102 protein-coding genes, 3 tRNA genes and 1 pseudogene (1 of these 106 only partly in view) are annotated in these 113,361 nt (G+C 71.5%); 45 read left to right on the top strand and 61 right to left on the bottom strand.

Annotation, left to right across the window (positions count from 1 at the left end; translation table 11 throughout):
* Positions 1-102, bottom strand: the 5' portion of a protein-coding gene (locus ACZ434_RS24700; protein WP_468459361.1) for an HNH endonuclease family protein. Its footprint begins 678 nt before the window's first position; 102 of the gene's 780 nt are visible here — the first part of the coding sequence; the start codon lies at positions 100-102; its stop codon lies off the left edge, out of view.
* 162 nt (positions 103-264) lie between these two features.
* Here ACZ434_RS24700 and ACZ434_RS24695 point away from each other — a divergent pair, with 162 nt between their 5' ends.
* Positions 265-450, top strand: coding sequence for an antitoxin (locus ACZ434_RS24695; RefSeq protein WP_468459359.1), 186 nt, complete (start codon positions 265-267; stop codon positions 448-450).
* Between the two features lie 87 nt (positions 451-537).
* Here the strand turns inward: ACZ434_RS24695 and mfd are convergent, their stop codons facing one another.
* The 3 genes from mfd to ACZ434_RS24680 all read right to left on the bottom strand — a co-directional run bounded on the left by mfd (position 538) and on the right by ACZ434_RS24680 (position 7,769).
* Complete coding sequence (gene mfd / locus ACZ434_RS24690; RefSeq protein ID WP_468459357.1) at positions 538-4,071, bottom strand: transcription-repair coupling factor; 3,534 nt, start codon at positions 4,069-4,071, stop codon at positions 538-540.
* A 303-nt stretch (positions 4,072-4,374) separates the two neighbouring features.
* Entirely contained in the window at positions 4,375-6,954 is a 2,580-nt protein-coding gene (locus ACZ434_RS24685) for an ABC transporter permease (protein ID WP_468459354.1), read from the bottom strand.
* Positions 6,951-7,769 (bottom strand): ABC transporter ATP-binding protein, encoded by an 819-nt coding sequence (locus ACZ434_RS24680; RefSeq protein WP_468459352.1) that lies wholly within the window; start codon positions 7,767-7,769, stop codon positions 6,951-6,953. The genes ACZ434_RS24685 and ACZ434_RS24680 overlap by 4 nt, the downstream gene beginning before the upstream one ends.
* A 593-nt stretch (positions 7,770-8,362) precedes the next feature.
* Between ACZ434_RS24680 and ACZ434_RS24675 the strand changes: the two genes are divergently transcribed.
* Positions 8,363-8,782, top strand: coding sequence for a DUF485 domain-containing protein (locus tag ACZ434_RS24675; RefSeq protein ID WP_468459350.1), 420 nt, complete (start codon positions 8,363-8,365; stop codon positions 8,780-8,782).
* Complete coding sequence (locus tag ACZ434_RS24670; protein WP_468459348.1) at positions 8,779-10,395, top strand: sodium/solute symporter; 1,617 nt, start codon at positions 8,779-8,781, stop codon at positions 10,393-10,395. The genes ACZ434_RS24675 and ACZ434_RS24670 overlap by 4 nt, the downstream gene beginning before the upstream one ends.
* Positions 10,396-10,405: 10 nt before the next feature.
* Here ACZ434_RS24670 and ACZ434_RS24665 read toward each other — a convergent pair whose 3' ends face one another.
* The 3 genes from ACZ434_RS24665 to ACZ434_RS24655 form a co-directional block, all read right to left on the bottom strand.
* The gene (locus ACZ434_RS24665) at positions 10,406-11,290 is read right to left on the bottom strand and encodes a cellulose-binding protein (protein ID WP_468459346.1); all 885 of its coding nucleotides are present in this window, start codon (positions 11,288-11,290) and stop codon (positions 10,406-10,408) included.
* A gap of 206 nt (positions 11,291-11,496) precedes the next feature.
* Positions 11,497-13,983 (bottom strand): SUKH-4 family immunity protein, encoded by a 2,487-nt coding sequence (locus ACZ434_RS24660; protein ID WP_468459344.1) that lies wholly within the window; start codon positions 13,981-13,983, stop codon positions 11,497-11,499.
* A 9-nt stretch (positions 13,984-13,992) separates the two neighbouring features.
* Positions 13,993-15,009, bottom strand: a complete 1,017-nt coding sequence (locus ACZ434_RS24655) for an SMI1/KNR4 family protein (protein WP_468459342.1) — start codon at positions 15,007-15,009, stop codon at positions 13,993-13,995.
* Between the two features lie 352 nt (positions 15,010-15,361).
* Between ACZ434_RS24655 and ACZ434_RS24650 the strand changes: the two genes are divergently transcribed.
* Complete coding sequence (locus tag ACZ434_RS24650; RefSeq protein WP_468459340.1) at positions 15,362-15,898, top strand: YwqJ-related putative deaminase; 537 nt, start codon at positions 15,362-15,364, stop codon at positions 15,896-15,898.
* A 35-nt stretch (positions 15,899-15,933) separates the two neighbouring features.
* Positions 15,934-16,428 (top strand): SUKH-3 domain-containing protein, encoded by a 495-nt coding sequence (locus ACZ434_RS24645; RefSeq protein WP_468459338.1) that lies wholly within the window; start codon positions 15,934-15,936, stop codon positions 16,426-16,428.
* 13 nt (positions 16,429-16,441) lie between these two features.
* On the opposite strand, the gene ACZ434_RS24640 is transcribed toward ACZ434_RS24645, so the two are convergent.
* On the bottom strand, positions 16,442-17,767 hold the full coding sequence (locus ACZ434_RS24640) for a sensor histidine kinase (protein ID WP_468459336.1): 1,326 nt from the start codon (positions 17,765-17,767) through the stop codon (positions 16,442-16,444).
* Positions 17,768-17,934: 167 nt separating this feature from the next.
* Here ACZ434_RS24640 and ACZ434_RS24635 point away from each other — a divergent pair, with 167 nt between their 5' ends.
* From ACZ434_RS24635 to ACZ434_RS24605, 7 genes are all read left to right on the top strand, one after another.
* The gene (locus ACZ434_RS24635) at positions 17,935-18,795 is read left to right on the top strand and encodes a hypothetical protein (protein ID WP_468459334.1); all 861 of its coding nucleotides are present in this window, start codon (positions 17,935-17,937) and stop codon (positions 18,793-18,795) included.
* 15 nt (positions 18,796-18,810) lie between these two features.
* Positions 18,811-18,887 (top strand) — tRNA-Gln (locus ACZ434_RS24630).
* A gap of 111 nt (positions 18,888-18,998) precedes the next feature.
* Positions 18,999-20,444, top strand: coding sequence for a bifunctional UDP-N-acetylglucosamine diphosphorylase/glucosamine-1-phosphate N-acetyltransferase GlmU (glmU, locus tag ACZ434_RS24625; protein WP_468459332.1), 1,446 nt, complete (start codon positions 18,999-19,001; stop codon positions 20,442-20,444).
* An 88-nt stretch (positions 20,445-20,532) separates the two neighbouring features.
* Positions 20,533-21,513, top strand: coding sequence for a ribose-phosphate diphosphokinase (locus ACZ434_RS24620; protein WP_468459330.1), 981 nt, complete (start codon positions 20,533-20,535; stop codon positions 21,511-21,513).
* A 207-nt stretch (positions 21,514-21,720) separates the two neighbouring features.
* Entirely contained in the window at positions 21,721-22,305 is a 585-nt protein-coding gene (locus ACZ434_RS24615) for a 50S ribosomal protein L25/general stress protein Ctc (protein ID WP_468459328.1), read from the top strand.
* Between the two features lie 108 nt (positions 22,306-22,413).
* Positions 22,414-23,025: an aminoacyl-tRNA hydrolase gene (gene pth / locus ACZ434_RS24610; RefSeq protein WP_468459326.1), complete on the top strand. Its 612-nt coding sequence runs from the start codon at positions 22,414-22,416 to the stop codon at positions 23,023-23,025.
* Between the two features lie 89 nt (positions 23,026-23,114).
* Positions 23,115-23,633, top strand: a complete 519-nt coding sequence (locus tag ACZ434_RS24605) for a hypothetical protein (RefSeq protein WP_468459324.1) — start codon at positions 23,115-23,117, stop codon at positions 23,631-23,633.
* A 57-nt stretch (positions 23,634-23,690) separates the two neighbouring features.
* Here ACZ434_RS24605 and ppc read toward each other — a convergent pair whose 3' ends face one another.
* Positions 23,691-26,432: a phosphoenolpyruvate carboxylase gene (ppc, locus tag ACZ434_RS24600; RefSeq protein ID WP_468459322.1), complete on the bottom strand. Its 2,742-nt coding sequence runs from the start codon at positions 26,430-26,432 to the stop codon at positions 23,691-23,693.
* Between the two features lie 290 nt (positions 26,433-26,722).
* Here ppc and ACZ434_RS24595 point away from each other — a divergent pair, with 290 nt between their 5' ends.
* From ACZ434_RS24595 to ACZ434_RS24580, 4 genes are read left to right on the top strand one after another with little or no spacing between them, the layout of a single operon-like run.
* Positions 26,723-27,736: an acyl-CoA desaturase gene (locus ACZ434_RS24595; RefSeq protein ID WP_468459321.1), complete on the top strand. Its 1,014-nt coding sequence runs from the start codon at positions 26,723-26,725 to the stop codon at positions 27,734-27,736.
* A complete protein-coding gene (locus tag ACZ434_RS24590; protein ID WP_385046569.1) occupies positions 27,733-28,410 on the top strand; it encodes a TetR family transcriptional regulator in 678 nt (225 codons plus the stop codon). Before ACZ434_RS24595 ends, ACZ434_RS24590 begins: the two co-directional genes overlap by 4 nt.
* 40 nt (positions 28,411-28,450) lie before the next feature.
* Positions 28,451-28,702 carry a type II toxin-antitoxin system Phd/YefM family antitoxin gene (locus ACZ434_RS24585; protein WP_468459318.1) on the top strand — a complete coding sequence of 84 codons (252 nt, stop codon included), beginning with the start codon at positions 28,451-28,453 and terminating at the stop codon, positions 28,700-28,702.
* On the top strand, positions 28,699-28,947 hold the full coding sequence (locus tag ACZ434_RS24580; protein WP_468459316.1) for a type II toxin-antitoxin system RelE family toxin: 249 nt from the start codon (positions 28,699-28,701) through the stop codon (positions 28,945-28,947). The genes ACZ434_RS24585 and ACZ434_RS24580 overlap by 4 nt, the downstream gene beginning before the upstream one ends.
* Position 28,948: 1 nt before the next feature.
* Here ACZ434_RS24580 and ACZ434_RS24575 read toward each other — a convergent pair whose 3' ends face one another.
* Complete coding sequence (locus ACZ434_RS24575) at positions 28,949-29,752, bottom strand: trans-aconitate 2-methyltransferase (protein ID WP_468459314.1); 804 nt, start codon at positions 29,750-29,752, stop codon at positions 28,949-28,951.
* Positions 29,753-29,867: 115 nt separating this feature from the next.
* On the opposite strand from ACZ434_RS24575, the gene tamR reads away from it, so the two are divergent.
* A complete protein-coding gene (gene tamR, locus ACZ434_RS24570) occupies positions 29,868-30,365 on the top strand; it encodes a MarR family transcriptional regulator TamR (RefSeq protein ID WP_468459312.1) in 498 nt (165 codons plus the stop codon).
* Here tamR and ACZ434_RS24565 read toward each other — a convergent pair.
* A complete protein-coding gene (locus ACZ434_RS24565; protein WP_468459310.1) occupies positions 30,324-31,091 on the bottom strand; it encodes a LuxR C-terminal-related transcriptional regulator in 768 nt (255 codons plus the stop codon). The genes tamR and ACZ434_RS24565 overlap by 42 nt on opposite strands.
* Positions 31,092-31,318: 227 nt before the next feature.
* Between ACZ434_RS24565 and ACZ434_RS24560 the strand changes: the two genes are divergently transcribed.
* Positions 31,319-31,771 carry a GNAT family N-acetyltransferase gene (locus ACZ434_RS24560; protein ID WP_468459308.1) on the top strand — a complete coding sequence of 151 codons (453 nt, stop codon included), beginning with the start codon at positions 31,319-31,321 and terminating at the stop codon, positions 31,769-31,771.
* Between the two features lie 3 nt (positions 31,772-31,774).
* Here ACZ434_RS24560 and galK read toward each other — a convergent pair whose 3' ends face one another.
* From galK to galT, 3 genes are read right to left on the bottom strand one after another with little or no spacing between them, the layout of a single operon-like run.
* Positions 31,775-32,935, bottom strand: a complete 1,161-nt coding sequence (galK, locus tag ACZ434_RS24555) for a galactokinase (protein ID WP_468459306.1) — start codon at positions 32,933-32,935, stop codon at positions 31,775-31,777.
* 28 nt (positions 32,936-32,963) lie between these two features.
* On the bottom strand, positions 32,964-33,926 hold the full coding sequence (gene galE, locus ACZ434_RS24550) for a UDP-glucose 4-epimerase GalE (protein ID WP_468459304.1): 963 nt from the start codon (positions 33,924-33,926) through the stop codon (positions 32,964-32,966).
* Positions 33,923-34,984 (bottom strand): galactose-1-phosphate uridylyltransferase, encoded by a 1,062-nt coding sequence (galT, locus tag ACZ434_RS24545; protein WP_468459302.1) that lies wholly within the window; start codon positions 34,982-34,984, stop codon positions 33,923-33,925. The genes galE and galT overlap by 4 nt, the downstream gene beginning before the upstream one ends.
* A gap of 176 nt (positions 34,985-35,160) precedes the next feature.
* Between galT and ACZ434_RS24540 the strand changes: the two genes are divergently transcribed.
* Positions 35,161-36,840, top strand: coding sequence for a sodium:solute symporter family protein (locus ACZ434_RS24540; RefSeq protein ID WP_468459300.1), 1,680 nt, complete (start codon positions 35,161-35,163; stop codon positions 36,838-36,840).
* A gap of 21 nt (positions 36,841-36,861) precedes the next feature.
* On the top strand, positions 36,862-37,176 hold the full coding sequence (locus ACZ434_RS24535; protein ID WP_468459298.1) for a hypothetical protein: 315 nt from the start codon (positions 36,862-36,864) through the stop codon (positions 37,174-37,176).
* Between the two features lie 590 nt (positions 37,177-37,766).
* Here the strand turns inward: ACZ434_RS24535 and ACZ434_RS24530 are convergent.
* From ACZ434_RS24530 to rsmI, 10 genes are all read right to left on the bottom strand, one after another.
* Positions 37,767-38,441 (bottom strand): helix-turn-helix transcriptional regulator, encoded by a 675-nt coding sequence (locus ACZ434_RS24530; RefSeq protein ID WP_468459296.1) that lies wholly within the window; start codon positions 38,439-38,441, stop codon positions 37,767-37,769.
* 222 nt (positions 38,442-38,663) lie between these two features.
* Entirely contained in the window at positions 38,664-40,565 is a 1,902-nt protein-coding gene (locus ACZ434_RS24525) for an outer membrane protein assembly factor BamB family protein (protein ID WP_468459294.1), read from the bottom strand.
* Between the two features lie 58 nt (positions 40,566-40,623).
* Entirely contained in the window at positions 40,624-42,444 is a 1,821-nt protein-coding gene (locus tag ACZ434_RS24520; protein ID WP_468459292.1) for an outer membrane protein assembly factor BamB family protein, read from the bottom strand.
* Positions 42,445-42,672: 228 nt separating this feature from the next.
* On the bottom strand, positions 42,673-44,490 hold the full coding sequence (locus ACZ434_RS24515; protein WP_468459290.1) for an ABC-F family ATP-binding cassette domain-containing protein: 1,818 nt from the start codon (positions 44,488-44,490) through the stop codon (positions 42,673-42,675).
* Between the two features lie 289 nt (positions 44,491-44,779).
* Complete coding sequence (locus tag ACZ434_RS24510; RefSeq protein ID WP_468459288.1) at positions 44,780-45,679, bottom strand: 4-(cytidine 5'-diphospho)-2-C-methyl-D-erythritol kinase; 900 nt, start codon at positions 45,677-45,679, stop codon at positions 44,780-44,782.
* Entirely contained in the window at positions 45,676-46,557 is an 882-nt protein-coding gene (rsmA, locus tag ACZ434_RS24505; protein WP_468459286.1) for a 16S rRNA (adenine(1518)-N(6)/adenine(1519)-N(6))-dimethyltransferase RsmA, read from the bottom strand. Before rsmA ends, ACZ434_RS24510 begins: the two co-directional genes overlap by 4 nt.
* Before the next feature lie 35 nt (positions 46,558-46,592).
* On the bottom strand, positions 46,593-47,852 hold the full coding sequence (locus tag ACZ434_RS24500) for a ubiquitin-like domain-containing protein (RefSeq protein ID WP_468459284.1): 1,260 nt from the start codon (positions 47,850-47,852) through the stop codon (positions 46,593-46,595).
* A 121-nt stretch (positions 47,853-47,973) separates the two neighbouring features.
* Entirely contained in the window at positions 47,974-48,855 is an 882-nt protein-coding gene (locus ACZ434_RS24495) for a TatD family hydrolase (RefSeq protein WP_468459282.1), read from the bottom strand.
* 10 nt (positions 48,856-48,865) lie between these two features.
* Positions 48,866-49,222 carry a hypothetical protein gene (locus ACZ434_RS24490; protein ID WP_468459280.1) on the bottom strand — a complete coding sequence of 119 codons (357 nt, stop codon included), beginning with the start codon at positions 49,220-49,222 and terminating at the stop codon, positions 48,866-48,868.
* A gap of 148 nt (positions 49,223-49,370) precedes the next feature.
* The gene (gene rsmI / locus ACZ434_RS24485) at positions 49,371-50,234 is read right to left on the bottom strand and encodes a 16S rRNA (cytidine(1402)-2'-O)-methyltransferase (protein ID WP_468459278.1); all 864 of its coding nucleotides are present in this window, start codon (positions 50,232-50,234) and stop codon (positions 49,371-49,373) included.
* A gap of 85 nt (positions 50,235-50,319) precedes the next feature.
* Here rsmI and ACZ434_RS24480 point away from each other — a divergent pair, with 85 nt between their 5' ends.
* The 3 genes from ACZ434_RS24480 (at position 50,320) to ACZ434_RS24470 (ending at position 55,829) form a co-directional block, all read left to right on the top strand.
* Complete coding sequence (locus ACZ434_RS24480; RefSeq protein WP_468459276.1) at positions 50,320-52,065, top strand: dolichyl-phosphate-mannose--protein mannosyltransferase; 1,746 nt, start codon at positions 50,320-50,322, stop codon at positions 52,063-52,065.
* 326 nt (positions 52,066-52,391) lie between these two features.
* Positions 52,392-54,032 carry a penicillin-binding transpeptidase domain-containing protein gene (locus ACZ434_RS24475; RefSeq protein ID WP_468459274.1) on the top strand — a complete coding sequence of 547 codons (1,641 nt, stop codon included), beginning with the start codon at positions 52,392-52,394 and terminating at the stop codon, positions 54,030-54,032.
* Between the two features lie 129 nt (positions 54,033-54,161).
* A complete protein-coding gene (locus tag ACZ434_RS24470) occupies positions 54,162-55,829 on the top strand; it encodes a penicillin-binding transpeptidase domain-containing protein (protein ID WP_468459272.1) in 1,668 nt (555 codons plus the stop codon).
* 25 nt (positions 55,830-55,854) lie between these two features.
* On the opposite strand, the gene ACZ434_RS24465 is transcribed toward ACZ434_RS24470, so the two are convergent.
* Positions 55,855-56,217: an SsgA family sporulation/cell division regulator gene (locus ACZ434_RS24465; RefSeq protein ID WP_468459270.1), complete on the bottom strand. Its 363-nt coding sequence runs from the start codon at positions 56,215-56,217 to the stop codon at positions 55,855-55,857.
* Between the two features lie 203 nt (positions 56,218-56,420).
* Between ACZ434_RS24465 and ACZ434_RS24460 the strand changes: the two genes are divergently transcribed.
* Complete coding sequence (locus tag ACZ434_RS24460) at positions 56,421-57,587, top strand: serine hydrolase domain-containing protein (protein WP_468459268.1); 1,167 nt, start codon at positions 56,421-56,423, stop codon at positions 57,585-57,587.
* A gap of 7 nt (positions 57,588-57,594) precedes the next feature.
* On the opposite strand, the gene ACZ434_RS24455 is transcribed toward ACZ434_RS24460, so the two are convergent.
* The gene (locus tag ACZ434_RS24455; protein ID WP_468459266.1) at positions 57,595-57,870 is read right to left on the bottom strand and encodes a DUF1876 domain-containing protein; all 276 of its coding nucleotides are present in this window, start codon (positions 57,868-57,870) and stop codon (positions 57,595-57,597) included.
* A 263-nt stretch (positions 57,871-58,133) separates the two neighbouring features.
* Between ACZ434_RS24455 and ACZ434_RS24450 the strand changes: the two genes are divergently transcribed.
* Positions 58,134-58,580 carry a hypothetical protein gene (locus ACZ434_RS24450; RefSeq protein WP_468459264.1) on the top strand — a complete coding sequence of 149 codons (447 nt, stop codon included), beginning with the start codon at positions 58,134-58,136 and terminating at the stop codon, positions 58,578-58,580.
* Between the two features lie 117 nt (positions 58,581-58,697).
* Here ACZ434_RS24450 and ACZ434_RS24445 read toward each other — a convergent pair whose 3' ends face one another.
* Both ACZ434_RS24445 and ACZ434_RS24440 read right to left on the bottom strand, forming a co-directional pair.
* The gene (locus tag ACZ434_RS24445) at positions 58,698-60,914 is read right to left on the bottom strand and encodes an MMPL family transporter (RefSeq protein WP_468459261.1); all 2,217 of its coding nucleotides are present in this window, start codon (positions 60,912-60,914) and stop codon (positions 58,698-58,700) included.
* 133 nt (positions 60,915-61,047) lie between these two features.
* Positions 61,048-61,647, bottom strand: coding sequence for a TetR/AcrR family transcriptional regulator (locus ACZ434_RS24440; RefSeq protein ID WP_468459259.1), 600 nt, complete (start codon positions 61,645-61,647; stop codon positions 61,048-61,050).
* A gap of 175 nt (positions 61,648-61,822) precedes the next feature.
* On the opposite strand from ACZ434_RS24440, the gene ACZ434_RS24435 reads away from it, so the two are divergent.
* Entirely contained in the window at positions 61,823-65,221 is a 3,399-nt protein-coding gene (locus ACZ434_RS24435) for a S41 family peptidase (protein WP_468459257.1), read from the top strand.
* Positions 65,222-65,345: 124 nt separating this feature from the next.
* Here ACZ434_RS24435 and ACZ434_RS24430 read toward each other — a convergent pair whose 3' ends face one another.
* From ACZ434_RS24430 to ACZ434_RS24415, 4 genes are all read right to left on the bottom strand, one after another.
* Positions 65,346-65,525: a hypothetical protein gene (locus tag ACZ434_RS24430; protein WP_468459255.1), complete on the bottom strand. Its 180-nt coding sequence runs from the start codon at positions 65,523-65,525 to the stop codon at positions 65,346-65,348.
* A 75-nt stretch (positions 65,526-65,600) separates the two neighbouring features.
* Positions 65,601-66,485 carry an SDR family oxidoreductase gene (locus tag ACZ434_RS24425; RefSeq protein WP_468459253.1) on the bottom strand — a complete coding sequence of 295 codons (885 nt, stop codon included), beginning with the start codon at positions 66,483-66,485 and terminating at the stop codon, positions 65,601-65,603.
* Positions 66,482-67,414 (bottom strand): alpha/beta fold hydrolase, encoded by a 933-nt coding sequence (locus ACZ434_RS24420; RefSeq protein ID WP_468459251.1) that lies wholly within the window; start codon positions 67,412-67,414, stop codon positions 66,482-66,484. Before ACZ434_RS24420 ends, ACZ434_RS24425 begins: the two co-directional genes overlap by 4 nt.
* The gene (locus tag ACZ434_RS24415; protein ID WP_468459249.1) at positions 67,411-68,961 is read right to left on the bottom strand and encodes a flavin-containing monooxygenase; all 1,551 of its coding nucleotides are present in this window, start codon (positions 68,959-68,961) and stop codon (positions 67,411-67,413) included. Before ACZ434_RS24415 ends, ACZ434_RS24420 begins: the two co-directional genes overlap by 4 nt.
* Before the next feature lie 177 nt (positions 68,962-69,138).
* Here ACZ434_RS24415 and ACZ434_RS24410 point away from each other — a divergent pair, with 177 nt between their 5' ends.
* Positions 69,139-69,759, top strand: a complete 621-nt coding sequence (locus ACZ434_RS24410) for a MerR family transcriptional regulator (protein ID WP_468459541.1) — start codon at positions 69,139-69,141, stop codon at positions 69,757-69,759.
* A 52-nt stretch (positions 69,760-69,811) separates the two neighbouring features.
* Here ACZ434_RS24410 and ACZ434_RS24405 read toward each other — a convergent pair whose 3' ends face one another.
* Complete coding sequence (locus ACZ434_RS24405; protein WP_468459247.1) at positions 69,812-70,294, bottom strand: GNAT family N-acetyltransferase; 483 nt, start codon at positions 70,292-70,294, stop codon at positions 69,812-69,814.
* Between the two features lie 168 nt (positions 70,295-70,462).
* Complete coding sequence (locus ACZ434_RS24400; RefSeq protein ID WP_468459245.1) at positions 70,463-71,275, bottom strand: exodeoxyribonuclease III; 813 nt, start codon at positions 71,273-71,275, stop codon at positions 70,463-70,465.
* A 50-nt stretch (positions 71,276-71,325) separates the two neighbouring features.
* Between ACZ434_RS24400 and ACZ434_RS24395 the strand changes: the two genes are divergently transcribed.
* Positions 71,326-71,802 (top strand): GNAT family N-acetyltransferase, encoded by a 477-nt coding sequence (locus tag ACZ434_RS24395; RefSeq protein ID WP_468459243.1) that lies wholly within the window; start codon positions 71,326-71,328, stop codon positions 71,800-71,802.
* Between the two features lie 359 nt (positions 71,803-72,161).
* Here the strand turns inward: ACZ434_RS24395 and ACZ434_RS24390 are convergent.
* The 7 genes from ACZ434_RS24390 to galU all read right to left on the bottom strand — a co-directional run bounded on the left by ACZ434_RS24390 (position 72,162) and on the right by galU (position 77,702).
* A tRNA-Ala gene (locus ACZ434_RS24390) sits at positions 72,162-72,235 on the bottom strand.
* 60 nt (positions 72,236-72,295) lie between these two features.
* Positions 72,296-73,486, bottom strand: a complete 1,191-nt coding sequence (sepX, locus tag ACZ434_RS24385; protein WP_468459241.1) for a divisome protein SepX/GlpR — start codon at positions 73,484-73,486, stop codon at positions 72,296-72,298.
* Between the two features lie 182 nt (positions 73,487-73,668).
* A complete protein-coding gene (locus tag ACZ434_RS24380) occupies positions 73,669-74,352 on the bottom strand; it encodes a GNAT family N-acetyltransferase (protein ID WP_468459539.1) in 684 nt (227 codons plus the stop codon).
* The gene (locus ACZ434_RS24375; protein ID WP_468459239.1) at positions 74,349-74,867 is read right to left on the bottom strand and encodes a MogA/MoaB family molybdenum cofactor biosynthesis protein; all 519 of its coding nucleotides are present in this window, start codon (positions 74,865-74,867) and stop codon (positions 74,349-74,351) included. Before ACZ434_RS24375 ends, ACZ434_RS24380 begins: the two co-directional genes overlap by 4 nt.
* Positions 74,864-75,385, bottom strand: a complete 522-nt coding sequence (moaC, locus tag ACZ434_RS24370) for a cyclic pyranopterin monophosphate synthase MoaC (RefSeq protein WP_468459237.1) — start codon at positions 75,383-75,385, stop codon at positions 74,864-74,866. Before moaC ends, ACZ434_RS24375 begins: the two co-directional genes overlap by 4 nt.
* An 86-nt stretch (positions 75,386-75,471) precedes the next feature.
* Positions 75,472-76,794, bottom strand: coding sequence for a molybdotransferase-like divisome protein Glp (gene glp / locus ACZ434_RS24365; protein ID WP_468459235.1), 1,323 nt, complete (start codon positions 76,792-76,794; stop codon positions 75,472-75,474).
* A complete protein-coding gene (gene galU / locus ACZ434_RS24360) occupies positions 76,791-77,702 on the bottom strand; it encodes a UTP--glucose-1-phosphate uridylyltransferase GalU (RefSeq protein WP_468459233.1) in 912 nt (303 codons plus the stop codon). The genes glp and galU overlap by 4 nt, the downstream gene beginning before the upstream one ends.
* A gap of 92 nt (positions 77,703-77,794) precedes the next feature.
* Here galU and ACZ434_RS24355 point away from each other — a divergent pair, with 92 nt between their 5' ends.
* Positions 77,795-78,445 carry a 5-formyltetrahydrofolate cyclo-ligase gene (locus ACZ434_RS24355; RefSeq protein WP_468459231.1) on the top strand — a complete coding sequence of 217 codons (651 nt, stop codon included), beginning with the start codon at positions 77,795-77,797 and terminating at the stop codon, positions 78,443-78,445.
* 57 nt (positions 78,446-78,502) lie between these two features.
* On the opposite strand, the gene ACZ434_RS24350 is transcribed toward ACZ434_RS24355, so the two are convergent.
* Positions 78,503-81,310, bottom strand: coding sequence for a penicillin acylase family protein (locus ACZ434_RS24350; RefSeq protein ID WP_468459229.1), 2,808 nt, complete (start codon positions 81,308-81,310; stop codon positions 78,503-78,505).
* A 244-nt stretch (positions 81,311-81,554) separates the two neighbouring features.
* Between ACZ434_RS24350 and ACZ434_RS24345 the strand changes: the two genes are divergently transcribed.
* From ACZ434_RS24345 to mscL, 6 genes are all read left to right on the top strand, one after another.
* Positions 81,555-83,084 (top strand): potassium/proton antiporter, encoded by a 1,530-nt coding sequence (locus ACZ434_RS24345; protein ID WP_468459227.1) that lies wholly within the window; start codon positions 81,555-81,557, stop codon positions 83,082-83,084.
* Positions 83,085-83,340: 256 nt separating this feature from the next.
* A complete protein-coding gene (locus ACZ434_RS24340) occupies positions 83,341-84,627 on the top strand; it encodes an MFS transporter (RefSeq protein ID WP_468459225.1) in 1,287 nt (428 codons plus the stop codon).
* A 67-nt stretch (positions 84,628-84,694) separates the two neighbouring features.
* A complete protein-coding gene (locus ACZ434_RS24335) occupies positions 84,695-85,030 on the top strand; it encodes an FmdB family zinc ribbon protein (protein WP_468459223.1) in 336 nt (111 codons plus the stop codon).
* A 116-nt stretch (positions 85,031-85,146) separates the two neighbouring features.
* Positions 85,147-85,989, top strand: a complete 843-nt coding sequence (locus ACZ434_RS24330) for an S-methyl-5'-thioadenosine phosphorylase (RefSeq protein WP_468459221.1) — start codon at positions 85,147-85,149, stop codon at positions 85,987-85,989.
* 263 nt (positions 85,990-86,252) lie between these two features.
* Positions 86,253-86,756 carry a hypothetical protein gene (locus ACZ434_RS24325; RefSeq protein WP_468459219.1) on the top strand — a complete coding sequence of 168 codons (504 nt, stop codon included), beginning with the start codon at positions 86,253-86,255 and terminating at the stop codon, positions 86,754-86,756.
* A 135-nt stretch (positions 86,757-86,891) separates the two neighbouring features.
* Positions 86,892-87,392, top strand: coding sequence for a large conductance mechanosensitive channel protein MscL (gene mscL / locus ACZ434_RS24320; RefSeq protein ID WP_468459217.1), 501 nt, complete (start codon positions 86,892-86,894; stop codon positions 87,390-87,392).
* A gap of 79 nt (positions 87,393-87,471) precedes the next feature.
* Here the strand turns inward: mscL and ACZ434_RS24315 are convergent, their stop codons facing one another.
* Positions 87,472-87,648 (bottom strand): hypothetical protein, encoded by a 177-nt coding sequence (locus tag ACZ434_RS24315; RefSeq protein ID WP_468459215.1) that lies wholly within the window; start codon positions 87,646-87,648, stop codon positions 87,472-87,474.
* Between the two features lie 44 nt (positions 87,649-87,692).
* On the opposite strand from ACZ434_RS24315, the gene ACZ434_RS24310 reads away from it, so the two are divergent.
* Complete coding sequence (locus ACZ434_RS24310) at positions 87,693-88,721, top strand: P1 family peptidase (RefSeq protein WP_468459213.1); 1,029 nt, start codon at positions 87,693-87,695, stop codon at positions 88,719-88,721.
* Positions 88,722-89,018: 297 nt separating this feature from the next.
* Positions 89,019-89,765, top strand: a complete 747-nt coding sequence (locus ACZ434_RS24305) for a DUF6227 family protein (protein ID WP_468459211.1) — start codon at positions 89,019-89,021, stop codon at positions 89,763-89,765.
* A gap of 59 nt (positions 89,766-89,824) precedes the next feature.
* Here the strand turns inward: ACZ434_RS24305 and ACZ434_RS24300 are convergent, their stop codons facing one another.
* The 5 genes from ACZ434_RS24300 to ACZ434_RS24280 all read right to left on the bottom strand — a co-directional run bounded on the left by ACZ434_RS24300 (position 89,825) and on the right by ACZ434_RS24280 (position 95,863).
* Positions 89,825-90,112, bottom strand: coding sequence for a hypothetical protein (locus ACZ434_RS24300; RefSeq protein ID WP_468459209.1), 288 nt, complete (start codon positions 90,110-90,112; stop codon positions 89,825-89,827).
* A gap of 116 nt (positions 90,113-90,228) precedes the next feature.
* The gene (locus ACZ434_RS24295; RefSeq protein ID WP_468459207.1) at positions 90,229-92,253 is read right to left on the bottom strand and encodes a PTS fructose transporter subunit IIABC; all 2,025 of its coding nucleotides are present in this window, start codon (positions 92,251-92,253) and stop codon (positions 90,229-90,231) included.
* Positions 92,254-92,353: 100 nt separating this feature from the next.
* The gene (gene pfkB / locus ACZ434_RS24290) at positions 92,354-93,301 is read right to left on the bottom strand and encodes a 1-phosphofructokinase (protein ID WP_468459206.1); all 948 of its coding nucleotides are present in this window, start codon (positions 93,299-93,301) and stop codon (positions 92,354-92,356) included.
* Positions 93,298-94,059: a DeoR/GlpR family DNA-binding transcription regulator gene (locus ACZ434_RS24285; RefSeq protein ID WP_468459204.1), complete on the bottom strand. Its 762-nt coding sequence runs from the start codon at positions 94,057-94,059 to the stop codon at positions 93,298-93,300. Before ACZ434_RS24285 ends, pfkB begins: the two co-directional genes overlap by 4 nt.
* 286 nt (positions 94,060-94,345) lie before the next feature.
* The gene (locus tag ACZ434_RS24280; protein WP_468459202.1) at positions 94,346-95,863 is read right to left on the bottom strand and encodes an MFS transporter; all 1,518 of its coding nucleotides are present in this window, start codon (positions 95,861-95,863) and stop codon (positions 94,346-94,348) included.
* 63 nt (positions 95,864-95,926) lie between these two features.
* On the opposite strand from ACZ434_RS24280, the gene ACZ434_RS24275 reads away from it, so the two are divergent.
* Positions 95,927-96,904 (top strand): helix-turn-helix transcriptional regulator, encoded by a 978-nt coding sequence (locus tag ACZ434_RS24275; protein ID WP_468459200.1) that lies wholly within the window; start codon positions 95,927-95,929, stop codon positions 96,902-96,904.
* A 115-nt stretch (positions 96,905-97,019) separates the two neighbouring features.
* Here ACZ434_RS24275 and ACZ434_RS24270 read toward each other — a convergent pair whose 3' ends face one another.
* From ACZ434_RS24270 to ACZ434_RS24260, 3 genes are all read right to left on the bottom strand, one after another.
* Positions 97,020-97,769 carry a TetR/AcrR family transcriptional regulator gene (locus ACZ434_RS24270; RefSeq protein WP_468459198.1) on the bottom strand — a complete coding sequence of 250 codons (750 nt, stop codon included), beginning with the start codon at positions 97,767-97,769 and terminating at the stop codon, positions 97,020-97,022.
* A gap of 369 nt (positions 97,770-98,138) precedes the next feature.
* Entirely contained in the window at positions 98,139-99,137 is a 999-nt protein-coding gene (locus tag ACZ434_RS24265) for a sigma-70 family RNA polymerase sigma factor (RefSeq protein ID WP_468459196.1), read from the bottom strand.
* A gap of 413 nt (positions 99,138-99,550) precedes the next feature.
* A complete protein-coding gene (locus tag ACZ434_RS24260; protein WP_468459537.1) occupies positions 99,551-100,312 on the bottom strand; it encodes a dioxygenase family protein in 762 nt (253 codons plus the stop codon).
* 172 nt (positions 100,313-100,484) lie between these two features.
* On the opposite strand from ACZ434_RS24260, the gene ACZ434_RS24255 reads away from it, so the two are divergent.
* Positions 100,485-101,000 (top strand): MarR family winged helix-turn-helix transcriptional regulator, encoded by a 516-nt coding sequence (locus ACZ434_RS24255; protein ID WP_468459194.1) that lies wholly within the window; start codon positions 100,485-100,487, stop codon positions 100,998-101,000.
* Positions 101,001-101,139: 139 nt separating this feature from the next.
* Here the strand turns inward: ACZ434_RS24255 and ACZ434_RS24250 are convergent, their stop codons facing one another.
* Together ACZ434_RS24250 and ACZ434_RS24245 are read right to left on the bottom strand one after the other, a co-directional pair.
* Positions 101,140-102,711: an MFS transporter gene (locus tag ACZ434_RS24250; protein WP_468459192.1), complete on the bottom strand. Its 1,572-nt coding sequence runs from the start codon at positions 102,709-102,711 to the stop codon at positions 101,140-101,142.
* 164 nt (positions 102,712-102,875) lie between these two features.
* Positions 102,876-103,517, bottom strand: coding sequence for a TetR/AcrR family transcriptional regulator (locus ACZ434_RS24245; protein ID WP_468459190.1), 642 nt, complete (start codon positions 103,515-103,517; stop codon positions 102,876-102,878).
* Positions 103,518-103,876: 359 nt separating this feature from the next.
* Here ACZ434_RS24245 and ACZ434_RS24240 point away from each other — a divergent pair, with 359 nt between their 5' ends.
* The 3 genes from ACZ434_RS24240 to ACZ434_RS24230 all read left to right on the top strand — a co-directional run bounded on the left by ACZ434_RS24240 (position 103,877) and on the right by ACZ434_RS24230 (position 106,301).
* Positions 103,877-105,178 (top strand): M6 family metalloprotease domain-containing protein, encoded by a 1,302-nt coding sequence (locus ACZ434_RS24240; protein WP_468459188.1) that lies wholly within the window; start codon positions 103,877-103,879, stop codon positions 105,176-105,178.
* Positions 105,179-105,266: 88 nt separating this feature from the next.
* Positions 105,267-106,085 (top strand): SAM-dependent methyltransferase, encoded by an 819-nt coding sequence (locus ACZ434_RS24235; protein WP_468459186.1) that lies wholly within the window; start codon positions 105,267-105,269, stop codon positions 106,083-106,085.
* Positions 106,086-106,228: 143 nt separating this feature from the next.
* Positions 106,229-106,301: transfer RNA gene (locus ACZ434_RS24230), tRNA-Arg, on the top strand.
* A 125-nt stretch (positions 106,302-106,426) separates the two neighbouring features.
* On the opposite strand, the gene ACZ434_RS24225 is transcribed toward ACZ434_RS24230, so the two are convergent.
* The 4 genes and pseudogenes from ACZ434_RS24225 to ACZ434_RS24210 all read right to left on the bottom strand — a co-directional run.
* Positions 106,427-106,900, bottom strand: a complete 474-nt coding sequence (locus ACZ434_RS24225; RefSeq protein ID WP_468459184.1) for a YxiG-like protein — start codon at positions 106,898-106,900, stop codon at positions 106,427-106,429.
* Positions 106,901-106,994: 94 nt separating this feature from the next.
* Positions 106,995-108,128 (bottom strand): tyrosine-type recombinase/integrase, encoded by a 1,134-nt coding sequence (locus tag ACZ434_RS24220; RefSeq protein WP_468459182.1) that lies wholly within the window; start codon positions 108,126-108,128, stop codon positions 106,995-106,997.
* On the bottom strand, positions 108,128-108,340 hold the full coding sequence (locus tag ACZ434_RS24215) for a helix-turn-helix domain-containing protein (protein ID WP_037640101.1): 213 nt from the start codon (positions 108,338-108,340) through the stop codon (positions 108,128-108,130). Before ACZ434_RS24215 ends, ACZ434_RS24220 begins: the two co-directional genes overlap by 1 nt.
* Positions 108,333-109,196, bottom strand: a pseudogene (locus ACZ434_RS24210) (replication initiator); the annotation flags it as partial. The pseudogene ACZ434_RS24210 and the gene ACZ434_RS24215, both read right to left, overlap by 8 nt.
* On the opposite strand from ACZ434_RS24210, the gene ACZ434_RS24205 reads away from it, so the two are divergent.
* Entirely contained in the window at positions 109,172-109,486 is a 315-nt protein-coding gene (locus ACZ434_RS24205; protein WP_468459180.1) for a TIGR02391 family protein, read from the top strand. The pseudogene ACZ434_RS24210 and the gene ACZ434_RS24205 sit on opposite strands and share 25 nt — an antisense overlap.
* Positions 109,487-109,700: 214 nt before the next feature.
* Here ACZ434_RS24205 and ACZ434_RS24200 read toward each other — a convergent pair whose 3' ends face one another.
* Positions 109,701-110,048 (bottom strand): hypothetical protein, encoded by a 348-nt coding sequence (locus tag ACZ434_RS24200; protein ID WP_468459178.1) that lies wholly within the window; start codon positions 110,046-110,048, stop codon positions 109,701-109,703.
* Between the two features lie 264 nt (positions 110,049-110,312).
* On the opposite strand from ACZ434_RS24200, the gene ACZ434_RS24195 reads away from it, so the two are divergent.
* Entirely contained in the window at positions 110,313-110,654 is a 342-nt protein-coding gene (locus ACZ434_RS24195; protein WP_359344929.1) for a hypothetical protein, read from the top strand.
* A gap of 248 nt (positions 110,655-110,902) precedes the next feature.
* Here the strand turns inward: ACZ434_RS24195 and ACZ434_RS24190 are convergent, their stop codons facing one another.
* Positions 110,903-111,352, bottom strand: coding sequence for an ATP-binding protein (locus ACZ434_RS24190; RefSeq protein WP_468459175.1), 450 nt, complete (start codon positions 111,350-111,352; stop codon positions 110,903-110,905).
* 239 nt (positions 111,353-111,591) lie between these two features.
* Between ACZ434_RS24190 and ACZ434_RS24185 the strand changes: the two genes are divergently transcribed.
* The gene (locus ACZ434_RS24185) at positions 111,592-112,374 is read left to right on the top strand and encodes a GntR family transcriptional regulator (RefSeq protein WP_468459173.1); all 783 of its coding nucleotides are present in this window, start codon (positions 111,592-111,594) and stop codon (positions 112,372-112,374) included.
* 102 nt (positions 112,375-112,476) lie between these two features.
* Here the strand turns inward: ACZ434_RS24185 and ACZ434_RS24180 are convergent, their stop codons facing one another.
* Both ACZ434_RS24180 and ACZ434_RS24175 read right to left on the bottom strand, forming a co-directional pair.
* On the bottom strand, positions 112,477-112,944 hold the full coding sequence (locus ACZ434_RS24180) for a PIN domain-containing protein (protein ID WP_468459171.1): 468 nt from the start codon (positions 112,942-112,944) through the stop codon (positions 112,477-112,479).
* Positions 112,934-113,203, bottom strand: a complete 270-nt coding sequence (locus tag ACZ434_RS24175; RefSeq protein ID WP_468459169.1) for a type II toxin-antitoxin system Phd/YefM family antitoxin — start codon at positions 113,201-113,203, stop codon at positions 112,934-112,936. The genes ACZ434_RS24180 and ACZ434_RS24175 overlap by 11 nt, the downstream gene beginning before the upstream one ends.
* Between the last annotated feature and the right edge of the window lie 158 nt (positions 113,204-113,361).

Genomic DNA, 113,361 nt, shown 5'->3' with positions numbered 1-113,361 from the left:
CTCGCCCCCCGGTCCGCCGCAGCCGGCCAGGAGCGCCACCGAGGCGATCACCGCCGGTCCCGCGTGCCGGATTCTCCTGCCCCACCCCTTGTGTTGCGTCACCGCGGCCCTCCCTCGCTCTCCTGATCCCTGCCCCGGCACGGGCGACCGACGCCGGATGTCACCGTAACGAGCGAGAGGTCCAGACCAAACCCGGCTCTTCGGGCATTCCTCGCACGGCGCGCGTATCGTCGGTACGGAGTCACTCTCCGGAAGGAGCCTCGCATGGGCATCCTCGACAAGTTCAAGAGCAACAAGGCCGCGCGCGAGAAGGCCCACAAGGCCTCGGACGCCGCGGAGAAGAAGCTGAACGAGAGGACCGGCGGCAAGTACGAACAGCAGATCGACACCGGACAGCAGCAGGCCGAACGCCGGTTCGGCATGGACCGCGACCGTCCCGACCGGCCGTAGGGCCTCGCGCACCCGTCAGGGCCGTCCACGGCGATCCGCGCCGTGGACGGCCGGCTGCCGTGCCCGCCGTCCCTCGGGGCCCGGAGGTCAGGAGCCCAGCACCGACGTCAGGAACTCCCCGACCCAGCCCAGCAGCTCCCGCCCGACCAGCGGCTTCCCACCCACCTTCGCGGTCTTCGGGCGGGGCACCAGGACCTGGTGGGCCGCCGCCTTGATGACCGTGCCCGGGTACAGCCGCTTCAGCCGCAGCTCCTGCGACTCGCGCAACTCCACCGGCGCGAAGCGGACGTTGTTGCCCTGGAGCACGACCTCGCCGACTCCGCAGGCGCGCGCGAGCATCCGCAGGCCCGCCACCAGCAGCAGGTTCTCCACCGGCTCCGGCAGCTTGCCGTAGCGGTCGACGAGTTCCTCGCGTACGGCCTTGACGTCCTCCTCGCTGTTGGCGGAGGCGATCGCCCGGTACGCCTGGAGGCGCAGCCGCTCACCCGGCGCGTAGTCGTGCGGGACGTGCGCGTCGACGGGCAGCTCGATCTTCACCTCGAGCGGCGGCTCCTCCTCGATCTCACCGGTCTCCAGCTGACGCCGGTAGTCCGCGACCGCCTCGCCGACCATCCGCACGTACAGGTCGAAGCCGACGCCCGCGATGTGCCCGGACTGCTCACCGCCGAGGAGGTTTCCGGCGCCGCGGATCTCCAGGTCCTTCATCGCCACGTACATGCCCGCGCCCATCTCCGTGTGCTGGGCGATGGTGGCGAGGCGCTCGTGCGCGGTCTCGGTCAGGGGCTTCTCCGGCGGGTACAGGAAGTAGGCGTACCCGCGCTCCCGTCCTCGTCCCACCCGGCCGCGCAGCTGGTGCAGCTGGCTGAGGCCGAAGTTGTCGCCGCGCTCCACGATCAGGGTGTTGGCGTTGGAGATGTCGATACCGGACTCGACGATCGTCGTCGACACCAGCACGTCGAACTTCTTCTCCCAGAAGTCGACCACGACCTGCTCCAGCGCCGACTCCGACATCTGGCCGTGCGCGGTGGCGATCCGCGCCTCGGGCACGATCTCGCGCAGCCGGGCCGCCGCGCGGTCGATGGACTCGACCCGGTTGTGGATGTAGAAGACCTGGCCCTCGCGCAGCAGTTCACGGCGGATGGCGGCGCCGATCTGCTTCTGCTCGTACGGGCCGACGAAGGTGAGCACCGGGTGGCGCTCCTCCGGCGGGGTGGTGATCGTCGACATCTCGCGGATGCCGGTGACCGCCATCTCCAGGGTGCGCGGGATCGGCGTGGCGGACATGGTCAGCACGTCGACGTTGGCGCGCAGCTTCTTCAGCTGCTCCTTGTGCTCGACGCCGAAGCGCTGCTCCTCGTCGACGATGACCAGGCCCAGGTCCTTGAACTTCGTCTCCGAGGAGAACAGGCGGTGGGTGCCGATGACGACGTCCACCGAGCCCTCGCGCAGGCCCTCCAGGACCGCCTTGGCCTCGGTGTCGGTCTGGAAGCGGGACAGCGCCTTCACCACGACCGGGAACTGCGCGTACCGCTCGCTGAACGTCCCGAAGTGCTGCTGCACCAGCAGCGTGGTGGGGACCAGGACGGCGACCTGCTTGCCGTCCTGTACGGCCTTGAACGCGGCGCGCACCGCGATCTCGGTCTTGCCGTAGCCGACGTCGCCGCAGATCAGGCGGTCCATGGGGACCGTCTTCTCCATGTCCTCCTTCACCTCGGCGATGGTGGTGAGCTGGTCGGGCGTCTCCGCGTACGGGAACGCGTCCTCCAGCTCGCGCTGCCAGGGCGTGTCGGCGCCGAAGGGGTGCCCGGGGGCGGCCATCCGGGCGCTGTACAGCTTGATCAGGTCGGCGGCGATCTCCTTGACGGCCTTCTTGGCGCGCGCCTTGGTCTTGGTCCAGTCGGCGCCGCCGAGCCGGTGCAGGGTGGGGGCCTCCCCGCCGACGTACTTGGTGATCTGCTCCAGCTGGTCGGTGGGGATGTAGAGCCGGTCGCCGGGCTGGCCGCGCTTGGCGGGGGCGTACTCCACGACCAGGTACTCGCGGGTGGCGCCCTGGACGGTGCGCTGGACCATCTCGATGTAGCGGCCGACGCCGTGCTGCTCGTGGACGATGTAGTCGTCCGCCTCCAGGGTGAGCGGGTCGATGGTCTTGCGGCGCCGGGCCGGCATCCGCGCGCCCTCGCGGCCGGAGGCCTTCTGGCCGGTCAGGTCGGTCTCGGTGAGGACGGCGAGCCGGAGGGCGGGGTCGACGAAGCCGTGGTCGATGCAGCCGCAGGAGACGTGCACCACGGACGGGGCGATCTCGCCGAGGTCGGCCTCGAGGCGGGCCGCGATGCCCTCGCCGCCGAGCACCTCGACCGTGCGGGCGGCCGGGCCGTGGCCCTCGGTGACGAACACCGTGCGCCAGCCGTCGGCGAGCCAGCCCTTGGTGTCGGCGAGCGCCCGCGCGGTGTCGCCGCGGTAGGTCTCGGGGGCGTGCATGCCGAGCTTGAGGGTGTCCCCGTCGAGCTCCTCGTCCGCCGCGAACGGCGAGACGGACCACCACATCATGTCCAGCTCACGCGCCCGCTCGCGGACGTCCGCGATGGACCACAGGGAGGCCGCGCCGACGTCGATGGGCGCCTCGCCCCCGCCGGCGGTCGCCGCCCACGAGGCCTGCAGGAACTCCTGCGAGGTGGCCACCAGGTCCGAGGCGCGCGTGCGCACCCGCTCCGGGTCGCACACAAGGGCCATGGCGCCCTTGGGCAGCACGTCCAGCAGCAGCTCCATGTCGTCGACGAGGACGGGCGCCAGGGACTCCATGCCCTCCACGGCGATGCCCTCGGCGATCTTGCCGAGCAGCTCGCCCAGCTCCGGGTGCGCTTCGGCGAGGACCCGCGCGCGTTCCCGTACGTCGTCCGTGAGCAGCAGTTCGCGGCAGGGCGGGGCCCACAGGCCGTGCTCGGCGACCTCAAGGGAGCGCTGGTCGGCGACCTTGAAGTAGCGGATCTCCTCGACGTCGTCGCCCCAGAACTCCACCCGGAGGGGGTGTTCCTCGGTGGGCGGGAACACGTCGAGGATGCCGCCCCGTACGGCGAACTCGCCGCGCTTCTCCACGAGCTCCACGCGTGCGTACGCGGCGGCGGCGAGGGCCTCGACGATCTCGTTCAGGTCGGCGCTCTGCCCGGTGCGCAGCGCGACCGGCTCCAGGTCACCCAGGCCCTTGACCTGCGGCTGGAGCACGGACCGTACGGGCGCGACGACGACGGAGACCGGGCCGGTCTCCGGGTCGTCGGGGCGGGGGTGGGCGAGGCGGCGCAGGACGGCGAGGCGGCGGCCGACGGTGTCGCTGCGGGGGCTGAGGCGCTCGTGCGGGAGGGTCTCCCAGGACGGGTACTCCACGACGCCCTCGGGCGGGAGCAGGGAGCGCAGGGCCGCGGCCAGGTCCTCGGCCTCGCGGCCGGTCGCCGTCACCGCGAGTACGGGGCGGCCGGTGTCGCGGGCGAGGGCGGCGACGGTGAAGGGGCGGGCCGCGGGCGGGCCGACGAGGTCGACGTGCATGCGGTTGCCGTCCGCGGCGGCCGCGATCGCTTCCGCGAGGGCGGGGTCCTTGACTACGGCGTCGAGCAGACCGTGCAGGCTCATGCGGGGCGGATTCCCTCCGGGGGTGTGCAACACGACGGGCCCGACGCGCGCTGCGGGCCGGGGGTGTCAAGGGTACGTCGCCGCGTCCGCGGGTGCGGGGGCTGTGGACGACGTCCGGCCGGCCGGTGAGCGGACTCGCGGCCCGACCACCAGGGGGCTCCGCCCCCCTGGACCCCCGTTCGGCCCTGGACGGGCCTCGTCCTGGATCGCCGGACGGACCGACCGACGGAACGAACCGGCGCCGGACAGTCCCCCAAGGACTCCCCGGCGCCGGTCTCCCCCCGCAACCCCCGTGTGCGGTGGTCAGTCGGTGGCGATGGCGTTCAGGACGTTCATGCGGCCGGCGCGGAAAGCCGGGACCAAGGCCGCGAAGAGGCCCACGAAGGCCGAGCCGATGAAGACGCCGATGATCGTCGGCCACGGGATGTCGAGGACCTTCAGGCCCTCCAGGGCGAGGAGCTGCTGGGCGGTGGCGCCCCAGCCCATGCCCAGGCCGAGGCCCAGCAGGGCACCGAAGAGGGCGATCACGACCGACTCCATGCGGATCATGCGGCGCAGCTGCCGGCGCGAGAGGCCGATGGCCCGCATCAGGCCGATCTCCCGCGTGCGCTCCACCACCGACAGGGCCAGCGTGTTCACCACACCGAGGATCGCGACGACGATCGCCAGGGCCAGCAGACCGTAGATCATGTTCAGCAGCTGGCCGATCTGGTCCTGCAGCGCCTCCTTGTAGTCGGTCTGGTCGCGGACCTCGTACTGCGGGAAGCCGTGCAGCGCGTCCTTGAGCGCCGTGTACGCGGCGTCCTTCTGCCCGTCCTCGGCCGAGGCGAAGAGCAGCTGGTCCAGCGGCATCTTCTCGGCCGGGACGTACCGGGCGAGGGTGTCGATGGACGTGTACATCGCGCCCGCGTCGACCACGCCGTCGCTGCTGGTGATGGCGCGGACCGTGAGGGAGCCGGTGCTGCCGTCCTTGAAGGCGACCTCGATCTTCGACCCGATGCGGACGTCGTGGTCCTCGGCGAAGTCCTGGTGCACGGACATCGAGTCCGGCCGGTAGGCGTCGGCGAGCTTGCCGGCGACGGTCTCGACCCGCAGGTCGGTCGCGTACGTCGGGTCGGCGGCGGTGATCGCGGTGTCGTCGGTGGTCTTCCCGTCGGGCGTGGTGAAGTCCGCCTCGGTCCACTTGTACTCGGTGATCCGGTCCAGGCCGGGGGTCGACTTGACGGCCTCGACGGCCTCGGGGACCAGCGGCTGGCCCATGTCGTTCTGGATGATGAAGTCCGTACCGACGGTCTTGTCGAGTTCCTCGCCGGCCGAGGCGACCATGGAGGACCCGACCACCGACAGGCACGCCACCAGCGCCAGGCCGATCATCAGCGCGGCGCCGGTCGCGCCGGTGCGGCGCGGGTTGCGCAGCGCGTTGCGCTCGGCCATGCGGCCCACGGGGCCGAAGGCGCGCAGCAGGACCGCGCCGAGGACCCGGACCACGCCGCTCGCCAGCACGGGCCCGACGACGACGAAGCCGATCAGGGACAGCACCACGCCCAGGCCCAGCCACAGGGAGCCCTCGGTGGCCTTGTCGGCGGTTCCGGCCAGGTAGAGGAAGGCTGCGCCGGCGCCGGTGAGGGCCAGGCCGATCCCGCCGCGTATCCAGCCGGCCTTGGCGTCCGCCGGGGTGCCGGCGTCGCGCAGGGCGGCCATCGGGGAGATCTTCCCGGCGCGCCGCGCGGGCAGGTAGGCGGCCAGGACGGTGACGACGACGCCCAGGACCAGGCCGGCCACCGGGGTCGTCCAGGCGATCGTGAGGTCGTTCGTGGACAGCTCCATGCCCATCATGCCCATGAGCTTCATCAGGCCGACGGCGAGGCCGATGCCCGCGCCGACGCCGAGGACCGAGCCGATCACGCCGAGCAGCAGCGCCTCGACCAGCACCGAGCGGTTGACCTGCGTGCGGGAGGAGCCGATCGCCCGCATCAGGCCGATCTCGCGGGTGCGCTGGGCGACCAGCATGGAGAAGGTGTTGATGATGAGGAAGATGCCGACGAGGAAGGCGATCCCGGCGAAGCCGAGCATGGCGTACTTCATGACGTTCATGAACTCGCCGACGCTCTCCTTGTTGGCGTCCGCGGTCTCCTTGGCGGTCTGCACCTTGTAGTCGGCGCCGAGCGCCGCCACGACGTTCTGCTTCAGCTGCGTGTCGCTGACGCCGGCCGCGGCGGTGACGTTGACGTTGGTGTAGACGCCGCTCTCGCCGACCAGGGTCCGCTGGGCGGTGTCCGCGTCCATGAAGAACATCGCGGCGCCGGGGTTGGTGACGGTGAAGTCGGCGATGCCGGAGATCTTCGCGGTGTGCGTGCCGACGGCGCTGATGACGCCGATCTCGTCACCGAGGGTCAGGCCGTGCTTGTCGGCGGTGTCGGCGTCGACCATGATCTGGCCGGCGTTCCCGGGTGCCGCGCCGGAGGTGATCTCCATGGTGCGGGCGTCGTTGTCGTTCCAGCTGCCGACGATGGTCGGGCCGCCGCTGGTGGGCGAGAGGTTGTCCTTGTCGCCGTCGACGACGGTCACGGAGGTGGAGAACACCGTGCCCTCGGCCGACTTCACGCCGTCCGCGCCGCGCACCTCGTCGAGCACGGAGGCCGGTATGACGGGCGGCTTGCCGTTGCCGGAGGTCGTCTCACCGCCGTCGGAGGCGTCCTTGGAGCTGACGGTGACGTCCGCGGAGGTCGCCGCGAACAGCTTGTCGAACGTGGTGTTCATGGTGTCCGTGAACACCAGGGTTCCGCAGACGAACGCCACCGACAGCAGCACCGCCACCGCGGAGAGCGCCATGCGTCCCTTGTGCGCGAAGAAGTTGCGCATCGAGGTCTTGAGCACGGTCATGACGTGCGCCCCCGGGCGTCGAAGTCGGGGGTCTGGGGGTCTCCCCCAGAAAAGCACAGCATGCGGTCGAGAACCTGCTCGGCGGTGGGCTGGTGCATCTCGTCGACGATGCGGCCGTCGGCGAGGTACAGCACCCGGTCCGCGTAGGAGGCGGCGACGGGGTCGTGGGTGACCATCACGATGGTCTGGCCCAGCTCGTCGACCGAGCGGCGCAGGAAGCCGAGCACCTCGGCGCCGGCGCGCGAGTCGAGGTTCCCGGTCGGCTCGTCACCGAAGATGATCTCCGGCCGGGCGGCCAGCGCCCGCGCCACGGCGACCCGCTGCTGCTGACCGCCGGAGAGCTGCGTCGGCCGGTGCTTGAGGCGCTCCGCGAGCCCGACGGTCTCCACGACCCGGTCCAGCCACGCCTTGTCGGGCTTGCGGCCGGCGATGTCCATGGGCAGCGTGATGTTCTCGATGGCGTTGAGCGTCGGCAGCAGGTTGAACGCCTGGAAGATGAACCCGATCCGGTCCCGGCGCAGCCGCGTGAGCTTCTTGTCCTTCAGGCCGGTGATCTCGGTCTCGTCCAGGAAGATCTGGCCGGAGGTCACGGTGTCGAGGCCGGCGAGGCAGTGCATCAGGGTGGACTTGCCGGACCCCGAGGGGCCCATGATCGCGGTGAACCGTCCGCGGGCGATGTCCACGTCGACGTGGTCGAGGGCGACGACCCGGGTCTCGCCGGACCCGTACGCCTTGACGACCTGCCGCGCCCGCGCGGCGACGGCCGTGGTCCCTCCGGTGCCCCCGTGCCTGGGAATGGTCACAGCCGATGTCACGGTATGTCTCCTATGTCGGTCAGCAAGTGCGTACGGTGCCCCTGCGGCCGCCCGCCTGCCCGGCGGCCGTTCGGCGCGTGTTCGTGCGATGTGCTTCAGTCTCGCGGCGGGAGGGGGTCGGGCGCCCTGGTGTTCAGCGCAGTCTTTTCCTGAGGAAAACCCCACCCCTGTTGCTGTGCTCCGCCACCCCCCGGCGGCGTAAAGCCAGACTAAGGACGGCCCCCGCCGCCTCTCGTCCTCCGCCGGTACGAACCCTCCCCGAGCCGTAGTACGGAGATACCCCTAGGGGCTCTCCGCCGACGGGGGGAGTCCGTCTCGGGGTCGGCTCCTCCTGTCGGCCCCCCGAGACTCCTCCCTCCCCCCACGTCAGGGTCAAGTCGCCGCCCCACGAGGGGACTTCAGGGCTCAAAAGTCTGAGTTAATCCGGGTAACACCCCAGGTCAGCCCCCGGAAGGTGGCGATCGGCCCATACCGACCGCTCAGTTCGGCCAAAACGCAGCGCACCCCGGAGCGCGCGAGTAGCGTGCGGTCTCCGCTCCCCACCCCCCTCCCTGCCGTCCCCGCACGGACCCGAGCCACGCAAGGAGCACGGGATGTCCACCGACCCGTACCCACACCCCCACCACCCCCGCCCCCACCGGGCCCCCCACCCGCAGCCCCCGGCCCCGCCCGCCCACCAGCCGCGGCGGGCCCCCCAGCAGGCCCCGCTCGGGCACCACTCCGACCTGCGCCGGCTGCGCAGCGCCTACCGCTGGCAGCGCCGCACCGCCACCCTCACCGCGCTCGGCTACTTCGTCCTCTTCCTCGTCCTGTCGGCGTTCGCCCCGTCCTTCATGACCGGCACCGTCACCGACGGCATCCCCACCGGACTGCTCCTCGCCGTCCTCCAGGTCCCCGTGACCTGGCTCGCCATCGCCCTGTACGAGCACACCGCCCGCCGCCACGTCGACCCCCTCGCGGACCTGATCCGCCGCCAGTCCGCGCTGGACGCCAAGCGGGAGGCGGCACGATGAACCCCGAATTCGGCGGCGACACCCAGGCCATGGCCCTCGTCGGCTTCTCCGCCGTCGCCACGGTCACCCTGCTGCTGTGCGTGATGACCGGCCCCGACCGCGACGACCTCGACGAGTTCTACACCGGCTACGGCTCCCTCTCCCCCCTGCGCAACGGCCTCGCCATCGCCGGCGACTACATCTCCGCCGCGACCGTCCTCGGCACCGGCGGCGTCATCGCCCTGTTCGGGTACGACGGGATCGTGCTCGCCCTGAGCACCGCCCTGTCCCTGATGCTGCTGATGTTCCTGCTGGCCGAACCCCTGCGCAACGCGGGCCGGTTCACCATGGGCGACTCGCTGACCCGCCGCATGCCGGGCGGACGCGGCACACGGATCGCCGCCAGCGCCGTCACCCTCGCCGCGCTGCTGCCCATGATGCTCGTACAACTCGCCGGCACCGGACAGCTCATGGGGTTCGTCCTCGGCTTCTCCGGCGAGTCGATGCAGACCGGCTGCATCATCGGCGTCGGCGCCCTGATGATCAGCTACGCGGCGATCGGCGGCATGAAGGGCACCGCCCTCATCCAGATCCTCAAGATGGTGCTGCTGCTCGGCTCCGGCCTCGTCGTCGCCGCCCTCGTCCTGAACCGCTTCGACTGGAACCCGGGCACCCTCTTCGACGCGGCCGCCGAGGGCAGCGGCGTCGGCGACGCCTTCCTCGCCTCCGGCCTGCAGTTCGCCGGCGGCTCCCACCCCGGCCTGGACATGATCAGCTCGCAGCTCACCGTCGTCCTCGGCGGCGCCTGCCTCCCCCACGTCACCATGCGCATGTACACCGCCTCCAGCGCCCGCGAGATCCGCCGCTCGATGTCCTGGGCGGTCTCCGGCGTCGCCCTGTTCGTCCTCGTCATCACCGTCATCGGCTTCGGCGCGACCGCGCTCGCCGGACGGGCCGCCGTCGCCCAGGCCGACCCGCGCGGCAACACCGCCTACCTGCTCGGCACACAGGCCGCCTTCGGCCCCGAGGTGTCCACGGCGGAGACCCTCCTCTTCACCACCGTCACCACCGCGATCTTCCTCACCGTCCTCGCCTCCGTCGCCGGCATGATCCTCGCCTGCGCCAACTCCCTCGCCCACGACGTCTTCGCCGCCCGCGTCCAGGAGATGTCACCGCGCCGCGAGATGTTCCTCGCCCGCCTCTCCGCCCTCGCGGTGGGCGTCCCCGCGATCCTGCTCGCCACCCTGGTCCAGCACCACAGCCTCCAGCCCCTGGTCACCCTGTCCTTCTGCCTCGGCGCCTCCGCCATCGCACCGGCCCTCGTCTACAGCCTCTTCTGGCGCCGCTACACCCGCACCGGCCTGCTCGCCACCCTCATCGGCGGCTCCCTGTCCGTGCTCCTGCTCATGCCGGGCACCAACCTCGTCTCCGGCTCCCCGGTCGCCGCCTTCCCCGACGCCGACTTCAACTGGTTCCCCTTCACCACCACCGGACTGCTCTCCATCCCCCTCGGCTTCCTCTGCGGCTGGCTCGGCACGGTGGCCTCCGGCCGGGGCCGGGCGGAGGAACAGCGGCGCCAGTACGAGGCCGTCGAGGGCTGGATCCTCGCCGGCGCGGCGCGCAGGAGAGGGTGAAGCGCCCCGCTCACTCCACCACCCGCCCCGTCAGCGCGCTGAGGCTGGCACACACGTGGTCCATGTGGGTCTGCACCTCCTCCCGCCGGCCGGCGTGGTCACGCAGCACCCGCTCGGTCTCCCGCCCGATGCCCTCCGCGCGCACCCGCGCCTCGTCGAGCACCTCCGCCGCGCGCTCCCGCGCCTCCTCCGCGCGGCGGAGCACCGACTCCTCCGCCTCCGCGAACACCTGCCGCGCCTCGGCCAGCGCACACTCCGCGCGCGCCTCCGCCTCCGCCTGCCGGGCCACCAGCTCGGCCACCCGCGCGGCCTCCTCGCGCTCCACCGCGTCCAGCCGCTCCGCCTGCTCACCCGCCACCTCGGCGAGCGTCTCCGAGGTACGCTCCCGCATCCGCCGCAGCTCCGCCAGCGTCCGCCCGCGCTGCTCCTTCACCTCCAGCCGGGCCTCGATCCGGATCTCGTCGGCCTCCGCGCGGGCCGCGGCCAGCCGCTCACCGGCCCGCCCGTCGGCACCGGCACGCACCGCGTCCGCGGACGCGCGCGCGGCCTCCTCCACACCGGCCGCCTCCTCGCGCGCCAGGTCCACGAGGTCCCGCGCCTGCTGGCGGGCCCCCTCCCGCACGGCCGTCGCCTCCTCCCCCGCCAGCTCGAACAGCCGCCTCGCGCCCTCCCCCAGCGACTCGTACGTCTGCACAGGCAGCGCCGCCACCCGCATCCGCAGCAGCTCCAGCTCCTCCTCCATCTCCCTGGCCAGCACGGTCAGCCGCGCCGCCCGCTCCCAGGCCGCGTCGCGTTCCTTCGAGAGGGCCTCGACGTACGCGATGACCTGCAAAGGACGGTAGCCACGCCCCCGTACGACCTCGAAGCCCTGCGACGACACCGATGCGCTGCTCACCCTGCGACCCCTCTTCCACGCGACGGACTCTCGAAGCCCAGCACGACAACCGAGAACGAAATGGGATGAATCGCGCACATCTTGATGGATCACACGGAAGTGTCCCTAACGCGACACTCCGCTTGGCGGGCACGCAAAAGCCGGGCCCGGTCGTCCTCCCGACCGGGCCCGGCCCCTCACCTCACACCGGATTCAGCGGCGACGGCTCACAGCAACCCGTCCCACATCTGCTCCAGCAGCACCGACCACCAGCTCTCCGGCGAACCCAGCGCCGCCGGGTCCAGCGCCGCCAACTGCGCCTGGAAATCGACCGTCCAGCGGCCCGCCTGCTCCTGGTTCAACCCGAACCGCAGCCGCCACATCCGCCCCAGCAGCGCCAGACACCGCGCGAACTCCGGCAGACCGGTGTTCACGAACTGCGGCGGCACGGACACACCGCCCGGCCCGGCCTCCACCGGCACCGCGACGATGTTCGCCGTGCCGTACTGCACACAGACCGCCTTGCCGAAGTCACTGCCCATCACCAGGTACGAGCCCGCGTCCGGAGCCGCCTGCACACCCCGCTCCACGGCCAGCTCCGCCAGCGTCGGCACCGGACGGCCCGGCTGCGCCTGCGCCCAGAAGAACGGGCCCATGTCCATCGGCAGCCCCGCCGCCACCAGCGTGTGCGCCACGACTGGCGGCACACCCTGCCGGGACACCGCCGCCTGCTCGAACCGGAACACCCCCGGCCCGAACGCCCCCGCCAGCTCCTGCGCGATCGCCTCCGGCGGAACCGGCGGCACCGGCTGCACCGGCGGAATCGGCGCACGCACCGGCGCCGGACGCGCCGGACCGTCCGCCACCTGATGCAACTCGCCCTGGTGCGCGAGAAGTTGCGCCATGCCCTGCTGACGGCTCGCATGATCCGTGCCGTACGGCGCGATGGACGTGATCCGCGCCTGCGGCCACTGCTCCCGGATCATCCGCGCACAGTACGCACCCGGCAGCTCGCACGACTCCAGCTCGGTGTGCAGCTCCAGCACCTGGTCCGGCGGCACGTTCATCGCACGCAGCTCGTGGAAGATCTGCCACTCCGGATGCGGCGTACCCGGCGCCGAACGCCGGATCAGCTGCTGCTCGCTGCCGTCCTGCGCGCGGTAGCGCAGCACGGCCTGGTAGCCGGGACCGACGGTCGGCTGACCGGTCGGCCGCGGCGGATAGCCGTACGCCGGCGGCTGCCCCGGACCACCCGGAACCCCGGGCGGCGTACCGGGCGGCGGCACCGCCCCCGGCGGCACCGCTCCCGGCGGCATCGGCGGAGCGCCGGCGGGCGCACCGGGGGGACCGGGCGGCGGAGGCATACCCGGGCCGGCCACCGGAGGGGCGGCCAGCACCGTCTCCGCGTGATGCACGGGAGGGCGTCCCCCTCCGGCGGCACCCGGAGCACCCGGTGCGCCGGGCGCGGCGGGAACACCGGGCGCGCCGGGAGCACCCGGAGACGCCGGCGCTCCGGGACCGCCCGGGCCCGGAACGCCCGGAACACCCGGGTCGGCGAACACCGTCGCGGCATGGTGCACCCCGCCGGGCGGCGTACCGGGCGCGCTCGGCGCACCGGGCGGAGGCGGCACGGGCGCACCGGGCGGAGGCGGCGTCGGCGCACCGGACCCCTCCGGGCCCAGCGACGACCCCAACTGCGTCTGTACGTACCCGCCCGCCGGACCGGGCGGCGGGGGCGTACCCCCCGGCCGCGCACCCGGGGTGCCCGGCGCACCCGGAGGGGGCGGCGTCGTCGGGCCCCCCGAACCGCGGCGCGGCGGCGGAGCCGCCTTGCTCGTCGCGGCGTCCGCGATGTCACCCGCGTTCGGCGCGAGCGGCCGCTCCGGCACACCCGGACCGGCCGGCGGCGGTGTCGCCCGCCCCGCGGCGGAATCCGGCACCGCGGGCGCGACAGCCGTCGGCGGAAGTTGACTGCCGCCCGACATCAACGCCGTCCGCGCCTCCGCGACCGCGGGGGGCGGCGGCGGGGCGTCCTCGCCCGACTCGCTCAACTGCTGCGCGAACACCGTCTCCGGCAACGGCACGGAACGGTCCTCACCCGCATCGGCGTTGGTGTCCGTACCGGCCCACGGAGTCGCCTCCGCGTCCCCACCGTCACCGGCCCGCTCACCGCCCCCGCCGGCCACGGGCCACGCGGACCCGCTGTCGGCCCCGGCAGCCCCCGGCACCGGAGCCCCCGAACCCGGAACCGCACCCTGCGCCGGAACCACCCCGGCACCCGCCGTACCGGCGACACCCGAACCCGCGGCACCCCCCGAGCCCTCACCCCGCCGATCCGGAATCCCCAGCCGGTCCGCGGCCTCCTGCAACCACTCCGGCGGACTCAGCAGGAACGACGTCTGATTCAGATCCACCCGCGCCGCCGGCGCCGGCGCCGGCTCGGGCGCCGCCGCATCACGGCCGTACTCCTCCTCGTACCGGCGGATCACCTCACCCACCGCCAGCCCCGGCCACAACGTCGCCTCACCACTGTCCCGGGCGATCACCAGCCGCTGCGCGCCACCGTCCGAACGCGGCCCGTCCGCACGATCCTCCGCCCACACCACGAACCCGAGACCGAACTCCCGCACCCGCACCTCACGGTGCTGATACGCCGGCACATCCCCGTTCACCCACTCCTCGGCGCGCTCCTGCGCCTGCGCGAACGTCACCATCGCCGAGCCTCACTCCCCAGCCGCAACCGGAACGACACGCGCGAACCCGCCGTCCACCATCAGATTCGCCACCGTCTCCAACTCCGGCGGAGACCCCGCGAGCCGCGACAGGAACACGTCGAAGTCCTCACCGCACGACAACAGCAGCCGCTCCACCCGCTCGGCCGGCGCCCACGACGGATCCACGTCCCGCACATCGTCGTACGCGCAGAACCACACCGAACCCTGCCGCTCGCCCCGCACCTTCACCGCCAGCAGACCACCCTGCACGAACGCCACGCACAGATAGTCCTTCGTCAGATGATCACGCAAGCACTTGTTGACGTACACCAGATCATTGACCGCCGCCTCGTCCCGCACCGTGAAGAACGGCTGATCCACCAACAAACCCAGCTCCGCGTCCAACGCCGTCCCCACCGGCGCACAACCACCCGCCGCCTTCAGAAACGACCGATACGCACCCGGCAACCGGTACCCCAGATCCTCCTCGACCCCCAGCACCTGCGCCTCCGTCACCGCCACACCCGACTTCGGCAACCCGAAATGCGCCGGACGCGTCTCCTGCAACGGCCGCGTCCCCCGCTTACCGTGATCCACCGCCGACGTCGCCACCCCACCGTGATGCCGCAACAACGCCTTCACCTCGACCGGCACCAACTCCAGCCGCCGCGACCCCACCACGTGATGCCACGTCCAGCCATGCGGCGTCGCCACCGCCGGCACCGTGTCCCACAACTCATGACCACTCGCCGCCAACGCCGCGTTCGCCGACACGAAATCCGTCAGACGCAACTCATCGACACCGAAACCCTCCGGCGGATCCGCGATCTCCACCGCCGCACGCGCATAAGGAGAGAAAACGGGATACCCATGCTCATCCACCCGCACCCCCCGCGGATGACGCGCCGCCCGCACCGGATCCGGAAAATGCACGACCTGCCCCGCATAGGCCGCGTTCGGCGGCGCGGCACCTCCCCCTGCCTGGCGGCCGGAAGCAACCCCCAGCCCGAGCCGACCTGTCGTCATGGCGGTTGCCCCCTGCGGCACTCTGTACGACCCACACCGCCCCCTACGGACGGTTACGGAACGTATTCGACTCTCACGTCTGTCTCGACACACTTACCGCCCCGACCCCACAGCGCCCGCACACACAACCGCACGGATCACCGCATGGATCGCGGCGCCGACAGCCTATGCGGTACACCCCCACCGGTCACCGGCACCGGCCACCCACCCCCTCCACTTCCGTGACCAACCGTCACCCTCCCGTGACAGCCCGCCCAAACCCGGGCGTGTCGCCACGCCCCCGCTTCCGCATCAGCCACCCGATTTGGCACTCTGTGACCTCCGGGGAGATGCTCGGGAGGGGATGACGATCATGAACGCAACACAAACGGGGACCCACACCGGCCCATCCGGCGACCCCCGAACCGGCGACCCCCGCGTCGACTGGAGCACCACCGACACCACCCCCGCCCCCACCCTCCACCACCGCCGTGACGGCATCCTCCCCACCATCGCCGCCGCCCTCACCCTCCGCGGCACCACCCTCACCGCCACCCCCGCACGCGGCGACACACCCCCCGCCCTCCACCCCCTCGTCCAGGACTTCCTCGACACCCTCACCAGCGACCAACGCGACCGCTTCACCGGCCGCTGCGCCGAAACCATCCTCATCTCCCGGCACATCACCACCCTCGACGCCGCCCGCAGCAAACGCGCCGCACGCAAACCCATGACCAACGGCGAAGCACGCAAAGCCCTCAAACAAGCCAAACTCACCACCCGCCGCATCCGCGAGGACGGCGACCCCCTCCACGACAGCTACGCACCCCCCTGCCGCGCCTGCACCGCCCTCACCGCCCACTTCGGCGTCCGCACGGTCGACCCCGCCGCCACCACCACCGACGGCTGAACCCACACCCCACGACCACGACGAACGAAGAGCAGATGCACACCGACCGCACCTCCACCACCCGCTTCGCCGTACCCGTCGACGCCGCCCTCCGCACCGCCGGCTGGCAACCCGGACGCTGGGACATCAAGCAAGCCGAAATCTGGGCCGACACCCTCCGCGACCACACCTCACCCGCCGGACACCGCCACACCGTCTTCCCCGCCGCCGTCGAAGCCTGGGCCGAATTCGGCGGACTCCACATCACCCCCACCGGACCCGGCCGCCACATCGCCCCCGCAACCCTCCACCTCGACCCCCTCCACGGCCTCCACACCGCCCGCACCCTCGCCGACCTCGGCCGCGCCCTCGACACCCGGATCTGCCCCCTCGGCGCCGAAACCGACACCCAGGCACTCCTCGCCATCGACACCCAAGGCCGCGTCTACGCCCTCGACCACACCGGCGACTGGTACCTCGGCCCCACCATCGACCAAGGCATCACCACCCTCATCACCGGCATCCACCCCACACGCCTCACCGCCGGCTGACCCAAAGCCACCCCTACGGCGCCGGAATCACCGCCGACACCCGAAAACCCCCCGCATCCGTCGGCCCCGACACGAACACCCCACCCAAAGCCGACACCCGCTCCCGCATCCCCACCAAACCGTTCCCCCCCGACGGCAACCCCGCCGACACCTCCCCCGCCACCGGCGGCGGCTCGTTCTCCACCTGCATCGCGATCTCCGACACCCGGTACGCCAGACGCACATACGTCTTCGCACCCACCGCATGCTTGTGGACGTTCGTCAACGCCTCCTGCACCACCCGATACGCCGTCGACTCCACCTCCGGCGCACACGCACGACTCTCCCCCACCACCGACAGATCCACGACCATCCCCGCAGCCGCCGACTGCCCCACCAACTCCTCGATCTCCGACAGACACGGCCCCTCACCCGCACCCGCGCCCGCACCCTCACCCACCGCCCGCGACGCCGCAGCCGCAGCAGCGGCCCCCACCGCCGCCAACGGCACCGACACCCGCTCCGGCCGCCGCCCCGCACCCCCACCGGACCGCAACACCCCGAGCATCTCCCGCAACTCCGTCAACGCCTGCCGGCCCATGTCCCCCACCAGCGCCGCGTTCCTCACCGCCTTCTCCGGATCCTTCCGCGCCACCGCCTGCAACGCCGCAGCATGCACCACCATCAGACTCACCCGATGCGCCACCACGTCATGCATCTCACGCGCGATCCGCGTCCGCTCCTCACCCCGCGCCCACTCCGCCCGCTCCTCGGCCCGCTCCGCCAGCAACTGAAGCTCCCGCTCCAGACTGTCCGCCCGCTCCCGCAGACTCTCCATCAACCGCCGCCGCGCCCCCACATACAGCCCCAGCAACAACGGCGGAACCGTCGCCACCAACGCCGTCGTGATCGACGCGAACGGCACGATCCAGTCCCCGACGTCCACGCCCTCCCGCGCGATGTCCTGCCGCAACCGCACGAACATCACGACGAGCACCCCCACCAACTGCATCCCGGCCAGCGAACCGATGATCCGCCGCGGCAGATCCGACGCCGCCAGCGAATACAGCCCCACGGTCCCCAGCACGAAACCCATCGACGCCGGCGTCACCGCGATCGCCACCAGCACCACCGCGATCGGCCACCTCCGCCGCACCAGCAGCACCGACCCCGCCAGCAGCCCGAACACGACCCCCACGGCCACCGGAATCCCGGCCGCCCACGCGAACGGGATCCCCTCGATCCCGCACTCCAGCGCGGACACCACCGCCAGGCCCACATCCAGCACGGCACCGCGCCGCCGGTCCCACCACCACGGCCCTCCCCGGGCCGTCACACGCTCTTCCCCCGTCGTGGTCATACACCCACCCTACGGGCGCCCCTCGCCCGACATCCGCAGAGTTTCCACCCCGAACCCCCACCACACGGGGTCACCGACCGGACACGGTACGACCCGAAATCCCTCGAACTGCTGAATCGGTCACTGTTCGACAACGGAAGGGGCCATTCCGGCCGGACGGTACGCATGTGACACATGCACCAGGCAAATACACCGACTTCGAAAGCCTCCGGGAACAGGCGGTGGCGCTGCGGCGGGCAGGACTGAGCCGACGCCAGATCCGCGACCGGCTCCACGTCGACAACAACGACATCCTCAACCGCCTCCTCCAGGGCGAGCCGCCTCCGGAATGGACCAAACGCCCCAACGCCAAGGACGACCTGCGGGAGAAGGCGAGGGAGCTCCGGCTCCAGGGCTGGACGTACGACCGGATCCAGGTGGAGCTGGGGTGCTCGAAGGGCTCGATCTCGCTGTGGGTACGGGACCTGCCCAAGCCGGAGCGCAAGCGCACTCGCGAGGAAGCCTCGGCGATCGCGAAGCGCGGCTGGGAAGCCACGCTGCGGCGGCGCGAGGAGGAACGGCAGCAGACAAAGGCGGCCGCCGCGAGTGAGATCGGCACAATGACCGACCGCGAACTCTTCATGGTCGGCGTGGCTCTCTACTGGGCCGAGGGCACGAAGGACAAGCCATACGCCAGGCGCGAGAACGTGCAGTTCGTCAATAGCGACCCCAACATGATCCAGCTCTACCTGGCTTGGCTTGACATGCTCGGCGTGGAACGGGAGCGCTTGAGGTGCCGCGTCATGATCCACACGACAGCTGATGTCGCGGACGCCGAGAGGTACTGGGCCGACTTGGTGGGCATCGACGTCGCCCAGTTCCAGCGGACCACGCTCAAGAAGCACAACCCCAAAACTGTCCGCCAAAACGTGGGCGAGAGCTACCGGGGTTGCCTGGTACTCACCGTCCTGCGCGGCGCCGAACTGTACCGCCGTATCGAAGGATGGTGGTCCGGGATGGTGGTGGCAGCCAAACAACGAACCCCGTAGGCTGAGCCCCGGCATTCCCGGGTTGCTCTGTCGGTAGGGGCGACTGGACTTTGAATCCAGGTAAGACGCAGGTTCGACTCCTGCCCCGGGAGCGCAGGTGCGGGCCCTGACTTCGAGGTCAGGGCCCGCACTCATGTCCCCCCACACCCGCCCCGGTATCCTGCGGATGTCCACCCCCTCCCCGAACAGCCGAAGGGCATCCCGTGAGCGCCAACCGCCCGGCAGCCGTCGTCGTCCTCGCAGCGGGTGAGGGCACCCGTATGAAGTCGGCCACACCGAAGGTTCTGCACGACATCTGTGGCCGTTCCCTGGTGGGCCACGTTCTCACCGCCGCCGGCGAGCTCGAGCCGGAGCAGCTGGTCGTCGTCGTGGGTCACGCCCGCGAGAAGGTGACCGCGCATCTCGCCGAGGTCGCCCCGGACGTGCGTACGGCCGTGCAGGCGGAGCAGAACGGCACGGGGCATGCGGTGCGGATGGGGCTGGAGGAGCTGGGCGGTTCCGTGGACGGGACCGTGGTCGTGGTGTGCGGTGACACCCCGCTGCTGACGGGGGAGACGTTGCGGCGGTTGTCCGCGACGCATTCGGCCGACGGCAACGCGGTGACGGTGCTGACGGCGGAGGTGCCGGACGCGACGGGGTACGGGCGGATCGTCCGGGACGGCTCCGGTGCCGTGACGGCGATCGTGGAGCACAAGGACGCGTCGGAGGAGGTGCGGGCGGTCCGGGAGATCAACTCGGGTGTGTTCGCGTTCGACGGTGCGTTGTTGGCGGACGCGTTGAAGAAGGTGCGTACGGACAACAGTCAGAGTGAGGAGTACCTGACGGATGTGCTGGGGATTCTGCGTGAGGCGGGGCACCGGGTGGGTGCGTCGGTGGCGGGGGATCACCGGGAGATCGCGGGGATCAACAACCGGGTGCAGTTGTCGGAGGCGCGGCGGATTCTGAACGACCGGTTGTTGACGGCGGCGATGTTGTCGGGCGTGACGGTCGTGGATCCGGCGTCGACGTGGGTGGATGCGACGGTGACGTTCGAGCGGGACGCGGTCGTGCATCCGGGGACGCAGTTGCATGGTGTGACGCATCTCGCGGAGGGGGCTGAGGTGGGTCCGAACACGCGGTTGACGGATACGCGTGTGGGTGCGGGTGCGCGGGTGGACAACACGGTGGCGGTGGGTGCCGAGGTGGGTCCTGAGGCGTCGGTGGGTCCGTTCGCGTATTTGCGTCCGGGGACGCGGTTGGCGCGTAGGGGCAAGATCGGTACGTATGTGGAGACGAAGAACGCGTCGATCGGTGAGGGGACGAAGGTTCCGCATCTGTCGTATGTGGGTGATGCGACGATCGGCGAGTTTTCGAACATCGGTGCGGCGAGTGTGTTCGTCAACTATGACGGGGAGCACAAGCACCACACGACGGTCGGCTCGCATTGCAAGACGGGTTCGGACAACATGTTTGTGGCACCTGTCACGATCGGGGACGGCGCTTACACGGCTGCCGGCTCGGTGATCACGAAGGATGTGCCGCCCGGTTCGTTGGCTGTGGCCCGTGGTCAGCAGCGGAATATCGAGGGCTGGGTGGCTCGTAAGCGTCCGGGGAGTGCTGCGGCGCGGGCCGCGGAGGAGGCTTCCCGGGAGTCGGCCGAGGAGGGCTGACCGGATTTCGCCGGTCCGGAGACGGCGTACCGTGATAAGTGCACATCTGCACCCCCACCTGCTGCGACACCTCTGAGGAGAACGTGCTGTGACCGGGATCAAGACGACCGGCGAGAAGAAGATGATGCTCTTCTCCGGCCGCGCCCACCCCGAGCTTGCCGAGGAGGTCGCCCGTCAGTTGGGGGTCGAAGTCGTCCCGACGAAGGCGTTCGACTTCGCCAATGGTGAGATCTATGTGCGGTATCAGGAGTCGGCTCGTGGTGCCGACTGTTTCCTGATCCAGAGCCACACTGCTCCGATCAACAAGTGGATCATGGAGCAGTTGATCATGATCGATGCGCTGAAGCGTGCGTCGGCGCGGTCGATCACGGTGATCGTGCCGTTCTACGGTTATGCGCGGCAGGACAAGAAGCACCGGGGCCGTGAGCCGATCTCGGCGCGGCTGATCGCGGATCTGATGAAGACGGCGGGCGCGACGCGGCTGCTGGCGGTGGATCTGCACACGGATCAGATCCAGGGTTTCTTCGACGGTCCGGTGGATCACCTGTTCGCGTTGCCGCTGCTGGCGGACTACGTGGGCGCGAAGGTGGACCGTTCGAAGCTGACGGTGGTGTCTCCGGACGCGGGTCGTGTGCGGGTGGCGGACCGCTGGTGCGACCGGCTGGGTGCTCCGCTGGCGATCGTGCACAAGCGGCGTGACAAGGACGTGGCGAACCAGGTCACCGTGCACGAGGTGGTCGGTGAGGTGAAGGGCCGCGTGTGTGTGCTGGTGGACGACATGATCGACACGGGTGGCACGATCTGTGCGGCGGCGGACGCGTTGTACGCGCATGGTGCGGAGGACGTCATCGTGACGGCGACGCACGGTGTGCTGTCGGGTCCGGCGGCGGACCGGTTGAAGAATTCGCGGGTGAGTGAGTTCGTGTTCACGGACACGCTGCCGACGCCGGCGGAGCTGAGTGAGTCGCTGGACAAGATCACGGTGCTGTCGATCGCGCCGACGATCGCGCGTGCGGCGCGTGAGGTGTTCCAGGACGGTTCGGTGACCAGCCTGTTCGACGAGCAGTAAGGGTTCTGCGGTCGGGCGTCCGTACGGGTGTCGTTGATCGTTTTGGGTGCGGCCTCCTGGTCCGAGTAGACTGCTCGAGTTGCTCGGCGAGGGAGGCCGCACCGCTTCGTTTGGAAGCTCGTACGGTGCTCCGTTATCGACGCGCTCTTCGTAGCAGGCCGTTCGTGGCCGGGTGACCACGTCCGTTTCTGACTTCGAGGAGTGAGCATGTCCGAGGTGAAGATCTCCGCCGCGACGCGCACCGAGTTCGGCAAGGGTGCCGCGCGCCGTATCCGTCGTGAGAACAACGTTCCGGGTGTCGTGTACGAGCACGGTCTCGAGCCGCTGCACGTGACGCTGCCGGGTCACGAGCTGCTGCTGGCGCTGCGTACGCCGAACGTGCTGATCGAGCTGGTCATCGACGGCAAGGAGACGCAGCTGGCGATTCCGAAGGCCGTGCAGCGTGACCCGCTGAAGGGTTTCCTGGAGCACGTGGACCTGCTGAAGGTGAAGCGTGGCGAGCGCGTCCAGGTGGAGATCCCGGTGAACGCCGAGGGTGAGCTGGCTCCGGGCGGCAACCTGCTGGAGCACGTGCTCCCGGCGCTGCCGGTGGAGGCCGAGGCGACGAACATCCCCGAGGGTGTGACCGTTTCCATCCAGGGTCTGGAGGCCGGTGCGGCCATCCTGGCCAAGGACATCGAGCTGCCCGCGGGTGCGAAGCTGGCCGTCGAGGAGGACACGGTCGTTCTCCAGGTGCTGGCCGCGCAGGCGGAGGAGACCACTGAGGACGAGGACGAGGCCGCGCAGGCCTGATCGTTCTCCGGAGTCGTCGTTTCGTCGGCCGCTGTTCCCTTGTGGGGCAGCGGCCGACGTGTATGGAGTCGCGTGTGCGTGGATGCGGGCGGCGCGGGTGAAGGAGGCGTGGGTGTGACGACGGATGCGGCGGGTGCGGCGGGGCCGTGGCTGGTGGTGGGGCTGGGCAATCCCGGGCCGGGGTATGCGATGAACCGGCACAATGTGGGGTTCATGGTGGCGGATCTGCTGGCGGAGCGGATGGGCGGCCGGTTCAAGCGGGCGGGTAAGGCGCAGGCTCAGGTGGTGGAGGGTCGTGTCGGTCCTCCGGGTCCGGTGGGCCGGCGGGTGGTGCTGGTGAAGCCGATGTCGTACATGAATCTGTCGGGCGGTCCGGTGAACGCGTTGCGGGACTTCTACAAGGTGCCGGCGGAGCGGGTGGTGGCGGTCCATGACGAGTTGGACATCGACTTCGGGACGCTGCGGCTGAAGCTGGGGGGCGGGGACAACGGTCACAACGGGCTGAAGTCGCTGACGGGTGCGTTCGGGCGGGACTATCACCGGGTGCGGTTCGGGATCGGGCGGCCGCCGGGGCGGATGCCGGTGGCGGATTTCGTGCTGAGGGATTTCTCCTCGGTGGAGCGCAAGGAGCTGGATTACTTCGTGGACCGTGCGGCGGACGCGGTGGAGTGTCTGGTGCTGGAGGGTCTGGAGCGGGCGCAGGGGACGTACAACTCGTGAGGGGTTGAGGGGGCTTCGGGTCGGGTTGTGGGGGTTGCCCGCCCACCCGGAGTTGACCGACTGCGATGTCATGGCCAAGGATCTCGGCCATGCCTTCTGCGGCCCGCTCTCCCCGTCGCGCCTCCCCCCGTCGCGTCTCCTCCGGTGGTTCCGCCGCCGTGCTGCGTTTCGGCCGGTTCGCGGCGATGGGCACGGTCACGGCGCTGATCCTGATCGCGGGGGTGTGGGCGTCGTGGGGTACGGCGCAGCACGCGATGCTGACGGCGGGGCGTGAGCGGGGCACGGTCGTGGTGACCGGGTGCGCGCGGGACGCGTGCACGGGGCCGTACACGCCGTTGTCGCCGGGTTCGCAGCCGCGTGCGGAGGTCGTGCTGGAGGACTCGGTGGCCGTGGAGAAGGGCCGCACGTACACGGTGGTGCTGAAGCCGGGCGGTGCGGAGGGGGTCCGTTCGGGGCCGGCCGGGATTCTCTACGCGTGGGTGCCGCTGGGTGGTGCGCTGCTGCTCGCGTCGGTGGTCGTGGCGGGGGGTCTGCTGCGGACGCGGGTGGCCTGGGTGATGGCGCTGTCGGGGGCGGCGCTGCTCACGGCGGCTTTCCTGGTGGTGTGAGGCCGAAAGGGGGCGCCCGGCTCGTACGAGTCGGGCGCCCCCTTTCGGCTGTTCGGGTCAGCCGGTGTTGCGCAGGCCGGCCGCGACTCCGTTGACGGTGAGCAGCAGGGCGCGGGAGAGCAGCGGGTCGGGCTGTTCGTCGGCGGTGGTGGTGTCGCGCTGGCGCTTGAGGAGGGCCACCTGGAGGTAGGAGATGGGGTCCAGGTAGGCGTCGCGGATGGTGAAGGTCTGCTTGAGGACCGGGTCGGCGTCGAGGAGTTCCGTCTCGCCGGTGACGCGCAGGACCTCGGCGACGGTCAGTTCGTGTTCGGCCTTGATGGTGTCGAAGACGTGCTTGAGTTCGTCGGGGACGAGGGTGTCGACGTAGTGCTGGGCGATGCGCAGGTCGGTCTTGGCGAGGGTCATCTCGACGTTGGAGATGAAGTTGCGGAAGAAGTGCCACTGCTGGTGCATCTCGTCGAGGACGGTGTCGAGTCCGGCGTCGCGCAGTGCCTTGAGGCCGGAGCCGACGCCGAACCAGCCGGGGACGATCTGCCGGGACTGGGTCCAGCCGAACACCCAGGGGATGGCGCGCAGTCCGTCGAGGGAGACGCCGGAGCCGGGGCGGCGGGAGGGCCGTGAGCCGAGGTGGAGGTCGGCGAGCTGGTCGACGGGGGTGGAGGCGAGGAAGTACGTCGGCAGGTCGGGGTCCTCGACGAGCCTGCGGTAGGCGGTGTGGGCGGCGTCGGAGACCAGGTCCATGGCGGCGTCCCAGCGGGCGAGGGCCTCGTCGGACTGGCGGGGTGCGGTGTGCAGGGCGGACGCCTGGAGGGTGGCGGCGACGGTCAGTTCCAGGTTTTCCCTGGCCAGTGACGGGATGAGGTACTTGTCGGAGATGACCTCGCCCTGTTCGGTGACCTTGATCTCGCCTTCGAGGGTGCCCCAGGGCTGGGCGAGGATGGCGTCGTGGGTGGGGCCGCCGCCGCGGCCGACGGTGCCGCCGCGGCCGTGGAAGAGGCGCAGCCGTACGCCGTAGCGGTGGGCGACGTCGCGCAGGCGGCGCTGGGCGCGGTGGATCTCCCACTGGCTGGTGGTGATGCCGCCGAACTTGGAGGAGTCGGAGTAGCCGAGCATGACCTCCTGGACGTCGCCGCGCAGGGCGACGAGGCGCCGGTAGGAGGGGTCGGCGAGCATGTCCTCGAGGATGGTGTCGGCGGCCTTGAGTTCCTCCGTCGTCTCCAGCAGCGGGACGATGCCGATCTTCGCCCAGCCGGCGTGGAGGTCGATGAGTCCGGCTTCCCTGGCCAGTACGGCGGCGGCGAAGACGTCGTCGGCGCCCTGGCACATGGAGATGATGTACGACTCGACGACTTCGGGTCCGAAGACGGCGAGGGCGCGCTTGACGGTCTGGAAGACGCCGAGGGTCTTCTCGCCGGCGTCGTCGACGGGTGCGGGGGTGGGGGCGAGCGGGCGCCTGCTGCGGAGTTCCTTGGCGAGGAGCTTGGAGCGGTAGTCGCGGGGCATGTCGGCGTAGCGCCAGGATTCCTCGCCGAGGCGGTCGAACAGCTGGCCGAGGGCGTGGTGGTGGGCGTCGGCGTGTTCGCGGACGTCCATGGTGGCGAGCTGGAGGCCGAAGGCGGCGAGGGTGCGGATGGTGCGGGCGAGGCGTCCGTCGGCGAAGAGGCCGCCGCGGTGTTCGCGCAGGGAGGCCTGGATGATGCGCAGGTCGGTGAGGAGTTCGCCGGTGCCGAGGTAGTCGCGGCCGGGCTCGTGGGGGGTGCCCTTGGCGAGGCGGAGCTTGGTGTTCTCCAGCTTCTGGCGGATGCAGGTGGCCTTGAGCCGGTAGGGCTCCTCGGCGTTGAGGCGCTTGTAGCGGGGGCTGATCTCGGGGAGGGCGTCGAGGTCGGCCTGGAGGGAGGTGAGGAGTTCCTCCGTCGCGCCGGCGTAGCGGATGGAGTTGGAGAGGAAGCCGCGCAGTTCGTCGATCATCTCCAGGGCGTCGTTGATGCCGTGTTCGTGCTGGAGGATGAGGACGTCCCAGGTGACCTGGGGGGTGACGTTGGGGTTGCCGTCGCGGTCGCCGCCGATCCAGGTGCCGAAGGTGAGGGGGCGGGTGTCGTCGGGGAGGTGGACGCCGACGCGCTCCAGTTCGGCGGTGAGGTCCTCGAGGACGTCGCCGACGGCGCCGGCGTGGAGTTCGTCGAGGTAGTAGATGGCGTTGCGGGCCTCGTCGGCGGGTTCGGGGCGGACGACGCGGAGTTCGTCGGTCTGCCAGACGAGGTCGATGTTCTCGGCGAGGCGGGTGTCGAGGCGGCGCCGGTCGGAGGCGATGACGGGGGTGTCGAGGAGGGCGGCGATCCGGCGGAGCTTGTTGAGGACGGAGCGGCGGGCGGCCTCGGTGGGGTGGGCGGTGAAGACGGGGCGCACGTTGAGGTGGCGCACGGTCTCGCGCAGGTGTTCGGGGTCGGCGTCCTTGAGGCGGTCGGCGGTGCGGGAGAGCAGTCCGCCCTCGGCGGCGCGGCGGGCGCGCAGTTCGCGGCCGCGGTGCACCTGTTCGGTGACGTTGGCGAGGTGGAAGTAGGTGGAGAAGGCGCGGACCAGCTTGGCGGCGGTCTGGAGTTCGGTGCCGCGCAGCAGCTCGGCCGCGGCCTCGCCGTCCTCACGGGTGAGTCGGCGTACCTTCTCGACGAGGTCGAGCAGTTCCGGGCCTTCCTGGCGGACGAGGGTCTCTCCCAGGAGATCGCCCAGTCGGCGGATGTCGGCACGCAGCTCGCTGCTCGTGGTCGCCGTGGATACGGTCTGGTCGTCGGCACTGCTCACAGGTGCGGCTCCTTGCAGTGTTGAAGCTGGTCTGGAGGGAACCCTGACGTGGCGCCGTGCGGCGTGCGCCGCTTACGGGCCGGGCGTCCGGGAAGTAATCAGAGCGGACCGCGCTGTCCGACCGGGTTCCAGGATAGGTGTCGACCCGGACGCGCAGGGCCACGGGCTCTTGCCGCCGGGCGACGCACTGCCATACTTACGTTGCCGTAGGTTACGGAACCGTAGGGAAGGCTGTGTTTCCGGCGGCCGCGGCACCACCCTCCCGTCCACATACCCCACAGGGGACACGCATGACCTCACGCTCCGATGTGCTCGACGACGCCCCGAAGCAACCCCGGTCCGACGACGCAGTGCCCTCCGCCACGCTCGGCGGGGAGCGCAAGCGGTCCATCGAGCAGATCACGCTGCTGCTCTTCATCACGGTCCCGTTCCTGGCGCTGGTGGCGGCGGTGCCGCTGGCGTGGGGGTGGGGGGTGAGCTGGCTGGACCTGGGTCTGCTGGTCTTCTTCTACTTCCTCGGGTGCCATGGCATCACGATCGGTTTCCACCGTCATTTCACGCACGGTTCGTTCAAGGCGAAGCGGCCGCTGAAGATCGCGCTGGCGATCGCCGGGTCCATGGCGGTGGAGGGCCCGCTGGTGCGGTGGGTGGCCGATCACCGCAAGCATCACAAGTTCTCCGACGCGGAGGGCGACCCGCATTCGCCGTGGCGGTACGGGGAGACGGTTCCGGCGCTGATGAAGGGCCTGTGGTGGGCGCACATCGGCTGGATGTTCGACGAGGAGCAGACCCCGCAGGACAAGTACGCGCCGGACCTGATCAAGGACAGGACGCTGCGCGCGATCTCCCGGCAGTTCATCCTGTGGACGGCGCTGTCGCTGGCGCTGCCGGCGCTGATCGGCGGCCTGGTCACCCTGTCCTGGTGGGGTGCGTTCACGGGCTTCTTCTGGGGTTCGCTCGTCCGGGTGGCGCTGCTGCACCACGTGACGTGGTCGATCAACTCGATCTGCCACGCGGTCGGCAAGCGCCCGTTCAAGTCGCGGGACCGTTCGGGCAACGTGTGGTGGCTGGCGGTCCTGTCGTGCGGTGAGTCCTGGCACAACCTGCACCACGCCGACCCGACGTCGGCGCGGCACGGTGTGGAGCGGGGGCAGCTGGATTCCTCGGCCCGGCTGATCCGCTGGTTCGAGCAGCTGGGCTGGGCGTACGACGTGCGGTGGCCGTCACGCTCGCGTATCGATTCGCGCCGCAACATCGCGGAAGACGACGCCCGGCGCGGGAAGGAACCCGTCGAGGCGGCATGATGGTCGCCGTGGCGACCGACTCCAGCAGCACTCCCAGCAACGACAAGCCGCGGCGTGCGCGCCGCACCCGGATGACCGGTGCGGAGCGCCGCCAGCAACTGCTGGAGATCGGCCGCACCCTGTTCGCGGCGAAGGGCTTCGAGGGCACGTCGGTGGAGGAGATCGCGGCGAAGGCCGGGGTCTCCAAGCCGGTGGTGTACGAGCACTTCGGCGGCAAGGAGGGCCTGTACGCGGTGGTGGTGGACCGCGAGATGCGGCGCCTGCTGGACATGGTGACCGGTTCGCTGACGGCCGGTCACCCCCGTGAGCTGTGCGAGCAGGCGGCGTTCGCGCTCCTTGACTACATCGAGGAGTACACGGACGGTTTCCGCATCCTGGTCCGGGACTCCCCCATCCCCCAGTCGACGGGTTCCTTCGCCTCCCTGATCTCGGACATCGCCACCCAGGTGGAGGACATCCTGGGCCGCGAGTTCAAGTCCCGCGGCTTCGACCCGAAGCTTGCCCCGCTGTACGCGCAGGCCCTGGTCGGGATGGTCGCCCTGACGGGCCAGTGGTGGCTGGACGTGCGCCGCCCGAAGAAGGCGGAGGTGGCCGCGCACCTGGTCAACCTGGCCTGGCACGGCCTGGACGGCCTGGAACCGAAGCCTCGGTTGATAGGTCACCGGAAGAGTTAGCCGGCAGCACACAAGGTTCATCTTGTGTAATCTTTCGCCCATGACTGAGATCACGATCAGCGCAGCCCGTGCCCAGCTCGGCGACCTCGTCCGTCGCGCCTCCCATGGCCGCGAGACCATCGCGCTCACGGACCACGGGCACGTGGCCGCACTGCTCGTATCTCCGCAGGTGATAGAGGATCTGGAAGACGCCTTGGCGCTCGCCGACCATGAGCGCCGTAAGGCTGCGGGCACCCTTGGTGAAGGTGTCTCGCACGAAGAGGTCGGACGCATGCTGGGGCTGCGTCCGTGAGTTACCGCATCTTCTGGGAGCCCAACGCCACCGACGCTGCCGTACGGTTTCTTCGCGACGACCCGTCCGGGCTGGCCGCTGTGTACGAGGCCGTCGACACCCTTGCGAAGGATCCCCGCCCTGCCAACTCCGTCGCCTACGGACCGACGGCCCGCCGTTTGCGCGTTGACGACTACCGCGTGCTCTACGTCATCGACGACGACGTAATCCACATCCTCGTCACCCATCTGGGGCGCACCCCCTGAGTCACTCCGCTTTGACGGCGACCGCGAAGACGCGGCGGAAGGGGAACGGGGTGCCGTGGGGGCCGGGCGGGTAGGCGGCGCGCAGGGCCGTCCGGTATTCGGCGACGAAGGCGTCCCGGGCCTCCGGGTCGTCCGCGAGGGCGGTGAGGACGGGACGCAGACCCGTGCCCTTGACCCAGTCGAGGACGGGATCGTCCCCCGTCAGCAGGTGCACGTACGTCGTCTCCCAGACGTCGGTCGTGCAGCCGAGGGCGGTCAGGTGCTCCAGGTAGGCCTCCGGCCGGAGTACGGCGTCTTCGTGGCGCAGGACGCCGGACAGGCGGGCGCGCCGGCGCGGGGTGGCGGCCAGTTCGCGCATCAGCAGGTGGCTGGGGGCGTCGAAGTTGCCGGGGACCTGGAAGGCGAGGGTGCCGCCGGGGGCGAGCCCTTCGACCCAGTCGCGGAACCGGTCGGCGTGCCCCGGCACCCACTGCAGGGTGGCGTTGCTGACGATCAGGTCGTACGTCCCGTCCGGCGTCCAGGTGCGGACGTCGGCGTGGGCGAAGTCGAGTCCGCCGCCCTGGTGGTCGGCGCGGGCCCGCTCGAGCATCTCGGGCGAGTTGTCGTAGCCGGTGATGCGGGCGGTGGGCCAGCGGTGTGCGAGCAGGGCCGTGGCGTTGCCGGCGCCGCAGCCGAGGTCGGCGATGCGGGGCGGGTCCCCCGGCAGTTCCGGGACGCGGGCGAGCAGGTCGGTGAAGGGCCGGGTGCGGTGGCCGGCGTGGCGCAGGTACTGGGCGGGGTCCCAGGCAGGGGTCGCCGCGGACATGGGGCCTCCCGGTGACTGAACGGACGGGTACCCAGCGTCACCCACCACCCCTCTCGACGTCAAGAAACTCGACATCAAGAGACTTCACATCGACACAACCACTACACTGATCGTCATGGAGGACGAGGTCGATCGGCTGGTCGCAGCGTGGCGCCGGGAGCGCCCGGACCTCGACGTGGAACCGCTCGAGGTGCTCAGCCGGGTGAGCCGGCTGGCCCGGCACCTGGACCGGGCGCGCCGCCTCGCGTTCGCCGAGCACGGCCTGGAGTCCTGGGAGTTCGACGTCCTGACCGCGCTGCGCCGCGCGGGCACCCCGTACCAGCTCTCGCCGGGGCAGCTGCTGACCCAGACCCTGGTCACCTCGGGCACGATGACCAACCGTATCGACCGCCTCGCGAAGAAGGGCCTGGTCGAGCGGCTGCCCGATCCGAGCGACCGGCGCGGTGTCCTGGTCCGGCTCACGGACGAGGGGCGTGACCGCGCCGACCAGGCGCTGGCCGGGCTGCTGGCGCAGGAGCGGGCGATCCTCTCGGAGCTCACCCACGCCCAGCGCGCCGAACTGGCCGGTCTGCTACGCCAGTTGACCGCCCCGTTCGACAACATCCCCGGTTAGGTCGACGGGCCCGACACCCGCCCGCCGGGCGAGGGCCACCGCGGCCAGCGTGGAGTGCACGCCCAGCTTGCCGAGGACGTTCTGCATGTGGGTGCGCACGGTGTGCGGGGACAGATACAGGCGCTCGGCGACGGCCTTGCGCCCCAGCCCCGCGACCATGCACCGCAGCACCTCCCGCTCGCGCGGGGTCAGGGACTCCACGAGCTGTTCGCTCTCGGTGCGGTGCCGCCGGGCCGCGGTCAGCTCCCGCAGCACACCCGTGAGCAGCGCGGGCGGCAGATGCGTCTCGTCGCGCAGCACGCCCCGTATGACGGTGAGCAGCCGGTTCAGCGAGCAGTCCTTGGCGACCCAGCCGGAGGCGCCCGCCTGCAGGGCGAGCGCGGCCCGGGCCGGGTCGTCCTTCTCGGCGAGGACGACGGTCCGTACCTGCGGCTGCGCCGCGCGCACGCCCGTGACCAGCGCCATCCCGTCGACGAGCCCGTCCTCGTCACCGGCCTGCACGGGGACGGCCGGCCGGCCGCCGGGCACCTTGCCGCCCAGGTCGGCGTCGACGAGCAGGACGTCGTACCGCCGTCCCTCCATGGCCGCCCGCTCCAGGCAGCGCAGCGCGGCCGGGCCGCTGCCCGCCGCGGACACGTCGACGTCGGGCTCTGCGGCCAGCGCCGCGGCCAGTGACTCGGCGAAGATGCGATGGTCGTCGACGACCAGGACTCGAATGCGAACCACGAAACCCCCTTCCCCACGCTCTTCCCAGAGCAGGGGACTACCCCATCGTCACGGGACGACACCGGCGCGGTGACAGGCATCGAGATCCTGTTGCCCCGCCCGCTGCACGCGGGACGCGGCCGCCCCGCCCCCCGAACGGCACCGGCCCCCACCGGCGCTGCTCATCAGAGTACGGGCGAGGGCCGGGAGCGGAAGGAAATTTGCAGAACTGGCGGGCTCACGCGTTTATGGTGAGCCGCATGTTTCGTCTTGAGACAGAAGTCGACAAGGCCCGACGCGATCTGCTCCACCGACGGCTGAAGGCCACCAACACGGCGGCCTCACCGGTCCTGCGCGCCCTGCGCGGAACCCCGGACGAACGCGAAACCCCTTTGCACGTGTGGATGCTGACCGCGAACGGCGCACTGGCCGGCGGCCTGGTCGGCCACACCTGGACGGCCTGGCTGCACGTCACCTACCTCTGGGTCGACGCCCGCCACCGCGGCGCGGGCCTCGGCTCCCGCCTCCTCACGGAGGCGGAACGCCTCGCCACCACCCGCGGCTGCACGTCCTCCCGCGTGGAGACCTGGGACTTCCAGGCCCCGGACTTCTACCGCCGCCACGGCTACGAGATCGTCTGCGTCATCCCCGACTACCCGCCGGGCATCACGGAGTACACCCTGACGAAGCGGCTGGCCTGAGACTCAGCGCAGCCGCCGGGCCCCCGCCGAAGGCACCGCCTCGAACACCCGGGGCGAGGTGAAGCCGGCCGCCGCGAAGGCCTCCTCGACCGCCTTCGTGACGGCGGGGACGTCGGCCTCCTCCGTCAGGACGATCGCCGAGCCGCCGAAGCCGCCGCCGGTCATCCGGGCGCCGAGGGCGCCCGCGGCCACCGCCGTCTCCACCACCAGGTCCAGCTCCGGGCAGGAGACGCGGAAGTCGTCGCGCAGGGAGGCGTGGCCCTCGACCAGGACCGGGCCGATGGCGCGGGTGTCGCCCGACTCCAGGAGGGCGACGACCCGTTCGACCCGGGCGTCCTCCGTCACCACGTGACGGACCAGCCGGCGGACCTCCTCCTCGTCGCCGAGCCGCTCCAGCGCCGCGTCCAGTCCGCCGTACGGTACGTCCCTGAGCGCGTCCACGCCGAGCAGGGCCGCGCCCTTCTCGCAGCCCGCGCGGCGCTTGCCGTACTCGCCCTCGCTGTGGCTGTGCTCGACCCGGGTGTCGACGACGAGCAGGCGCATGCCCTCGGCGGCCAGGTCGAAGGGGATCTGCCGCCGGGAGAGGTCGCGGGTGTCGAGAAAGAGGGCGTGGCCGTTCTCGCAGCAGGCCGAGGCGGTCTGGTCCATGATGCCGACCGGGGCGCCGACGTAGACGTTCTCCGCGCGCTGGCACAGCCGGGCCAACTGCCCGCCGGACAGGCCCAGTCCGTACAGGTCGTTCAGGGCCAGCGCGACCACGACCTCCAGGGCGGCCGACGAGGACAGGCCCGCGCCCGCCGGGACGGTCGAGGCGAGGTGGATGTCGGCGCCGGTGACCGGGTGCCCGGCCTCCCGCAGTGCCCAGACCACGCCCGCCGGGTAGGCGGTCCACCGCTTGTCGGTGCCGGGGGCGAGGGCGTCCACCGTCAGTTCGGCGACGGGGGTGTCCACGTCGTCGGAGTGCAGCCGCAGTACACCGTCCTCGCGCCGGGACACGGCCGCGACGGCGGTGTGCGGGAGGGCGAACGGCATGACGAAGCCGTCGTTGTAGTCGGTGTGCTCGCCGATGAGGTTGACCCGGCCCGGCGCCGCCCACACCCCTTCCGGCGCGGTCCCGTAGAGCCGCTCGAACCGCTCGGCGACGGACCCGCTGGTCTCGCTCATGCCCTGCTCCCTGCCCCTTCGCTGCCTGCTACTCGGCGTACTGCTGTGCGAACCGCCACGCGTCCGCGACGATCTCGGCGAGGTCCGCGCGCGTCGGCTTCCAGCCGAGCTTCTCGCGGGCCGTGTCGGCCGACGCCACCAGGACCGCCGGGTCGCCGCCCCGGCGCGCCGCCACGATCTCGGGGACCGGGTGCCCGGTGACCCGGCGGACCGTCTCGACGACCTCGCGGACGGAGAAGCCGTTGCCGTTGCCGAGGTTGCAGATCAGGTGCTCGCCGGGCACGGCGGCCTTCAGGGCGAGCAGATGGGCCTCGGCGAGGTCGGCGACGTGGATGTAGTCGCGTACGCAGGTGCCGTCGGGCGTCGGGTAGTCGTCGCCGTAGACGGAGATCGCCTCGCGCCGCCCCCGGGCCACCTGGAGCACGAGCGGGATGAGGTGCGACTCGGGGTCGTGGCGCTCGCCGTACCGCCCGTACGCGCCGGCCACGTTGAAGTAGCGCAGGGAGACGGCGCCCAGGCCGTGGGCCTTCGCCTCGCCGGTGATCATGTGGTCGACGGCGAGTTTCGAGGCGCCGTACGGGCTGGTGGGGCTGGTCGGGGCGGACTCGGGGATCGGCACCTGCTCGGGTTCGCCGTACGTCGCGGCGGTGGAGGAGAACACCAGCCGGCGCACACCGGCCCGCCGCATCGCGGCGAGCAGGGCCATGGTGCCGCCGACGTTGTTGTCCCAGTACTTCTCGGGCTTCACCACCGACTCGCCGACCTGGGAGAAGGCGGCGAAGTGCAGCACGCCGTCGAACGAGGAATCCAGCCATTCGGCGGCATCACGGATGTCGCCCTCGATGAACGACGCGCCGGCCGGAACCCCTTCCCGGAACCCGGTGGAGAGGTCGTCGAGCACGACGACCTCGTGTCCGGCCTCGATCAGGTGCTGGGCGACCACACTGCCGACATATCCCGCACCCCCGGTGACCAGGTACTTCCCGCTCATGAACTCGCTACCTCCCGCAGTCGCTCGGCCGCGCGCTCCGGCGGCACGTCGTTGATGAACACGTTCATGCCGGACTCGGAACCCGCGAGGAACTTCAGCTTGCCGGAGGTGCGGCGGATGGTGAAAAGCTCCAGATGGAGCGCGAAGTCGTCCCGCGTGACGCCGTCGGACTCCGCAGGCGCGCCGAACGGCGCCTGGTGCCAGGCCGCGATGTACGGCGTGGGGGGCTCACCTTCGCCGAAGATCCGGTCGAAGCGCCTCAAGAGTTCCAGATACACCTGTGGGAACTCCGTGCGCGCCGCCTCGTCCAGTCCGAGCAGGTCGGGCACCCGGCGCCGTGGATACAGGTGGACCTCGTAGGGCCAGTGCGCTGCGTACGGCACGAAGGCCACCCAGTGTTCACCCTCGAGGACGATCCGCCGGTCCGCCAGTTCACGCTCCAGCACGGCGTCGAACAGGTTCTCCCCGCCCGTGGCCTCCTTGTGTGCGGCCACTTGGCGCAGCGTCAGGGCGGTGCGTGGGGTGGTGAAGGGGTAGGCGTAGATCTGCCCGTGCGGGTGCTGGAGGGTGACGCCGATCTCCGCCCCCCGGTTCTCGAAGCAGAAGACCTGTTCGACGGAGGGCAGATGCGACAGCTCGGACGTGCGGTCGGTCCAGGCGTCCAGCACCAGCCGCGCCTGCCGTTCGCTCAGATCCGCGAAGGAGGCGTCGTGGTCGGAGGTGAAGCAGACGACTTCGCACCTGCCCGCATCGCCCGCCAGCGAGGGGAAGCGGTTCTCGAAGACCACCACGTCGTACGACGTGTCGGGGACCTCGCTGAGCCGCTCGCCCTCCGAGGGGCACAGCGGGCACTCGTCGGCCGGCGGATGGTACGTCCGCCCCTGGCGGTGGGAGGCGATGGCGACGGAGTCGCCCAGCAGCGGGTCGCGGCGGATCTCGGAGGTGGTGACGGTGGGGTCCAGCGGACGGCGGTCCACGGCGTCCCGCACGGTGTCGTCGGCGAGGTCGTAGTAGATGAGCTCGCGGCCGTCGGCCAGCCGGGTCGACGTCTTCTTCACAGCCGTACTCCTCCGCACCCACCCATCACCCAACACAACCGAACATAACACATCACAACTCACCAGAGAGCGGCCCTCATCACCACCGAACAAAGAACATCACCGAAAGTGTTCAGTCACTGAACACGGAGGCGTAGGTTCCGCACTGGATCAGTTCGCGAACGAAGCGAGTGTGTATGCAAACCCCCACATACCTGTCCGCCGAGCTTCGACTCCCCACCAACTGGCTGGACTACACGATCCTCGGGATCTACTTCGTCGTCGTGCTGGGCATCGGCTTCGCCGCCCGCCGCTCCGTCAGAACCAGCCTCGACTTCTTCCTCTCGGGCCGCTCCCTGCCCGCCTGGGTCACCGGTCTGGCCTTCATCGCGGCCAACCTCGGCGCCACCGAGATCCTCGGCATGGCCGCCAACAGCGCCCAGTACGGCGTCTACACGACCCACTGGTACTGGATCGGCGCCATCCCCGCGATGGTGTTCCTGGGCCTGGTGATGATGCCGTTCTACTACGGCAGCAAGGTCCGCTCCGTCCCCGAGTTCCTGCTGCTGCGCTTCGACAAGGCGGCCCACCTGCTCAGCGCGGTCCTCTTCGCGGCCGCCGCCATCCTGATCGCCGGCGTCAACCTCTACGCCCTCGCGATCGTCGTGGAGGCCCTCCTCGGCTGGCCGCAGTGGGTGGCGATCGTCGTCGCCGGCTTCTTCGTCCTGGCCTACATCACCCTGGGCGGCCTGTCCTCGGCGATCTACAACGAGGTCCTGCAGTTCTTCGTCATCCTGGCCGCGCTCATCCCCATCACCGTGCTCGGCCTGAAGAGCGTCGGCGGCTGGGACGGCCTGTCCGACTCCCTCACCGAGTCACGCGGCGGCGACTTCATGACCGCCTGGGGCGGCACCGGCATCGGCAGCGACAACCCGCTCGGCGCGAACTGGCTGACCATCGTCCTCGGCCTCGGCTTCGTCCTCTCCTTCGGCTACTGGACGACCAACTTCGCCGAGGTGCAGCGCGCCCTGTCCGCGAAGAACCTCTCCGCGGCCCAGCGCACCCCGCTCATCGCGGCCTTCCCGAAGATCTTCATCGTGTTCCTCGTGATGATCCCGGGCCTGGTGGCGGCCGTCCTGGTCCCGCAGATCGGCACCGGCGACTCCGACCTCCAGTACAACGACGCCATCCCCTACCTGATGCAGCAGCTCCTGCCCAACGGCGTCCTGGGCATCGCCGTCACCGGCCTGCTCGCCGCGTTCATGGCGGGCATGGCGGCGAACGTCTCGTCCTTCAACACCGTCTTCACCGCCGACATCTGGCAGAAGTACGTCGTCAGGCACCGCGAGGACGAGTACTACGTCCGCTTCGGCCGCCTGATCACCGCGATCGGCGTGCTCGCCTCCATCGGCACGGCGTTCCTGGCCAGCTCCTTCTCCAACATCATGGCCTACCTCCAGACGCTGTTCTCCTTCTTCAACGTGCCGATGTTCGTCGTCTTCATCATCGGCATGTTCTGGAAGCGGGCGTCGATGAAGTCCGGCTTCTGGGGGCTGATCGCCGGCACCACCGCCGCGATGGTCAACTACTTCGTCATCTACAAGCAGGGCATCATCGACATCCCCACCGACCAGGGAGCCAACTTCGTCTCCGCGATCGCGGGGTTCGTCGCGGGAGCGGTGGTCATGGTCGCCGTATCCCTCTTCACCGCGCCCAAGCCCGCCGGGGAACTCCAGGGGCTGGTCTACGGCACGCGCTCCCCCGGTATGGCGGAGCCGCCCGCGGAGGGCGACGACGCGTGGTACCGCAAGCCGGCGCTGCTCGGCTGGGGTGCGGTGATTCTGGCTGCCGCCTGCTACATCCCGTTCTCGTTCTGAACGCGGGAGGATTGAGGGACCATGTCCGAGCACCACTCCGAGCGTGATCTTCAGCAGGAGATCACCGAGCTGGAGACCAAGTCCGTCACGGCCGCCCGGTTGTTCGACATCCGTCGGATCATCGGGGGGTTGTTCGTGGTGTACGGGGTGATCGTCATGATCGCCGGGTTCACCGCGTCCGATGCGGACATCGACAAGGCGGAGGGGGTCAACATCAACCTGTGGACGGGGTTGGGGATGCTGATCCTCGGGCTGCTGTTCCTGCTGTGGCTGCACCTCCGCCCGGTGGCTCCGCCGGTGCCGCGGGGTGACGGGGAGTCGCCTGAGCGGGGGTGAGGGCGGGGGCTGTGCAGCCCGGTGCGGGGTGGGTGCCCCGGCGTCGGTGGGCTGTGCAGCCCGGCGCTTCATCGGGTGCCCGGCGTCGATGCTGGGCGGGGGGTGGCGGCGCAGCCCGGCGCCCACGGGGTGCCGTCGCGCCCACCCGTGCCGCCCCAGCGGCACGACTGCCCGCGGAGCGCGGAGGAGTGGCACGACTGCCCGCGGATCGCGCGGGGGAGCGGCAGACTGCCCTCGGAGAGCGGCGGGCGGAGAAGTGGCCGTGGGCTGCCTGCGGGCGCGTACGGCGGCCGGGGTGGACGGCGTGGTGCGGCAGTGGTCGCGCGCGGCGGGAAGGGGACGGGGCGGGGGTGGTCGCCCGCAGCGACTGGCGCGTCCGCGCCCCGAACCCCTACCAGCCGGCCTATTCCGCGCCAGTCCGAGGACGGCCACCCCCGACCCGGCACCGACCCACCCACCCACCGCAGGCGCTACCCGCACCCCCACCGAAGGGACAGTGGCGCCGCAGGCATGCAACCCGTACCCCCACCGGAGGGACAGTGGCGCTGCAGGCACGAGACCCGGACCCCCACCGGAGGGACAGTGGTCCCTCAGTCGGCCCGGCCGCCCGCCCGGTCCAGCAGCCCCGTCCGCGCGGCCAGCGCCGCCGCCTCCAGGCGGGACCCCACGCCCAGTTTCATCAGCACCCGCTGCACATGCGTGCGCGCCGTGGACGGTGCGATGCCCATCCCCGCCGCAATCAGCCGGGTGTCCTCCCCGTCCGCCACCCGCACCAGCACCTCCACCTCCCGAGGCGTCAGCATCTGCAGCAGCCGCGCACCCTCGTCGTCCGGCTGTGCCACGGGATTCAGCAGCTCACCGAACGCCCCCTGCAACAACTGCGGCGCCACCGCGGCCTCCCCCGCCCGCGCCTTCATGATCGCCCGCTCGACACCCTCGATCCGCTCGTCGTGCCGCACGTACCCCGACGCCCCCGCCGCGAACGCCGCCGCGATGCCCCGGGGCGACGGCACCGGCCCCAGCACGACCACCGCCACCGCCGGCCGCTCCCGCTTGATCTTCACCACCGGATCGAACGTCCCCGGCTCCGCCGGCGCCGCCGTCCCCAGCAGACACACCTCCGGCGCCCGGCTGATCACCAGATCCGCTGCCCCCACCGCCGGCGCCGCCGCGGCCAGCACCCGGTGCCCCCGCAGCTTCAGCGCCGAGGCCAACGCCTCGGCGAGCAGCCGGTGGTCGTCGACCACCATCAACCGCACACCCATCGAACAACCAACCCCCCATAACAACGCCCCCCGGACCCCCGGATGCCCCCGGAAGCTACACGCTTGTTCGACGTCGCGCTCCCCCTACCGACGAGAATCGCCCCGGATCACCGAAAATCTCGTATTCACCGGCGACGGACACCCGATGAGCGGTACGCGCACGGCCCCGTTCCTGAGCAGGAACGGGGCCGTGGAAGCGATCATCGTCAACCGGACAGGCGATCAGCCCGTTCCGAAGGCGACGACCAGGTACTCCTTGTCCTTCGTCGTGAAGTCACTGGCGTACACCTTGGACATGTACAGACCGCCCTGCGAGTAGAGGATCTCCGCCGACGTCGGCAGCATCCGCGTCTCGGCGTCGCGCACGGCCTCCGTCGCGGGGTTCTCCAGCAGCACCGTCTGCTTGAAGGTGCCCCCGTCGATGCTCACGATCTGCCCGCCCTTGTCGTACGGCGGACGCTTGTAGGCGATCACGTTGCCGCCGTCCATCCGCAGCGGGACGAGGTCGTACCCGTCACCCGCGTCGGCCCGCTGACCGGTCTGCTTGCCGGTCGCCAGGTCGAAGGCCACGATCTCGTTGGTCTGGCTGAACGACTCGCCGCTGCCCTCGTGCTCCTCGGTCGAGATGTACAGCCTGTCGTTGCCGACGGCGAGCGCGCTGCAGTCCTCCAGCTTGTAGATGGCGTCGCAGCGGGCCGCGAAGTCCTCACCGGGGGCGGCGATCCGCGCACGGAGCTTGCCGGTCTTGTTGTCGATGGAGAAGAAGTCCGAGATGCCGCTGCCGTCACCGGCGGAGTCACCGACGTCGGCGGCCACGACCAGCGGGTCGGTGGAGACCACCGCGGCGTACTCGATGCCCTCCTCCATCTTGTACTCGGTGATGACGTTGCCGGTCTTCGGGTCGACGTTCTGGATGTGCAGCTGCCGCTGGTCGTACGGGCCGCACTTGCGGACCGCGACCAGCTTCTCGCCGCCGCCGTACCCGGAGTCGAAGCACGTGTCGGACGTCTTGGGCGCCCACAGCTCCTTGCCGGAGGCGATGTCCCAGGCGGCGCCGCCGCTGGTGCTGCCTGCGGCGACGGTGCCGCCGCCGAGGGTGACGTTGTTGAAGTTGATCGGCGTGGTGCCGGACTTGGCGGTCTTGGACCAGAGCTGCTTGCCCGCCTCCAGGTCGATCAGCGTGACCTGGGTGCAGGCCTCCGGGTTCTTCTTCGTCGGCATCTTCGCCTTGTGGACGACCGCCGTCCTGTTGTCGTCGGTGACGTGCTCGGTCGCGCTGCACACCGGCCCGGGAAGGCCGATGGTCCACTTCTCGGTGCCCTTCGCGCGGTCGTAGCCGACGATCTCGGCGATGCCGCTCTTGGCGTACACCGTGTCGGTCAGCCAGGAACCGGACGTGGCGATGGTCGAGACGCCCTCGGGCACCTTGGGCGCGGGCACCTGGAACAGCACCTTGGAGCCGGTGTCGGCCGGGGCCTTCTCCTTGGCGTCACCGCCGGAGGAGGAGCCGCCGGCGCCGCCCTTGCTCTCGCCGTTCTTCCCGTCCTCGCCCCCGCCGTCCGCGGTGGTCTGCTTGTCGTCGTCCTTGCCGGACGAGGCGTAGTAGACCCCGCCGCCGACGATCAGCGCGATGGCCACGACCGCGGAGACGATGATGGCCGCCTGCGCGTTGAACTTCCGCCCGCCGCCCGGCTGCGGCTGCGGCTGCATGGGCATGGTGGGCGGCTGCGGATACCCGTACCCCGGTTGCCCGTACGCACCCGGCTGCTGCGGCTGCCCGTACACGCCGGGCTGCTGCGGCTGCCCGTACGGCCCCGGCTGCTGCCCCGGGTATCCGTACCCGGCGGCCGGCGGCTGCTGCGGGTACCCGTAGCCGGGCCCCTGCGGGGCGGCCGGAGGCGCGGCCGGCGGAGGAGTCGCGGGGGCCTGCGGATAGCCGTACCCGGGCTGGGGCGCCTTGGCCAGGTCGGGCCCGGACGGAGCGGCGGGCGGCTGCGGAGACGGTGCAGGCTGCTGCGAGGAACCCGGCGTGGGACCGGGCGTGGGATCCGGCGAGGGGTCCTGCGGCGGCCCGAACCCGGGCTGCTGCGGAGGCTGGTTGGGCGGCGGAGGCGGCTGGGTCATGACGTGAGTACCTCGGAGAAGGGGACGACGGGCGGCGGGAAAGTGATGAGGACGGCTCTCACTTGCCGTAGGCGAGCATCAACTTCTCCTTCGATTCGTCGTTTCCGGTCAGCCGGGTGGTCGAGATGTAGAAGCGCCCGTCGACCCAGTCGATGTCCTTGCTGAAGAACCCGTTCTCGATGTCCGCGACGCCCTGCGGGTTCCGCATCAGCTCGGCCGGCTTGTGGCTGCCGCCGGTGACGGGGAGGGCGACGACCCTGCCGCCCGCGTCGTACGAGGGCTCGACGTAGGCGATGAGCTTGCCGGCCTCGACCTTCATCGGCACCATCGACTCCTCGACGGGGGAGGATTCGCGCCACAGCTCCTTGCCGTTGGCGAGGCTGATCGCGACGATCTCGTTGGCGCCGGTGGTGGCCTCGGTGGGCAGGTAGAGGGTGTCCCCGTCGACGGCGGCGCCCTGGCAGCCCTGGAGGTCACGGGCGAGGATCGCCCAGCCGCAGCCGGGGTCGAACTTCTCGTCGACCGAGACCTGTGAGCGCAGCTTGCCGGCGGCGGTGAAGGCGGCGATGTTCCAGGCCTTCTTGTCGCCGTCCTCCTCCTTGGTGGCGTAGACGACGGCGGGGTCGACGGAGAAGGCCCGCTCGACCCGCCAGCCCTTCTCGTACGCGTACGTCCACTTGACCTTGCCGGTCCTGGGGTCGAGCTCGCGGACCTCGTCGTGCGCGTTGTCGCCGCCGGCGCCGCAGGAGGCGACCTGGATCAGCCGCGTGCCGCCCGCGAAGGCGGAGGGGAAGCAGGGGGCGTCGCCGTACTTCTTGGCGTCGAAGAGCTTCTTGCCGGTGGTCACGTCGTAGGCCGTGCCGGACTGCGAGCGGCCCACCATGAGGGTGTTGCCCGCCAGGGACAGCTCGATGGAGAGGGCGGAGTCGAACAGGTCGCCGTCGGCGACCTCCGCGGTCCAGCCCTTCTCGCCGGTGTCGAGGTCGATGAGCTGGAGCTGGTTGCACTTGGCCCGGTCGCTCTTGCCGCTCTTGTAGGCAACGACGATCTTGTCATCGGCCGTCTTCTGCGAGGTGACCGAGCAGATCTCCTCCGGGAAGGCGATGGTCTCCCAGGCGGGCTTGCCGTCGGCGACGGCGTAGCCGGAGAGCTCCTTGTAGGCGGCCTTCACCACGGTCTTGCCGGTGATCCACATACCGGGTGCGTCCGCGCCGGAACCGGGGGCGTCGGGCGCCTCCTTGTACCAGAGCACCTTCGACTCACCGGCCTGGCGGCCCTCGTTGAGGTCCTCGGGCTCGTCGCCGCCGTCGCCGCTGCCGTCGCCGGGGTTGACCGGGGCGCCGCCGGAGGTGCCCGGCTTGGGGTCGTCGGTCTGCTTCGAGACGGGCTTGTCCTTCTTGCCGTCGTCACCGGAGACGGCGTACACGGTCCCGCCGATCAGGAGCAGCGCGGCCACCGCGGCGCCGGCGACGAGGGCGGGCTTGCCCTTGAAGGGGTTGCGGGAGCCGGAGCCGCCGGGCGGCGTGCCGGGCGCGCCGGGGAACTGCGGTTGCGGGTAGCCGTATCCGGGCTGACCGTACGGTCCCGGCTGCTGCGGCTGCCCGTAGGGGCCGGAGTTGTACGGGCCCGGCTGCTGCGGGTAGCCGTACCCGGGCTGTGGCGCACCGGCCGGGGGCGGCGGCGTCTGCGGAGCCCCGAACCCACCACTGGACGGCGGCGTCTCCGGCGCACCGAACCCACCACTCGGCGGCGGCGTCTCCGGCGCACCGAACCCGCCACTCGGCGGCGGTGTCTGCGGAGCCCCGAACCCGCCACCGGGCGGCGGATCCTGCGGCGGTCCGAAGCCGCCCTGGGGCGACTGGTCGGGCGGCTGAGACATCAGCGCGTTCCCCCTTACTCACTGATTTTTAGCCACGCCCTGAGGTGTGTGGCGAACCCGGAGCCGTTTTCGGACGTTTCCCGGACTGGCCCTTTGTATCACCCGGCACCGACACACCACCGGGCCGTATCCGCCCCTGTTCCCAAGGGAGGACCGGCCCGTGATGCCTCCGTTACGCGCCTGCACGCTCTCTTCACGTCACGCGCGCCCCGGCCCCGTATGTCCGGTTCAGGCGTCCTCCGCCAATTCCAGCCAGCGCAGCTCGAGTTCCTCCCGCTGACCGGACAGCTCCCGCAGTTCGGCGTCCAGTTCGCCCACCTTCGCGAAGTCGGTGGCGTTCTCGGCGATGGCGGCGTGCAGCTTGGTCTCCTTCTCGGAGATCTTGTCGAGCTGCCGCTCGATCTTCTGCAGTTCCTTCTTGGCGGCGCGCTGGTCGGCGGCGCTCTTCTCCGGCGCGGAGCCCTGGGTCGCCGCGGCCGGGACGGCGGCCACCGAGGCGGCGGCGGCCTCCTCCATCCGCTTGCGGCGCTCCAGGTACTCGTCGATGCCGCGCGGCAGCATCCGCAGGGTGCCGTCGCCGAGGAGTGCGAACACGCGGTCGGTGGTGCGCTCGACGAAGAACCGGTCGTGGGAGATGACGATCATCGATCCGGGCCAGCCGTCGAGGACGTCCTCGAGCTGGGTGAGGGTCTCGATGTCGAGGTCGTTGGTGGGTTCGTCGAGGAAGAGGACGTTGGGCTCGTCCATCAGCAGCCGCAGCAGTTGCAGCCGCCGCCGCTCACCGCCGGACAGGTCCCCGACCGGTGTCCACTGCTTCTCCTTGCCGAACCCGAAGGTCTCGCAGAGCTGCCCGGCGGTCATCTCGCGCCCCTTGCCGAGGTCGACGCGCTCGCGCACCGCCTGCACGGCCTGGAGCACCCGCCAGGTGGGGTCGAGTTCGGCGACCTCCTGGGACAGGTACGCCAGCTTGACCGTCTTGCCGACGCGGATGCTGCCGCCCGCGGGCTGCTTCTCGCCCTCGCTGCGCGCGGCCTCCGCCAGCGCCCGCAGCAGGGACGTCTTCCCGGCGCCGTTGACGCCGACCAGGCCGATGCGGTCTCCGGGGCCGAGCTGCCAGGTGACGTGCTTGAGCAGCACCTTGGGCCCCGCCTGGACGGTCACGTCCTCCAGGTCGAACACCGTCCTGCCGAGCCGCGAGGAGGCGAACTTCATCAGCTCGCTGCTGTCGCGGGGCGGCGGTACGTCCTTGATGAGCTCGTTCGCGGCCTCCACCCGGAACCGCGGCTTCGACGTCCGCGCGGGAGCGCCGCGCCGCAGCCAGGCCAGCTCCTTGCGGACCAGGTTCTGCCGCTTGGCCTCCTCGGTGGCGGCGATGCGCTCGCGTTCCGCGCGGGCGAAGACGTAGTCGGAGTAGCCGCCCTCGTACTCGTACACGTCGCCGCGCTGCACGTCCCACATGCGGGTGCAGACCTGGTCGAGGAACCAGCGGTCGTGGGTGACGCAGACCAGCGCGGACCGGCGCTCCCGCAGGTGCTGGGCGAGCCAGGCGATGCCTTCGACGTCGAGGTGGTTGGTCGGTTCGTCGAGGACGATCAGGTCCTGCTCCTCGATGAGCAGCTTGGCGAGCGCGATCCGCCGTCGCTCACCGCCGGACAGCGGACCGATGACGGTGTCCAGGCCCTTGGGGAACCCGGGCAGGTCCAGCCCGCCGAACAGCCCGGTCAGTACGTCCCTGACCTTGGCGTTCCCGGCCCACTCGTGGTCGGCCATGTCGCCGATGACCTCGTGCCGGACGGTGGCGGCCGGGTCGAGGGAGTCGTGCTGGGTGAGCACCCCGAGCCGCAGCCCGCCGGAGTGGGTCACCCGCCCGGTGTCGGCGTCCTCCAGCTTGGCGAGCATCCGGATGAGGGTGGTCTTGCCGTCGCCGTTGCGCCCCACGACCCCGATCCGGTCCCCCTCGGAGACGCCGAGGGAGATCCCGTCGAGCAGCGCACGTGTGCCGTACACCTTGCTGACGTTCTCGACATTGACCAGATTGACGGCCATTTCTCTCCTGCCCGGTGGATCGATCAGCTTTCCAGCGTAGGGCCTCGCGGAACGGGCCCGGGACGCGAGGAGACAGTCACTCTTCGTGAGGACGTGATCGGAAACGGACGGCTGCACCGTGGACGACCTGAGCGGGAGATGACCGTCGTCCTCGACGAGCCCAACGGCCCCGGACCGGCTGTCACGGGGGTGCGGGCCGACGCCGTCACCGGGCTTGCCCGGAAACCGGTCCGGTCCAGCCCGGTGACGGCGTCGACCTGGGCCCGGTCGAAACGCGGCCCCGAGCGTTTCAGACGACCGTCGCCCCCGGCACCGGCCCCGCCGCCGTACGCACCGTGAGGCAGGTGCCCGAAGAGATCAGCGCACCCGCGATCCCCTCCGCCCCCTCCGCGTCCCGCGCCAGGAACGCCGTGGTCGGCCCCGACCCGGACACCAGCGAGGCCAGTGCCCCCGCCGCACGCCCCGCCGCGAGCGTGTCCGCCAGTTCCGGGAACAGCGACAGCGCCGCCGGCTGAAGGTCGTTGGAGCCGGAGACGACGGCGGCGAGCGCGTCGACGTCCCCCTTGGCCAGGGCGTCGAGCAGTTCCTGGGAGGCCACGGGCCGGGGAATCTCCCGCCCCTCCCCCAGCCGGTCGAACTCCCGGAACACCGCCGGTGTGGACAGCCCCCGCGAGGCCATCGCGAACACCCAGTGGAAGGCCCCCCCGACCTCCAGCTCCGTCAGCCGCTCGCCCCGTCCGGTGCCCAGCGCCGCCCCTCCCACCAGGCTGAACGGCACGTCGCTGCCCAGCTCGGCGCAGATGTCGAGGAGCTCCTCGCGCGAGGCGCCCGTCCCCCACAGCGCGTCGCACGCCAGCAGGGCACCGGCGCCGTCCGCGCTGCCGCCCGCCATCCCGCCGGCGACGGGGATGTCCTTGGCGATGTGGAGGTGGACGTCGGCGTCGCGTCCGTACCGCTCGGCGAGTGCCAGGGCGGCGCGGGCGGCGAGGTTCGTACGGTCCAGGGGGACCTGGCCGGCGTCGCCGCCGGAGCAGGTGACCCGCAGCTCGTCGGCCGCCGTGACGGTGACCTCGTCGTAGAGGCCCACCGCGAGGAAGACGTTGGCCAGGTCGTGGAAGCCGTCGGCGCGGGCCGCGCCGACCGCGAGCTGGACGTTGACCTTGGCGGGGACGCGGACGGTGACGCTCACTGCTGACCCGGCTCCTTGCTCGTGGCGTGTTCGGCGATGCGGGCGAACTCCTCGACGGTCAGGGACTCCCCGCGCGCCTGCGGCGAGACCCCCGCCGCGACGAGGGCGGCCTCCGCCGCTGCCGCCGAACCGGCCCATCCGGCGAGCGCGGCCCGCAGCGTCTTGCGGCGCTGGGCGAAGGCCGCGTCGACGACGGCGAACACCTCGCGCCGGGAGGCGGTGGTCCTCGGCGGCTCCGCGCGGCGCGCCAGCGACACCAGGCCGCTGTCGACGTTCGGGGCGGGCCAGAAGACGTTCCGCCCGATGGCACCCGCCCGCTTGACCTCCGCGTACCAGTTGGCCTTGACCGAGGGCACGCCGTACACCTTCGAGCCGGGTGCGGCGGCGAGCCGGTCGGCGACCTCCGACTGGACCATGACCAGGGTGCGTTCGATGCTCGGGAAGGTCTCCAGCATGTGCAGCAGCACGGGGACGGCCACGTTGTAGGGGAGGTTCGCGACGAGCGCGGTGGGGGCGGGGCCGGGCAGTTCGGTGACGTGCATCGCGTCGGAGTGGACCAGCGCGAACCGGTCGGCGCGCCCGGGCATGCGGGCGGCGACGGTGGCGGGCAGCGCGGCGGCGAGGACGTCGTCGATCTCGACGGCGGTGACCCGGTCGGCGGCCTCCAGCAGCGCCAGCGTCAGCGAGCCGAGCCCGGGGCCGACCTCGAGGACCACGTCGTCGGGGCGGACCTCGGCGGTGCGGACGATACGGCGCACCGTGTTGGCGTCGATGACGAAGTTCTGGCCGCGCTGCTTGGTGGGCCGTACGCCGAGGGCGGCCGCCAGTTCACGGATGTCGGCGGGGCCCAGGAGGGCGTCGGGGGTGGGGCTGGTCACGGGACAAGGGTACGGGGCCGACGGAGCGGCCCAGGTCACGCCCGCAGCCGCTGCCCGCAGTGCGGCCAGGCGCCCGCGCCGCTGCGGACGTAGAGCTTCTTGGCGCGGTACGTCTGTTCCGCCGGCGGCGCGTCCTGGGGCCGTCCGCTGCCGCCGAGGCTCCGCCAGGTCGCGGTGTCGAACTGGTACAGCCCGCCGTACGTCCCCGAGGCGTCCACGGCGTCGGCCCGGCCCCCGGACTCGCACTGCGCCAGCGCCGCCCAGTTCAGCCCGTCCGCTCCCCGCACCGACGCCGGGGGCGTGCTCGTGCCGACCCGCACCCGCTGCGGGGCCGGCTCGCGCACCACCTCGGAGCGCAGCAGGCGTGGCTTCTGCCGGACGCCGTTGACGGTGCGCCGGGCGTAGGTGAGGCGGCGCAGCCCCGGCCGTCCCTGCCGGTCGACGACCTGGGTGCCCCGGGTCAGCGCGGGGTCCTCGATCCGCACCTCGGTGTAGGGGATCGCCTCGTCGCGGGTCTGTCTGCCGTCGGTGATCCGCAGCACGGTGACGGTCTGGCCGTCGCGCGGGAAGCTGCCGGGGGCGACGGAGGTGGTGTCCCGGCCGCGCAGGGTGACACCGGCCTGCCGTACGGCCTCGGCCACGGTCGCGGCGTTGGTGCGCAGGGCGCGGGCCCGCCCGTCCGCCATGACGGTCACCGAGCGTTCGGTGCGGACGTCCAGCGCGAGCCCCTCGCGGCCGATGCGCCGGGAGCGCGCGGTGGACAGGTACGCGCCCTCCACGCGCACCCCCAGCTCCCGGAGCGCCCCTTCCACCGTGTGCGCCGTCGTCCACACCTCGCGCCGCCGGCCGTCGAGGGTCAGCAGCAGGGGGCGCCCGTGGCGCACCTCGATCTCGTCGCCGTGGCCGAGCGCCGTTCCGGGGGCGGGCGTGATCACGTCGTGCGGACCGGTCCGTACGCCTTCCTCGGTGAGCAGTTCGGTGACGTCGTCGGCGAAGGTGTGCAGGGTGCGGGTGCGGCCGTCGACGTTCAGCTCGACGGCCTTGTCATCGGCGACGAAGGCGCTGGTGCCGCCGGCGAGGAACGCCACGACCAGCGCCTGCGGCAGCAGCCGGCGCACTCCGTCCGCCCGCTCGGCGTACCGTCCGCGGCGGCGGTGCGCGGGCCGCCGGGCCGGTGCGGGGCGGGGCGTGCGGCGGGGGAGGGCGGGAAGGGTCTCCGTCTCGTGCAGATCACCGCAGACCGCGTGGGCCGGGCACGTCTTCTCGTACGTCTCGAACCGCAGGGTGGTGCTCACGCCGACACGCTCCAGTGCTGGCCAGGGGGTACGGGGCCCCATCGGGCTCCCAGAACCTAGCCGAGCGCCGATCACTCACCCAAGCGACACGACTACGGACCGTGCGCGAGCGTGGGCTGCGTCAGTAGCCGAAGGCGCGCGCCGTGTTCGCCCCGAGGGCCGTGGCCAGGGTGTCCTCGTCGATGCCCCGCACGGCCGCCATGGCACGCACGGTGACCGGCACCAGGTAGGGGGCGTTCGGCCGGCCGCGGTGGGGCACCGGGGTGAGGAACGGCGCGTCGGTCTCCACCAGGACCAGCTCCAGCGGGGCCACGGCGAGCGCGTCCCGCAGGTTCTGTGCGTTCTTGAAGGTGACGTTCCCGGCGAACGACATGTAGTACCCGGCGCTCGCGCAGGTCCGCGCCATCTCGGCGTCCCCCGAGTAGCAGTGGAAGACGGTGCGCTCGGGTGCGCCCTCCTCCTTCAGCACGCGCAGGACGTCGGCGTGGGCGTCGCGGTCGTGGATGACCAGCGTCTTGCCGTGCCGCTTGGCGATCTCGATGTGGGCGCGGAAGGACCGCTCCTGCGCCTCCTTGCCCTCGGGCCCGGTGCGGAAGTAGTCGAGGCCCGTCTCGCCGACGCCCTTGACCTGCGGCAGCGCGGCGAGCCGGTCGATCTCGGCGAGCGCCTCGTCGAGACCCGCGTCCCCGCCCGGCTCGCGGGCGCCCTGCCGGGACCAGCCGTCGGGGTCCCCGTGGACGATCCGCGGGGCCTCGTTGGGATGCAGGGCGACCGTGGCGTGCACCGCGTCGTAGGCCGCCGCCGTCTGCGCCGCCCACCGGGACCCCTTGAGGTCGCAGCCGACCTGCACCACCGTCGTCACGCCCACCGACGCGGCCTTGGCGAGGGCCTCCTCGACCGTGCCGGACTGCATGTCGAGATGGGTGTGCGAGTCCGCGACCGGCACCCGCAGGGGCTCCGGGGGCGGCGGCGCGGCGTTCTTGTCGGGGGCGTTCGCAGACATGCCCCCGATCCTACGGAAGGGCCGCCGGCCTCTCGTCGGGCTCCCACGGCACCTCGACCGGCCCGGCGGCGGGCACCAGGCGCTCGCGGTGGGCGGCGTCCCGGGCGGAGGCGACCCGCCCCGGGCGCAGGATCCGCACGAGGTGGCCGTCGCAGTTGCGGCACGTCGGCCGGTTCAGCGGGGAGGGCACGATCCGCCCGTCCGCCACGTACAGCACGAACTGGTGGCCGTCGGCATCGGTGTGGTGCTCTATCTCGTACGCCTGCTCCCAGCCGTAACCGCAGCGCATGCAGGCGAAGGCGTACGCCTCGTCGACCACGGCGGTGGCGCCCGCCCGCAGCCCGCTGAGCCCCGAGATCTCCGTCATACCGGCTCCTGTCGCTCCACTGGCCGGGCGGATCCGAACCCGGATCCGTCCTCATCTCCAGTGGACTCCCCGGCCACCGCGAAGGCACGAGGGGTAACCGACTATTGGGACCGATTTGGCCGTGGCTTGCCAAAGTGCCCCGAATCCTTTACCCGCCCCGCGGACCGCCGGCGGCGTTCTTGGACGCGACCACCGCGTCGAAGACCTGCCGCTTGGGCAGCCCCGCCTCCACGGCCACCGCGGCGATGGCCTCCTTGCGCCGCTCCCCCGCCTCCTCCCGCACCCGCACCCTGCGCACCAGCTCGGCCGCGTCGACCTCCTCGGCCCCCTTCTCCGGCGCGCCCTCGACGACCACGGTGATCTCCCCGCGCACGCCCTCGGCCGCCCACGCGGCCAGCTCGGCGAGCGGGCCGCGCCGGACCTCCTCGTACGTCTTGGTCAGCTCCCGGCAGACGGCGGCCCGCCGCTGCGCGCCGAACACCTCGGCCATCGCGGCGAGGGTGTCGTCGAGGCGGTGCGGGGCCTCGAAGTAGACGAGGGTGCGCCGCTCGCCGGCGACCTCGCGCAGCCGCGCCAGCCGCTCTCCGGCCTTCCGCGGCAGGAACCCCTCGAAGCAGAACCGGTCGACGGGCAGCCCGGACAGGGCGAGCGCGGTGAGCACGGCGGACGGCCCGGGCACCGCGGTGACCTCGACGTCCCGCTCGACGGCGGCGGCGACGAGCCGGTAGCCGGGGTCGGACACGGACGGCATCCCGGCGTCCGTCACCAGCAGCACGCGCGCGCCGCCGGTCAGCTCCTCGACGAGTTCGGGGGTGCGGGCGGACTCGTTGCCCTCGAAGTACGACACGACCCGGCCCTTGGGCGTCACGCCGAGCCCCTGGGTCAGCCGGCGCAGCCGGCGGGTGTCCTCGGCGGCGATCACGTCGGCGCCGGCGAGTTCCTCGGCGAGCCGGGGCGGCGCGTCGGAGATGTCGCCGATGGGGGTGCCTGCGAGTACGAGGGTTCCGGTCACGGGCCCATCCTCCCAGTTGCGGACGGAGGCGGGGCATACCGCCCATGCGCGGGACTCACACAGCGCCGTTCCCTACGATGGCGCGGTGACCAGTACCGCGTCCTCCACGGACACCCGGCAGGAGCAGTCGCCGTTCGAGCAGCGGCAGACGTGGCAGCAGCGGCTGCGGCGTTTCGGCCACCGGGGGCCGGACCCGAGAGGCGACGTCCGTGACCGTCTGGTCCCGCCGTACACCCGGCCCTCGGGCCGGCTGTGGTCGACGCTCGGCGTGCCGCCGCTGCTGGCGAAGCGCCTCACGCGCTGGTCGGCGTGGGGCGGTCCGCTGCTGGTGACCCTGCTGGCGGGGGTGCTGCGGTTCTGGAACCTGGGCAGCCCGAAGGCGGTGATATTCGACGAGACGTACTACGCGAAGGACGCGTGGGCGCTGGTCCACCGCGGGTTCGAGGTCAATTGGGACAAGAACGCCAACGGTCTGATCCTGAACTCCGGCGGGGACGTCCCGATCCCCACCGACGCGGCGTACGTGGTCCATCCGCCGGTCGGGAAGTACGTCATCGGGCTGGGCGAGCTGATGTTCGGCTTCGACCCGTTCGGCTGGCGGTTCATGACCGCGCTGCTCGGCACGCTCTCGGTGCTGATGCTGTGCCGGATCGGGCGGCGGCTGCTGCGCTCCACGTTCCTCGGCTGCCTCGCGGGCGCGCTGATGGCGGTGGACGGGCTGCACTTCGTGATGAGCCGGACCGCGCTGCTGGACGGCGTGCTGATGTTCTTCGTGCTGGCGGCGTTCGGCTGCCTGCTGATCGACCGGGACCGGGCGCGGGCGAAGCTCGCCGCCGCCCTGCCGGTGGACTCCGGGGGGCGGGCCCGGCCCGACGCGCACGTCGCCGAGACGACCCGGATCGGCCTCCGTCCCTGGCGGCTGGCGGCCGGCCTGATGCTGGGCCTGGCCATCGGCACCAAGTGGAACGCGCTGTACATCATGGCCGCGTTCTGTGTGATGGCGGTGCTGTGGGACGTCGGCGCGCGCCGGGTCGCGGGCGCCCGGCGCCCCCGGATGGCGGTGCTGCGGCGCGACCTGGGCTGGGCGTTCCTGTCCACGGTGCCGGTGGCGGTGGTCACCTACTTCGCGACCTGGCTCGGCTGGATCCTCTCCCCCTCCGACGGGACCGGCGGCTACTACCGCGACTGGGCGGTCGAGGACGGCCGCGACAGCGCCTGGTCCTGGCTGTTCCCCGACTGGTGGCGCAGCCTGTGGCACTACGAGAACCAGGTCTACGACTTCCACGTCGGCCTGTCCTCGCCGCACACCTACGAGTCCAACCCGTGGAGCTGGATCGTCACCGGCCGCCCGGTGTCGTACTTCTACGAGTCCCCCGCCCCCGGCACCGACGGCTGCCCCGCCGACGCGGGCGAGAAGTGCGCCCAGGAGGTCCTGGCCATCGGCACACCCATGCTGTGGTGGGTGGGCTGCTTCGCGCTGCTGTACGTCCTGTGGCGCTGGTTCTTCCGCCGCGACTGGCGCGCCGGCGCCATCGCCTGCGGCATCGCGGCCGGCTACGCCCCCTGGTTCCTCTACCAGGAACGCACCATCTTCTTCTTCTACGCCATCGTCTTCCTCCCCTTCCTCTGCCTGGCCGTGGCGATGCTCCTGGGCGCCCTCGTCGGCCCACCCCGCTCCACCGACACCCGCCGCGTCGCGGGCGCGACGGCAGCCGGCGTCCTGACCCTGCTGATCGCCTGGAACTTCATCTACTTCTGGCCCATCTTCACCGGCACCCCGATCCCGATCGACGACTGGCGGGCGCGGATGTGGCTGGACACGTGGGTGTAGCCGCTAGCGCCGTTTACGGCCGAAGCGGCGCTTGCCCTTCTCCTGCTTCCGGCCGGTCAGTTGCTGGGCCTCGTACGTCCTCGGTGTAGTGGACGGGCAGTTGGCCGGTCCGTTCCGCGTCGACCCCTCACACGACGTCGTACACCGTCGCGTGAGGGCGTGGCGGCCGGGTCCGGCCGTGGCGGCGGTCGCGGACGGTCTCCATTGGGACAACAAACGGAAACAGACGCCCCGGTCGGCACCCGCAGCGCATAGAGTGCTCACGCGCCGGGCTTTCTGAACACGTTCAGAAGACGTGGGGGGCCGGTGGAGGAGGGGGTCGTCCGATGGGCAGGGGGGTCAAGGTCGCCGTCATCGGCGGGGTGTTCGCGGTGATGGTGGGCGGGGCGGGGTACGGGGCGTACAACATCGTGTCGGCCGTGGGCGGTGACGGGGGCGGCGGCGCCGCGGAGTCGAAGAGGTCGGGGCCGCCGGACCAGGACGAGGTCAGGAAGACGACCGAGGCGTTCTTCGGGGCGTGGGAGAAGGGGCAGGCGGAGCAGGCCGCGTCGTACACGAACAACGCGCAGGAGGCCGGCGGGCTGTTGACGGGGTTCGGCGAGGAGGCGCACATCGGGGGTGTCGAGATAACCCCCGGCACGGCCACCGGCACCACCGTGCCGTTCACCGTGAAGGGGACCGTCTCCTTCGGCGGGAAGTCGAAGCCGCTGAGCTACGGCAGTGAGCTGACCGTGGTCCGCGGGGAGAGCACCGGACGGGCGCTGGTGGACTGGAAGCCGTCCGTGGTGCATCCGGATCTGAAGGACGGCGACACCCTCGTCACCGAGGAGTCCGCGCAGCCGCCGATCGAGGCCGTGGGCCGCGACGGCAAGGTGCTGACGAAGGAGAAGTACCCCTCCCTCGGCCCGATCCTGGACACCCTGCGCCAGAAGTACGGCGCGCAGGCGGGCGGTACCCCGGGTGTCGAGCTGGTGGTCCGGCACGCGGAGGGAGCGGCCGGCGGGGCCGCCGCGGACACCCCGCTGCTGACGCTCGCCGAGGGCGAGCCGGGCAAGCTGCGCACCACCCTGAGCGCCGGGGTGCAGGCGGCGGCCGAGAAGGCGGTGAAGCAGTTCGCCGAGTCGTCGGTGGTGGCGGTGCAGCCGAGCACCGGTGAGGTGCTGGCGGTGGCCAACCACCGTGCGGACGGGTTCAACGCGGCCTTCCAGGGTCAGGTCGCCCCCGGCTCCACCATGAAGATCATCACCGCGGCGATGCTCATCGACAACGGGGTGACCTCGATGAACGGGCCGGCGCCCTGCCCGCCGAGCGCCGTGTGGCGGAGCCAGACCTTCAAGAACCTCACCGGCATGAAGCCGAACGAGGGCGCCACCCTCGCCAACAGTTTCCTGCGCTCCTGCAACACGGCCTTCATCAAGCTCATCGACGAGAAGCCGCTCGGCGAGGACTCCCTCACCCGGGAGGCGCAGGAGCGGTTCGGGCTGGGCCGGGACGACTGGAAGACCGGCATCGCCTCCTTCGACGGCAGCGTTCCCGCCGTCGGCGGCCCGGACCAGGCGGCGAACGCCATCGGCCAGGGCCAGGTGCAGATGAACCCGCTGAACATGGCCTCCGTGACGGCCACCGCCATCACCGGCACCTTCCGCCAGCCGTATCTCGTCTCCCCGGACCTCGACGACCGGCAGCTCGCACGGGCCAAGGGCCTGCCGGCGGGCACGGCCGCCCAGTTGAAGCAGATGATGCGGCTCACCGCCACGCAGGGCACCGGGCGGGAGGCCATGTCCGGGCTCCGCGGGGACATCGGCGCGAAGACGGGTTCCGCGGAGGTCGACGGCAACGCCACCGCGGACAGCTGGTTCACCGGCTTCCGGGGCGATGTCGCGGCGGCGGCCATGGCCCAGCAGGGCGGCCACGGCGGGGACGCGGCCGGTCCGATTGTCGCAGCCGTGCTACGAGCGGCCGGCTGACCGCGCCACACGGCCGGCGGGACTCTAGGGTGGTGATCGTCGCGCGCACGGAAGCGCCAGGGGGGACACGAGCGCCACGAGAGCCACGCGGGTCACGGGGGACCGGCGGGCAGCGGAGGATCGGAAACAGTGGGGAACAGAGTGCGCGCAGCCGGTGAGCGGCGGCGGACGAGGCCCGCCGTGATCGGCGCGGCGATCGCCGTGGTCGTCGGCGGCGGTGGTTTCGGCGCCTACGCGCTGCTGGCAGGCGACGGCGCCGGGGACGGCACCCGGACGGCCGCCGCGCAGCAGGACGTCAAGAGCGGACCGCTGTCCGCCGCCGAGGTCACCACCGCCGCCGAACGCTTCCTCACCGCCTGGGGCGCCGGCGAGGTCTCCGAGGCCGCCGCCGCCACGGACGACCCCGCGGCCGCCACCGCCCTGCTCACCGCCTACGCCAAGGACGCCCGGGTCGGCGACGTCACCCTCACCCCGGGCACCGCCGCCGGCGGCACGGTCCCCTTCGCCCTGAAGGGCACGGTGTCGTACGGGGACACCGCGAAGCCGCTGGCGTACGACAGCGCGCTGACCGTGGTGCGCCGGGCCGGGGACGGTGAGCCGCGGGTCGACTGGCAGCCGTCCGTGCTGCACCCCGACCTCGGGGACGGCGACAAGCTGGTCACCGGCGAGGCCGGTACCCCGCCGGTGCGGGCGCTGGACCGGGACGGCGGGGAGCTGACCACCGAGAAGTACCCGTCCCTGGGGTCGGTGCTGGACGGGCTGCGCGCCAAGTACGGCGAGAAGGCGGGCGGCACGGCCGGTATCGAGCTGCGGATCGTGCGCGGCGAGGAGTCGGAGAAGGCGAAGCTGTCCGACAAGACGCTGCTGGAGCTGAGCGAGGGCACACCCGGCACGGTGAAGACCACGCTGAGCCCGTCCCTGCAGGCCGCCGCCGAGGAGCAGGTGGGGCGGAAGAAGCGGGCGTCGGTCGTGGTGCTGCGTCCGTCGACCGGGGAGATACTCGCGGTGGCGAACTCCTCGCGCGGTTTCAACACCGCGTTCCAGGGTTCGCTCGCCCCGGGCTCCACGATGAAGGTGGTCACCGCCTCGATGCTGATCGAGAAAGGGCTCGCCTCCATGGACGAGAAGCACCCGTGCCCCAAGTACTTCAGCTACGGCGGCTGGAAGTTCCAGAACCTCGACAAGTTCGAGATCAAGGACGGCACGTTCCGGGCGAGCTTCGCCCGTTCCTGCAACACCGCCTTCATCAGCCAGGCACCCGAGCTGGAGAACGACGACCTGACCGAGCACACCCAGCAGGTGTTCGGGCTGGGGATGAACGACTGGCAGGTCGGTGTGCCGACCTTCGACGGCCGGGTGCCGGTGCAGAAGGACGCCCCGATGGGGGCCTCCCTGATCGGCCAGGGCGGGGTGCGGATGAACCCGCTGAACATGGCGTCGGTGTCGGCGACGGTCAAGGCGGGCGTCTTCCACCAGCCGTACCTGGTCTCCCCCGAGGTCGACGGGCGCAAGCTGGCGACGGCCTCGCGCACCCTGTCGCCCGGCACGCTCGCGCAGCTGCGGGAGCTGATGTCGTACACCGCCACCTCCGGCACGGCGGCGGAGGCGATGGCCGGGGTGAGCGGGGACAAGGGCGCGAAGACGGGGTCGGCCGAGGTGGACGGCCAGAAGAAGCCCAACGGCTGGTTCACCGCGTACCGGGGTGACCTGGCGGCCGCCGGTGTGGTGCAGGCGGGCGGCCACGGAGGTTCGACGGCCGGGCCGATCGTGGCGGCGCTGCTGAAGAACGGCGGCTGAGCGGCTCGGAGGGGCCGGAAGGGGCTCAGTGCGGCACCGGCTGCGCGGCGGCGGCGTAGGTGCGGCGCAGGAACCGGGTCAGGGCCTTGGTGTCGAACTCCACCACCGAGACGCCCTGCGGGGTGTGGAACTCGACCACGGCCTGCACCCGGCCGCACGGCCACACCCGTATGTCGTCGCCGGACGCGGGGGCGCGCAGGCCCCGCTCCAGCAACTCCCGCTCCACGGCCCACTCGCGGGGCACGCCGCCGGGCAGCCGCACCCGCACGCACAGGGGGTCGTCCTCGGGGTCGTACCGCAGCACCACGGGGACGGCCCCGCCGTTCTCCAGCCGGGGATCGGCATCCGTGACGATGTGGACTCGCGCGTACTGCTCGACTGCGGACATCCGTGGGCCCCTTACGCTGCGTCGATCTGCACCAAAGCCGTGCAAGCCGTATACCCACTCCCCCTTCCATCGTGCACCCGTTTCGGAACGCGCGCTTCCGGGCGGCGAGGAATCCCGGGCGGGCGGGCGCTGTTGGACCCGGTGTCACGGGCGGGTTGACGCGGACACATGGTGCGCGGGCGAGCGGAAGGACCGACAGGAACGTGGACGTCGACGTGCACGGCACAGTGGCCGAGGGTTTCGAGCCGGTCCGGGAGGCGTTCGCGCGGAACTTCGACCGGCTCGGCGAGCGGGGCGCGGCCGTCGCCGTGTACCGGGACGGACGCCGGGTCGCCGAGCTGTGGGCCGGGGTGAAGGACGTCGACGGCACCGGGCCCTGGCGGCGGGACACCGCGCAGGTGGTGCGTTCGGCGACAAAGGGCGTCGCCGCGGCCGTACTCCTGCTGCTGCAGCAGCGGGGCGAGCTGGACCTGGACGCGCCCGTCGCCGCGTACTGGCCGGAGTTCAAGGCGCACGGCAAGGAAGGGCTGCTGGTCCGGCACGTACTGAACCACCGTGCCGGGCTGCCGGTCCTCGACCGGCCGCTCACCCCGGCCGAGGCGGCCGACCCGCCGCGGGCCGCCGAGGCCGTCGCCGCCCAGGCTCCCGTGTGGGAGCCGGGCACGGACCACGGCTACCACGCCCTGACCTACGGCTGGCTCCTCGACGAGCTGGTGCGGCGCGTGACCGGCCGGGGATCCGGTGAGTGGATCGCGTCGGAGATCGCCGGCCCGCTGGGCGCGGACCTGTGGGTCGGGCTGCCGGACGCGCAGGCCCACCGCGTCGGCACGGTCGGCCGGATCGAGGGGCCGGAGCCGTCCGGGGCGCTGCGCGCCCGTCCCAAGCGCTCGGTCAGCGACGCCTACGCCGACCGGTCCTCGCTCACCCGCCGCGCCTTCGCCGCGATCAGCCCCTTCCCGGACCAGAACGATCCGGTGTTCCGCGCGGCCGCCCTGCCCGCCGCCAACGGAGTCGCGACGGCGGACGGGCTGGCCCGCTTCTACGCCTCGCTCATCGGCCCGGTCGACGGCGTCCGCCTCCTCGACGCGGCCACCGTCGAACGCGCCCGTGCGGAGGAGTCGGCGGGCCCCGACCGGGTCCTGGTCGTCTCCACCCGCTTCGGCCTCGGCTACATGCTGCACGGCAGCGCCTCCCCCTTCCTCGCCCCGGGCTCCTTCGGCCACCCCGGCCGCGGCGGCTCCCTCGGCTTCGCCGACCCGGAGTCCGGCATCGCCTTCGGCTACGTCACCAACGGCTTCCGCAGGACGGTGACGGCGGATCCCCGGGCGCAGTCCCTGATACGGGCGGTACGGCAGGCGCTGCCGGGCTGAATCCCGGCTACATGTGGATGGGGTGCGAGGTACGCCCCGACGCGTCGTCGATCTCGCCGTGCGCCTTGGTCAGCATCTGCATGGCGAGTTCGTTCAGCGCCCGCGCACCGGCGATCTCCTCCCCGACCCGTGGCTGATTCGCGTCGGTGTAGTGCCGGTTGGCGTGTCCGTTCGCCCGCACCTCGGTCCCGTCGGGCAGCCGGACCATGGCCGCCGCGCGCGTGTGCTGGTCGTCTTCCTTGAACTCCAGCTCCACATGCCATCCCACTGCGGTGTGCATCATGACGATCACCTCCGGATTGCTCTCATTCCAGGGTGCGCCTCTCCCTGGCCGGATGCACCTGCCCGCACGGCACCGAAGGAGACACGAGGACACCCGCACCCACCGGCGCGGAAACCGCCCCTTGTGCCACCTGGTGCCCCGTTTCATCCTTCATCGCTTTTCGGCCAGCGATCCGAAAGGTACTGCCGGTGGCGTCGAGCCCGATCCGGCCCCCGGCCATCAGTGCCGGGGGTCCTCGACCGACTCTTCTCCCGGAGGCCTCCATGCGCCGCTGTCCCACTGCCGCTGCCGCCGCGCTGGTGGTGTTCTTCCTGGGCGGGTGTACCGACTCCGCCGATACGGACCCTTCCGCGCGAGCGAGCCGGACGCCGTCCACCGAGCCCACCGGTGCCCCGCAGCCGCCCGACCTGGAAGTTCCGCAGACGGCGCGGGTACTCGTGCCCGAGACCTCCGGTACCGCCGATGCGGAGTTGCCCGAGTTCACGCCGTCCGAGCAGGCCTACACCGTGTACGCCGGCTGCTCCGGCAACGGTGAGGTGACCATCGTCGACCTGACGGGTGCCGGGAAACCCCATCCCGTCGCCTGCGACGGCGTGCGCACCGTCGGGGTCATCCACACCCCTGAGGAGGCCCAGCGCCTGGCGATCCGGGTGACCGGCGGGACCGCCACCTGGAAGATCTCCATCATCTCGGGCAGCCGGCACCTGTGAGGCACCGCGCGTGCTCCCTGGCGGGGGAGCAGGCGCAGTCCGAAGGCGGAAGAAGCCGGTGAGGGCTCCCCGTCCCCACGGGGCCCTCACCGGCTGGTTTCTGTGCGTACCGGGGTGTCAGGCCCGTACGAGTTCCTTGTCCCCGTCCTTCGGGGCGTCCCGCGTGCTCAGGGACTCGCCCTCGACGTCGACGTTGGGCAGGGCGCGGTCCAGCCACTTCGGCAGCCACCAGGCCCGCTTGCCGAGCAGGGCCAGTACGGCCGGCACGATCGCCATGCGGACGACGAACGCGTCGAAGAGGACGGCGACGGCGAGACCGAAGCCGATCATCTTGACCATCGAGTCGCTGGAGCCGATGAAGCCCGCGAACACCGCCATCATGATGACCGCGGCGGCGGTGACCACCCGGGCGCTGTACTTGAAGCCGGTCACGACGGCCTGGGACGGCTTCTCGCCGTGGACGTAGGCCTCCCGGATCCGGGTCACGAGGAACACCTCGTAGTCCATGGCCAGTCCGAAGACCACGCCGACCATGAAGATCGGCATCATCGACATGATCGGGCCGGTCTCCTCGACGCCCATCAGGCCGGACAGCCAGCCCCACTGGTAGACCGCGACGACCGCGCCGAGGGCCGCCAGGACGGAGAGCAGGAAGCCGAGGGCCGCCTTCAGCGGGACCAGGATCGAGCGGAACACGACGATCAGCAGCAGGAAGGCCAGGCCGACCACGAGGACCAGGTACGGCACCAGCGCGTCGTTGAGCTTCTGCGAGACGTCGATGTTCATGGCGGTGGCGCCGGTGACGAGGACGTCCGCCTGGCCGTCGGCGATGAAGTCGGTGCCGGCGGCGTCGCGGATGTCGTGCACCAGGTCCTCGGTGGTCACCGAGGAGGGCTTGGAGTCGGGGATCACCGTGATCGTCGCCGTGTCGCCGGCCTTGTTGGGCTGGGCCGGGCCGGTGTTCACCACGTTGTCGAGGGCCTTGATGTCGTCGCCGACCCCCTTGAAGACCGCCTGCGGGTCACCGGCGTCCTTGGCGTCGACGACGACCACCAGCGGACCGTTGAAGCCGGGGCCGAAGCCCTCGGAGAGCAGGTCGTAGGCGCGGCGCTGGGTCGTGGACGTCGGCTGTGAGCCGTCGTCGGGCAGGCCCAGTTCCAGCGAGGCCGCCGGGACGGCCGCGACGCCCAGTCCGACCGCGCCGAGCAGCAGCACGGCGAGCGGGCGGCGTACGACGAAACTCGCCCAGCGGGTGCCCATGTTGGGGCGTTCCGCCTTCTGCTCGCCGTTGCCGCGGCGGCCGCCGAGCAGCTTGCTCTTCTCGCCGGCGGGGCGCACCCGGCGGCCGGCGTAGCCGAGCAGGGCGGGGACCAGGGTGAGGGCGATGAGGACCGCGAGGGCGACCGTGCCGGCGGCGGCGATGCCCATCTTCGTCAGCATCGGGATGTTGACGACGGACAGGCCGACCAGGGCGATGACGACGGTCAGGCCGGCGAAGACCACCGCGGAGCCGGCGGTGCCGACGGCCCGGCCGGCCGCTTCCTCGCGTTCGCGGCCCTCGGCCAGTTCGGCCCGGTAGCGGGAGACGACGAACAGCGCGTAGTCGATGCCGACCGCGAGGCCGATCATCATGGCCAGGATGGAGGTGGTGGAGCCGAGGTCGAGTGTGCCGGCCAGGGCGGTGATGCTCGCGACGCCGATGCCGACGCCGACGAGCGCGGTGAGCAGCGGCAGTCCGGCGGCGAGCAGGGAGCCGAGGGTGATGACGAGGACGATCGCGGCGATGCCGATGCCGATGATCTCGGCGGTGCCGGTCTCCGGCATGGCCTGGAGGGCGTCACCGCCGATCTCGACGGTCAGGCCGGCGTCGCGGGCGTCCTCGGCGGCGGCTTCCAGCGCGTCGCGGGAGGTGTCCTCCAGCTCCATGCCGGAGACCTTGTAGCTCACCGAGGCGTAGGCGATGCCGCCGTCCTGGCTGACGCCGCCGGCCTGGTAGGGGTCGGTGACGGAGGCGACCTCGGCGCCGCCGGCGAGTGCGTCGACGGTGTCCTGGACGGTCGCCTTGTTGCCGGCGTCGGTCATCTTCTCGCCGTCCGGCGCCTGGAAGACGACGCGGGCGGTGGCCCCGTCGGCGCTGGAGCCGGGGAAGCGTTCCTCGAGCAGGTCGAAGGCCTGCTGGGCCTCGGTGCCGGGGATGGAGAAGGAGGAGTTGCCGGCGGCGGGGGCGCCGGCCGCGCCGACGCCCGCGAGCGCCAGCAGCGCCACCCAGAACAGGGCGGTGAAGTGCCGTCGCCGGAAGGCGAACCGGCCGAGTCGGTAGAGGAAAGTGGCCACGGGGGCGTACTCCCGGTCAGGTCGTGGTTGCTTCGGGGCAGGTGTGATCAGCCCGACGACGTGAGCGGAGACGTCAGGTGGTGGCTGACTCGTGGTGCGTGGCTGACTTGTGCGCGGCTGACCCGGGGAACGGTCAGGAGGAGGACACGCCGAGGGCGGGGAGGACCACGGCGTCGATGTACGAGAGGAGGAACTCCCGCGTGGGCGGCAGGTCGTCGATCAGTGTCCGCGTGGCGAACGCGCCGATGAGCATGTGCACCATGTAGTCCAGCGCCGGGTTGTCGGGGCGGACCTCGCCCCGGTCGACCGCGCGCCGGATCATCCGCAGGAACTCGTCCATCTCCGGTTCGACCAGGAGTTCCTTGAACGCCTGACGGAGATCGTCGTTCTGGTGCACCGCCATGGCCAGGGCCCGCATCAGCGCCGCGTGCTGCTCCATGACGCAGTCGTCCTCGCGGTCGATGACGGCGTGCAGGTCACCCCGCAGGGTTCCGGTGTCGATGCCGGCGATGCTGCCGGGCTTCTGGCTGTGCAGTGCTCTCACCACCAGCTCGGCCTTGCCGCCCCACTGGCGGTAGAGGGTGGCCTTGCTGGACCGGGTGCGGGCGGCCACGGCGTCCATGGTGAGGGCGTCGTACCCGACCTCGCGGAGCAGGTCGAGCACGGCGCCGTACAGCTCGGCCTCGCGCTCGGGGGTGATCCGGCTGCGACGTGCCGTCGCGACTTCGCTCATTCCGCTCACCCTTCCGCTCCGACTCCCGCCGTGTCAAAGAGAACGACACGGTTTCGTACAGGACGACCGTACCCCACCCGCTAACGAAACGAAACGGTTTCGTTCGTGTTCTGGGTCACGGTTGTCGGCCCGGCATAAGTTGCTGCGGTCCGTCCCCCGGAAAAGCATGGGGAGGGTGACCTATCTGCGTCTGCCGCACCTCAAGGACGACCTGCTGTGCTTCGTGGCCGAGGACGACCTCTGGCTCGCGCCGCTGGACGGACCCGGCCGCGCCTGGAGGCTCACCGTCGACCGCACCAAGCTCGGCCACCCGCGCTTCTCCCCCAACGGCCGGCACATCGCGTACACGAGCTGGCGCAGCCTCGACCCGGAGGTGCACCTCGTCCCGGTGGACGGCGGACCCGGCCGGCGCCTCACCTACTGGGGCAGCACCGACACCCGGGTCTGCGGCTGGGCTCCCCCCGACGACGAGGGCCACGCCGAGATCCTCGCCGTCGCCTCGCACGGCGAGCCCTTCTCCTACTTCACCTGGGCCTACAATCTCGACTGCGACGGCAGCCCCGGCCGCAAACTGCCCTGGGGCCCGGTCTCCGACATCCAGGTCGCCGACATCGCCGGGGAGCGCAAGTCGCTGCTGCTCACCGGCACCCCGCCGCACGAACCCGCCTCCTGGAAGCGCTACCGGGGCGGCGCGACGGGCAGGCTCTGGCTGCACGGGCACCGGCTGCTCGACGGGCTCGACGGCCATCTGCACTCGCCCATGTTCGTCGCCGGCCGGATCGCCTTCCTCTCCGACCACGAGGGCGTCGGCAACCTGTACTCCTGCGCCTACGACGGCTCCGACCTGCGCCGCCACACCGACCACGACGCCTTCTACGCCCGGCACGCCGCCAGTGACGGCACCCGGGTCGTCTACCAGTGCGCCGGCGACCTGTGGATCGTGGACGACCTGTCCCCGGGCTCGCTCCCGCGCCGGCTCGACGTGCGGCTGAACAGCCCGCGGGCCGGCCGGCGCCCCTACCAGGTCCCGGCCGCGCAGCACCTGGACGGCATCTCCGTCGACGAGACCGGCCGGGCGAGCGCCGTCGTCGTCCGCGGCAGCCTGTACTGGCTCACCCACCGCGACGGCCCGGCCCGCACCCTCACCGACACCCCGGGCGTACGGGTCCGGCTGCCGGAGATGCTCGGCGCCGGGGGCCAGGTGGCGTACGTGACGGACGCCGAGGGCGAGGACGCCGTCGAGATCGCCTCCCTGCCGCGGGCGACCGGCCAGCGCCCACCCCGGCGGCTGGCCGCGGGGAAGCTGGGCCGGGTGCTGGAGATGGTGGCCGACCCGGACGGACAGCGCCTGGCGATCGCGGCCCACGACGGACGGCTGCTACTGGTCGACACCGGCGAGGAGAGCCGAGGGGAGGTCGCTGGGGAGAGCCAGGGGGACGTCGCCGGGGAGAGCCGGGACGGGGCCGCCGGGGAGAGCCAGGGCAAGGTCCCCGGGGAGAGCCGAGGCGGGGCCACCGGGGAGAGCCAGGGCGAGGTCCCCGGGGAGAGCCGAGGCGGGGTCACCGAGCTGATCCACTCCGGCAACGGGCCGGTGCGCGACCTCGCCTTCTCCCCGGACGGCGCCTGGCTGGCCTGGTCCCACCCCGTGATCGGGCGGTCCCTGCGGCAGATCAAACTCGCCCGGATCAAGGACCGGTTGGTCCTCGACGTCACCAACGGCCGTTTCGAGGACGAGAACCCGGTCTTCACCCGGGACGGCCGCTACCTCGCCTTCCTCTCCTGGCGCGGCTTCGACCCGGTCTACGATGTGCACACCGGCGACCTGTCCTTCCCGCTGGGCTGCCGCCCCTATCTGGTGCCGCTGTCGTCGGCGACCCCTTCCCCGTTCGCCCTCAACCCGGAGGGCCGTCCGGCGGCCGGGGGCCTGGACCCGGTCGAGCGGGAGGAGGCCGAGGAGAGCGGCGAGGGCGGCACGGTGACCGTGGAGGCGGAGGGCCTGGAGAGCAGGGTCACCCCCTTCCCGGTGGCCGCCTCCAAGTACTCGGGGCTGCATCCGGTCGCGGGCTGCGGTCTGGTGTGGCTGCGCTGGCCGATCTCCGGCGCGCTCGGCGAGACCTTCGTCAACCCCAACGACACCAGCGGCCGGCCCGCCCTCGAACACTTCGACATCGGCAAGGCCAAGCGGTCCGAACTCGTCGCCGACCTGGACTTCTTCGCGGTCAGCGGCGACGGCACCCGGCTGGTCGTGGTCGACGAAGGCGAACTGCGCGCGATGCCCGCCACCGAGCCCGGCGACGGCGACTCCACGGTGTGGATCGACGCCCGCCGCATCCTGCACGAGGCCGACCCGGCGGCCGAGTGGCGCCAGGCGTACGCGGAGGCCGGGCGGCTGATCCGCGCCTACTTCTGGGAACCGGACATGTGCGGCATCGACTGGGACGCGGTCCTGGACCAGTACCGCCCGCTGGTCGAACGGGTCGCCTCCCCCGACGAGTTCGCCGACCTGCTGCGTGAGGTCCTCGGCGAGCTCGGCACCTCCCACGCCTACGTCAGCGCCGCCCGCCGCAACGAGGGCCCCCCGCACTACCAGCGCCGCCAGGGCCTGCTCGGCGCCAACCTCGTGCCCCGCGAGGAGGGCTGGACCGTCAAGCGCATCCTGCCCGGCGACTCCTCCGACTCCCGCGCCCGCTCCCCGCTGGCCGGCGCCGGCATCCGCGAGGGCGCCGTCCTCACCCACGTCGACGGCCGCCCGGTGAACCCCGTCACCGGCCCCTATCCGCTGCTGGCCGGCGCGGGCGGTACGACGGTCGAGCTGACCTTCCTGCCCGCCGGGGGCGAGGGCCCGGCCCGCAGGGTCGCCGTCGTCCCGCTGATCGACGAGACACCCCTGCGCTACCAGGACTGGGTCGCCAAACGCCGCGCCGTCGTACGGGAGTTGAGCGGCGGCCGCTGCGGCTACCTGCACATCCCCGACATGGGCGGCTCCGGCTGGGCCCAGTTCAACCGCGACGTGCGCAGGGAGATGTCCCGGCCCGCGCTGATCGTGGACGTGCGCGGCAACGCCGGCGGGCACATCAGCGAACTCGTCGTGGAGAAGCTGACCCGTACCATCATCGGCTGGGACCTCACCCGCAACGCCCAGCCCGTGTCGTACGCCTCCAACGCCCCGCGCGGACCGGTCGTGGCACTGGCGGACGAGGCGACCAGCTCCGACGGCGACATGATCACCGCCGCGTTCAAACTCCTCGGCCTGGGGCCGGTGGTGGGCCGGCGCACCTGGGGCGGCGTGGTCGGCATGACCGGCCGGCACCGGCTCGGGGACGGCACGGTGATCACGGTGCCGATGAACGCGGCCTGGTTCGACGCGTACGGCTGGTCCGTGGAGAACAAGGGCGTCGAACCCGACCTGGAGGCGCTGCGCACCCCGCTGGACTGGGCCGAGGGCCGGTACGCGGTGCTGGACGACGCGGTACGGCTCGCCCTGGAGCAGTTGGAGGCCAGGCCCCCGGCAACTCCGCCCGGCTACAAGGACGTTCCGGACCGCTCCCGGCCGAAGCTGCCGCCGAGGACGTGAGGGCCCCGGCACACGGGAAAGGGGTGCCCCCTTCGCCAGGGGCACCCCTTGCGCCTGCGCCTCAGTGCTTCCGCCCAGTGCTTGCGCTCAGTGCTTCAGTTCCTCAGCGCTGCGGGCCGCGACGTCAGACCTCGTGGTCCTGGTCGACGCGCTCCCCGGACTCGCGCTGACGGCGCTGCTCGTCCATGTCCTGGTCACGCCGGCGCCCGCGGTTCTGCAGCTGCTCCTTGCCCTGCTGGGCACGCTGCTTGGCCTGCTGCTGGAGCTGCTCGGACTTCTCCTGGAACTGGTCCTTCATACCCATGTGGGTTCACTCCCGTTGTGGGTGGGGGAACTTGCCCGACCAGATTCACACGGGCCGTGACCCTGCGCATGTCGATCACTTACGGACCGTAGCGCGGTGCTGCTCATCGGCGTTGCCACCGGCCCCGACCAGTCCCGTGCGGACACTTTCCAGCCGGTCCGCGAACCGCCGCATCTCCCGCTGTCCCACCGTGCCGATGACGGCGGGGAGATGGCCCCGCACACCCTGCATGCCGCGCAGCCACCACTGCCCGTACACATGGGCCGACCGCCGCTCGACGCCGGCCACCAGCCGGTCCACCGCGGGGCCCAGCGGGTAGGTCTTGTTGGACGGCCACGGCAGCCGCTGCCGCAACTCCCGCATGACGTCGTCCTGATCGGCGCCGCGCACCATGTCGGTGTCGGTCCACGACAGATAGCCGACGCCCACCTGCACGCCCCGGTGGCCGACTTCGGCCCGCAGGCTGTGCGCGAACGCCTCCACACCGGACTTGGAGGCGCAGTACGCCGTCATCATCGGCGCCGGCGTGATCGCGGCGAGCGAGGCTATCTGGAGCAGGTACCCGCGGCTCTCGGTGAGCAGCGGCAGGAACGCCCGCGCGGTGACGGCCGATCCGATCAGGTTCACCTCGATCACCCGCCGCCAGGACTCCGGGTCGGAGTCGGCGAACGGACCGCCCGTCGCCACACCGGCGTTGGCGACCACGATGTCGACCCGGCCGAACCGCTCCTTCACCTCCCCGGCGATCCGGGCCATCGCCTCGTGGTCGGTGACGTCCGCGTACCAGTGGTCGCTGTCGCTGTGCAGCCGCGCGGAGACGTCCTTCAGCGCGTCCGGCTCCAGCCCGACCAGCGCCACTTTCACCCCCCGGGCGGAGAGCTTGCGGGCCAGCAACTCCCCGACGCCGCGCGCCGCTCCGGTGACGACGGCGACCTTTCCTTCGAGACCGACCCTGCTCATGCGCTCTCCTCGACGACGGCGGGTGTGGAGTGGAGGTGGGCGGCGGCCAGGGCCCGGATCCTGCCGGTGACCGCGCCGGGCGCCTCGACGGGCGTCATGTGCCCGACGCCCGTCAGTTCGGTGACGCCGAGGCACTGCGGCAGCGCGGCGGCCAGCGTCCGGGCGTGCACGGGCGGGGTGAGCCGGTCGGCGCTGCCGACCACTATCTCCGCGGGCACGCGCACCTCCCGCACCCCGTGGTCGAGATCGAGCTCACCGAGCACATGGGACCAGGCGTGGCGCACCGCACGGGGGCAGGCGTGCACGATACGGGCGCAGGCCTCGACCATGTCGGGGGCCGAACCGGGGCCCATCGTCGCGTACTTGAGGATCCGGCGGCCGAGCGGGGTGACCGGCCCGAGCGGGGCGCGGGAGCCGAGGACGCGCCGGGTCAGCCGGGTCCGCGCCCGGCCGGGCCGCAGCGGCAGCACCGTCGATTCGTCGACCAGCCGCGAACTGCCCGTGCTGCACAGCAGTACGGCCGCCGCGTGGGCGGCGAAGGCGGGCCGGCCGGCCGCCGCCATGACGGTCATGCCGCCCATGGAGTGCCCGGCGATCACGGCCTTCTCACCGGGCGCGAGGGTGGCGGTGAGGACGGCCTCGAGGTCGTCGGCGAGCGTGTCGGTGGTGCAGGCCGGGCTCGCGGGTGTCCGTCCGTGACCGCGCTGGTCGTAGGCGATCACCCGGTGGTCGGCGGAGAGTTCGCGGATCTGGGCGGCCCAGAAGGCGGTCGAGCAGGTCCAGCCGTGGGCGAGCACCACCGCGGGCGCCCCCTCGGGCCCGTGCACCTCGACGTGCAGGGGCGCGCCGTCGGCGGAGCGGGCGGTCAGCTCGCGGGCGGCGACGGGCGGGGCGTACGGTCCGGAGGTGACGTGGGTGAGCCTGCTCACGCGGTCACCTCGGCGTCCCGCTGCGTGTCGCCCTCCCGGGCGGCCGGCACACTGCGCAGTACGGCGTACTCGGAGAGGTCCACGCTCCGGGTCTCCCGCCGGAACTCCCCTGTCGTGCCGGGCCAGATGGTGGTGTTGCGCCCGCTCGCGTCCAGGTACCAGCTGGTGCAGCCGCCGGTGTTCCACACCGTGCGCTTCATCCGCTCCTGCACCCGGTGGTTCCAGGCGCGTACGGCGCTGGGGCGGGCGTCGAGGGCGACCCGGCCTCCCCCAGAGCCCGAAGGGCCTGGGGGGACCCCCAGGACGTCCAACTGGCGGAGGTAGTCGGCGAGGTAGTTCAGCTGGGACTCGATCATGAGGATCATGGAGGAGTTCCCGAGGCCGGTGTTGGGCCCGATGATCGTCATCCAGTTGGGGAACCCGGCGGCGGAGGCGCCGCGCAGCGCCTGCATGCCGCCCGCCCAGGACTCGGCGAGGGTCCTGCCCTCGGCGCCGACGACCCGCTCGGCGATGGGCATGTCGGTCACGTGGAAGCCGGTGCCGAAGATGATCGCGTCGACCTCGGCCTCGGTCCCGTCGGCGCCGACGACGGTGGATCCGCGCACCTCACCGAGCCCGCTCGCGACGACGTCGACATGGGGCCGCGCGAGCGCCGGGTAGTAGGTGTTCGACAGCAGGATCCGCTTGCATCCGATGCGGTAGTCCGGGGTGAGCTTGGCGCGCAGGGCCGGGTCCTTGACGGCGCGGCCCATATTGCGCTTGGCCAGCTGCTCGACGAAGCCGAGCTCGCCCGGGTGCTTGGTGAACGCCTGGACCTGCAACTCCCGTACGCCCCAGAGGAGTCCGCGGCGCAGCTTGGTGGTGAAGGGCAGGGTGCGGTGGAGCGCGCGCTCCACGCCGCTGATGGGCCGGTCGACGCGGGGCAGGACCCAGGCCGGTGTGCGCTGGAAGAGCGTCAGCCGGGACACCAGCGGCTGGATCGCCGGCACGATCTGGATCGCGGACGCCCCCGTGCCGACCATGGCGACCCGCTTGCCGCGCAGGTCGTAGTCGTGGTCCCAGCGGGCGGAGTGGAACACCTTGCCGGGGAAGGTGTCGAGCCCGGGAATGTCGGGCAGCCTGGGCTCGGACAGCGGCCCGGTGGCGGAGACGACCACGTCCGCGCTGAGGTTTCCGCTGCTGGTCTCGATCTCCCAGCGCAGCAGTTCGCCGTCCCACGCCATCCGCTTCACCTCCGAGTCGAAGCGGATGTGCGGACGCAGACCGAAGACGTCGGTGACGTGTTCGAGGTAGGCGCGGATGTGCTCCTGTCCCGAGAAGGAGCGGGGCCAGTCGGGGTTGGGCGCGAAGGAGAAGGAGTACAGGTGCGACGGCACGTCGCAGGCGCAGCCGGGATAGCTGTTGTCGCGCCACGTGCCGCCGACACTGCCCGCCCGCTCCAGGACGACGAAGTCGGTGATCCCCTCGCGGCGCAGCCGCACGGCGGCCCCGAGCCCGCCGAACCCCGACCCGATCACCGCCACCCGTACATGCTCGTGCTCGGCCATCCCGAAGCCTCCACGCATCGCTCAGAACCCTGCCAGTGAACACTGGCGCAATGGGGAGGGTAGAGCAGCTCCGTACTCATGGGTAGGGGGCGTGCGAGGAAACTTACCGCCGGTACGCCCTACGCTTCACACGTGGCAGAAGACAGCGCAGAACCCGGTGAGCGGCGCGAGTACCGCATGGAGGAACTGGCCGAACTGGCCGGCATCACGGTGCGCACACTGCGCTTCTACCGCGAACGCAAGCTGATCCCGCCGCCCCGCCGCGAGGGCCGTATCGCCTGGTACGACGACCACCACCTGGCCCGCCTGCGCACGATCACGGCGCTGCTGGAACGCGGCCACACGCTGAACGGCATAGCGGAGCTGGCCGAGGCCTTCGACCACGGCCGCGACGTCGGCGAACTCCTCGGCATGGACGCCCCCACCGAGGAGACCCCGGTCCGCCTCACCCCCGAGGAACTCGCCGACCACTTCTCCGGCGAGGTCACCCCGGAGAACCTGGCCGCCGCCCTGGACCTCGGCTATGTGGGCGTCGACGGCGAGGAGATCGTCCACATCAGCCGCCGGCTGCTGGAGGTCTCCGCCGCCCTGGTCCGCGAGGGCATCCCGCTGGCGGACGTGCTGCGCACCGGAGCCGAGGTCCGCACCCACGCCGACACCCTGGCCGAGCTCTTCGCCACGCTGATCCTCCGCCATGCCCCGGAGGAAGCCCTGCACCGCCTGCGCCCGCTGGCCCGCAGCGTGGTCGAAGCGGAACTCTCCCTGGCCCTGGACCGGCGGCTGCGCAAGCGGGACTGAAGGCCGTCCCGGGTCCGGCCACCGGGCCCGGGACGGCGTACGGGCTCACCGGTCAGAGCTGCCGGTAGTAGACGGCGACCGGGAGCCGGGTGCAGCCGAGCCTTTCGTACAGGGCCCTGGCGGGCGCGTGGAAGGGGTCTCCCCCGGTGCCGATCTCGACCACCTCGGCGCCGAGGGCCCGCATCTCCGCGAAGGCGTGCTCGCACAGTGCGGTGCCCACGTGGTGCCCGCGGTGCCCGGCCCGGACGGCGAGGAGGGTGACGCTCGCGTTCCTGCGAACGGGATCGACGCTCCACGCGACATACCCCGCGAGGTCACCGTCGTGCTCGGCGACGGCGACGTACATGTGCCGCTCGGGGGCGTGGAGTCCGGCGACCTGCCTGCGGTAGTCGTCCCGCCAGTCGCCGTGCTGGTTGGCGAAGACGGCCTCGCCCACCAGGGGGCGGAAGGAGTCCTCGTAGAACGGCCGGAACGTCTCGATGGTCAGGTCGGTGAGGGGGATCAGATCGTGCTGGGTGAACGCGCGAATGAGCACGGGAGTGCGCCTTTCGGGCTGAGGGCTCGATACCCGGACGGAACAGGGGCATCCGTGGCCCGCTCCCGGCCGACGTGCGGCGGGGGGACGGGCCGTCCTCAGTGGCGGGTACGCCAGGCGGCAAAGCACTCCATGACCCGCATCATAGCGCCGCAGGTGACCGCCGGATCAGCCCGCGACCTGCTCGTAGACCACCGTCACCGGCGCGTGGTCCGACCACCGCTCGGCGTGCGTGGCGGCGCGCTCGACACAGGCCTTCACCGCGCGCCGCGCGAGCCCGGGAGTCGCCATCTGGTAGTCGATCCGCCATCCGGTGTCATTGTCGAAGGCCCGCCCCCGGTACGACCACCACGAGTACGGCCCGTCCACCTCAGGATGCAGCGCCCGCACGACATCGACGTACCCGCCCTCACCCGGAGCGAGCACCCGCGAGAGCCACTCCCGCTCCTCCGGCAGGAACCCGGAGTTCTTGGTGTTCCCCCGCCAGTTCTTCAGGTCGGCCTTCTCGTGGGCGATGTTCCAGTCCCCGCAGACGACGACCTCCCGCCCGTCGGCGGCGGCCCGCTCCCGCAGCCCCTTGAGATAGGGGAGGAACTCGCCCAGGAACCGCATCTTCTCCTCCTGCCGCTCGGTCCCCACCTCCCCCGAGGGCAGATACAGCGAGGCGACGGTCACACCGGGCAGGTCCGCTTCCACGTACCGCCCGCTGCCGTCGAACTCGTCCGACCCGAACCCCACCTGAACGCGCTCGGGCTCACGCCGGGAGTACAGGGACACCCCCGCACGCCCCTTGGCGGCGGCGGGCGCGTGCGTCACGTACCACCCTTCGGGCTCCCGCACCTGCTCCGGCAACTGCTTCGCCTCCGCCCGCACCTCCTGCAGGCACAGCACATCGGCGGAGGTCCCGGCCAGCCACTCCACGAAGCCCTTCTTGGCGGCGGCCCGCAGACCATTGACGTTGACGGAGGTCACAGTAAGCACCAGGGCACGATACGACACCGCACGTCCGGGCATGTTTTACGGTATTCGGCATGGAAATCCGCCCGGTCCCCTACGACCACCCCGACGCCGTGAAACTGGACGCCGAAGTCCAGGCCGAGTACCACGTCCGCTACGGCGACGGCGGCGACTCCACCCCCATGCACCCGGCGGACTTCGCACCCCCGTACGGCGCCTACCTGATCGCCTACGACGAGGCCGACGTCCCCGTGGCCTCCGGCGGCTGGCGCGCCCAGGACGCCAACGGCGAGGGCAACCGCGACGGCGACGCCGAGTTGAAGCGCATGTACGTGATCGAGCAGATGCGCGGCCGGGGCCTCGCCCGCCGCGTCCTCGCCGCCCTGGAGGAGGACGCCCGGGCGGCCGGCCGCGCCCGCATGGTCCTGGAGACCGGCACCAAGCAGCCCGAGGCCATCGCCCTGTACGCCTCCAGCGGCTACGAACCGTGCGAGAAGTTCGGCTACTACCGCTTCCACGAGAACAGCCGCTGCTACGCGAAGCCCCTCTGAGCCCGGCGCCAGGGGACGTGGCCGGCGTCGGATCCCCCGGCGTCACGGACACCGGCCGAGCTCATGAAGGCCCCGACGGCAGCCGCTCGTACACCTCCACCCGGCGGCCGCGTGACTGGGTGTCGGCCACCAGCGCGAAGTGCTCCCGCAGAGCGGAGATCTTCGTCCTGTCGCGTGCCGAGCGCGTCGGCCTCGCGATCTCCGTCGGGTCCGTGACGAGGACGACGCGCTGTTGGGCGAGGATCGACGACCGAATCCGGCGACCGTCCCTCGTGCTCGCGGACGAACCGAACGCCGGCTGACGGCTCTCTGCACACGAAGAAGCCCCCGCCGATTTCTCGGCGGGGGCTCAGCTGCGGTGGACCTGAGGGGATTTGAACCCCTGGCCCCCTCGATGCGAACGAGGTGCGCTACCGGACTGCGCCACAGGCCCTTGCAACGAGTGAAACTTTAGCATCCCGATCGGGGTGCTCGGAAATCCATTGGCCGGGGGTCACTCGTTGGCGGCCTTGGGGCGGTCGCCGTCCTCGTACTGGTCGAAGAGCGGGGTGCGGCCGCGTTCGCGGGAGCGGCGGGCGGAGGCCGCGCGGCGGGCGTCGCTGCGGTCGTCGGTGTCGGGGGCGGCCGGCCCCGGCTCGTCCGCGGGCGCCTGCGTCTCGTCGGCCGGTACCGCGCTGGAGCGGGCCGAGCTCCAGGTGTCCGGTGCGCCGAGGTCCACGTCGCCGGAGGCGCGCGGGGCGACGGGGGCCGTCACGTACGTGGGGAGCGGCACCGGGACGGGGTCCCAGCTGTCGCCGCCCTGGCCGGGCCGCCGCTGCCGTTCGCGCTGCTGGTCGACCCACTCGGCGTGGTCGGTCTGCTCGACGAGCGCACGCCGGTCCGCGGCCAGCGCGGTGAGGCCCGGGTCGGTGTCGGTGCCCGCTTCCGGCCCCTCCGGTTCGTCGGGGTCGGCGTGGTCGGAGATCGGGCGGCGGCGCGGCTGGCGCTCCCGCTCGCGCAGCCGCTGGGCCGCGACCTCGGCCTGACGGCGGTCCATCTGGTAGGCGAAGCGGCGGCGCTCCTGGGAGCGGAGGTAGGCGATGTAGGCGCTCAGCAGGACGGCCGGCACGCCGGGCGCCCAGAGGAAGGCCAGTCCGCCGACCGCCGCGACGACCGCGCCGAGCGTGAAGGCGACGAAGAGGAGGGTGGTGGTGCGCCGGCGGCGGGCCAGTGCCTTCGTGCGCCGGGCGCGTGCCGCGGCCTGCGCCGCGCGGGCCTCGGCGGCGCGGCGGGCGGCCGGGACGCGTGCCCGCGCGGCGGCCGCTTCGGGCGTCGTCCGCCGTTCCGCGCGTTCGTGCGGCGGCCTGCCGGGTGCCGTGTCCGGCCGTTCCCCGGGGAGTGACGGTTCGGGCGCGCGGGTCTGCGGACGGGTCTGGGACACGGCGAAGGCCCGGACGTCCACCGAGTCGGTGATCGCATCCGGGTCGTGGACGCCCTGCTCCTCCTCGTCGGCGGAGCGCGCCCGCAGGTCCTTGGCGTACCGGCGCTCCATGCCCGCCCGTCCGGACAGCAATCGGATGGCGGTGCTGAAGCGTTCCGTCGGACGGGCCTCGTTCAGCTCGTCCTGCCTACGGAGCCACATCGGCACCAAGTAGGCGGCCCAGGCCCCGACGATGACTGCGTAGATGAGGCCGCTGCTGCTCACGCCTCACACGGTAGAGGGGTTTGGACGGGGCCATCCGCCAATTGGGCCGGTGTGTCGCACGATCTGGCTGATATTTCGAACTTTTCTTGTGATCGATGCTGATCGATGCGATCAGACAGTCGCCCGAAGCCGGAAATTCCGCGTCCGAAGGCGGTCACCGCCGCTCAAATTCGAACGTATATTCAATTACCAGGTCCGTGCGGGATTCCCCGGTTGCGCCGGTCGTGTCCGGGCAGCTCCTGGCCGGACCGCGCCCGGGAGCGTGCCCGGTGCCAGCGGGCGAGCAGGCCGTCGGGGACTTCCTCCGCGGTGAGCGCGAAGACGAGATGGTCGCGCCAGGCCCCGTCGATGTGGAGATAGCGCGGGCGCAGCCCTTCCTCGCGGAATCCGAGTTTCTCCACGACCCTGCGGCTCGGCCCGTTCTCCGGGCGAATGCAGACCTCGATGCGGTGCAGCCCGACCGTGCGGAAACAGTGGTCCACGGCCATCGCCACGGCCGTCGGCACCACTCCGCGCCCGGCCACCGACTCGTCCACCCAGTAGCCGACGTGGCCCGAGCACATCGAGCCCCAGGTGATCCCGGCGACGGTCAGCTGCCCGACGAGCCGTCCCTCGTACTCGATGACGAACGGCAGCATCCGGCCGGCGCCCGCCTCGGAGCGCAGGTGGCGGACCATCTGACGGTAGGTCGGGCGGTGGGTGACCGGGCCGCTGGGCGTGGGCGGCGGGATGGTCGCCTCCCAGGGCCGCAGCCAGTCCCGGTTGCGCCGGTTGACCTCGCGCCAGGCCTTCTGGTCACGCAGCTTTATCGGCCGGAGGACGATGTCGCCGTCGACCAGCTCGACCGGCCAGTGTGGGCTGTTCAGCTCGCACCCCCGCCACTGCCGTCCGGCCGGGGGTGGTCACCGCCGCGCAGCTGGTCCACGGCGTGCTTCAGCAGCGGCTCCAGGACCGCGAGCCCGTCCTTCACGCCGCCGCTGGACCCCGGCAGGTTGACGATCAGCGTGCCGCCCGCGACTCCCGCGATCCCCCGGGAGAGGGCCGCCGTGGGCACCTTGTCGCGGCCGTACGCGCGGATGGCCTCCGCGATGCCGGGCACCTCGTGGCCGATCACCCGGCGGGTCGCCTCGGGGGTGCGGTCGGTGGGCGAGATGCCGGTGCCGCCGGTGGTGACGATCACGTCGTAGGCGGCGTCGACGCCCGCGCGGAGAGCCGCCTCCACGGGGTCGCCGTCGGGGACGACCTGGGGGCCGTCGACCGCGAAGCCGAAGCGCCGCAGGCCCTCGGCGATCAGCGGGCCGCCCTTGTCCTCGTAGACACCGGCGGCGGCCCGGTTGGACGCGGTGACCACCAGGGCGCGGTACGGCGCGTCGCGGGTCATGCCCGGCTCCAGTCGCCGGACTTGCCGCCCGTCTTCTCCTCCACCCGTACGTCCGTGATGACCGCCTCCTTGTCGACCGCCTTGACCATGTCGATCACGGTGAGCGCGGCGACGGAGACCGCGGTGAGCGCCTCCATCTCCACGCCCGTGCGGTCCGTCGTCCTCACGGTCGCCGCGATCTCCACGGCGTCGTCCGCGACCGACAGGTCCAGTTTCACACCGGACACCGACAGCGGGTGGCAGAGCGGGATCAGGTCGGGGGTGCGTTTGGCGCCCAGGATGCCCGCGATGCGCGCGGTGGCCAGCGCGTCGCCCTTGGGGACGCCCTCGCCGCGCAGCAGTTCGATCACGCGCGGGGCGACGAGTACGCGGCCGGTGGCCCGCGCGGTGCGCGCGGTGACGTCCTTGGCGGAGACGTCGACCATGCGGGCGGCGCCCGCCTCGTCGATGTGGGTCAGACGGGACTGCTCGGAGGTTTCGGAGGGTTCGGGGGTCGCCCCCCGGGATGGCACGGTCATGATCGTGTGGCGCTCCCGGTCCTGGCCCGTGGCGGTGCGGCGCACGGGCCTGCTGTGCGCGACACGGTACCGCCAACCGGCCGGGCTCAGCCGAGCAGGATCACCTCGGCCTCGGCGCCGGGGGCGAGGGACTCGACGTCCTCGGGGACGACGATCAGCGCGTTCGCCTGTGCGAGGGCGGCCACGAGGTGGGAGCCGGCGCCGCCCACGGGGGTCACCGTGCCGTCGGCGTACCGGCCGCGCAGGAACTGGCGGCGGCCCTTGGGGGAGGTGAGCGCCCGGTCCGCGGTGAGCTTCGCGCGGGTCCTCGGCCGGTGGACGTCGGCGAGTCCCATCAGGGTGCGGATGGCGGGACGGACGAACATCTCGAAGGAGACGTAACTGGAGACCGGGTTGCCGGGCAGGGCGAGCAGCGGGGTGTGGTCGGGGCCGATGGAGCCGAAGCCCTGGGGTTTGCCGGGCTGCATGGCGAGCTTGCGGAAGTCGACACCGCTGCCGGGCTCGTCCTCGTCCGCCGCGTACGACAGCGCCTCCTTGACGACGTCGTACGCCCCGACGCTCACACCGCCGGTGGTGACCACGAGGTCGGCGCGGACGAGCTGGTCCTCGATGGTGTCCCGGAGGGTCGCCGCGTCGTCGGCGACGGCGCCCACGCGGTAGGCGATCGCGCCGGCGTCCCGCGCGGCGGCGGTGAGGGCGAAGCTGTTGGAGTCGTAGATCTGACCGGAGCGCAGTTCCTCGTCGGGCTGGACGAGTTCGCTGCCGGTGGAGAGCACCACCACGCGCGGGCGCGGGCGCACCCGCACCGTGCCGCGGCCGATGGCGGCCAGCAGGGAGATCTGCGGCGGGCCGAGGACGGTGCCGGCCGCCAGGGCGCGGTCACCGGCCCTGACGTCGCTGCCCGCGGCGCGCACGTGTGCGCCTGCCGCGGCGGGGCGGTACACGGAGACCTGCCCGGTGGCGCCCTCCGGGGCGAGGCTGCGGGCGCGCATCCCGTCGGCCGGGCCCGCTCCGAGGCCGCCGTCGGTCCACTCGACGGGGACGACGGTCTCCGCGCCGGGCGGCAGCGGCGCGCCGGTCATGATGCGGGCGGCCTGGCCGGGGCCGACGTGGAGCAGGTCGGCCTGGCCCGCGGCGACGTCCCCGACGACCTCGAGGGCCGCCGGGTACCGCTCGCTCGCGCCCGCGATGTCCGCGACCCGCACCGCGTACCCGTCCATGGAGCTGTTGTCGAACGGGGGCAGGGACACCGGCACCGTGATGTCCTCGACGAGGACGCAGCCCTGGGCGTCGAGGAGCTGCAACTCGATGGGTTCGAGGGGCCGGACGGTCGCGAGGATGTCGTCCAGGTGCTCGTCCACCGACCAGAGGTGGTCCGGTCCTGCGGTGCGGGGCGCGGCGGTGCTCAACGTTGCTGCATCTCCTCGGTGACAAAGCTGCGGAGCCAGGTCCGGAAGTCGGGGCCCAGGTCCTCACGTTCGCACGCGAGCCGGACAATGGCACGGAGGTAGTCGCCGCGGTCGCCGGTGTCATAGCGGCGGCCCTTGAACACGACGCCGTGCACCGGGCCGCCGACCTTCTCGTCGGCGACGAGCTGCTGGAGGGCGTCGGTGAGCTGGATCTCTCCGCCGCGGCCGGGCTCGGTCTTGCGCAGTATGCCGAAGACGGCCGGGTCGAGGACGTAGCGGCCGATGATGGCGTAGTTGGAGGGGGCGTCCTCGGGAGCGGGCTTCTCGACCAGGCCGCCGATCTTGACGACGTCGGAGTCCGCGGTGGTCTCGACGGCGGCGGAGCCGTAGAGGTGGATCTGCTCGGGGGCCACCTCCATGAGCGCGACGACGCTGCCGCCGTGCTGCTGCTGGACGTCGATCATGCGCTGGAGCAGGGGGTCGCGCGGGTCGATGAGGTCGTCGCCGAGGAGGACGGCGAAGGGCTCGTCGCCGACGTGCGGGGCGGCGCACAGCACGGCGTGGCCGAGGCCCTTGGGGTCGCCCTGGCGGACGTAGTGCATGGTGGCCAGGTCACTGGACTCCTGGACCTTGGCAAGGCGGTCGGCGTCGCCCTTCTTCTGAAGGGCGGATTCCAGTTCGTAGTTGCGGTCGAAGTGGTCCTCCAGGGGGCGCTTGTTGCGGCCGGTGACCATGAGGACGTCGTCGAGGCCGGCGGAGACGGCCTCTTCGACCACGTACTGGATCGCCGGCTTGTCGACGACCGGCAGCATCTCCTTGGGAGTGGCCTTGGTGGCCGGCAGGAACCGCGTGCCGAGACCGGCCGCGGGGATGACAGCCTTGCTGATCCGAGGGTGTGACTGAGACATGGCGGTCACCCTATCCGGAGCGTTTGCAGGGAATCTGCCACTCCGGATAATTACCGCTCATATGAGCATATTAGAACGGTACGGGTACAGACTTGAGACACAACGATCGCGCGGACGAGTCTGACAAGCGGACGCTGCGACGCGAAATCCTCCGCGTGAGGAACGGGTTGACGGCGGATGACGTACGGGAACACGCGGCCGAGCTGGCCCGGCAGGCACTCGCCCTCCCCGAACTGGCCCGCGCCCACACAGTGGCGGCGTACGTCTCCGTGGGGAGCGAACCCGGCACGCTCGCGCTGCTGGACGCGCTGCGCGCGCGGGGCGTACGTGTACTGCTGCCCGCGCTGCTGCCGGACAACGACCTCGACTGGGGGGCGTACACCGGGCAGGAATCCCTCGTGCCCGTGCGGCACGGCGGGCGCATGGCCCTGCTGGAGCCGGCCGGGGAGCGCCTCGGTCCGGACGCCGTGACGGAGGCGGACGCCGTACTGCTGCCCGGACTGGCCGTCGACGCGCGCGGGATGCGGCTCGGGCGCGGCGGGGGTTCGTACGACCGTGTCCTCGCGCGGTTGCACCGCGCGGGGGCGCGTCCGGAGCTGGTGGTGCTGCTGTACGGCTCCGAGGTCGTCGGACGCGTCCCCGTGGAGCCGCACGACCGGCCGGTGCACGCGGTGGTGACACCCTCCGGGGTGCGGCGGTTCGGCCGGTCATCCGGCGAGGGGTCCCCGGACGGAACGCCGTGACACGCGAATCGGCCGCCACGCGCGCGTGACGGCCGATTCGGGAGCGGGCCCGTCGGGTCAGGGCTTGAGCAGCAGCGTGTCCTCGGTGTTCGCCTCGACCGCCTTCTCCGTGAACGGCCACTCCAGCAGCTCGCCCTTCGCCCACTTGTCCGTCTGGTCGACGTAGTGCGAGCTGTAGGCGTGGCCGGAGGCGCCGGTGAGGTTGATGTACCGGGACTTGTCGAGGTCCGCGAGGTTGACCACCATCCGCATGGACGGCACCCACACGACCTCGTAGCCGCCGGCCGCGTTCCAGCCGGTCGCGTTGACCGTGGCCTCGCCGCCGCCGAGCTTCCACGGGCCGCGGTTGAGGGCGTACTGCAGGATGCCGGGGCCCGCGGTGCCGAGCGTCTGGTTCTTCAGGAACAGGCGGTGCAGCCGGCCCCAGCTCCAGGTGTCGATGTCCTTGCCGAGCTTGGCGGTCAGCTCCCAGCGGGCGTCGATCATGGCCCGCTTGAACAGCTCGTCACGGTTGTCGGCGGCGGGACGGGTGCCCCGCTTGGGCGTCGTCCACCACTCGCTGTCCTCGTCGTCCTTCAGCTTGCGGACCACCTCGAACCAGCGGTCGCCGCCGTCCGGCTGCGCCTGGTCGGCGGCGCGCTGACCGCACTCGCGGACCTTGTCCACCTCGTCGGCGGGCCCGGTGGTGTTGACCGGGTCGACCCACAGGCACTGGCCCTCGACCCGCAGCTCCTTGGGCAGCTTGTGGCCGAAGGCGAGCTTGAGGATGTTGCGCCACACGGCGTTGAAGTAGGCGGCGGCGGCCGAGTCGGCGTCCTGGGTGTAGTCCCAGCCCTCCAGCAGCTTCTGCGCCTCGCGCACGTCCTCGTCACCGGTGTCGATCTTCAGCAGGTCGGGCACCAGCAGCTTGGCGATGGAGCTGGAGTTGTCGAGCTGCATCTGCCGCATGTCGTCGGTGGAGAGCTTGCCGCCGTCCTTGATCTTCGACTGGATCAGGTCGGTGATCCGCTGGCTGCGGGCGCCGTAACCCCAGTCCGTGGTCAGCGTGTACGGGTAGTCCTTGCCGACGACGGCCTGGTTGGCGGTGACGATGTAGCCGCGCTCGGGGTCGAACTCGTAGGGCAGCTCCTCCTGCTCGATCCAGCCGGTCCACTCGTAGTCGGGGTCCCAGCCGAGGGCGGGGATGGAACCGTCGTGCTTCTCCGCGCGGGTGGGGATCTTCCCGGGCAGCGTGTAGCCGATGTGGCCCTCGGTGTCCGCGTAGACGAGGTTCTGCGAGGGCACCTCGAACAGCGTGGCCGCCTCGCGGAAGTCGTCCCAGTCCTTCGCGCGGTTGATGGCGAAGACGGAGTCCAGGGTGCGGCCCGGGTCCAGCGCGGTCCAGCGCAGCGCGACGCCGTAGCCGTCGCCCCGGTCGGGGGCCGCGCTGCCGACGGCGGCCTTCTTGCCGGTCTTCACCAGTTCGTCGGAACGGTCGGAGAGGAGCGGGCCGTTGTTGGTGTTGCGGACCACGATCTTGTGCGCCGTGCCGCCGGCGACCTTGATGGTCTCCTCGCGGGTCTCGAACGGCACCACCTTGCCGTCGTACTGGTAGCCGTCGCCGGTGATCTTCTCCAGGTAGAGGTCGGTGACGTCGACGCCGGAGTTGGTCAGGCCCCAGGCGATGTCCTGGTTGTGGCCGATTATCACTCCGGGCATGCCGGCGAAGGTGTAGCCGGTGACGTCGTACTGGCACTTCTCGGAGACGCTGCGGCAGTGCAGGCCCATCTGGTACCAGACGGAGGGCAGCGAGGCCGACAGGTGCGGGTCGTTGGCGAGCAGCGGCTCGCCGGTGATGGTGTGGTCACCGGAGACGACCCAGGAGTTGGAGCCGATGCCGTCGCCGTTGACGCCGACGGCGGTGGGAAGGTCCTGGAGGATCTGCTGGAGACCCGCCAGCTGGTTCTCCAGGCCCGAGCCCTCGGTGCCGGTGCCGGAGCCGGAGCCCGCCTCCGTGCCGCTCCCCGTTGCGTCGCCCGTGCTCGTGCCGCTGCCGTCGCCCGTGCCCGTGCCCGTGCCGCTGCCGCCCGTGGTCCCGCCCGACTCGTAGGCTTCGGTGAGCTCGTCGTACTGGCCCTCCTGGACCACCGGCTTGTTCCGGCCGTACGGGTAGGCCGGGTACAGGTCGGCGATCTGCTTCGGGCCGAGGCGGCTGGTCATCAGCGCGCGGTCGATCTCGTCCTGCATGTTGCCGCGCAGGTCCCAGGCCATCGCCTTCAGCCAGGCCACGGAGTCGACCGGGGTCCACTCCCCCGGCGCGTAGTCGTTCTCGAAGCCCAGCGCCGCGTACTCGAGGGAGATCTCCTTGCCGTCCTTGCCCGCCAGGTAGGCGTTGACACCCTTGGCGTACGCCTGGAGGTATTTCTTCGTCTCGGGGGAGAGCTTCTTCTCGTACTCCTCCTCGGCGATCCGGCTCCAGCCCAGGGTGCGCAGGAACTCGTCGGTCTCGACCTGGCTCTCGCCGAACATCTCCGACAGGCGCCCGGCGGTCATGTGCCGGCGCACGTCCATCTCGTAGAACCGGTCCTGCGCCTGGACGTAGCCCTGCGCCATGAACAGGTCCTCGTCGGAGGAGGCGTAGATCTGCGGGATGCCGTTGCCGTCACGCTTGACGTCGACGGTCCCCGACAGGCCCTGGAGCGTGATCGAGCCCTTGGTCTGCGGGAAGGAGGCGCGCACGGTACTGACCGACCAGTACCCGCCGTAAGCGAGACCGCCGATCAGGGCCAGCACCAGGACGAGCACGATCAGACGGGCTTTGCGCCCCTTCTTCCTGCCGGACTTGGCGGGTTGCTGACCCGTGGAGGCGGTGGTGTCGGTGGGCATCGCTGTCCTTGCTGTCCTAACGCGAGCGGCAGGTCGGGCTGTGCTTTTAACTGAGCGCTGGAGCAACGATAGGCGCAGGGCCCCGCGCCCCTTGACGCGGAGTCGCGAACCAGCCCGGACGGACGTTCGATCCTGCCGTGAACCGCGTCAAGAAAACGTCAAGAGTTAGGTAAAGTAACGAAGTAGTTTGCCGCGGCAGCGGTGGACCACACGCGATGTACATGAGCTCACGCGCGGGTCGCGCATGGGTCGGGGAAGGGAACGGCCGCTGACTGTCCACCACCTCAACCAGCTCCTGCTCGTCTGCTCGGTCGTGCTGCTCGTGGCCGTCGTCGCGGTCCGGATCTCCTCGCGCAGCGGGCTCCCCAGCCTGCTCGTCTACCTCGGCATAGGCGTCGCCATCGGCCAGGACGGCATCGGCGACATCCCGTACGACAACGCCGAACTGACGCAGGTCATCGGGTACGCGGCCCTGGTCGTGATCCTGGCCGAGGGCGGACTGGGCACCAAGTGGGCCGAGGCGAAACCGGCCCTGTCCGCCGCCACCGCGCTCGCCCTGGGCGGCGTCGCGGTGAGCGTCGGGATCACGGCGTCGGCGGCGCACTTCCTCGTCGGGCTGGAGTGGCGGCAGGCGCTCATCATCGGCGCGGTGGTCTCCTCGACCGACGCGGCGGCCGTCTTCTCGGTGCTGCGGAAGATCCCCCTGCCCTCACGCGTGACGGGCACCCTGGAGGCGGAGTCCGGCTTCAACGACGCCCCCGTCGTCATCATGGTCGTCGCCCTCTCCGCGGTCGGACCGGTCGAGCAGTGGTACGTCCTGGTCGGTGAGATCGCCCTGGAACTGGCGATCGGCGCCGCCGTCGGGCTCGCGGTGGGCTGGCTGGGCGCCTGGGGGCTGCGGCACGTGGCGCTGCCCGCCTCCGGCCTCTACCCGATCGCCGTCATGGCCATCGCCGTCGCCGCGTACGCGGTGGGCGCCACCGCCCACGGCAGCGGCTTCCTCGCCGTCTACCTCGCCTCGATGGTGCTCGGCAACGCCGGACTGCCGCACTGGCCCGCCACACGCGGGTTCGCCGAAGGGCTCGGCTGGATCGCCCAGATCGGCATGTTCGTCCTGCTCGGTCTGCTGGTCACCCCGCACGAACTGGGCGACGACATCGTGCCCGCCCTGCTCATCGGGCTCGCCCTCACCCTGGTGGCCCGCCCTCTGAGCGTCGTGGTGTGCCTGCTGCCGTTCCGGGTGCCCTGGCAGGAGCAGGCGCTGATGTCCTGGGCGGGGCTGCGCGGCGCCGTGCCCATCATCCTGGCGACGATCCCGATGGTGCAGGGCGTCGACGGGAGCGAGCGGATCTTCAACATCGTCTTCGTCCTGGTCGTCGTCTACACCCTCGTCCAGGGTCCGACGCTGCCCTGGCTGGCCCGCAGGCTGCGGCTGGGCGGGGACTCCGGCGCCGCCGACCTCGGCATCGAGTCGGCGCCCCTGGAACGGTTGCGCGGACATCTGCTGTCGATCGCCATCCCCGACGGGTCGAGGATGCACGGCGTGGAGGTCGGCGAGCTGCGGCTGCCGGCCGGGGCCGCCGTCACCCTCGTCGTGCGCGAGGAGACGTCGTTCGTCCCGCTGCCGTCGACGATGCTGCGGTACGGGGACGAACTGCTCGTCGTCGCCACCGACCCGGTACGGGACGCCGCCGAACGACGCCTGCGCGCGGTGGGCCGGGGCGGCAAACTGGCCGGCTGGCTGGGCACCGACGGAACACAGGCGGAACGCTGACCAGGCGCTCCCTTTCCCAGGCGCGGTCGGCGGGGTGCCCCTGTTCGCAGGCGCACACGCCCCTTGGTCCCTGTACTATGCAAACGACCCCAGATCGAACCAACTCTGCCTGACGCAGAGCTGGCGCGACCGTATGGCGGCCGGAACGCCCTGAGCTGTGGCACCGGTATCTACCGCAGTCAGCGCAAGAGGACAGCTCTCGGCGCTCCCGCACCACCCGCGCGGGGTGCTACCAGGCGGCAGAAAGGCACGGGCCGTGGCATCCACGGTCACCACGTCGAAGGACTCGGCCGCCTCCCGCCCGGGATACGGCCGGCTGCTGCGCACGCGCGGCGCGTGGACGTTCCTGCTCCCCGGCTTCGCGGCACGCCAGCCGTTCGCGATGCTCACCCTCTCCATCGTGCTGCTGGTCCAGCACACCACCGGCTCGTACGGGGCGGCCGGCGCCGTCGCCGCCGTCACCGGTGTCGCCATGGCTCTCTTCGCGCCCTACACCGGCCGCCTCGCCGACCGCTACGGGCAGCGTGCCGTCCTGGTGCCCGGCGTCCTGGTGCACACCGTCTCCGGTCTCGCCCTCACCACGCTGGCGCTGACCGACGCGCCCCTGTGGGCCCTGTTCGCCGCCGCCGTGCCCACGGGCGCCTCGGTGCCGCAGGTCGGGCCCATGGTGCGCGCCCGCTGGGGCGTCAAGCTCAAGGGCTCCCCTCTGATGGCCACCGCGGCGGCCTTCGAGTCCGTCACCGACGAGTTCACCTTCGTCGTCGGGCCACTGCTCGCCACGGCCCTGTGCACGGCCGTCGACCCGGCCGCCGGCCTGGTCACCGAGGCCGCGCTCACCCTCGTCGGCGGTCTGCTGTTCGCCGCGCAGAAGAGCACACAGCCCGACGTCGCCGCCCGCGCGGGACACACACGTGTGGAGCAGGGTTCCGCGCTGCGCGTCCCCGGGGTGCGGGTGCTGATCGTGACCTTCCTCGGCATCGGTTCCGTCTTCGGCGGCATGCAGGTCTCGCTGGCCGCCTTCACCGAGTCGATCGGCAACCCGGGACTGAACGGCGTGCTGTACGGCGTCTTCGCCGCGGGCAACATGCTCGCCGGCATCGCCTGCGGCGCGATCGCCTGGAAGGCCGCCCCGCAGCGGCGCCTGCTCCTCGCCTACGCGGCGCTCGCGCTGACCGCGTCCGCCCTGTGGACCGCGCACTCGGCGCTGCTGCTGGCCGGGCTCGGCCTCCTGGTCGGCATGTGCATCGCCCCCGCCCTGATCACCGGCTACACCCTGGTCGACGACCTGGTCCCGGCCGGCGCCCGCACCGAGGCCTTCACCTGGCTGACCGGAGCCGTCGCGCTCGGTCAGGCGGCGGCCGTCACGGTCGCGGGGCAGCTGGAGGACCGGCTGTGGGACGGCGCCGGGTTCCTCGTCCCGATGGGCGGTACGGTGCTGGCCCTGGTGACGCTGCTGGCGCTGCGGTCGCGGCTGGCGACGGGCCCGCGCGGGCGCACCGTCGCGCGTGGCGTGGGTCACCGCGAGCCCGTCGCAGTGGACTGAACCCGAGGAATACGTCACTATGGACCGTCGTTAGCACTCATCGAGTGAGAGTGCCAGGAGGAAGACAGTGCCGACCTACCAGTACCAGTGCACCGCGTGCGGCGAGGGCCTCGAGGCGGTGCAGAAGTTCACCGACGACGCGCTGACCGAGTGCCCCGGCTGCCAGGGCCGCCTCAAGAAGGTGTTCTCGGCCGTCGGCATCGTCTTCAAGGGCTCCGGCTTCTACCGCAACGACAGCCGCGGCTCCTCGTCGAGCAGCTCGCCGGCGTCGTCGAAGTCCTCCGGCACGTCCTCGTCCTCGTCCTCCTCTTCGGACTCGGGTTCGACCTCGGCTTCGAGCTCGTCCGCCGGTTCGTCGAACTCGTCCGGCTCCGGCAGCTCGACGAGCACGACCGCCGCGTAGGGCGGTACTCCTCCCACGGGACCCCGTCGTCCGACGACAACGGGGTCTTCGGCGTTTCCCGGTCCGGCGGGGCCTTGGCGTTTTCCGGTCCGAACGGCAGGCCCTAGTGTGCGGGCATGGCGAACATGGCGAAGGCCGAGATCGGCGTGATCGGCGGCTCCGGCTTCTACTCCTTCCTCGACGACGTGACCGAGGTCCAGGTGGACACCCCGTACGGGGTCCCGAGCGACTCCTTGTTCCTCGGCGAGGTGGCGGGCCGGCGGGTCGCCTTCCTGCCGCGGCACGGGCGCGGCCACCATCTGCCGCCGCACCGCATCAACTACCGCGCCAACCTGTGGGCGCTGAGGTCGGTCGGCGCGCGCCAGGTCCTCGGGCCGTGCGCGGTCGGCGGGCTGCGGCCCGAGTACGGCCCGGGCACGCTGCTGGTGCCGGACCAGCTCGTGGACCGGACGAAGTCCCGGGTGAACACGTACTTCGACGGGTTGCCGCTGCCCGACGGCACCGTGCCGAACGTGGTCCACGTGTCCCTGGCCGACCCCTACTGCCCCACCGGGCGGGCGGCGGCGCTGAAGGCGGCGCGGGGCCGGGAGTGGGAGCCGGTGGACGGCGGCACGCTGGTCGTGGTGGAGGGGCCGCGCTTCTCGACCCGCGCCGAGTCGCTGTGGCACCGGGCGCAGGGCTGGTCGGTGGTGGGGATGACCGGGCACCCCGAGGCGGCGCTCGCCCGGGAGCTGGAGCTCTGCTACACGTCCCTCACGCTGGTCACCGACCTGGACGCCGGTGCCGAGACCGGTGAGGGCGTCTCCCACGACGAGGTGCTGCGGGTGTTCGCCGCCAACGTGGACCGGCTGCGGGGCGTCCTCTTCGACGCGGTGGCCGCGCTGCCGGCGACGAGGGAACGGGGCTGTCTGTGCGCGTCGGCGCTGGGCGGGATGGATCCGGGGGTCGCGCTGCCGTAGCGGAGGGACGGCGGGCTGCCGTGGCGGAGGGACGGTGGAGGGTCCCGTTCGGGTGGCGGAGTTGTCCACAGGCCCGGGACGTGTCCACAGGGCCGGGCAGGCAGTTGCCGCCGGCCTCATCGTGGGAGTCGCAAGCCGGTCCCTCGTCGCAGGTGGTGGTACCCGTGTCCCGTCGTCCTCCCTCCACGCTCCGTCTCCCGTCCCCTTCGCCCTCCCCCGGTGTCCCCCGCCCGCCCGGCGCCGATGTCCCGCCCCGGTGCGAGGTGCCGCACTTCGCGCCGGTGCGGGTGCGCGGCGGCCTGCCGCTCCCGGGCCGGCTCGTACGGCATCGGAGGCGGGCCGTGGCGGTGGGCCTCGCGGTCACGGCGGCGGCGCTCGTCGCGGCCGGCCCCCGCGACACGGACCGGGCCCGCGGGCACCCCGGGGAGTCCCCTGCCGTCCGGGCCACGTCGGCGTCCCCCGGCGACCGGCCCGTACGGTCGCGGCGGGCGGGTACGACGGTGACGGCGCCGGTGCGGATCGCCGACGCGGCCACGGTGCGGCTGCTGCGGCCCGGCGACCGGGTGGACGTGATCGCCGCCGAGGAGACGATGTCCGGCGGTGAGGCCCGTGTGGTGGCGCGCGGGGCGCGGGTGACCGGGGTTCCGGAGCCGGCGGACGGGGCGGGCGACGGCGGGGCACTGGTCGTGCTGTCGGTGCCGCGTTCCACGGCGGCCGGCCTGGCCGGCGCGAGCGCCACGGCACGGCTGGCGGTGACCCTGTGGTGAACCGTGCCGTTTCGAGCCCGGTGTCCCCGTCGGCCCGCTGCCCCGAACACCGCGATTGGACAGCTCGGCACGGGTGTGACGTAGGTTGCGGAGCGCTTCCGTCCGCACGCTACGCACAAGAAATGGGGCCCAGAAGTGAGCGACCAGGAGAAGACGAGCGTCCTGCAGGGCTTCAAGGCCTTCCTGATGCGGGGCAACGTCGTCGATCTGGCCGTGGCGGTGGTCATCGGCGCCGCCTTCACCAACATCGTCAACTCGGTCGTGAAGGGCGTCATCAACCCGCTGGTGGGCGCGTTCGGCACCCGGAACCTGGACAGCTACAGCTCGTGCCTGAAGGGCCCCTGCGAGGGCACCGGGGACGCCGCGACCGGCGTCAGGATCCTGTGGGGCTCCGTCCTGGGCTCGACGCTGCAGTTCGTGATCACCGCCGCGGTCGTCTACTTCCTGATGGTGCTGCCGATGGCGAAGTACCTGGCCCGGGTGGAGGCCCGCAGGAAGGCGAAGGAGGGCGCGCACGAGGTCGTCGAGATCACCGAGCTGGAAGTGCTCAAGGAGATCCGCGACACCCTCGTCGCACAGCGCGGCACGGGGCAGAGCGGCACCGGGCCGACCGGCCCGGGACACGACGGGCGGTAGGGCTCGTCACCGGCGGACGGGCCGGACCGCGCGGGGCGGGCCCGATCCCCCGCGCGGGGGCGTTCCGCCGGCCGGCGGGTCAGAGGTGGTGGGGCGGCTTCTCGTCGAGGAAGCGCCTCAGATCGGCGGCGCTGTCGCCGGACGGGCGCTCGCCCCACCCGCGGTCGGTGTCGTCCGAGGACTGCTGGTCCGTCGGGTCGTCGAAGACCAGCGCGGGCTTCGGTTCACGTGGCCGGGGATCGGGGGCGGTACTCATGCCTCCAGGGTACGGCCGCGCCCCGGCCGGGCAGGACTGAGCGCATGACAGCTGATGCTCTGACGGATGTGGCCGGCCTGCGCGTGGGGCATGCCACGCGCACCGGCGACGGGTGGCTCACCGGCACCACGGTCGTACTCGCCCCGGAGGGCGGGGCGGTGGCGGCGGTGGACGTACGCGGTGGCGGCCCCGGCACCAAGGAGACCGACGCGCTCGATCCGCGCAACCTGGTGCAGCGGGCCGAGGCGGTCGTGCTGACCGGGGGCAGCGCGTACGGGCTGGACGCGGCGTCCGGGGTGATGGCCTGGCTGGAGGAACGGGGCCGCGGGGTGCGCGTCGGGCCGGATCCCGCGCATGTGGTGCCGGTGGTGCCGGCCGCCTGTGTCTTCGACCTGGGCCGGGGCGGCGACTTCCGGGCCCGGCCGGACGCGGCCACCGGACGGGCAGCGGTCGAGGCCGCTGCGGCGGGTGAGCCGGGTGCGCCGGGCGTCCAGGGCTCCGTGGGCGCCGGTACGGGTGCCGTGGTCGGGCTGGTGAAGGGCGGGGTCGGCACGGCGAGCACGGTGCTGGAGTCGGGGATCACGGTGGCGGCGCTGGTGGTGGCCAACGCGGCGGGGTCGGCGGTGGATCCGGAAACGGGGGTGCTGTACGGGGAGTTGTTCCAGGGCCGGGTGCGTTACCCGGAGGCGGAGGTGCACGAGGCCGCCCTGCGGCGGCTGGCGGAGTCGGCGGAGCGCAACGCCCCTCCCCCGCTGAACACCACGCTGGCGGTGGTCGCCACCGACGCCGTCCTGTCCAAGGCGCAGGCGCAGAAGCTGGCCGGCACCGCGCACGACGGCATCGCGCGGGCCGTGCGGCCGGTGCATCTGCTGAGCGACGGCGACACCGTCTTCACCCTGGCCACGGGCGCCCACCCGCTCGACACGGCGGACCCCCTCGCGCTGAACGACGTGCTGGCGGCGGGCGCGGACATGGTGACCCGGGCGATCGTCCGGGCGGTGCGGGCCGCCGAGCCGGTGGACGGTCCGGGCGGGACGTGGCCGTCGTACGGGGAGTTGTACGGCCGGCCGTGAGGGGAAGCAGCGGTGCGGGACATCGGGGCGTGGTACCGCCGGATCGGATGCACGGGTGCGCGGATGCGCGGATGCGCGGGCGTACGGGCGTACGGGCGTACGGGGGCGCGGGGGCACGAGCGTGCCGAAGTGGCGGTTGGCCGGGAAGAGTTGCCGTTCCGCGGGGCGGCGGGGGAATTCCTCGCGCGGTCCGGCCGTTTTCCCGGCGGACGTTTTCTCGGTTCCCGGACATGATGTCCGGCCGAGGGGCTACGGTATGCACCCACAAGGTGACATGCAGCAACGCCGGGAGAAACCTTGAGCGTTCCGTACGAGACGGCAGCGTACGAACCATCCGACTCGCCCGAGTCTCCGGAGGAGCACCTCGCGCGGCTCCTCGGCCGTGCCCTGAACTCCTTCGAGTTGCCGGACGAGACGCTCCGGCTGCTGGACTGCGCGCTGGCGCACGACGGTTCACTGCACTCCGCGCACCACAGCGCGGGGCTGCACCGGGAGACGTACCGGCACACCTGGCTGCTCGCCGACGGTTCGGCGGTCACGCTCTGGGAGCTGGTCCACAACACGGCCCGCGGCGGCGAGCCGCAGCACGAGATCTATGTGGACGAGGAGGAGCTGCGCACCGCCACGGCCCGCCTTCCACTGCCCCCGGACGCCCCGGACTTCGAGCTGCCGGTGACGGTCCAGCCGACCCCGGCTCCCGCGCTGCGGCAGCTGTACGTGCGGGACGAGTCCGCGGACCACGCGCGCCGCTTACTGCGCCGGGCGGAGAACCCGGACCGGCCGGGCGCGGAGACGGCCGCACTGCTCAGCACGGCCTGCGCGCACCGCATCACGCAGGCCTTCGGCCGCCCGTCCCGTGCGGGTCGGCCCGCGCTGCCCTTCTCGCTCTACGAGCACGCGTTCCTGCTCGGTGACGGCGGGGAGCTGTCCCTGTGGGAGGTCGAGCACACCCTCACGCCGGACGGGCGGCACATGTGCGAGGTGTACGCCGGTGAGGACGCGGCGCGGGACGCCATGGAACGCCGGGCGGCACGGGCCTTCTGACGGCCCGGCAGGCGCCGCAAGCCACAAGCCGTAAGCCGCAGGCCGGAAGCCGGCGCGGTTCAGCCGTGCTCGCCGAACCGGCGTACCAGCCCCGCGAAGGCGTCGCGCTCCGCGTCGGTGAGCCGTACCGTCTCCGCCCGCGGCCCGTCGCGCCGCTGACGTGGGATCGTCGGTGTGCCATGCGGCGCGTGGGCGGCCGGGGGTGCCTCGGCGTGCTGTTGCTCGCGCCTGCGCGCCCGCTCGCGCCTGCGTCGCAGGACATCGGCCAGACCCGCCGCGCAGGCCACGGCCACCAGGGTGAGGACGGTGGCGCCCGTCGTCCGCGGACTCGTCTCGTGATCGGACATGCGGCCCAGTACACACCACGGTCCGGGACTTGGAGCCCGGACCGTGAGAATCGTGATCTATATCGCAGTAGGCATGAACCGCCCACACCTACCCAAACGGACGCACCGCCCCGGCTCTACGCGGCCACCGGCTGCGTGCTCCCCGACGCCGGCACCGCCGCGTCCTCGCCCGCTCCGGCACCCGCCGGAGCGGCCTTGCGCAGCCCCTTGAGGACGATCACCAGGGCCGTCGTGACGCAGACGCCCGCGGCGATGGCGACGAGGTAGAGAAGCGGGTTGCCGATCAGCGGGACCACGAAGACGCCGCCGTGCGGGGCGCGCAGGGTCGCGCCGAAGGCCATCGACAGGGCGCCGGTCACCGCGCCGCCCACCATGGACGCGGGGATCACCCGCAGCGGGTCGGCGGCGGCGAACGGGATGGCGCCCTCGGAGATGAAGGAGGCGCCCAGGACCCAGGCGGCCTTGCCGTTCTCGCGTTCGGTCCGGTTGAAGAGCTTGCCGCGCACGGTGGTGGCGAGGGCCATCGCCAGCGGCGGCACCATGCCGGCGGCCATCACCGCGGCCATGATCTTCATCGCGGAGTCACCGGGGCTCGCGACGGCGATCCCGGCGGTGGCGAAGGTGTAGGCGACCTTGTTGACGGGACCGCCGAGGTCGAAGCACATCATCAGGCCGAGCAGCGCGCCCAGCAGGACGGCGTTGGCGCCGGAGAGGCCGTTCAGCCAGTCCGTCATGCCCTTCTGGGCCTCGGCGATGGGCTTGCCGATGACGACGAACATCAGGAACCCGACGATCGCCGCGGAGATCAGCGGGATCACCACCACCGGCATGATGCCGCGCAGCGCCGCGGGGATCCGCGCCTTCTGGATCGCGATCACCACACCGCCGGCGATCAGACCGGCCGCGAGACCGCCGAGGAACCCGGCGTTGATGGTGAGCGAGATGGCGCCGCCGACGAACCCGGGCACCAGTCCGGGCCGGTCGGCCATGCCGTAGGCGATGTATCCGGCGAGGACCGGCACGAGGAAGCCGAAGGCGACACCGCCGATCTGGAAGAGCAGCGCGCCCCAGCTGTCGGCCTGGGTCCACACGAAGTGGTCCATCACCGAGGGTGCCTCGTTGATCTCGTACCCGCCGATCGCGAAACCGAGCGCGATGAGCAGACCGCCGGCCGCGACGAACGGCACCATGTAACTGACGCCGGACATCAGCCAGGTGCGCAGCTTGGTGCCGTAGCCCTCGCCGCTGTCGCCGCCGCGCTCGACGGGCGTACCGCCGGACGCGGCCGGCGCGGTGACCTCGCCACGCTCCGCCTTGCCTCTCACCTCGGTGATCAGGTCGGCGGGACGGTTGACGGCCGCCTTGACGCCGGTGTCGACGGTGGGCTTCCCGGCGAAGCGTTCCTTCTCCCGTACGGGGACGTCGTGGGCGAGGATCACACCGTCCGCCGCCGCGATCACGGCCGGGTCGAGCCGGGTGAAACCGGCCGAACCCTGGGTCTCGACGACGATCTCGACGCCCGCCTCGCGGCCGGCGTTCTCCAGCGACTCGGCCGCCATGTAGGTGTGGGCGATGCCGGTGGGGCAGGAGGTGACGGCGACGATCCGGAAGGGGCGCTCCGGTTCGGGGGCGGTGATGCCCGTGGCGGTGCCGGCGGAGGCCGCCCCCGGCACCGCCACGGAGTCCTCGGGGCCGGCCGCCCCTTCGCCCCGGATCAGCGCCGCCGCTGCCGCCGCGTCGTCCACCGAGCGGAGGGCGTCGGTGAACCCGGTGTTCATGAGCTGCCGGGCCAGCGACGACAGGATCGTCAGATGGGCGTCGTCCGCGCCGGCCGGTGCGGCGATCAGGAAGATCAGGTCGGCGGGCCCGTCCGCAGCGCCGAAGTCGATCCCGGCCGCGCTGCGTCCGAACGCCAGCGTCGGCTCGGTGACGTGTTCGCTGCGGCAGTGCGGGATGCCGATACCGCCGTCGAGACCGGTCGGCATCCGGGCCTCGCGGGCGGCGACGTCGGCGAGGAAGCCCTCCAGGTCGGTCACCCGGCCCCGGGCCACCATGCGCTCGGCGAGGGCGCGTGCCGCCGCTTCCTTGGTGTCGGCGGACAGGTCGAGATCGACCAGGTCCGCGGTGATCATCTCGCTCATCGCGGGCTCCTTCGCACGCGTATCGCCCGTACAGCGGGGTGGGCGGGGGAGGGGACGGGGGTGAGGGAGGGAGAGGTGCGGGAGGAAGAGATGCGGGGGCTCATGACGCCGGCTCCCGCAGCGCACGGTCCACGGGGACCTCGGCCGTGACGGTGACCGCGGCCGGGTCCAGGTCGTCCGGCGTCGGCATCACGCTGCCGGGCAGCTGGACGGCCGCCGCTCCGTGGGCGACGGCGGAGGCGAGCGCCCCGGGTCCGCGCCCGCCGGCGACGAGGAACCCGGCGAGGGAGGAGTCGCCGGCGCCGACGTTGCTGCGGACGGTGTGCACGGGGGCGGTGCCGAACCAGGCGCCGTCGTCGTCGACGAGCAGCTGGCCGTCGGCGCCGAGGCTGGCCAGGACGGCCCGGGCGCCCGCCGCGCGCAGTTCCTCGGCCGCTTTCACCGCCTCGCCCACGGTGGTCAGCGGGCGCCCCACCGCCTCGGCGAGTTCCGCGGCGTTCGGCTTCACCACGTCGGGCCGCTCGCGCAGGGCGGCGAGCAGCGCCGGTCCGGAGGTGTCCAGGGCGATGCGTACGCCGGCGTCGTGCACCCGGGCGACCAGGTCGGCGTACCAGGAGGGGGCGAGTCCGCGCGGCAGGCTGCCGCAGCAGGCGATCCAGTCGGCGTCCGGGGCCTGCCGGCGCACGGTGTCCAGGAGCAGCTCCCGCTCGGCCGCCGTCAGCTCCGGGCCGGGCGCGTTGATCTTCGTCAGGACGCCGTCGGCCTCGGCGAGCGCGATGTTGGAGCGGGTGGCCCCGGCGACCGGGACCGGGGCGGCCTCGATGCCCTGCGCGCGGAGCAGGTCGGCGACCAGCGCGCCGGGTGCGCCGCCGAGGGGCAGCACGGCGAGCGTGCGCCGGCCGGCCGCGGCGACGGCACGCGAGACGTTGACTCCCTTGCCGCCGGGGTCGACGCGTTCGCCGGTGGCCCGGACGACCTCGCCGCGGTCCAGCGAGGGGACCTCGTAGGTGCGGTCCAGGGAGGGGTTGGGGGTGACGGTGAGGATCATGCGCGTACTACTTCCGTGCCGTCGCGCTCGATCGCGGCGGCGTCCTGCGGGCTCAGCCCGCTGTCGGTGATCAGCAGGTCCACGTCGCCGAGGTCACCGAAGCGGGCGAAGTGCTCCTGGCCGTGCTTGGAGGAGTCGGCGAGCAGCACCACGCGGCGGGCGGCGGCCATGGCCGCGCGTTTCACGGCGGCCTCGGCGAGGTCGGGGGTGGTCAGCCCGTGCTCGGCGGAGAACCCGTTGGCGGCGATGAACAGGACGTCCGCGCGGATCTCGGCGTACGCGCGCAGCGCCCAGGCGTCCACGGCGGCGCGCGTACGGTGCCGGACGCGCCCGCCGACCAGGTGCAGCTGGATGCCGGGGTGGTCGGCGAGGCGGGCGGCGAGGGGCAGGCTGTGGGTGACGACGGTGAGGGAGAGCTCCACGGGCAGGAAGGCGGCGAGCCGCGCGGCCGTCGAACCGGCGTCCACGATCATGGTGCCGTCGGCCGGGATCTCCGCGAGGGCGGCACGGGCGATGCGGTCCTTCTCGTCGGCCGCGGTGGTCTCCCGCTCGGCGAGGTCCGGTTCGAAGTCCAGGCGCCCGGCGGGGATGGCCCCGCCGTGCACCCTGCGCACCAGACCGGCGCGGTCGAGGGCCTTGAGGTCCCGGCGGATGGTCTCGGCGGTCACCTGGAACTCCTCGGCCAGCGAGACCACGTCGACCCGGCCGCCGTCGCGGGCGAGCCGAAGGATCTCCTGCTGCCGTTCCGGTGCGTACATGTCCGCCTGCCTCCAGTCCGTTCATGCCCGAACGTGTGGTGTGGCTCGGACAGTACGTCGAGATGTCCGGAAAGTAAACAGGTGCGGGCATGAACGGGCTTCCGTTTACGTCCGCTTTTCGGACCCCGGCCCGGAGATCGCGGGAACCACGGCACGGGAAGCGCCGCACGGGAAGCGCCGCACGGGAAGGGCGGCACGGCACGGGAAGGGCCCGCCACCCCCGGTGGGATGCCTCATCCCGCAGGGGTGCCGGGCCCTTCCCGACGGCCGGCGACGTGCCGTCCGCTCAGGACACCAGCTCCGGCTCCGGCTCCTTCTCCACCGGCGGAGCCTCCTCCGCGCCCTCCACATGCTGCGCCGGGCGCTTCGGCAGCGCGAACATCAGCAGGAAGATCACGCCCAGCACCGCGGCCACCCAGCCCAGCGCGTGCTGGAAACCGTCCGCGAAGGCCGGGCCCACCTCGGCCGGGGCGAGCCCCTCGTCGATCACCCCGAAGAACACCACCGACACCAGGCCGAGCCCCAGCGCGTGGCCCATCTGCTGCACGGTGTTGATCAGCCCCGACGCCGACCCGGCGTGCTCACGCGGCACCTCGGAGAGCACCGCGTCGGTCAGCGGGGCCACGATCAGCCCCATCCCGGCGCCCATGACCACCAGCGGCAGCGCCATCTGCCAGGAGGTGACGGACTGCCCGTACCGCTCCGCCTCCCACAGGTAGATCAGCACACCGGCCGCCATCACCAGCGCGCCGGCCTGGAGCACCTTGCGTCCGTAGCGCGGCACCAGCAGCTGCACCGACATCCCCGCCGCCGCGGAGACCGCGACCGAGAACGGCACCCCGGTCAGTCCCGCCCGCAGCACGCTCCAGCCCAGGCCGACCTGCATGTACAGGGTCCACACCAGGAAGAAGATGCCGAGGCCGACGCCGAACACCGTCTGGACCGCGATGCCCGCCGCGAAGCTCCTCACCCGGAACAGCGACAGCTCGATCAGCGGCGAGCCGTCCCGCACGCCCTTGGCCCTCTCGTACGCCACCAGCGCCCCGAAGACCACCAGCGCGCCCGCCATCGACGCGTACCCCCACAGCGGCCAGCCCAGCTCACGGCCGCGGGTGAGCGGGTAGAGCAGCATCAGCAGCCCCAGCGTCACCAGCGCGACGCCGACGAGGTCGAGTTTCAGGGCGCGCGGGGCCTTCGACTCGGTGATGAAGCGGCTGCCGAGGACCAGTCCGGCGATGCCGACCGGCAGGTTGATGAGGAAGATCGGCCGCCATTCGAGACCGAACAGGTTCCACTCCGTCAGCAGCGCGCCGAGCAGCGGCCCGGACACCGCGCCCAGGCCGACGATCGCGCCGAACAGCCCGAACACCTTGCCGCGTTCGTGCGCCGGGAAGGTCGCGTGCACGATCGACAGCACCTGCGGCACCATCAGCGCCGCCGTGGCGCCCTGGAGGATGCGGGAGGCGACCAGCATCTCCGGGTTCACGGCGAAGCCGCACAGCGCGGAGGCGACGGTGAACCCGCCGATGCCGATGAGGAAGACCCGCTTGCGGCCGTGGATGTCGCCGAGCCGGCCGCCGGTGACGAGCCCCGCGGCGAAGGCCAGCGCGTACCCCGCGGTGATCCACTGGATCTGGCTGAAGGTGGCTCCCTCGTCGCGCTGGATCGACGGGATGGCGATGTTGACGATCGTGACGTCGACGAGGTCCATGAAGGCCGCGGTCATCACGATCGCCAGCGCGAACCAGCGGCGGCGGTCACCCGCGGCGGGCCCGGGTGCGGGCGAGGTGTCGGTGAAGGTCATGCCCCGGAAGTTAGGACCGTAATAGGTCAGATCATGTCCTACTGGTGCGGCATTCTCGTGCGCATGACGACGGACACTCCGGCCCGGCTCCTGACGCTCCTCTCCCTCCTCCAGACGCCCCGTGAATGGCCCGGCGGTGAGCTCGCCGACCGGCTCGGGGTCTCCCGCCGGACCGTCCGGCGGGACATCGACCGGCTGCGCGAACTCGGCTACCCGGTGCAGGCGACGCACGGCGCGGACGGCGGCTACCGGCTCGTCGCGGGCAAGGCGATGCCGCCGCTGGTGCTCGACGACGAGGAGGCGGTGGCCATCGCGGTCGGGCTGCGGGCCGGGGCCGGGCACGCGCTGGAGGGCGTGGACGAGGCGTCCGTGCGGGCGCTGGCGAAGCTGGAGCAGGTGCTGCCCGCCAGGCTGCGCCACCGGGTCAGTACGCTCCAGGCCGCGACCACCCCGCTGACCAGCGGCGACGGTGCGACGATCGCACCGGAGACGCTCACCGTCATCGCCTCCACGGTGGCCGGTCACGAACGCCTGCGGTTCGCCTACCGGGCGGCCGACGGGACGGAATCCCGCCGGGTGACGGAGCCGTACCGGCTGGTGTCCACCGGGCGGCGCTGGTACCTCGTGGCGTACGACCTCGACCGCGCGGACTGGCGGACCTTCCGCGTCGACCGGATCGGCGCCCCCTTCGCCACCGGGGCGCGGTTCACGCCGAGGGAGCTGCCGACGGGGAGCGCGGCGGAGTATCTGCGCCGGTCGATGTCCCGGGGGTACGAGTCGTACGAGATGGTCGTCACCTTCACCGCACCGGCGGCCACCGTCGCGGCCCGCGTCCCGGGCTGGCTGGGCACACCGGAGCCGCTGGACGAGACGACCTGCCGGCTGCGGGCGACGGTGAGCGACGCCAAGGAGTGGATGGCGGTCCGGCTGGCCATGCTGGGCCACGATTTCACCGTGCACGAACCCGCGGAACTCGTCGACGCCGTACGGGAGCTGGGCGACCGGATGACCCGGGCCGCGCCGAGTGACGGCGGGGCGTGAGCCGACGGCCCGTGGCGGCGGGCGGGCCGCGGGGTGCCGTACGTCGCCGGCCACGCGCACCGACGGGCGGCTCCCTCAGAACGCCTCCGTACGGCGGCGGTTCACCCCCGCCGCCTCAGGCTCCCCACGGAAAGTCCCGCAGCGCCGCCAGGTTGGCCAGTGCCAGTTCGGCCGGCCCCTGTGGCCCTTCCGCCGGGGCGTCGCTCGCCGCCCAGCTCTCCATGGCCGTGCGCACGGCGGCGCTCGCCACGGCGGCGGTGAAGCACAGCCGGCTGCGGTCGGCAACGTTGTCGGTACCGCTGGTGACGTGAGCGGCCGTCAGCCGTTCCGCCAGCGCGTCGGCCAGGCCGCGCTCCGAGGCCTGGCAGGCCTCCGCCCACACCCTGCACAGGGCCGGGTCGGCCCGCGCCAGCCGGATCAGGGTGCGCACCCAGTTCCAGGAGGCGACCGACACTCCGCGGCCGGGCGTCAGCGTGTGGCGCACGGCCTCCTCCAGGACCCTCGGCAGCGGCTCCCCGGCGGGTGCGGTGCGCACCGCCTCGACCCAGCGCTGGGCGCCGGTCGCGTAGAGGGGGCCGATGGCCTCTTCCTTGCTGGCGAAGTACCGGTAGAAGGTGCGCGGGGCGACGCCGGCCGCCTGGGCGATGTCCTCGGCGCGGGTGGCCCGCAACCCCTGCCGGACGAAGAGGCCCGCCGCCGCGCGGGCGATCTCCATACGGGTCTCCGCCTTGCGCCGTTCGGTCAGCGAGGGCACGGCGGGCGGAACGGTCGGGGGCACGGCGGGCGGAACGGTCTCGGGCACGGCGGACGGAAGGGGCGGGGGCGGGGTGGGCGAAACGGGCGGGGGCGGGGTGGTGCTGCTCACGCTCGGCAGGCTATGCCCATGTGGCACAATCTGCCATCTGGCGGGCCACCCCGGGGTTCAGGTTCGGGGTGACCCGCTTTTCCTGCCCGGGCAGGGGAAAGCCGGGCCCGGCGCCCGGGGGGAGGGGCGCCGAACCCGGCCTTGGGAAGTCCCGGCGCCGGGGGGGTTGTGCGTCGGGACGTGGCTCATGTTGTCCGGGGGACGAGTCCCCCGGGGTCCGAACTCCTGGGCTCTGCCTTCTTGTTCCCTGGGCCCGGTGGGTTGAAGCGGCGCGGAACGGCCATGTTTTGCGCTGTCTTGCGCCACCCGGCGTACGCGGCCGGTGTACCCACGCTACCGCGAGGACACGGGAGCCACCCCGGCGGGTGCTCACGCGGCCGCGTCGAACCCGGTGTCGCGGGCCAGCTTCTTCAGCTCCAGCAGCGCGTGCTTCTCGATCTGGCGGATCCGCTCACGGGTCAGACCGTGCTCCTTGCCGACCTCGGTCAGCGTGCGCTCGCGACCGTCGTCGATGCCGTACCGCATCTTGATGATGGAGGCCGTGCGCTGGTCGAGGCGGCCGATCAGGTCGTCGAGCTCCTCGCTGCGCAGCAGCGTCAGCACCGACTGCTCCGGCGACACCGCCGAGGTGTCCTCCAGGAGGTCGCCGAACTGGGTCTCGCCCTCGTCGTCCACCGACATGTTCAGCGAGACCGGGTCACGGGCCCAGTCGAGCACATCGGTGACGCGCTCCGGGGTGGAGCCGAGCTCGGCGGCGATCTCCGTGGGCTCCGGGTCCCGGCCGTGCTCACGGTTGAACTCGCGCTGCACGCGCCGGATCCGGCCCAGCTCCTCCACCAGGTGGACGGGCAGCCGGATGGTGCGCGACTGGTCGGCTATCGACCGCGTGATGGCCTGACGGATCCACCAGGTGGCGTACGTCGAGAACTTGAAGCCCTTGCGGTAGTCGAACTTCTCGACCGCGCGCACCAGGCCGGCGTTGCCCTCCTGGATCAGGTCGAGCAGCGGCAGTCCGCTGCGCGGGTACCGGCGGGCCACGGCGACGACCAGGCGGAGGTTGGAACGGATGAAGACGTCCTTCGCCCGCTCGCTCGCGTCGTACAGGGCCTGGAGCTCCTCGGTGGTGGCTCCGGCCTTGTTCTCCTCGAGGCCGTCGAGGATCTGCTTCGCGAACACACCCGCTTCGATGATCTGGGACAGCTCGACCTCCTTGGCGGCGTCGAGCAGCGGCGTGCGCGCGATCTCGTCGAGGTACATGCCGACCAGATCACGGTCGGCGATCTCGCCGCCATGGGCGCGAACACTGCTTGCCGCCTCGACCGTCTCGCCGGAGGCGGACTGACGACGGGCGACGGCACGGGTTGCCATGCGAGCTCCCTTGCGATGATGAGGTCAGCGGGTGGTCCTGCGGACGCTCGGCACTCTTCTTCAGGTCTCTCCGGACTCTGCTCGGGTGCCCGCATCCGTAGGAAACAACGACTGGAATCCGGACAGAATTCCCAACCCGACCTCCGATTTTTCTGATCATGCAGTACCCTGTCGGCCCACGCGGGCGACGCGGGGCCGCCGGAGCGTGCGGAGGTCCAGGTCAGCCGGGTGGGCCGGACGGCCGGAAGGCCTTCGCCGACCCGCACGACCACGCGGCAGGTGAGACGGCGATCACACGCGGCAGGTCGCTTTTCACCCGGAAGGGCGACGTCCTTGGCGGCTCTCCCACCCTGTAGACGGCCCGCGCCGCCCGATGGTTGCCAGGGGCTCCGGCCGGTGGCCGCTCCCCCGTCTCAGCCGAACTGCACCGAGCGCTTCGACAGTCCCATCCAGAACCCGTCGATCACGGACTTCTGTTCCCCGAGCTCACCGGCGGCGTCCGCCGCACCCATCGTGACGAAGAGCGGGGCGAAGTGCTCGGTGCGCGGGTGGGCGAGCAGGCCCGCCGGGGACTTGCGGGTGAAGTCCAGCAGCGCGTCCACGTCCCGCGCGTGCAGCGCCTCCCTGCCCCAGGCGTCGAACTCCGTCGACCAGGCGGGGATGCCGCCCTGGCGCAGCGCCGCCAGGTTGTGGGTGAAGAACCCGGAGCCGATGATCAGCACGCCCTCGTCGCGCAGGGGTGCGAGCCGGCGCCCGATCTCCATGAGCCTCACCGGGTCCAGGGTCGGCATGGACACCTGGAGCACCGGGATGTCGGCCCCGGGGTACATCTCGACGAGCGGGACGTACGCGCCGTGGTCCAGGCCCCGGTCGGGGACGTCCTGCACGGGCATGCCGGGGGCGCGGAGCAGCTTGCGCACGGAGTCGGCGAGGGCGGGGGCACCGGGGGCGCCGTAGGTGACCTGGTAGTAGTGCGCGGGGAAGCCCCAGAAGTCGTAGACGAGGGGAACCGTCTCGGTGGCGCCGAGGGCGAGCGGGGCCTCCTCCCAGTGGGCGGAGACGACGAGGACCGCCTTGGGCCGGGGCAGTCCGGCGGACCAGGCGGCCAGCTCGCCGGGCCAGACGGGGTCGTCGGCCAGGGGCGGGGCGCCGTGGCTGAGGTAGATCGCGGGCATACGTTCCTGAGTGGCGGCGGTCATGACGGCGACTCCCTTCGGCGGCTGCCCCTGGGGCGGGCGGGACGGCTGGATTGCTCGGTTACTCGTGTACTTGAATCCTCAACTTCCACTGCCGACTGTACGCCGATTTTGTTTAACATTCAAGGAGGTTCGCCGTACAGTGGAGTACATGAACACGGCAACCACATCCGCAGACGCCGGAGAACCGCGCTGGCTCACCGACGGGGAACAGCGCGTCTGGCGCGCGTACATCGACGCCACCACACTCCTGGAGGACCACCTCGACCGTCAGCTCCAGCGTGACGCGGGCATGCCGCACGTGTACTACGGCCTGCTGGTCAAGCTCGCCGAGGCCCCGCACCGGCGCCTGCGGATGACGGAACTGGCGATGTCCGCGAAGATCACCCGCTCCCGCCTCTCGCACGCCGTCGCCCGGCTGGAGAAGAGCGGATGGGTACGCCGTGAGGACTGCCCCTCCGACAAGCGGGGCCAGTTCGCCGTGCTGACCGACGAGGGCCTGGAGGTACTGACCCGGCACGCGCCCGGCCATGTCGACGCCGTACGGCAGGCCGTGTTCGACCGGCTCACCCCGGAACAGCAGAAGTCCCTCGGCGAGATCATGCGGATCGTCGCCGAGGGACTCCAGCCGAGCGAAGCGGGTGCGGACCTGCCCTGGCTCCGCTGACGAGGCGGAAGCCGGGGCAGGTCCGGGGAGCCGCACGGAAGAGGCGTCCCCTCCTCTTCCGTACGGGTGGTACGGGGTCCCGGGGGTCCCTCCCCGCGGAGTGATTCCGTACGAGTGCGGCGGGGGAGGGACGGGACCGTCAGTGCATGGCCACCGGCACCGCCCGCTCGTCCCCGACGGCCTCGTCGGAGGACCCGGCGACCGCCGCCGTGCCGCCCGGACGGCCCGCGTTGATCAGGGTCACGGCGATGGCCGCGGCCGCCACCAGGATCCCGACCGCGAACCAGATCGCGCTGGTGTAGCCCTGCACCTGCCCCTGGAGCTGGACCAGCTGCTGCTGGGACCGGCTGGCGGCACCGCCGATGTGATCGGCGACGTACGACGTGGTGGCCGAGGCGGCGATCGTGTTCAGCAGGGCCGTACCGATCGCGCCGCCCACCTGCTGCGAGGTGTTGACCATCGCGGAGGCGACACCGGAGTCACGCGGCTCCACGCCCAGGGTGGCCAGCGACATGGCCGGCATGAACGCCGTACCCATACCGAGACCGAGCAGCAGCATGCCGGGCAGCAGGACACCCGCGTAGGAGGTGTCGATCTCCAGCCGGGTCAGGACGAGCATGCCGAGGGCGGCGACCAGGAAGCCGGGGCCCATCAGCAGCCGGGGCGCGACCCGGGTCATCAGCCGCGTGCCGATCTGCGTCGACCCCACGATCATGCCCGCGATCATCGGCAGGAAGGCGAACCCGGTCCTGACGGGCGAGTACCCCTTCACGACCTGGAGGTAGTACGTGAGGAACAGGAACAGCCCGAACATGGCGATGATCGCCAGACCCAGCGAGAGGTAGACCCCGCCGCGGTTGCGCTCGGTGATCACCCGCAGCGGCAGCAGCGGCGCCTTGACCTTCGCCTCGACGGCCACGAAGGCGGCGAGCAGCACGGCGGAGGCGACGAACATGCCGACCGTCACCGAGTCGCTCCAGCCGTCGGACTCCGCGCGGGTGAAGCCGTAGACCAGCGCGACCAGACCCACCGTGGACAGCAGCACACCCGGGATGTCGAGCGGCGAGCGGTTGCGGCCGCCGGCGGGCTCACGGATGACGAAGTACGCGCCGGCCGCGGCGACGACGGCGAACGGGATGTTCACGAAGAACGTCCAGCGCCAGTCCAGGTACTCGGTGAGGAAACCGCCGAGGATCAGACCCACGGCACCACCGCCACCGGCGATCGCGCCGTAGATGCCGAACGCCTTGGCCCGCTCCTTGCCGTCGGTGAACATCACCGCGAGCAGGGAGAGCGCGGCGGGCGCCAGCAGCGCGCCGAACACACCCTGCAGCGCACGTGCGCCGAACATCATGGCCTCGTTGGTGGCCGCGCCACCGAGCGCGGAGGCCAGCGCGAAGCCGCCCAGACCGAGCACGAAGGCCCGCTTGCGCCCCCACAGGTCGGCTATCCGGCCGCCGAACAGCAGCAGCCCGCCGAAGGCGAGGGCATAGGCGGTGACCACCCACTGGCGGTTGCCGTCCGAGATGCCCAGGTCCTGCTGGGCGGAGGGCAGGGCGATGTTCACGATGGTCGCGTCCAGTACGACCATCAGCTGGGCGAGCGCGATGAAGACGAGCGCCTTCCAGCGGTTGGCGTCCGGGCCGCTCGGAGCCGCTTTCACGGCCCTCAAGCCTGTTTCGGAGCCTGTTTCAGAGCCTGTTTCAGACATGGGGGTACCCACTTCAGTACTTGTAAGGGAAATCAACGACGTCTGATGAAAAATCGGATGTCTTCACGGCACGGCGCGTCCCCCTGGACGGCCGGCCGTTGCTGTCGCGGCCGGCCCGTGGTCAGGACGGGCGGCGCGGATGGGGTGGTGTCAGGGCGACTCGCTCAGCGGCGCAGATCCTCCACGGTCACGGCCGAACCCGGCAGAACGGCCGGGGCCGGAGCCCGCATCCCGTCCAGGAACAGCTGCAGATGGCGGTGGACGAAGCGGTCGGCGCTCATGCAGCCGGTGCCGGCCGGGGGCCGGCTCAGCTGGGCGACACCCACCAGCAAGTCACCGTGCTCCACGTCGGCACGGAGCCGGCCGGCCGCCTTGGCACGGTCCATGAGCTGTGCGACGAGCTCATCGACCCGCCGGCGTGCTTCCTCCAGGTCGGGGTGGTTCTGGTCGAAGGTGCTGGAGACCATCGGGCACAGCGCGCTGATCCGCTCGTCGGCGGCCGCGTGCGCGAAGCGCTCCAGCGCCTCGAAGGCGTCCCCGGTCTCGCTCAGCGCCTGCTCGGCCGCCCGCACCGTACGGTCCATCACGGAACAGACGACCTCGCGCACCAGCGCGTCGCGGTCGGGGAAGTTGCGGTACACCGTGGCATTGCCGACGCCCGCCCGGCGGGCGACCTCGTCGAGCGGCACGTCCGGCCCGAACTCGACGAACATCTCCCGGGCGGCGGTGACGATCCGCTCCCGGTTGCGCAGGGCGTCGGCGCGGGGCCGGGGCGCCTTGCGCGTGAGGGGGGTCGCGGTCTGCACGGTGCACTCCTTGCTCGGTGGCCGGCTCAGCTGGTCGGCCGAATCCGGGGAGTGAATCCCCGCTTCGGGCGGACACAGGTCTAAACGGGGAGGAGGTCCCCGCTTATTTCCCGGGGCCGGGAAAAATTCCCGTGACTCAGCTCACGCACGACGGGGCAGGATGCCCCACCCCCGCCGAGACGCTCCCCACTCCCCGCCGAGACGGCCCCCACTCCCCGGCGAGGGACACCGCACGCTCCCCGGCGAGGGACACCGCACGATCGGCCCTCCCAGCGAGCGTCCTCCCGGCCGTCGACGCAGGGTGATCGGGAGGGTGCAGTCGGAGACCGGCGGCTGCCGTGTGGAGCGGAGGTCCCCGCATGCAGCCGCAGCCGAGCCGACGCCGGATATCCCCGCGCCGCCTGGCCGCCCTCGCATCGGTGTCCGCCCTGACCCTCGCCCTGTGCACCTCCGCCGGCAACGGCCGGCTCTCCCCCGGTGCCCTCGCCCCCGGCGCCGGGCCCAGCTCCCTCTCCCGCACCTCCGCGCACGGCCCCTGCATGATCGGCAGCGACCGCGAGGTGCAGATGTCCGAGGGCATCCCCACACCCCCCGGCTACACCCGCTCCACCGGCACGGTCCGCGCCCTCACCCTGATGGTCGACTTCTCCGACGCGCCCGGCGAGGGCGACGCCCTCGACCGCTACCGCGAGTTCTTCCCCCAGACCCGGGAGTGGTTCGCCACCAGCTCCTACGGCCGCCTCGACTACCGCCCCGAGATCCCGGTCCCCGACTGGCTGCGCATGCCGAAGTCCTTCCGCGAGTACGGCATAGAGCGCGGCGCCCCCTTCGACCCCGGCTACCGCGAACTGGTCCGCGACATCGTGGCCGAGGCGGATCCCGAGGTGGACTTCCAGGCGTACGACCTGCTGAACGTACTGGTGACCCCGAACGCGGGCCCGGCCGCCCTCGACACGGTCCTGTCCGTCACCTTCGCCGGCAACAAGAAGGCCCCCACCGCCGACGGCGTGCCCGTCTCCAACGCGTCGTTCGTCTACTCCCGCCAGGACGACGGCTCCGGCTCCTACGAGCGCACCGGCTACCGCGTCCTGCCGCACGAGAACGGCCACGTCTTCGGCCTGCCCGACCTCTACACCGCCGAGGGCGGCGGAGCGGTGGGCCACTGGGACATCATGAGCGAGGACTGGGGCGCCAACAACGACTTCCTCGCCTGGCACAAGTGGAAACTGGGCTGGCTGGACGCCTCCCAGGTCGGCTGCGCGGCGAACCGGGGCGCACGCGAGTACGTCCTCACCCCCCTCGCCCACGCGGGCGGCCCGAAACTCGTCTTCATCCCCGTGGACGCCCACTCCGGCTACGCCGTCGAACTGCGCACCCGCGCCGGCAACGACGAGGCGGTGTGCCGCCCCGGCATCCTCGTCTACCGCGTCGACGCGAACGTGGACACCGGCATGGGCCCGGTCACCGTCTACGACTCCCGCCGTGACAGCGGCGGCTGCACCCGCGCCCCCAACGTCCACGCGGAACTCTCCGACGCGACCTTCGTCCCCGGCGAGAGCTTCGTCGACCGTGAGGAGGGCGTACGGGTAGCGGTGCTGGCGGCGGAGGAGGAGCAGTACCGGGTACGGGTGACCCGCACATCACCCGCCGCCGCCCCCTGACCCCGTCCCGAAAGCTGCCACTCCCCACAACTCCCGGCGCTAGGTTGCTACTTACCCTGCTTCACCCAGCTGCCCTGGAGGACGCCCTGTGACGGAGATACCCGCGGCATCGATCGAGGCCCGCAAGCGCATCAGGACCGATCAGCCGCACACGGCCCGCATCTGGAACTACTGGCTGGGCGGCAAGGACAACTACGAAGTCGACCAGGCGGCCGGCGACCAGATCCGCAAGCTGCACCCCGGCATCGGCGCCTACGCCCTCGCCGACCGGCAGTTCCTCGGCCGCGCCGTCCGCCACCTCGCCGGCGAGTGCGGGATACGGCAGTTCCTCGACATCGGCACCGGCCTGCCCACGGCCGACAACACGCACGAGGTCGCCCAGCGCATCGCCCCCGAGTCCCGCATCGTCTACGTCGACAACGACCCCATCGTGCTGGCCCACGCCGAGGCTCTGCTCACCAGCGCACCGGAGGGCCGCACGACCTACCTCGACGAGGACCTGCGCAACATCGACACGATCCTCGAACAGGCCGCCCACACCCTCGACTTCACCGAGCCGGTGGCGCTCATCCTGCTCGGCGTCGTCATCTTCGTCGAGGACGACGAAGAGGCGTACGGCACCGTCCGCCGCCTGATGGACGCCCTGCCCTCCGGCAGCCACCTCGTCCTCTCCCACACCATCACCCGCCCCGACATGCCGGACGTCGACGCGGCGGTGGCCTTCTGGAACGAGAACGGCACCCCGAAACTCACCCAGCGCACCCCGGAAGCCGTCGCCCGCTTCTTCGACGGCCTGGAGCTCCTCGACCCCGGCGTGCTCTCCTGCAACCACTGGCGCCCGGACGACACCCCCACCGAGCCGCCCGCCGAGGTCGCCATGTTCGGCGGCGTGGCCCGCAAGCCCTGACCTTCCGACCACCCGCCCGACCGCCCATCCGGTACCCTGTGGATCGAGCGCCCCGGCAGGCGCCGCGGCCCACACCGCAGCGACCGACCAGGACACTCAGGGCTTGACCACCGAACCTGCCCACACGGTTCCGATCAGGCCCCGCCTTCGTAGCTCAGGGGATAGAGCACCGCTCTCCTAAAGCGGGTGTCGCAGGTTCGAATCCTGCCGGGGGCACAGCTAAAGGGCCAGCTCAGGAGGGTTTCCTCCCAGGCTGGCCCTTCGTCGTGTTCGAGGCCGTGCCACACGCGTGCCACTACGCCCGTTCGGCAGCTCGTCGGAGCGGAAGGAAAGAATGCCCGCTACTCCGTGACGAAAGGGGCGTACCCATCCGGCACCTCGCTGACCTGCAAGTCCGAGAAGAGCAGCGTGAGACGGTGCGCGTTGGTCTCGATGCGAACCTCATGGAAGTCGACCCCAACGACTTGCGCCCAACGGCGGGTCGCTTCCGACGGCGGCAGGACCTTCGCACCTGGGTACAAGCAGTGCCACTTCACACCCCAGACGTATCCGTCGAGGTCGACGCCGGTCTCATGATCGATGAGGCGGTCGTCCATAGAGACACGCCAGGTCTCCGGCAACACGGACGATTCACACCGGGCCTCGACGCAGTATCGGAAGAGGTACCGCAGATACGCCGGCTCGACGTCGGTGCGGGGATCCGCCGTCACGTGGACGATGACCTCGTAGTCGCGCATGTAGCTGGTGTATCCGTGGTGGACGACGGCGTGATCGAAGGTCTCGTCCAACATCTGTTCAAGCACTGCGGCGTCCATGCGACCGTTTCTATCCCACGCGATCAGCCCCTGACAGCCGGATATCTACCGGTGCCAGGGGCTGAGGACTCCACAGGGACCACTCGGACAGGTCTTAACCGGGAGCTTCCTCTCCCCCACCTTCGCGGATCATGGCCCCGAGCCGGTCGGCGATGGCCCGGTCCCGGTCGCTGGTCATGTGCTGGTAAATCAGTGCGGCCCGGGAGCTGCTGGGCCCCATCCGTGTCATCAGCTCCCGCGTGCTGGCGCCGGCCGTCGAGGCCAGCGTGTTGCCCGTGTGCCGCAGATCGTGGAAATGCAGCTCGGCCGTGACGCCTGCAGTCTTCCGGACCTTGACCCAGTCGTCGCGGAAGTTGCTGCGCCCCAGTTGCCCGCCCTGCGGCCCGAGGAAGACGTGCCCGTCACAGCCGGGAGCGGCGAAGTGCTCCAGGTGGTGCGTGACCGCGTCGAGCAGCTCGGCCGGGAAGGAGACGGAGCGCACCCCGGCCGCGGACTTCGGCGCCTTGTCGAAGAGCCGGCCGTCCTGCAGCTCGGCCTGAGCACGGCGCACGGTGACGGTCAGCGCCTCTAGGTCGACATCCCGGCGCCGCAGGGCCGCCAGCTCCCCGAACCGGGGGGTGGTGAAGGCCGCCAGGAGCACGAGCAGCCGGTAGCGCGGCGCGATGGAGTCGGCGACGGCGAAGACCTCCGCCACCGTGAGGACCGGCCGCTCAGGCACGTCGTAGCGGTCCGTGCCCTTGATGCGGCACGGGTTGCGCCGGATCAGCTCGTCGTCCACGGCCGTGTTCATCAGGGCACGCAGCAGTTGGTACGCCTTGACCACCGTCGGCTCACCGACGCCGGCCGCGAGGAGCCTGCCGCGCCAACCGCGTACTCGGGCCGTGGTCACGTCGGCCACGCTCCCGGCCCCGAAGGTGGGCAGGATGTGCAACCGCATCACCGACTCGTTCCGCTCGCGGGTGCGGTCGGCGAGCTTGCGGTCCCGCAGCCACGCGGTGGCGTACTCGGTGAAGTTCACCGCCCCGGCGTCCGGGTCCGACCACTGCCCACGCGCGATGTCCGACTCGATGTGTGTCAGGGCCACTTGAACGTCGGCCTTGGTCGCGTACGTCTTCTCCGCCGGGCGTAGTTGTCCCGTCTCCGGGTCCCGGTAGCGGACGTGCCAGCGGCCGGACGGAAGCTGCCGGACCGAACCGAAGTCCCGGCGTCTCCCCTTCTTGTTCGCCATCAGGCAGCCCTCCGCAGAGAGCTGCGCCGGTCACCGATCGGCTGCACCGTGTTGGCGTCGATGAAGGCGTTCAGCGCGCTCTCCGGGATGCGGACGTGTCGGCCGACCTTGACGAACACGATGCGTCGCTCGGCGATCAGGCGGCGCGGGAAGCGTTCCGTGGTGCCGAGGAGTTCGGCCACCTGCGCCACGGTCAGGTAGCGGTCAGCCATGGGTGGGTTCTCCTTCCGGTGAAGTGGCGGAATTGCGGGAGGTGGCAAGCCAGGTCTCCGCGGCTGTCAGGCCGGTGCCGGCGAAGACCCAGTGCGAGAGGACGAGCACGGTGTCCGGGTCGGGCAGCGGGTGACCGGCCTCGGCCGCGCGTTCGCGGGACAGGGCTTCGTTGTGGTCGGCGCGTTCCTGGCGGAGGGCGCCGAGGGTGACGGAGTAGGCGCGGGACTTGGTGGAGAAGTGGCCGCGGAAGCCGAGCATGTGGGCCCACTTGCGCAGGCGCAGGTCTTCGAGTTCGGGCAGGACGCCGAGGTGCCAGCAGGTCAGGATCATGCGCCGGGCGTGGTCGGTGACGCCGGAGCCGATCAGATCCGTGATCGGGTTACGGATGGGGCGGTCGAGGGTGCCCGCGGTCTCGGCTCCCTTGGTGGCGTACTTGGCGATGTAGGCGGCCACGGCGCGGCTGGAGAGTTCTGAGGTGCCCGCGAAGTCGGCCGAGCGGATGGGGCGGATGTCGAGCTGTTCGCCGAAGTGGAAGGCGTACGCACGGCCGTCGAGGACGGGGCCAGGGGCTTCGGCCTCTCGGGCCGCCGAGCGGATCGCGTCGGTGAGTAGTTCGGTCGTGGCCCAGGCTGGCGGGGCGTCCTCGGCGCCGTCCGGCCCGTCGAGGCGGATGACGGCATGGAAGTGGACGGCACCGCGCCGCTGGTACTCGGCGACCTTGGCATAGGAGACCTTGAGGCAGTGGCGCAGTTCCGAGCGGTTGATGCCCGCACGGGAGGCGAGGTGCTGGCGCAGGTAGGTGGTGAAGCGGCTCCACAGTGCCCCGGCGTGTGCGTTCCACAGAGAACCTGGCCGGCACCACCGAGGTCGGTGAGAGGCTGATGGGCTTCGCCTTCGGCAACAAGCCGCATCCCCCAAAGATCACGGCGACCCGGTCCACGGGAGGCTCGCTGGAGAGCGAGCAGAACGGCATGCAGTTTCTGTTCAAGGGCGCGATGGGCGCATTGCGTAACCCTCGCATGCACGGCCCGGACGAGAAGGACGCTCGCGACGAGGCCGACGAAATGCTGGTCTTCGCCAGTTTCCTGATGCGACGCCTCGACATCGAGGACGAGCAGCGTATCGCCGCCTCATCGAATCCTTGATCGCGTGCTGCCTTTGGGCTGGCTGCGGTCGTGGGGCCCGGTCGCCTAGAGGGCCCGTGAGGCTGCGCGAACCGGCTCAAGCGGGTGTCACAAGTTCAACGCCTGCTAGGGGCACGAGCTCGGGGTGAACTCAGAAGGGTTACCTCTCAGTCTGGCCCTTCGTCGTGTTCGGGTGTGCCACACGCTACGCGGTGCTGTTCGATCGTCAGGAGTGTCAGTCGAACCATGTAGACAGCAGGCCCGCGACGGTTGCACATAGCAGGCCGACGGAAGCAAGCACGGCGGGAGCTGTGATCTCTGGTGCTTGTTCGAGGCTTACGAGTTCGATGCGCTCTCGAACGTGGACAAGGTCACCCCAGGTGCTCTCGCTGGGTACTTCTCGTTCCAGCCTGCTCCTACGTTCCTCATCTGACAGCCCAGCGTCTCCCATGATCTGTTCGTACCTACGGAGCTTCCGCCTGAGGTGATCTCGTCGGCTGTCCACTCGCCGCCAGAGTAGCCAGACGCCAAGCGCCGGCAGTACGCCGCTGGCTACAGTCAGGATGGTGATCGCCAGTTTCACTCCTGCACTATGCGATGCGCACCCAGTGACAGGGAAGCCGTAGGACGTTGTGCATGAGCCTGGCTCTTACGCCGAATGAGTGTCTAACTGCGTGACAACGCCCACGAAGACCAGCGCACAACCGCGAACGCTGGCGGACCATCAGCCCAGGTAAGGATCACACCAGCCCAAGGCCGCGTCCCTGCCCAAGTTGCTTCGGGACGAAGAGGTCGCGAGCGCAACCCGCTTGACAACTCAGTTAATTGCTCTGTTATCTAATGTTTTATGGACTTCACTGTGATTGCACACGCGGTAGAGGTGGACCACGGCATCAAGCGCCTCTCTATGCGCTTCATCAAGAAGTACGCGGCGCCGGAGAGAGAGCGGCTCAGCGCGGCGCTGCGCGAACAGATCAGCAAGGAGCTTGCCGCACAGGGGCTGATGACGCTGCCCGCGACGCTTCCACCGTCAGAGAATGAGTTCGTGTTCGTCATCAAGAAGGACAGCCCGCTTGGGCAGGTAGTGTCCCTAGCGAGCGTGGTGGCAGGCATGGAGAAGCTGGGCATGTCATCGTTCCCGCCTGGCATGTTCGACAACTTCCCAGAGGTGCTGAAGCAACTGGCGTGACATCTACACCTGACATCAGCGGTGGCGAACGCCAGCACCTCTGCCCAGCCCAGCGCAGCTAGTGCGACCCCGGTGGTGCGCGGCAGGACTAGGGCCTGATCGAACTCCTAAAGCGGGTGTCGCAGGTTCGAATCCTGCCGGGGGCACAGTGGTGAACAGGGCAAAGGCCCCGGACCGATCACGGTCCGGGGCCTTTGACATCCTCCTCCGGCATCAACGGCCGTGGTCCCGGACGAGCCCTCCGCTTGTCACGCGGGACGGCATGAGGGCCAGGCGTCGGCCAACTCGAAGGAGACAACCGTTCCGCCGAAGCGGCTCGGCCCCGAGTGCCAGGACGCGGCGATGGAGTCGACCAGGAGCAGCCCGCGTCCGTGGGCGTCGTCGGCGTCCGGCCGCCGGAGGCGCACGCTCGCGGGAAACCCCGGGTTGTGCACCTCCACGCGCAAGGATGCCCCCGCCCGGAACCACTCGACCCGCACGACCCACTCCTCGTCGGACCGCCCGTAGAGGATCGCGTTGGTCACCAGTTCCGAGATCAGCAGAACGCAGTCATCGACCGAACAGGCCGGCTGGTACGGGGCGATGAGTTTCCGGAACCGGCGCCGCGCCTGAGAGACGGACTCCGGCGTCGGCTCCAGGAGCATCGCCCCGAGTCTCGGTGACCCCTCGCAGGGGTGCCGGTCGATCACAAAGGCCATCAGCACTCTCTCTCCTTGCCGCTGGAAGGGGGAGTACCGCAGACCGCACGGAGACGCCCCTCGCCCAGACAGAGGCCACAAGCGACCTCTCTAGACATCCAGACCATCCCGATACCTCTCTAGAGATGTCAAGAAGAACGCTTGAGGTCCGCCGGAACGAGGGACCGGACGACTACACGCGGCAAGCCCACGCTCGACCTATGGCCTAAGGTGTCTAGAGAAGCGAGGAGGACTCCGGAATGGCTGCTACCGACGACCGTCGGCCCAAGTACCAGCGGATCGCAGACTCCCTGCGCGAGGCGATCCAGTCGGGCGAGTACGGTCCCGGTGATCGGCTTCCGGGAGAGAACGACCTCATGGCCACCCACGGCGTGGCCCGCATGACAGCCCGACAGGCACTCGGCGTCCTGCGCGACGAGGGCATCGCCGAGGCACGGAAGGGCGCCGGCGTATTTGTCCGGGCCTTCCGCCCGATCCGCCGACGCGGCATCCAGCGCCTGGCCCGCGACCAGTGGGGCAACGGCCGCTCCATCTGGTCGGCGGACATCGAGAACCGGTCGCTCGAGGTCGACCAAGTCTCCGTGTCCGAAGAGACGGCTCCCGCCCACATCAGCGCGGTCCTGAACCTGGCTGTCGAAGACGTCATGTGCGTGAGGCGCCGGCGCTTCGTCCTGGACGACAAGCCGGTCCTGCTCGCAACGAGCTACCTCCCCCTGTCCCTGGTGGCCGGGTCCGCCATCACCCAGGAGGACACCGGACCGGGCGGCACCTACGCCCGGCTCACCGAACTCGGCTACGAGCCGGTGCACTTCCGCGAGGAGATCCGCTCACGCATGCCGTCGCCGGACGAGATGTCACAACTGAGCATGGCCCCGGGCACCCCGGTCATCCTCATCTGCCGCACCGCGTTCACCGACCAGGGCCGCCCCGTCGAGGTCAACGAAATGACCCTGGACGCCGCCTCCTACGTCCTGGAATACGACGTCGAAGCAAACCCGAAATCCACGCAGCAGCGGCACTGACCGGCGACCGGACCAGCTGGCTGAGCGGCCTCGGATCGGACTCCTGATGTGGGGGTCGCAGGTTCGGATCCTGCCGGGGGCATACAGCGGTGTGCCCTGGCCTCAGTTGTCGTGGGGCACCTTCGGGCGGGTGACCGGTACGACGGTGAGGAGGTCGTCCAGCCCCTTGAAGTCGTCGGGGTTGGTGGTGAAGAGGGGGAGGTCCTCGGCCACGGCGATGGCGGCGATCATCAGGTCGGCCACCCTGCGACGCGGCTTGCGGCCCGCACTGATCACCGCGGCACAGATCCGGCCGTAGACGCGGGCTGCCTCGGCGTCGAAGGGGATGGGGTCGAACTCGTTCTCGGCGCGTTGCAGAACGTCGAGCCTACGGGCGCGTTCGGCGTGTTCGTCGTAGTCGCTCTGTTCCTCGTTGCGACGGACCTCGTGCGGACCGGCGGACAGCTCGGCCAGGGTGACGGCGGTGATCGCCATCTCGTCGGGCAGTTCCCCGGGGGCCACCCACCGACGCAGAATCATGATGTCGGTGTCGAGGATTCCCTGCTCGTATGTCGAGCGGTCAGCGGGCATAGGGATCGTCCAGGTAGGTATCGGCCGTCGCGTCCTGGTCGACGCGGAACGTGTCGAGGTCGATATCGGGGGCGGTCCTGGACATCGCGGCGAACTCCTGGCGGGAGACGAAGCGACGGCGCCGGCGCAGCGGGACGAGTTGACCGATCGGATGTCCGTCACGGGTGACGGTGAACGACTGGCCGGCCTGTATGGCGTCCATGATCTCTCGGGACCGGTTGCGCAGATCCCGCTGGGTGATTTCGGGCTGAACGCTCATACCAACCACGGTAGCGCCGGGTGCCACCACGTAGCACCTCTCGGTGAGGAGGTCGCAGGCGGCTAAGAGGTCCTAACAAAGTCGCTGGACGTGGCGGTGGGTGATCAGGCAGACGGCGAGGCCGAGGAATGCTTCGTGGATGTCGTCGCGTCGTTCCC

This window comes from Streptomyces sp. NPDC030893 (genome assembly GCF_055571535.1).
This window is presented reverse-complemented; position numbering and strand designations above follow the sequence as displayed.

What these genes read in the sequence shown, in the direction of transcription:
- ACZ434_RS24695 (WP_468459359.1), top strand. Translation starts at nt 265, where the DNA reads ATGGGCATCCTCGACAAGTTCAAGAGCAACAAGGCCGCGCGCGAGAAG.
- mfd (WP_468459357.1), bottom strand. Translation starts at nt 4,071, where the DNA reads ATGAGCCTGCACGGTCTGCTCGACGCCGTAGTCAAGGACCCCGCCCTC.
- ACZ434_RS24685 (WP_468459354.1), bottom strand. Translation starts at nt 6,954, where the DNA reads ATGACCGTGCTCAAGACCTCGATGCGCAACTTCTTCGCGCACAAGGGA.
- ACZ434_RS24675 (WP_468459350.1), top strand. Translation starts at nt 8,363, where the DNA reads ATGTCCACCGACCCGTACCCACACCCCCACCACCCCCGCCCCCACCGG.
- ACZ434_RS24670 (WP_468459348.1), top strand. Translation starts at nt 8,779, where the DNA reads ATGAACCCCGAATTCGGCGGCGACACCCAGGCCATGGCCCTCGTCGGC.
- ACZ434_RS24660 (WP_468459344.1), bottom strand. Translation starts at nt 13,983, where the DNA reads ATGGTGACGTTCGCGCAGGCGCAGGAGCGCGCCGAGGAGTGGGTGAAC.
- ACZ434_RS24655 (WP_468459342.1), bottom strand. Translation starts at nt 15,009, where the DNA reads ATGACGACAGGTCGGCTCGGGCTGGGGGTTGCTTCCGGCCGCCAGGCA.
- ACZ434_RS24650 (WP_468459340.1), top strand. Translation starts at nt 15,362, where the DNA reads ATGAACGCAACACAAACGGGGACCCACACCGGCCCATCCGGCGACCCC.
- ACZ434_RS24645 (WP_468459338.1), top strand. Translation starts at nt 15,934, where the DNA reads ATGCACACCGACCGCACCTCCACCACCCGCTTCGCCGTACCCGTCGAC.
- ACZ434_RS24640 (WP_468459336.1), bottom strand. Translation starts at nt 17,767, where the DNA reads ATGACCACGACGGGGGAAGAGCGTGTGACGGCCCGGGGAGGGCCGTGG.
- ACZ434_RS24615 (WP_468459328.1), top strand. Translation starts at nt 21,721, where the DNA reads ATGTCCGAGGTGAAGATCTCCGCCGCGACGCGCACCGAGTTCGGCAAG.
- ACZ434_RS24605 (WP_468459324.1), top strand. Translation starts at nt 23,115, where the DNA reads ATGCCTTCTGCGGCCCGCTCTCCCCGTCGCGCCTCCCCCCGTCGCGTC.
- ACZ434_RS24595 (WP_468459321.1), top strand. Translation starts at nt 26,723, where the DNA reads ATGACCTCACGCTCCGATGTGCTCGACGACGCCCCGAAGCAACCCCGG.
- ACZ434_RS24590 (WP_385046569.1), top strand. Translation starts at nt 27,733, where the DNA reads ATGATGGTCGCCGTGGCGACCGACTCCAGCAGCACTCCCAGCAACGAC.
- ACZ434_RS24585 (WP_468459318.1), top strand. Translation starts at nt 28,451, where the DNA reads ATGACTGAGATCACGATCAGCGCAGCCCGTGCCCAGCTCGGCGACCTC.
- ACZ434_RS24575 (WP_468459314.1), bottom strand. Translation starts at nt 29,752, where the DNA reads ATGTCCGCGGCGACCCCTGCCTGGGACCCCGCCCAGTACCTGCGCCAC.
- tamR (WP_468459312.1), top strand. Translation starts at nt 29,868, where the DNA reads ATGGAGGACGAGGTCGATCGGCTGGTCGCAGCGTGGCGCCGGGAGCGC.
- ACZ434_RS24560 (WP_468459308.1), top strand. Translation starts at nt 31,319, where the DNA reads ATGGTGAGCCGCATGTTTCGTCTTGAGACAGAAGTCGACAAGGCCCGA.
- galK (WP_468459306.1), bottom strand. Translation starts at nt 32,935, where the DNA reads ATGAGCGAGACCAGCGGGTCCGTCGCCGAGCGGTTCGAGCGGCTCTAC.
- galE (WP_468459304.1), bottom strand. Translation starts at nt 33,926, where the DNA reads ATGAGCGGGAAGTACCTGGTCACCGGGGGTGCGGGATATGTCGGCAGT.
- ACZ434_RS24540 (WP_468459300.1), top strand. Translation starts at nt 35,161, where the DNA reads ATGCAAACCCCCACATACCTGTCCGCCGAGCTTCGACTCCCCACCAAC.
- ACZ434_RS24535 (WP_468459298.1), top strand. Translation starts at nt 36,862, where the DNA reads ATGTCCGAGCACCACTCCGAGCGTGATCTTCAGCAGGAGATCACCGAG.
- ACZ434_RS24530 (WP_468459296.1), bottom strand. Translation starts at nt 38,441, where the DNA reads ATGGGTGTGCGGTTGATGGTGGTCGACGACCACCGGCTGCTCGCCGAG.
- ACZ434_RS24525 (WP_468459294.1), bottom strand. Translation starts at nt 40,565, where the DNA reads ATGACCCAGCCGCCTCCGCCGCCCAACCAGCCTCCGCAGCAGCCCGGG.
- ACZ434_RS24520 (WP_468459292.1), bottom strand. Translation starts at nt 42,444, where the DNA reads ATGTCTCAGCCGCCCGACCAGTCGCCCCAGGGCGGCTTCGGACCGCCG.
- ACZ434_RS24515 (WP_468459290.1), bottom strand. Translation starts at nt 44,490, where the DNA reads ATGGCCGTCAATCTGGTCAATGTCGAGAACGTCAGCAAGGTGTACGGC.
- ACZ434_RS24495 (WP_468459282.1), bottom strand. Translation starts at nt 48,855, where the DNA reads ATGTCTGCGAACGCCCCCGACAAGAACGCCGCGCCGCCGCCCCCGGAG.
- ACZ434_RS24490 (WP_468459280.1), bottom strand. Translation starts at nt 49,222, where the DNA reads ATGACGGAGATCTCGGGGCTCAGCGGGCTGCGGGCGGGCGCCACCGCC.
- ACZ434_RS24475 (WP_468459274.1), top strand. Translation starts at nt 52,392, where the DNA reads ATGGGCAGGGGGGTCAAGGTCGCCGTCATCGGCGGGGTGTTCGCGGTG.
- ACZ434_RS24465 (WP_468459270.1), bottom strand. Translation starts at nt 56,217, where the DNA reads ATGTCCGCAGTCGAGCAGTACGCGCGAGTCCACATCGTCACGGATGCC.
- ACZ434_RS24455 (WP_468459266.1), bottom strand. Translation starts at nt 57,870, where the DNA reads ATGATGCACACCGCAGTGGGATGGCATGTGGAGCTGGAGTTCAAGGAA.
- ACZ434_RS24450 (WP_468459264.1), top strand. Translation starts at nt 58,134, where the DNA reads ATGCGCCGCTGTCCCACTGCCGCTGCCGCCGCGCTGGTGGTGTTCTTC.
- ACZ434_RS24440 (WP_468459259.1), bottom strand. Translation starts at nt 61,647, where the DNA reads ATGAGCGAAGTCGCGACGGCACGTCGCAGCCGGATCACCCCCGAGCGC.
- ACZ434_RS24430 (WP_468459255.1), bottom strand. Translation starts at nt 65,525, where the DNA reads ATGGGTATGAAGGACCAGTTCCAGGAGAAGTCCGAGCAGCTCCAGCAG.
- ACZ434_RS24425 (WP_468459253.1), bottom strand. Translation starts at nt 66,485, where the DNA reads ATGAGCAGGGTCGGTCTCGAAGGAAAGGTCGCCGTCGTCACCGGAGCG.
- ACZ434_RS24415 (WP_468459249.1), bottom strand. Translation starts at nt 68,961, where the DNA reads ATGGCCGAGCACGAGCATGTACGGGTGGCGGTGATCGGGTCGGGGTTC.
- ACZ434_RS24410 (WP_468459541.1), top strand. Translation starts at nt 69,139, where the DNA reads ATGGAGGAACTGGCCGAACTGGCCGGCATCACGGTGCGCACACTGCGC.
- ACZ434_RS24395 (WP_468459243.1), top strand. Translation starts at nt 71,326, where the DNA reads ATGGAAATCCGCCCGGTCCCCTACGACCACCCCGACGCCGTGAAACTG.
- ACZ434_RS24375 (WP_468459239.1), bottom strand. Translation starts at nt 74,867, where the DNA reads ATGACCCGCGACGCGCCGTACCGCGCCCTGGTGGTCACCGCGTCCAAC.
- moaC (WP_468459237.1), bottom strand. Translation starts at nt 75,385, where the DNA reads ATGACCGTGCCATCCCGGGGGGCGACCCCCGAACCCTCCGAAACCTCC.
- galU (WP_468459233.1), bottom strand. Translation starts at nt 77,702, where the DNA reads ATGTCTCAGTCACACCCTCGGATCAGCAAGGCTGTCATCCCCGCGGCC.
- ACZ434_RS24350 (WP_468459229.1), bottom strand. Translation starts at nt 81,310, where the DNA reads ATGCCCACCGACACCACCGCCTCCACGGGTCAGCAACCCGCCAAGTCC.
- ACZ434_RS24345 (WP_468459227.1), top strand. Translation starts at nt 81,555, where the DNA reads ATGGGTCGGGGAAGGGAACGGCCGCTGACTGTCCACCACCTCAACCAG.
- ACZ434_RS24330 (WP_468459221.1), top strand. Translation starts at nt 85,147, where the DNA reads ATGGCGAACATGGCGAAGGCCGAGATCGGCGTGATCGGCGGCTCCGGC.
- ACZ434_RS24315 (WP_468459215.1), bottom strand. Translation starts at nt 87,648, where the DNA reads ATGAGTACCGCCCCCGATCCCCGGCCACGTGAACCGAAGCCCGCGCTG.
- ACZ434_RS24310 (WP_468459213.1), top strand. Translation starts at nt 87,693, where the DNA reads ATGACAGCTGATGCTCTGACGGATGTGGCCGGCCTGCGCGTGGGGCAT.
- ACZ434_RS24300 (WP_468459209.1), bottom strand. Translation starts at nt 90,112, where the DNA reads ATGTCCGATCACGAGACGAGTCCGCGGACGACGGGCGCCACCGTCCTC.
- ACZ434_RS24295 (WP_468459207.1), bottom strand. Translation starts at nt 92,253, where the DNA reads ATGAGCGAGATGATCACCGCGGACCTGGTCGATCTCGACCTGTCCGCC.
- pfkB (WP_468459206.1), bottom strand. Translation starts at nt 93,301, where the DNA reads ATGATCCTCACCGTCACCCCCAACCCCTCCCTGGACCGCACCTACGAG.
- ACZ434_RS24285 (WP_468459204.1), bottom strand. Translation starts at nt 94,059, where the DNA reads ATGTACGCACCGGAACGGCAGCAGGAGATCCTTCGGCTCGCCCGCGAC.
- ACZ434_RS24280 (WP_468459202.1), bottom strand. Translation starts at nt 95,863, where the DNA reads ATGACCTTCACCGACACCTCGCCCGCACCCGGGCCCGCCGCGGGTGAC.
- ACZ434_RS24275 (WP_468459200.1), top strand. Translation starts at nt 95,927, where the DNA reads ATGACGACGGACACTCCGGCCCGGCTCCTGACGCTCCTCTCCCTCCTC.
- ACZ434_RS24265 (WP_468459196.1), bottom strand. Translation starts at nt 99,137, where the DNA reads ATGGCAACCCGTGCCGTCGCCCGTCGTCAGTCCGCCTCCGGCGAGACG.
- ACZ434_RS24260 (WP_468459537.1), bottom strand. Translation starts at nt 100,312, where the DNA reads ATGCCCGCGATCTACCTCAGCCACGGCGCCCCGCCCCTGGCCGACGAC.
- ACZ434_RS24255 (WP_468459194.1), top strand. Translation starts at nt 100,485, where the DNA reads ATGAACACGGCAACCACATCCGCAGACGCCGGAGAACCGCGCTGGCTC.
- ACZ434_RS24250 (WP_468459192.1), bottom strand. Translation starts at nt 102,711, where the DNA reads ATGTCTGAAACAGGCTCTGAAACAGGCTCCGAAACAGGCTTGAGGGCC.
- ACZ434_RS24240 (WP_468459188.1), top strand. Translation starts at nt 103,877, where the DNA reads ATGCAGCCGCAGCCGAGCCGACGCCGGATATCCCCGCGCCGCCTGGCC.
- ACZ434_RS24225 (WP_468459184.1), bottom strand. Translation starts at nt 106,900, where the DNA reads ATGGACGCCGCAGTGCTTGAACAGATGTTGGACGAGACCTTCGATCAC.
- ACZ434_RS24220 (WP_468459182.1), bottom strand. Translation starts at nt 108,128, where the DNA reads ATGGCGAACAAGAAGGGGAGACGCCGGGACTTCGGTTCGGTCCGGCAG.
- ACZ434_RS24215 (WP_037640101.1), bottom strand. Translation starts at nt 108,340, where the DNA reads ATGGCTGACCGCTACCTGACCGTGGCGCAGGTGGCCGAACTCCTCGGC.
- ACZ434_RS24195 (WP_359344929.1), top strand. Translation starts at nt 110,313, where the DNA reads ATGGACTTCACTGTGATTGCACACGCGGTAGAGGTGGACCACGGCATC.
- ACZ434_RS24190 (WP_468459175.1), bottom strand. Translation starts at nt 111,352, where the DNA reads ATGGCCTTTGTGATCGACCGGCACCCCTGCGAGGGGTCACCGAGACTC.
- ACZ434_RS24185 (WP_468459173.1), top strand. Translation starts at nt 111,592, where the DNA reads ATGGCTGCTACCGACGACCGTCGGCCCAAGTACCAGCGGATCGCAGAC.
- ACZ434_RS24180 (WP_468459171.1), bottom strand. Translation starts at nt 112,944, where the DNA reads ATGCCCGCTGACCGCTCGACATACGAGCAGGGAATCCTCGACACCGAC.
- ACZ434_RS24175 (WP_468459169.1), bottom strand. Translation starts at nt 113,203, where the DNA reads ATGAGCGTTCAGCCCGAAATCACCCAGCGGGATCTGCGCAACCGGTCC.